Origin of the sequence: Methanolobus chelungpuianus (genome assembly GCF_024500045.1) — an archaeon.
Taxonomy (GTDB): Archaea; Halobacteriota; Methanosarcinia; order Methanosarcinales; family Methanosarcinaceae; genus Methanolobus; species Methanolobus chelungpuianus.
In genome coordinates this window covers 115,343-230,685 of record NZ_JTEO01000005.1, presented here as the reverse complement: position 1 = coordinate 230,685, position 115,343 = coordinate 115,343, and the positions used below count along the sequence as shown (strand labels likewise).

113 protein-coding genes (1 of these 113 cut by a window edge) are annotated in these 115,343 nt (G+C 47.1%); 66 read left to right on the top strand and 47 right to left on the bottom strand.

Annotated features, from left to right (window positions below):
- Positions 1 to 88: 88 nt before the first annotated feature.
- The gene (locus PV02_RS10130; protein WP_342765638.1) at positions 89 to 811 is read right to left on the bottom strand and encodes an SIMPL domain-containing protein; all 723 of its coding nucleotides are present in this window, start codon (positions 809 to 811) and stop codon (positions 89 to 91) included.
- A 171-nt stretch (positions 812 to 982) separates the two neighbouring features.
- Between PV02_RS10130 and PV02_RS10125 the strand changes: the two genes are divergently transcribed.
- Positions 983 to 1,981, top strand: a complete 999-nt coding sequence (locus PV02_RS10125; protein WP_256623292.1) for a CPBP family intramembrane glutamic endopeptidase — start codon at positions 983 to 985, stop codon at positions 1,979 to 1,981.
- A 133-nt stretch (positions 1,982 to 2,114) separates the two neighbouring features.
- Here the strand turns inward: PV02_RS10125 and PV02_RS10120 are convergent, their stop codons facing one another.
- A complete protein-coding gene (locus PV02_RS10120) occupies positions 2,115 to 2,375 on the bottom strand; it encodes a hypothetical protein (protein ID WP_256623291.1) in 261 nt (86 codons plus the stop codon).
- A gap of 303 nt (positions 2,376 to 2,678) precedes the next feature.
- Between PV02_RS10120 and PV02_RS10115 the strand changes: the two genes are divergently transcribed.
- On the top strand, positions 2,679 to 3,038 hold the full coding sequence (locus PV02_RS10115; RefSeq protein WP_256623290.1) for an FIMAH domain-containing protein: 360 nt from the start codon (positions 2,679 to 2,681) through the stop codon (positions 3,036 to 3,038).
- On the opposite strand, the gene PV02_RS10110 is transcribed toward PV02_RS10115, so the two are convergent.
- The gene (locus PV02_RS10110) at positions 3,035 to 3,163 is read right to left on the bottom strand and encodes a hypothetical protein (RefSeq protein ID WP_256623289.1); all 129 of its coding nucleotides are present in this window, start codon (positions 3,161 to 3,163) and stop codon (positions 3,035 to 3,037) included. The genes PV02_RS10115 and PV02_RS10110 overlap by 4 nt on opposite strands.
- Positions 3,164 to 3,361: 198 nt before the next feature.
- On the opposite strand from PV02_RS10110, the gene PV02_RS10105 reads away from it, so the two are divergent.
- The 9 genes from PV02_RS10105 (at position 3,362) to PV02_RS10065 (ending at position 13,611) form a co-directional block, all read left to right on the top strand.
- Complete coding sequence (locus PV02_RS10105; RefSeq protein ID WP_256623288.1) at positions 3,362 to 4,252, top strand: glycosyltransferase family 2 protein; 891 nt, start codon at positions 3,362 to 3,364, stop codon at positions 4,250 to 4,252.
- 28 nt (positions 4,253 to 4,280) lie between these two features.
- Positions 4,281 to 5,381 carry a glycosyltransferase family 4 protein gene (locus tag PV02_RS10100; protein WP_256623287.1) on the top strand — a complete coding sequence of 367 codons (1,101 nt, stop codon included), beginning with the start codon at positions 4,281 to 4,283 and terminating at the stop codon, positions 5,379 to 5,381.
- Positions 5,382 to 6,326, top strand: a complete 945-nt coding sequence (locus PV02_RS10095) for an SDR family NAD(P)-dependent oxidoreductase (protein ID WP_256623286.1) — start codon at positions 5,382 to 5,384, stop codon at positions 6,324 to 6,326.
- A 14-nt stretch (positions 6,327 to 6,340) separates the two neighbouring features.
- Complete coding sequence (locus PV02_RS10090) at positions 6,341 to 7,456, top strand: glycosyltransferase family 4 protein (RefSeq protein ID WP_256623285.1); 1,116 nt, start codon at positions 6,341 to 6,343, stop codon at positions 7,454 to 7,456.
- On the top strand, positions 7,443 to 8,600 hold the full coding sequence (locus PV02_RS10085) for a glycosyltransferase family 4 protein (RefSeq protein ID WP_256623284.1): 1,158 nt from the start codon (positions 7,443 to 7,445) through the stop codon (positions 8,598 to 8,600). Before PV02_RS10090 ends, PV02_RS10085 begins: the two co-directional genes overlap by 14 nt.
- Before the next feature lie 143 nt (positions 8,601 to 8,743).
- Complete coding sequence (locus tag PV02_RS10080) at positions 8,744 to 10,174, top strand: hypothetical protein (RefSeq protein ID WP_256623283.1); 1,431 nt, start codon at positions 8,744 to 8,746, stop codon at positions 10,172 to 10,174.
- Between the two features lie 77 nt (positions 10,175 to 10,251).
- On the top strand, positions 10,252 to 11,535 hold the full coding sequence (locus PV02_RS10075; RefSeq protein WP_256623282.1) for an oligosaccharide flippase family protein: 1,284 nt from the start codon (positions 10,252 to 10,254) through the stop codon (positions 11,533 to 11,535).
- Positions 11,536 to 11,935: 400 nt separating this feature from the next.
- Complete coding sequence (locus tag PV02_RS10070; RefSeq protein ID WP_256623281.1) at positions 11,936 to 12,790, top strand: IS5 family transposase; 855 nt, start codon at positions 11,936 to 11,938, stop codon at positions 12,788 to 12,790.
- 698 nt (positions 12,791 to 13,488) lie between these two features.
- Entirely contained in the window at positions 13,489 to 13,611 is a 123-nt protein-coding gene (locus PV02_RS10065) for a hypothetical protein (protein ID WP_256623280.1), read from the top strand.
- An 80-nt stretch (positions 13,612 to 13,691) separates the two neighbouring features.
- Here PV02_RS10065 and PV02_RS10060 read toward each other — a convergent pair whose 3' ends face one another.
- Together PV02_RS10060 and PV02_RS10055 are read right to left on the bottom strand one after the other, a co-directional pair.
- Complete coding sequence (locus tag PV02_RS10060) at positions 13,692 to 13,994, bottom strand: DUF2769 domain-containing protein (protein WP_256623279.1); 303 nt, start codon at positions 13,992 to 13,994, stop codon at positions 13,692 to 13,694.
- A gap of 671 nt (positions 13,995 to 14,665) precedes the next feature.
- On the bottom strand, positions 14,666 to 15,700 hold the full coding sequence (locus PV02_RS10055) for a PEF-CTERM sorting domain-containing protein (RefSeq protein ID WP_256623278.1): 1,035 nt from the start codon (positions 15,698 to 15,700) through the stop codon (positions 14,666 to 14,668).
- Between the two features lie 548 nt (positions 15,701 to 16,248).
- Here PV02_RS10055 and PV02_RS10050 point away from each other — a divergent pair.
- Positions 16,249 to 17,586 carry a right-handed parallel beta-helix repeat-containing protein gene (locus tag PV02_RS10050; RefSeq protein WP_256623277.1) on the top strand — a complete coding sequence of 446 codons (1,338 nt, stop codon included), beginning with the start codon at positions 16,249 to 16,251 and terminating at the stop codon, positions 17,584 to 17,586.
- 43 nt (positions 17,587 to 17,629) lie between these two features.
- On the opposite strand, the gene PV02_RS10045 is transcribed toward PV02_RS10050, so the two are convergent.
- From PV02_RS10045 to PV02_RS10035, 3 genes are all read right to left on the bottom strand, one after another.
- A complete protein-coding gene (locus tag PV02_RS10045; protein WP_256623276.1) occupies positions 17,630 to 18,556 on the bottom strand; it encodes a prenyltransferase in 927 nt (308 codons plus the stop codon).
- Positions 18,557 to 18,792: 236 nt separating this feature from the next.
- Entirely contained in the window at positions 18,793 to 19,755 is a 963-nt protein-coding gene (locus tag PV02_RS10040; RefSeq protein WP_256623275.1) for an NAD-dependent epimerase/dehydratase family protein, read from the bottom strand.
- 317 nt (positions 19,756 to 20,072) lie between these two features.
- Positions 20,073 to 20,945, bottom strand: a complete 873-nt coding sequence (locus PV02_RS10035) for a hypothetical protein (RefSeq protein WP_256623274.1) — start codon at positions 20,943 to 20,945, stop codon at positions 20,073 to 20,075.
- A gap of 266 nt (positions 20,946 to 21,211) precedes the next feature.
- Between PV02_RS10035 and PV02_RS10030 the strand changes: the two genes are divergently transcribed.
- Both PV02_RS10030 and PV02_RS10025 read left to right on the top strand, forming a co-directional pair.
- Entirely contained in the window at positions 21,212 to 22,129 is a 918-nt protein-coding gene (locus tag PV02_RS10030) for a DUF1616 domain-containing protein (RefSeq protein WP_256623273.1), read from the top strand.
- Between the two features lie 515 nt (positions 22,130 to 22,644).
- Complete coding sequence (locus PV02_RS10025; RefSeq protein WP_256623272.1) at positions 22,645 to 24,198, top strand: glycosyltransferase family 2 protein; 1,554 nt, start codon at positions 22,645 to 22,647, stop codon at positions 24,196 to 24,198.
- 131 nt (positions 24,199 to 24,329) lie between these two features.
- Here PV02_RS10025 and PV02_RS10020 read toward each other — a convergent pair whose 3' ends face one another.
- Positions 24,330 to 26,768, bottom strand: a complete 2,439-nt coding sequence (locus PV02_RS10020; RefSeq protein ID WP_256623271.1) for a right-handed parallel beta-helix repeat-containing protein — start codon at positions 26,766 to 26,768, stop codon at positions 24,330 to 24,332.
- Between the two features lie 795 nt (positions 26,769 to 27,563).
- A complete protein-coding gene (locus tag PV02_RS10015; RefSeq protein WP_256623270.1) occupies positions 27,564 to 30,674 on the bottom strand; it encodes a right-handed parallel beta-helix repeat-containing protein in 3,111 nt (1,036 codons plus the stop codon).
- 482 nt (positions 30,675 to 31,156) lie between these two features.
- On the opposite strand from PV02_RS10015, the gene PV02_RS10010 reads away from it, so the two are divergent.
- Positions 31,157 to 31,381: a hypothetical protein gene (locus PV02_RS10010; RefSeq protein ID WP_256623269.1), complete on the top strand. Its 225-nt coding sequence runs from the start codon at positions 31,157 to 31,159 to the stop codon at positions 31,379 to 31,381.
- A 56-nt stretch (positions 31,382 to 31,437) separates the two neighbouring features.
- On the opposite strand, the gene PV02_RS10005 is transcribed toward PV02_RS10010, so the two are convergent.
- Entirely contained in the window at positions 31,438 to 34,449 is a 3,012-nt protein-coding gene (locus tag PV02_RS10005) for a right-handed parallel beta-helix repeat-containing protein (protein WP_256623268.1), read from the bottom strand.
- Positions 34,450 to 34,886: 437 nt separating this feature from the next.
- Complete coding sequence (locus tag PV02_RS10000; RefSeq protein WP_256623267.1) at positions 34,887 to 36,263, bottom strand: right-handed parallel beta-helix repeat-containing protein; 1,377 nt, start codon at positions 36,261 to 36,263, stop codon at positions 34,887 to 34,889.
- Positions 36,264 to 36,334: 71 nt separating this feature from the next.
- Between PV02_RS10000 and PV02_RS09995 the strand changes: the two genes are divergently transcribed.
- The 4 genes from PV02_RS09995 to PV02_RS09980 are packed head-to-tail and all read left to right on the top strand — an operon-like array spanning position 36,335 to position 39,634.
- Positions 36,335 to 36,538 carry a hypothetical protein gene (locus tag PV02_RS09995; protein WP_256623266.1) on the top strand — a complete coding sequence of 68 codons (204 nt, stop codon included), beginning with the start codon at positions 36,335 to 36,337 and terminating at the stop codon, positions 36,536 to 36,538.
- Complete coding sequence (locus PV02_RS09990) at positions 36,535 to 37,572, top strand: DUF354 domain-containing protein (RefSeq protein ID WP_256623265.1); 1,038 nt, start codon at positions 36,535 to 36,537, stop codon at positions 37,570 to 37,572. Before PV02_RS09995 ends, PV02_RS09990 begins: the two co-directional genes overlap by 4 nt.
- A 21-nt stretch (positions 37,573 to 37,593) precedes the next feature.
- Positions 37,594 to 38,646 (top strand): polysaccharide deacetylase family protein, encoded by a 1,053-nt coding sequence (locus tag PV02_RS09985; RefSeq protein ID WP_256623264.1) that lies wholly within the window; start codon positions 37,594 to 37,596, stop codon positions 38,644 to 38,646.
- The gene (locus tag PV02_RS09980; protein WP_256623263.1) at positions 38,624 to 39,634 is read left to right on the top strand and encodes a GNAT family N-acetyltransferase; all 1,011 of its coding nucleotides are present in this window, start codon (positions 38,624 to 38,626) and stop codon (positions 39,632 to 39,634) included. Before PV02_RS09985 ends, PV02_RS09980 begins: the two co-directional genes overlap by 23 nt.
- A 54-nt stretch (positions 39,635 to 39,688) precedes the next feature.
- On the opposite strand, the gene asnB (PV02_RS09975) is transcribed toward PV02_RS09980, so the two are convergent.
- Positions 39,689 to 41,608: an asparagine synthase (glutamine-hydrolyzing) gene (gene asnB / locus PV02_RS09975; protein WP_256623262.1), complete on the bottom strand. Its 1,920-nt coding sequence runs from the start codon at positions 41,606 to 41,608 to the stop codon at positions 39,689 to 39,691.
- A 351-nt stretch (positions 41,609 to 41,959) separates the two neighbouring features.
- Between asnB (PV02_RS09975) and PV02_RS09970 the strand changes: the two genes are divergently transcribed.
- The gene (locus tag PV02_RS09970; protein ID WP_256623261.1) at positions 41,960 to 42,973 is read left to right on the top strand and encodes a GNAT family N-acetyltransferase; all 1,014 of its coding nucleotides are present in this window, start codon (positions 41,960 to 41,962) and stop codon (positions 42,971 to 42,973) included.
- A gap of 17 nt (positions 42,974 to 42,990) precedes the next feature.
- Here PV02_RS09970 and PV02_RS09965 read toward each other — a convergent pair whose 3' ends face one another.
- On the bottom strand, positions 42,991 to 44,874 hold the full coding sequence (locus PV02_RS09965) for a hypothetical protein (protein WP_256623260.1): 1,884 nt from the start codon (positions 44,872 to 44,874) through the stop codon (positions 42,991 to 42,993).
- A 305-nt stretch (positions 44,875 to 45,179) separates the two neighbouring features.
- Here PV02_RS09965 and PV02_RS09960 point away from each other — a divergent pair, with 305 nt between their 5' ends.
- A complete protein-coding gene (locus PV02_RS09960) occupies positions 45,180 to 46,193 on the top strand; it encodes a GNAT family N-acetyltransferase (RefSeq protein ID WP_256623259.1) in 1,014 nt (337 codons plus the stop codon).
- 49 nt (positions 46,194 to 46,242) lie between these two features.
- Here the strand turns inward: PV02_RS09960 and asnB (PV02_RS09955) are convergent, their stop codons facing one another.
- From asnB (PV02_RS09955) to PV02_RS09940, 4 genes are all read right to left on the bottom strand, one after another.
- Positions 46,243 to 48,132: an asparagine synthase (glutamine-hydrolyzing) gene (gene asnB / locus PV02_RS09955; RefSeq protein WP_256623326.1), complete on the bottom strand. Its 1,890-nt coding sequence runs from the start codon at positions 48,130 to 48,132 to the stop codon at positions 46,243 to 46,245.
- Positions 48,133 to 48,254: 122 nt separating this feature from the next.
- A complete protein-coding gene (locus PV02_RS09950; RefSeq protein WP_256623258.1) occupies positions 48,255 to 50,138 on the bottom strand; it encodes a hypothetical protein in 1,884 nt (627 codons plus the stop codon).
- Between the two features lie 44 nt (positions 50,139 to 50,182).
- The gene (locus tag PV02_RS09945) at positions 50,183 to 51,454 is read right to left on the bottom strand and encodes a lipopolysaccharide biosynthesis protein (RefSeq protein WP_256623257.1); all 1,272 of its coding nucleotides are present in this window, start codon (positions 51,452 to 51,454) and stop codon (positions 50,183 to 50,185) included.
- Between the two features lie 77 nt (positions 51,455 to 51,531).
- The gene (locus PV02_RS09940) at positions 51,532 to 51,798 is read right to left on the bottom strand and encodes a hypothetical protein (RefSeq protein WP_256623256.1); all 267 of its coding nucleotides are present in this window, start codon (positions 51,796 to 51,798) and stop codon (positions 51,532 to 51,534) included.
- Positions 51,799 to 52,049: 251 nt separating this feature from the next.
- Between PV02_RS09940 and PV02_RS09935 the strand changes: the two genes are divergently transcribed.
- The 14 genes from PV02_RS09935 to ftsY all read left to right on the top strand — a co-directional run bounded on the left by PV02_RS09935 (position 52,050) and on the right by ftsY (position 60,998).
- Positions 52,050 to 52,940 carry a DUF1616 domain-containing protein gene (locus tag PV02_RS09935; protein WP_256623255.1) on the top strand — a complete coding sequence of 297 codons (891 nt, stop codon included), beginning with the start codon at positions 52,050 to 52,052 and terminating at the stop codon, positions 52,938 to 52,940.
- Between the two features lie 13 nt (positions 52,941 to 52,953).
- On the top strand, positions 52,954 to 53,847 hold the full coding sequence (locus PV02_RS09930) for a CPBP family intramembrane glutamic endopeptidase (protein WP_256623254.1): 894 nt from the start codon (positions 52,954 to 52,956) through the stop codon (positions 53,845 to 53,847).
- 59 nt (positions 53,848 to 53,906) lie between these two features.
- Positions 53,907 to 54,359 (top strand): metal-dependent hydrolase, encoded by a 453-nt coding sequence (locus tag PV02_RS09925; RefSeq protein WP_256623253.1) that lies wholly within the window; start codon positions 53,907 to 53,909, stop codon positions 54,357 to 54,359.
- 71 nt (positions 54,360 to 54,430) lie between these two features.
- Positions 54,431 to 54,790, top strand: coding sequence for a hypothetical protein (locus PV02_RS09920; protein WP_256623252.1), 360 nt, complete (start codon positions 54,431 to 54,433; stop codon positions 54,788 to 54,790).
- A gap of 46 nt (positions 54,791 to 54,836) precedes the next feature.
- Positions 54,837 to 56,108, top strand: a complete 1,272-nt coding sequence (locus tag PV02_RS09915; RefSeq protein ID WP_256623251.1) for an adenylosuccinate synthase — start codon at positions 54,837 to 54,839, stop codon at positions 56,106 to 56,108.
- Positions 56,109 to 56,283: 175 nt separating this feature from the next.
- The gene (locus PV02_RS09910) at positions 56,284 to 56,733 is read left to right on the top strand and encodes a 30S ribosomal protein S19e (protein ID WP_256623250.1); all 450 of its coding nucleotides are present in this window, start codon (positions 56,284 to 56,286) and stop codon (positions 56,731 to 56,733) included.
- 70 nt (positions 56,734 to 56,803) lie between these two features.
- Positions 56,804 to 57,163 carry a DNA-binding protein gene (locus PV02_RS09905; protein WP_256623249.1) on the top strand — a complete coding sequence of 120 codons (360 nt, stop codon included), beginning with the start codon at positions 56,804 to 56,806 and terminating at the stop codon, positions 57,161 to 57,163.
- 9 nt (positions 57,164 to 57,172) lie between these two features.
- Positions 57,173 to 57,808 (top strand): DUF7411 family protein, encoded by a 636-nt coding sequence (locus PV02_RS09900; RefSeq protein ID WP_256623248.1) that lies wholly within the window; start codon positions 57,173 to 57,175, stop codon positions 57,806 to 57,808.
- A 95-nt stretch (positions 57,809 to 57,903) separates the two neighbouring features.
- Positions 57,904 to 58,059, top strand: coding sequence for a 50S ribosomal protein L39e (locus PV02_RS09895; protein ID WP_256623247.1), 156 nt, complete (start codon positions 57,904 to 57,906; stop codon positions 58,057 to 58,059).
- 10 nt (positions 58,060 to 58,069) lie between these two features.
- Positions 58,070 to 58,336: a 50S ribosomal protein L31e gene (locus PV02_RS09890; RefSeq protein ID WP_256623246.1), complete on the top strand. Its 267-nt coding sequence runs from the start codon at positions 58,070 to 58,072 to the stop codon at positions 58,334 to 58,336.
- A gap of 34 nt (positions 58,337 to 58,370) precedes the next feature.
- Entirely contained in the window at positions 58,371 to 59,021 is a 651-nt protein-coding gene (locus PV02_RS09885; RefSeq protein ID WP_256623245.1) for a translation initiation factor IF-6, read from the top strand.
- Positions 59,022 to 59,054: 33 nt separating this feature from the next.
- Positions 59,055 to 59,231: a 50S ribosomal protein L18Ae gene (gene rpl18a, locus PV02_RS09880; RefSeq protein ID WP_256623244.1), complete on the top strand. Its 177-nt coding sequence runs from the start codon at positions 59,055 to 59,057 to the stop codon at positions 59,229 to 59,231.
- A 3-nt stretch (positions 59,232 to 59,234) separates the two neighbouring features.
- Positions 59,235 to 59,675, top strand: coding sequence for a prefoldin subunit alpha (gene pfdA / locus PV02_RS09875; protein WP_256623243.1), 441 nt, complete (start codon positions 59,235 to 59,237; stop codon positions 59,673 to 59,675).
- A 30-nt stretch (positions 59,676 to 59,705) separates the two neighbouring features.
- Positions 59,706 to 60,998, top strand: coding sequence for a signal recognition particle-docking protein FtsY (ftsY, locus tag PV02_RS09870; RefSeq protein WP_256623242.1), 1,293 nt, complete (start codon positions 59,706 to 59,708; stop codon positions 60,996 to 60,998).
- A gap of 74 nt (positions 60,999 to 61,072) precedes the next feature.
- On the opposite strand, the gene trpA is transcribed toward ftsY, so the two are convergent.
- The 4 genes from trpA to PV02_RS09850 form a co-directional block, all read right to left on the bottom strand.
- Positions 61,073 to 61,846 carry a tryptophan synthase subunit alpha gene (gene trpA / locus PV02_RS09865; RefSeq protein ID WP_256623241.1) on the bottom strand — a complete coding sequence of 258 codons (774 nt, stop codon included), beginning with the start codon at positions 61,844 to 61,846 and terminating at the stop codon, positions 61,073 to 61,075.
- Complete coding sequence (gene trpB, locus PV02_RS09860) at positions 61,843 to 63,045, bottom strand: tryptophan synthase subunit beta (RefSeq protein ID WP_256623240.1); 1,203 nt, start codon at positions 63,043 to 63,045, stop codon at positions 61,843 to 61,845. Before trpB ends, trpA begins: the two co-directional genes overlap by 4 nt.
- Complete coding sequence (locus PV02_RS09855; protein WP_256623239.1) at positions 63,042 to 63,875, bottom strand: indole-3-glycerol-phosphate synthase; 834 nt, start codon at positions 63,873 to 63,875, stop codon at positions 63,042 to 63,044. The genes trpB and PV02_RS09855 overlap by 4 nt, the downstream gene beginning before the upstream one ends.
- Positions 63,876 to 64,038: 163 nt before the next feature.
- Positions 64,039 to 64,845, bottom strand: coding sequence for a hypothetical protein (locus tag PV02_RS09850; RefSeq protein WP_256623238.1), 807 nt, complete (start codon positions 64,843 to 64,845; stop codon positions 64,039 to 64,041).
- A gap of 156 nt (positions 64,846 to 65,001) precedes the next feature.
- Here PV02_RS09850 and PV02_RS09845 point away from each other — a divergent pair, with 156 nt between their 5' ends.
- Entirely contained in the window at positions 65,002 to 65,778 is a 777-nt protein-coding gene (locus PV02_RS09845) for an archaellin/type IV pilin N-terminal domain-containing protein (protein ID WP_256623237.1), read from the top strand.
- 49 nt (positions 65,779 to 65,827) lie between these two features.
- Positions 65,828 to 66,607: an archaellin/type IV pilin N-terminal domain-containing protein gene (locus tag PV02_RS09840; RefSeq protein WP_256623236.1), complete on the top strand. Its 780-nt coding sequence runs from the start codon at positions 65,828 to 65,830 to the stop codon at positions 66,605 to 66,607.
- A 354-nt stretch (positions 66,608 to 66,961) separates the two neighbouring features.
- On the opposite strand, the gene PV02_RS09835 is transcribed toward PV02_RS09840, so the two are convergent.
- Together PV02_RS09835 and PV02_RS09830 are read right to left on the bottom strand one after the other, a co-directional pair.
- Positions 66,962 to 67,324 (bottom strand): hypothetical protein, encoded by a 363-nt coding sequence (locus PV02_RS09835; protein ID WP_256623235.1) that lies wholly within the window; start codon positions 67,322 to 67,324, stop codon positions 66,962 to 66,964.
- Positions 67,317 to 68,123 carry a hypothetical protein gene (locus PV02_RS09830; RefSeq protein WP_256623234.1) on the bottom strand — a complete coding sequence of 269 codons (807 nt, stop codon included), beginning with the start codon at positions 68,121 to 68,123 and terminating at the stop codon, positions 67,317 to 67,319. Before PV02_RS09830 ends, PV02_RS09835 begins: the two co-directional genes overlap by 8 nt.
- Before the next feature lie 161 nt (positions 68,124 to 68,284).
- On the opposite strand from PV02_RS09830, the gene PV02_RS09825 reads away from it, so the two are divergent.
- From PV02_RS09825 to PV02_RS09760, 14 genes are all read left to right on the top strand, one after another.
- The gene (locus PV02_RS09825) at positions 68,285 to 69,046 is read left to right on the top strand and encodes an archaellin/type IV pilin N-terminal domain-containing protein (RefSeq protein ID WP_256623233.1); all 762 of its coding nucleotides are present in this window, start codon (positions 68,285 to 68,287) and stop codon (positions 69,044 to 69,046) included.
- A 58-nt stretch (positions 69,047 to 69,104) separates the two neighbouring features.
- The gene (locus PV02_RS09820) at positions 69,105 to 69,890 is read left to right on the top strand and encodes an archaellin/type IV pilin N-terminal domain-containing protein (RefSeq protein WP_256623232.1); all 786 of its coding nucleotides are present in this window, start codon (positions 69,105 to 69,107) and stop codon (positions 69,888 to 69,890) included.
- Positions 69,891 to 69,922: 32 nt separating this feature from the next.
- Positions 69,923 to 70,651: a hypothetical protein gene (locus PV02_RS09815; protein ID WP_256623231.1), complete on the top strand. Its 729-nt coding sequence runs from the start codon at positions 69,923 to 69,925 to the stop codon at positions 70,649 to 70,651.
- Between the two features lie 50 nt (positions 70,652 to 70,701).
- Positions 70,702 to 71,649 (top strand): hypothetical protein, encoded by a 948-nt coding sequence (locus tag PV02_RS09810; RefSeq protein ID WP_256623230.1) that lies wholly within the window; start codon positions 70,702 to 70,704, stop codon positions 71,647 to 71,649.
- A gap of 23 nt (positions 71,650 to 71,672) precedes the next feature.
- Positions 71,673 to 73,538 (top strand): histone deacetylase family protein, encoded by a 1,866-nt coding sequence (locus PV02_RS09805; RefSeq protein WP_256623229.1) that lies wholly within the window; start codon positions 71,673 to 71,675, stop codon positions 73,536 to 73,538.
- A 60-nt stretch (positions 73,539 to 73,598) separates the two neighbouring features.
- Positions 73,599 to 74,648 carry a histone deacetylase gene (locus PV02_RS09800; protein ID WP_256623228.1) on the top strand — a complete coding sequence of 350 codons (1,050 nt, stop codon included), beginning with the start codon at positions 73,599 to 73,601 and terminating at the stop codon, positions 74,646 to 74,648.
- Positions 74,645 to 75,562, top strand: coding sequence for a GNAT family N-acetyltransferase (locus tag PV02_RS09795; protein ID WP_256623227.1), 918 nt, complete (start codon positions 74,645 to 74,647; stop codon positions 75,560 to 75,562). The genes PV02_RS09800 and PV02_RS09795 overlap by 4 nt, the downstream gene beginning before the upstream one ends.
- 171 nt (positions 75,563 to 75,733) lie before the next feature.
- The gene (locus PV02_RS09790; RefSeq protein WP_256623226.1) at positions 75,734 to 76,321 is read left to right on the top strand and encodes a hypothetical protein; all 588 of its coding nucleotides are present in this window, start codon (positions 75,734 to 75,736) and stop codon (positions 76,319 to 76,321) included.
- A gap of 42 nt (positions 76,322 to 76,363) precedes the next feature.
- Positions 76,364 to 77,281, top strand: coding sequence for a V4R domain-containing protein (locus PV02_RS09785; RefSeq protein WP_256623225.1), 918 nt, complete (start codon positions 76,364 to 76,366; stop codon positions 77,279 to 77,281).
- A 13-nt stretch (positions 77,282 to 77,294) separates the two neighbouring features.
- Entirely contained in the window at positions 77,295 to 77,630 is a 336-nt protein-coding gene (locus PV02_RS09780; RefSeq protein WP_256623224.1) for a hypothetical protein, read from the top strand.
- Entirely contained in the window at positions 77,627 to 78,688 is a 1,062-nt protein-coding gene (locus PV02_RS09775) for an RAD55 family ATPase (RefSeq protein WP_256623223.1), read from the top strand. Before PV02_RS09780 ends, PV02_RS09775 begins: the two co-directional genes overlap by 4 nt.
- Positions 78,689 to 78,707: 19 nt before the next feature.
- The gene (locus PV02_RS09770) at positions 78,708 to 79,478 is read left to right on the top strand and encodes a roadblock/LC7 domain-containing protein (protein ID WP_256623222.1); all 771 of its coding nucleotides are present in this window, start codon (positions 78,708 to 78,710) and stop codon (positions 79,476 to 79,478) included.
- 15 nt (positions 79,479 to 79,493) lie between these two features.
- On the top strand, positions 79,494 to 81,086 hold the full coding sequence (locus PV02_RS09765) for a coiled-coil domain-containing protein (RefSeq protein WP_256623221.1): 1,593 nt from the start codon (positions 79,494 to 79,496) through the stop codon (positions 81,084 to 81,086).
- The gene (locus PV02_RS09760; RefSeq protein ID WP_256623220.1) at positions 81,083 to 81,865 is read left to right on the top strand and encodes a GNAT family N-acetyltransferase; all 783 of its coding nucleotides are present in this window, start codon (positions 81,083 to 81,085) and stop codon (positions 81,863 to 81,865) included. Before PV02_RS09765 ends, PV02_RS09760 begins: the two co-directional genes overlap by 4 nt.
- 12 nt (positions 81,866 to 81,877) lie before the next feature.
- Here the strand turns inward: PV02_RS09760 and PV02_RS09755 are convergent, their stop codons facing one another.
- Entirely contained in the window at positions 81,878 to 82,567 is a 690-nt protein-coding gene (locus tag PV02_RS09755; RefSeq protein ID WP_256623219.1) for an RAD55 family ATPase, read from the bottom strand.
- A gap of 170 nt (positions 82,568 to 82,737) precedes the next feature.
- On the opposite strand from PV02_RS09755, the gene PV02_RS09750 reads away from it, so the two are divergent.
- On the top strand, positions 82,738 to 83,154 hold the full coding sequence (locus PV02_RS09750) for a hypothetical protein (protein ID WP_256623218.1): 417 nt from the start codon (positions 82,738 to 82,740) through the stop codon (positions 83,152 to 83,154).
- 5 nt (positions 83,155 to 83,159) lie between these two features.
- Positions 83,160 to 83,882 carry a MinD/ParA family ATP-binding protein gene (locus PV02_RS09745; protein ID WP_256623217.1) on the top strand — a complete coding sequence of 241 codons (723 nt, stop codon included), beginning with the start codon at positions 83,160 to 83,162 and terminating at the stop codon, positions 83,880 to 83,882.
- Between the two features lie 34 nt (positions 83,883 to 83,916).
- On the opposite strand, the gene PV02_RS09740 is transcribed toward PV02_RS09745, so the two are convergent.
- Entirely contained in the window at positions 83,917 to 84,585 is a 669-nt protein-coding gene (locus tag PV02_RS09740; protein ID WP_256623216.1) for a hypothetical protein, read from the bottom strand.
- A 228-nt stretch (positions 84,586 to 84,813) separates the two neighbouring features.
- On the opposite strand from PV02_RS09740, the gene PV02_RS09735 reads away from it, so the two are divergent.
- Together PV02_RS09735 and PV02_RS09730 are read left to right on the top strand one after the other, a co-directional pair.
- Positions 84,814 to 84,939 (top strand): hypothetical protein, encoded by a 126-nt coding sequence (locus PV02_RS09735; RefSeq protein ID WP_256623215.1) that lies wholly within the window; start codon positions 84,814 to 84,816, stop codon positions 84,937 to 84,939.
- Positions 84,936 to 85,148, top strand: coding sequence for a hypothetical protein (locus PV02_RS09730; RefSeq protein WP_256623214.1), 213 nt, complete (start codon positions 84,936 to 84,938; stop codon positions 85,146 to 85,148). Before PV02_RS09735 ends, PV02_RS09730 begins: the two co-directional genes overlap by 4 nt.
- A gap of 195 nt (positions 85,149 to 85,343) precedes the next feature.
- On the opposite strand, the gene mreA is transcribed toward PV02_RS09730, so the two are convergent.
- Together mreA and PV02_RS09720 are read right to left on the bottom strand one after the other, a co-directional pair.
- A complete protein-coding gene (gene mreA, locus PV02_RS09725; RefSeq protein WP_256623213.1) occupies positions 85,344 to 85,724 on the bottom strand; it encodes an MreA family transcriptional regulator in 381 nt (126 codons plus the stop codon).
- Between the two features lie 100 nt (positions 85,725 to 85,824).
- Complete coding sequence (locus PV02_RS09720) at positions 85,825 to 87,003, bottom strand: DUF2117 family protein (protein ID WP_256623212.1); 1,179 nt, start codon at positions 87,001 to 87,003, stop codon at positions 85,825 to 85,827.
- Between the two features lie 89 nt (positions 87,004 to 87,092).
- Here PV02_RS09720 and PV02_RS09715 point away from each other — a divergent pair, with 89 nt between their 5' ends.
- Positions 87,093 to 87,806, top strand: a complete 714-nt coding sequence (locus tag PV02_RS09715) for a metal-dependent hydrolase (RefSeq protein WP_256623211.1) — start codon at positions 87,093 to 87,095, stop codon at positions 87,804 to 87,806.
- A gap of 278 nt (positions 87,807 to 88,084) precedes the next feature.
- Here PV02_RS09715 and PV02_RS09710 read toward each other — a convergent pair whose 3' ends face one another.
- The 7 genes from PV02_RS09710 to PV02_RS09680 form a co-directional block, all read right to left on the bottom strand.
- Complete coding sequence (locus tag PV02_RS09710) at positions 88,085 to 89,671, bottom strand: sodium:solute symporter family protein (RefSeq protein WP_256623210.1); 1,587 nt, start codon at positions 89,669 to 89,671, stop codon at positions 88,085 to 88,087.
- Positions 89,671 to 89,793, bottom strand: a complete 123-nt coding sequence (locus tag PV02_RS09705; RefSeq protein ID WP_256623209.1) for a symporter small accessory protein — start codon at positions 89,791 to 89,793, stop codon at positions 89,671 to 89,673. The genes PV02_RS09710 and PV02_RS09705 overlap by 1 nt, the downstream gene beginning before the upstream one ends.
- A 222-nt stretch (positions 89,794 to 90,015) precedes the next feature.
- A complete protein-coding gene (locus PV02_RS09700) occupies positions 90,016 to 91,635 on the bottom strand; it encodes a sodium:solute symporter family protein (RefSeq protein WP_256623208.1) in 1,620 nt (539 codons plus the stop codon).
- On the bottom strand, positions 91,635 to 91,757 hold the full coding sequence (locus tag PV02_RS09695; RefSeq protein ID WP_256623207.1) for a symporter small accessory protein: 123 nt from the start codon (positions 91,755 to 91,757) through the stop codon (positions 91,635 to 91,637). The genes PV02_RS09700 and PV02_RS09695 overlap by 1 nt, the downstream gene beginning before the upstream one ends.
- A 225-nt stretch (positions 91,758 to 91,982) precedes the next feature.
- A complete protein-coding gene (locus tag PV02_RS09690; RefSeq protein WP_256623206.1) occupies positions 91,983 to 93,593 on the bottom strand; it encodes a sodium:solute symporter family protein in 1,611 nt (536 codons plus the stop codon).
- Positions 93,593 to 93,718, bottom strand: a complete 126-nt coding sequence (locus PV02_RS09685; RefSeq protein WP_256623205.1) for a symporter small accessory protein — start codon at positions 93,716 to 93,718, stop codon at positions 93,593 to 93,595. The genes PV02_RS09690 and PV02_RS09685 overlap by 1 nt, the downstream gene beginning before the upstream one ends.
- A 272-nt stretch (positions 93,719 to 93,990) precedes the next feature.
- On the bottom strand, positions 93,991 to 94,860 hold the full coding sequence (locus PV02_RS09680; RefSeq protein WP_256623204.1) for a class I SAM-dependent methyltransferase: 870 nt from the start codon (positions 94,858 to 94,860) through the stop codon (positions 93,991 to 93,993).
- A 305-nt stretch (positions 94,861 to 95,165) separates the two neighbouring features.
- Between PV02_RS09680 and PV02_RS09675 the strand changes: the two genes are divergently transcribed.
- Positions 95,166 to 95,393: a hypothetical protein gene (locus PV02_RS09675; RefSeq protein WP_256623203.1), complete on the top strand. Its 228-nt coding sequence runs from the start codon at positions 95,166 to 95,168 to the stop codon at positions 95,391 to 95,393.
- A gap of 26 nt (positions 95,394 to 95,419) precedes the next feature.
- On the opposite strand, the gene PV02_RS09670 is transcribed toward PV02_RS09675, so the two are convergent.
- From PV02_RS09670 to PV02_RS09660, 3 genes are all read right to left on the bottom strand, one after another.
- The gene (locus tag PV02_RS09670; RefSeq protein ID WP_256623202.1) at positions 95,420 to 96,745 is read right to left on the bottom strand and encodes a PGF-pre-PGF domain-containing protein; all 1,326 of its coding nucleotides are present in this window, start codon (positions 96,743 to 96,745) and stop codon (positions 95,420 to 95,422) included.
- A gap of 120 nt (positions 96,746 to 96,865) precedes the next feature.
- Positions 96,866 to 97,591 carry a type 1 glutamine amidotransferase gene (locus PV02_RS09665; protein ID WP_425438357.1) on the bottom strand — a complete coding sequence of 242 codons (726 nt, stop codon included), beginning with the start codon at positions 97,589 to 97,591 and terminating at the stop codon, positions 96,866 to 96,868.
- Between the two features lie 312 nt (positions 97,592 to 97,903).
- Positions 97,904 to 98,437 (bottom strand): O-acetyl-ADP-ribose deacetylase, encoded by a 534-nt coding sequence (locus PV02_RS09660; protein ID WP_256623201.1) that lies wholly within the window; start codon positions 98,435 to 98,437, stop codon positions 97,904 to 97,906.
- A 97-nt stretch (positions 98,438 to 98,534) separates the two neighbouring features.
- On the opposite strand from PV02_RS09660, the gene PV02_RS09655 reads away from it, so the two are divergent.
- Together PV02_RS09655 and PV02_RS09650 are read left to right on the top strand one after the other, a co-directional pair.
- Positions 98,535 to 99,980, top strand: a complete 1,446-nt coding sequence (locus PV02_RS09655) for an aminoacyl-histidine dipeptidase (protein WP_256623200.1) — start codon at positions 98,535 to 98,537, stop codon at positions 99,978 to 99,980.
- A 196-nt stretch (positions 99,981 to 100,176) separates the two neighbouring features.
- Positions 100,177 to 100,941 (top strand): hypothetical protein, encoded by a 765-nt coding sequence (locus PV02_RS09650; RefSeq protein ID WP_256623199.1) that lies wholly within the window; start codon positions 100,177 to 100,179, stop codon positions 100,939 to 100,941.
- Between the two features lie 94 nt (positions 100,942 to 101,035).
- On the opposite strand, the gene PV02_RS09645 is transcribed toward PV02_RS09650, so the two are convergent.
- Together PV02_RS09645 and PV02_RS09640 are read right to left on the bottom strand one after the other, a co-directional pair.
- The gene (locus PV02_RS09645) at positions 101,036 to 101,383 is read right to left on the bottom strand and encodes a hypothetical protein (RefSeq protein ID WP_256623324.1); all 348 of its coding nucleotides are present in this window, start codon (positions 101,381 to 101,383) and stop codon (positions 101,036 to 101,038) included.
- 155 nt (positions 101,384 to 101,538) lie between these two features.
- On the bottom strand, positions 101,539 to 102,975 hold the full coding sequence (locus PV02_RS09640; RefSeq protein WP_256623198.1) for a sodium:solute symporter family protein: 1,437 nt from the start codon (positions 102,973 to 102,975) through the stop codon (positions 101,539 to 101,541).
- Between the two features lie 471 nt (positions 102,976 to 103,446).
- On the opposite strand from PV02_RS09640, the gene PV02_RS09635 reads away from it, so the two are divergent.
- The 4 genes from PV02_RS09635 to PV02_RS09620 all read left to right on the top strand — a co-directional run bounded on the left by PV02_RS09635 (position 103,447) and on the right by PV02_RS09620 (position 108,023).
- Positions 103,447 to 103,920: a PGF-CTERM sorting domain-containing protein gene (locus PV02_RS09635; RefSeq protein WP_256623197.1), complete on the top strand. Its 474-nt coding sequence runs from the start codon at positions 103,447 to 103,449 to the stop codon at positions 103,918 to 103,920.
- Positions 103,921 to 104,210: 290 nt separating this feature from the next.
- Positions 104,211 to 106,100 (top strand): indolepyruvate ferredoxin oxidoreductase subunit alpha, encoded by a 1,890-nt coding sequence (iorA, locus tag PV02_RS09630; RefSeq protein WP_256623196.1) that lies wholly within the window; start codon positions 104,211 to 104,213, stop codon positions 106,098 to 106,100.
- Entirely contained in the window at positions 106,097 to 106,744 is a 648-nt protein-coding gene (locus PV02_RS09625; RefSeq protein WP_256623195.1) for an indolepyruvate oxidoreductase subunit beta, read from the top strand. The genes iorA and PV02_RS09625 overlap by 4 nt, the downstream gene beginning before the upstream one ends.
- The gene (locus tag PV02_RS09620) at positions 106,737 to 108,023 is read left to right on the top strand and encodes a phenylacetate--CoA ligase family protein (protein WP_256623194.1); all 1,287 of its coding nucleotides are present in this window, start codon (positions 106,737 to 106,739) and stop codon (positions 108,021 to 108,023) included. Before PV02_RS09625 ends, PV02_RS09620 begins: the two co-directional genes overlap by 8 nt.
- A 318-nt stretch (positions 108,024 to 108,341) precedes the next feature.
- Here the strand turns inward: PV02_RS09620 and PV02_RS09615 are convergent, their stop codons facing one another.
- Complete coding sequence (locus PV02_RS09615) at positions 108,342 to 110,114, bottom strand: thiamine pyrophosphate-binding protein (protein WP_256623193.1); 1,773 nt, start codon at positions 110,112 to 110,114, stop codon at positions 108,342 to 108,344.
- A gap of 417 nt (positions 110,115 to 110,531) precedes the next feature.
- Between PV02_RS09615 and PV02_RS09610 the strand changes: the two genes are divergently transcribed.
- Complete coding sequence (locus tag PV02_RS09610) at positions 110,532 to 110,822, top strand: hypothetical protein (RefSeq protein WP_256623192.1); 291 nt, start codon at positions 110,532 to 110,534, stop codon at positions 110,820 to 110,822.
- Between the two features lie 62 nt (positions 110,823 to 110,884).
- Here PV02_RS09610 and PV02_RS09605 read toward each other — a convergent pair whose 3' ends face one another.
- The 6 genes from PV02_RS09605 to moeB form a co-directional block, all read right to left on the bottom strand.
- Positions 110,885 to 111,112 carry a hypothetical protein gene (locus PV02_RS09605; RefSeq protein WP_256623191.1) on the bottom strand — a complete coding sequence of 76 codons (228 nt, stop codon included), beginning with the start codon at positions 111,110 to 111,112 and terminating at the stop codon, positions 110,885 to 110,887.
- A gap of 21 nt (positions 111,113 to 111,133) precedes the next feature.
- Positions 111,134 to 111,994, bottom strand: a complete 861-nt coding sequence (locus tag PV02_RS09600) for an EFR1 family ferrodoxin (RefSeq protein ID WP_256623190.1) — start codon at positions 111,992 to 111,994, stop codon at positions 111,134 to 111,136.
- Positions 111,995 to 112,146: 152 nt separating this feature from the next.
- Positions 112,147 to 112,851 carry an LrgB family protein gene (locus PV02_RS09595; protein WP_256623189.1) on the bottom strand — a complete coding sequence of 235 codons (705 nt, stop codon included), beginning with the start codon at positions 112,849 to 112,851 and terminating at the stop codon, positions 112,147 to 112,149.
- Positions 112,844 to 113,203 (bottom strand): CidA/LrgA family protein, encoded by a 360-nt coding sequence (locus PV02_RS09590; protein WP_256623188.1) that lies wholly within the window; start codon positions 113,201 to 113,203, stop codon positions 112,844 to 112,846. The genes PV02_RS09595 and PV02_RS09590 overlap by 8 nt, the downstream gene beginning before the upstream one ends.
- 298 nt (positions 113,204 to 113,501) lie before the next feature.
- Positions 113,502 to 113,831, bottom strand: coding sequence for a MarR family transcriptional regulator (locus PV02_RS09585; RefSeq protein WP_256623187.1), 330 nt, complete (start codon positions 113,829 to 113,831; stop codon positions 113,502 to 113,504).
- Positions 113,832 to 113,902: 71 nt separating this feature from the next.
- Positions 113,903 to 114,721, bottom strand: a complete 819-nt coding sequence (moeB, locus tag PV02_RS09580; protein ID WP_256623186.1) for a molybdopterin-synthase adenylyltransferase MoeB — start codon at positions 114,719 to 114,721, stop codon at positions 113,903 to 113,905.
- Positions 114,722 to 114,860: 139 nt separating this feature from the next.
- Between moeB and PV02_RS09575 the strand changes: the two genes are divergently transcribed.
- Positions 114,861 to 115,136 carry a MoaD family protein gene (locus tag PV02_RS09575; protein ID WP_256623185.1) on the top strand — a complete coding sequence of 92 codons (276 nt, stop codon included), beginning with the start codon at positions 114,861 to 114,863 and terminating at the stop codon, positions 115,134 to 115,136.
- Positions 115,137 to 115,204: 68 nt separating this feature from the next.
- On the top strand, positions 115,205 to 115,343 hold the beginning of the coding sequence (locus PV02_RS09570) for an ABC transporter substrate-binding protein (RefSeq protein WP_256623184.1). The gene runs 770 nt beyond the window's last position; the window shows 139 of its 909 coding nt (coding positions 1–139); the start codon lies at positions 115,205 to 115,207; the stop codon falls past the right edge of the window.

Below are 115,343 nucleotides of genomic sequence, written 5' to 3'. Positions count from 1 at the left end.
TTGGAGGGCCGTGCCGCATTCGCCTTGATCGGTACACTGGCCTTTGATGCACGGGCTGATGGAAAAAGAGGAAAGGGAGTACTCTCCCTTAATTGATGATATAGGTGACGTAAACGGACATAGCGACCTTTGACTCTCCCGGCTCTACGGGGGTGGCTCCGGCTGCCGTATCCTTTGCTGCCTCAGCCCTGTCATAGTATACTATCGGCTGTGTGCCGTCACTAATGGATGAGCTCTGTACTCCGGCGATGCTGACACCCAGGCTCCTGGCAAGTGCTGCGGCCTTGGATGATGCGTCGGCAACAGCTTCATCTATGAGTTCCTCGCGCAGTTCTTTCTGCTTTTCCTCGGAAACCGTGAAATAGACTCCTCCTATCTGGTTTGCACCTGCAGCTGCGGACTTGTCAATGATGCTGCTCAGCATAGCGAGCTTTGTGGTGGTCACCTGCACGTTGTTCGAAGCTGAGTACCCTTCAATGCTGGCCTTCCCTTCATAGTAGTTGTATATGGGATACACGGAAACGTATGATGTCTGTATCTCCCTGTCCTCCAGGCCAAGAGCCTTGAGCTCGCCGACTATAGTGCTCATGATGGCTGCGTTCTTTGCGGCTGCTTCGCTGGAGTTCTGGGCCTGGACCACAACACCGATGCTCAGCTGTGCAGTATCGGGTGTGACCATCCTTTCTGAGTTCCCGGTCATCTGTATCGTGCTTACTGAATCCTTTGTATATGCTGCCTGTGAATTGGCATAGGCCGTTGTCGCCAGCAGCACCACGACTATCGTCAGTGCGATGATGATATAATACGGCATATTACTGTTATTTTCCTGCGGCAATTTTTCATCTCCTGTTAATGGATGCCTTATACAGTGAATAACGACCTGCACACATTAAATAATTGTCTAAACTTCAATCCGGTTCGCAGTTATCGATGTGACAAATGCGGCCCGGGGCCATTATAATACCTTCAATGTCAGGATACGATGCATCTCCCCGGCTGCCTGCGCAAGGGCAGGACCTTCCGGCTGGCACGGGAGCAGGGCCTTTCTAATGGCAAGGCATATATTCTCCTTAAGAATATACAACATGTTCTTATTGACCTGACGCTTTTGATGAGTACGGAAAGAAAAAGCATACTGTCAATGGGTCTGACTGCCAAAGCGGGTTCTAAAAACATGAGCGCTCCAAAAATATCCGGGTACCTGAAATCTGATGCAGGGATCATACTGGTGCCTGTATGCCTCATCATGCTGGCAGAACTCCTCCTGCTTGCAGGCAGGGAGTATATTTCCATCTGGATGCATGTGGGCATTGTTATGCTCTTGGCATTTGCCACAACCTTTGTTCACAAAAGGGAACTCACAATGGTCTTCCAGGCCCTGATGCTCCTGTCTCTCCTGCGGCTTGTCAACATATCAATGCCTGTGTTCTTTGAGAAGACCCTCTACATATTCGTGTTCACCTATGCTCCGCTGTTAATCCCGATCATCATTGTCCTGAGAGCGCAGGACTTCAGGTTCTCGTGGAGGATCAGCGAGGAAATGAAGAGGAACCGGATACTCTATTCCCTTATCGCTGTCATTGCGGCAGTTGCAATTGCAGAAGGGGAGTACGCTATCATTGAGGCAGGGTACCTCATACCGGACCTTTCATTCAGCAGCCTGCTGCAGTTATCCATAGTCATGATATTCTTTGTGGGGCTGGTGGAAGAGATCATATTCAGATACATCCTGCAGACAAGGCTGGAGCAGGTGCTTGGCACCTGGCCCGCGCTCCTGACAGCAAGCATTCTTTTTGGTGTCATGCACTCCGGCTATGGCACCATATATGAGGTCCTGATGACCGGCATTGCGGGCCTTGTGATCGGTTACCTCTACGTCAGGACCAGGAGCCTGTACCTGATAACCCTGATACATGGCCTCACGAACGTGTTCCTGTTCGGCATCATTCCCCACCTGGGGCCCGGCCTGGGCCTCTTATAAGGGAATGGGACAAGAAATAGGCTGAGCGGCAGTGTGGGACGGAAAATACTCATTCATGTAAAAGATGTAAGGAATCCCGGGCCAGTGATCGGTCCCTGTCCGGAAAACAGCTTCAGGGGAATTTCTGCCCTGATCAGTAGATGATCTCTGCGACCTTGAATACGACAATCGCTGTAAAAGCAAGAAGTAGCGGGCCAATGCCCATATTTAGGGAATGGTTCAGGTCAATGCTCCATTTTTCAGACGCGGAAAGTATTTCCTTTACTGAGAGCAATGCGATCAGGGCTATCACTGCCAGTACACCATACTCAGGTAATCCCGTACCCGTGGTCATTGAGATTGCCCCGGCTGCAGAGGATACTGCGCTCGTTGAGGTTATCGTACTTGTTAGCATCTTTTTGTCCCACTTATCTATCTTTATTACAGTTATCCTAACATATCATACTACTTAAAGTTATTTAATTTGATCTCATTTTAAAGAATCTAAAATATACTAGTAACAATATCCTGATTTTTCATCCCGGGATGCCATGCATCCATGTGACAGCGGGCCGTGCCGCCTGCGGCGTGGAGGATGTTCCCGGCCCGGTTCCCGGACGTGACGGCCTTCCCTGATGATCGTGGCAGAACACCTGTGCAGAAGGTCAGCAAGGCTGTTTCTTACAGGTTTATATCACATAAGAGGCAACAATCGCCTATGGCACGTTTACAGAAGTTGCTCATGCAGATAGCAGTCATAGCGGTACTGACACTTGCATATACGTCTCCCGCCCTGGCGCAGGATGAGATGGAATGCCCTCCGACCATCGAGGGGCTCAAGGAATGTATAGATCATCACTACTCTCAGGGTGACATCTCCGGCCAGGGAACCTACAACAGCCTCATGGCCAAGGCAGATGCAGCCCAGGCCGCAGCGGATCGCGGACAGACGGACACTGCAGGCAATATCCTCAATGCATTCATCAACCAGGTGAACGCACAGAACTCCAATAAGATCACACCGGAAGTTGCCGCCCATATAACACATCACGCGCAGATGACGATTGAGGAACTCTAAAGGCCGTACAGGCCCTTTGTTCCTTCCTGTTCTCTTTTTATTCTCCCCGGTCCTTTTCTCTGCCAGCGCCGGATATCTGCATATGCTGGTCCGCAGTGCATCACTTTATTTAATTCAGTTCTCATAATAATTCTCTGCAAATAAAAATTTAAGCCCGCGCTTGTGAAAAATCTGGGTAATTTAGAAAGTTTTATATGCTTTCAGGGTTCTTTGCACATTAGTAAAATCCCTGAGAATGTTATGCACATTGCCTGCAAAACCAATAATGCGGTCCTGAATAACGGTGCACGACAGCAGGGTAGAATAATCACGGTGGTACAAAAATGACGGTAGTTGCTGCAATCCCTGCATTCAATGAGGAGATAGCCATAGGGAGCGTTATAGTGCGGGCCAGGCAGCACGTCGATGAGGTTCTGGTGATAGACGACGGCAGCGCGGACAGCACTGCCCAGGTGGCAGAACTCATGGGCGCCACCGTCCTGCGCCACTCCCAGAACGCCGGGAAAGGCATGGCGCTTCGCACCGCCTTCGAGTGGGCCATCGACAAGCAGGTGGACATCCTCGTGACCCTGGACGCCGACGGCCAGCACAACCCCGACGAGATCCCCCGCATCATCGAACCCATCCTCTGGAAGAAGGCCGACATCGTCAACGGCGCAAGATTCCTCAAAGGCCACAGCGTCAAGGTCCCCAGGTACAGGCGCATGGGACAGGAAATATTAACGCACGCCACCAACATGACAGCCGATGTCAAGTTAAACGACTCCCAGAGCGGTTTCCGGGCCTTCTCCAAAGACACCTTCCCAGCCTTCCGTTTCAACAACGCCGGCATGGGCGTGGAGTCCGAGATGGTGGCCGATGCGAGTGCTGCCGGCTTCAAGATAACAGAAGTGCCGATAACCTGCAGGTATGATGTAGAGGGGTCAACGTTCAATCCTGTGAAGCACGGGATGAACGTGCTGGGATCCATTGTCAATCAGTTCCAGAGGAAGCATCCGCTATTGTATTTCGGGGTGCCTGGATTTCTATTGTTTTTATTTGGACTGGTTCTTGCTTTCAGGACTCTGTTCATCTTTCAGGCCACCGGCAAGTTTGCAATTGGAACCTCTTTAATAGCAATGACATCTGCAATGGTAGGGATCTTTGGGATGTTCAGTGGATTGATATTGAATTCAGTGGCTTCCCACATCAGGGATTTAAAGTCACAACTCTAACTGTACTTAAAAACGAAGGGTGTATCAAGTGAAAATATTGCGTGTTGCAGCAGACCTGTATCCTAATGTAGTTGGTGGTGTCGGATTGCACGCACATGAAATGTCACGTATGCAGGCTGCACTGGGGCATGATGTAACAGTTTACACTTGTGCGGACCATAATGGAAGAGTTTCATCTGAATCCGGGTACAACTCCTGTACCTTTAAACCATTGATTAAACTTCTTGGAAACTCCATAACCCCTGACATGCTCTTTGAATTATGGAACAACAGACGCAGCTTCGATATAATTCATGCTCATTCTCATCTTTTCTTCTCAACTAACCTCTGTGCACTCGTTAATGAGTTAGGTTCTTCTCCACTTGTGGTTACAAACCACGGCTTAAACTCACAGACTGCTCCTAAGTGGTTCCAGGACTTCTACAATTTAACGGGTACAAGATTCACATACTCGGCAGCAGACCGGATTATCTGCTACACAGACACCGAGAAAAGAGAACTTGTGGGTATGGGAATAAAAGCTAACAAGATCTCTGTGATCCATAATGGGATAAATACAGATCATTTTGTTCCCGCTGATTCGCCCTGCTACGATAAAAGAAGACTTCTATGGATTGGCAGGTATGCAAAGGGGAAAGGTGTTGATTACCTTATAGATGCCTTCCACATCCTGAGGTCAAGGTTTCCGGGAATCCATCTGACTATGGTTGGAAGAGGACCGGATAAAGACAGGATAGCATCAAAAATAGATCAACTGGGTCTGGATCAGGATGTAGCCCTGAAGGATTTCATTCCGAATTCAGAGATCGTAAGTTTATACCAGAGTTCATCAGTGTTCGTCCTTCCCAGTCTGGAAGAAGGAGTTCCGCGCACTATCCTTGAAGCAATGGCCTGCGGTATCCCTGTAGTATGCACCCGTCTTCCCCAGCTGGTCGATATAGTTGATGGCAGTGGGATACTTGTTTCCTTAAGAGATGTTGACTCCCTGGTGCAAGGTATTTCTGAGATTCTATCCGATGCCAGCATTGCGAGAACCTTAGGGGAAAACGGAAGGGAGAATGTTGTGGAGAACTATTCCTGGACTGATACGGTAAAGAAAACAATACAACTGTACGAAGAGTTGATCTAATTGCCTAAAATAGTTGTTACAGGTGGGGCTGGTTTCATCGGATCACATATTGCAGAGAGTCTTGCAAAGGATGGTCATGAAATCGTTATTGTGGATAACCTTGATCCTTATTATTCTGTTGACATCAAGCAGAAGAATATCGATATAGTTCTTGCAAGCGGCGATGCCAGTTTCATCAACGCAGATGTCACAGACCTGAATGCAATGAAAGAGATCATTGACAGCACTGTGGATTATGTCTATCACGAAGCGGCCCAGGCCGGAGTAAGGATCTCAGTTGAAGATCCATTCAAACCCAACAATGTAAATGTGGTTGGAACTCTCAATGTCCTTAAAGCTTCACTGGAAGCAGATGTCAAAAAAGTTATCAACGCTTCATCTTCCTCTGTTTATGGTAAAGTAAAATATCTACCCTTCGATGAAAAGCATCCAACAGAACCAGTATCTCCATACGGTGTCAGCAAACTGGCTGCTGAGCATTACTGTCGTGTCTTCTATGAAGTATATGGCCTGCCAACAACTTCTCTGCGCTATTTCACAGTCTACGGCCCAAGAATGAGGCCTGATCTGGCGATATCCATCTTTACAAAGAAGATGCTTGCGAACGAACCTATAACTGTATTCGGGGATGGGGAACAGACAAGGGATTTTACTTATATTGATGATGTTGTTGAGGCGAATAGAAGACTACTCAACAATAAGTCCACCGATAATATAATTATGAATATTGGAAGCGGTAAACGGATAAGCATTAATGATCTAATTAATGCTTTAAAACAAATAACAAGCTCATGCTCTGAAGTTATTTTTACTAGTGAGCAGAAGGGTGATGCTGAAGCTACCCTTTCAGATGTGACATTAGCTGCTGGAATAATCGATTTTACCCCCGCCATACCCCTTAAAGAAGGGTTGCAGAAGTTTGTAAATTGGTTTATTTTTGATTAACGATGTGTGGTAATGTGAAATTATTAGTATGTACTACTGAATATCATCCATTTGGATCAGGAATTGCTAACGTTGCATTCAATGTAGTAGAGCAGCTTAAAAAAATGGGTGTAGAGTGTATAATTTGTTCACCTACTGGTCCTGATATTGAAATCAAATCATTAAAAGGATATGGACGTCTGGGTTTACTCTATTTTTGGTTTAAAGTGAAGAAATATTTTAAAAATAAAGTTTATGAATATGATGCTGTTTGGTTACATTATCCATTATTCCTTGGCAGTATTCCCTTCAAAAATTGTGTAATTACTGTACATTCTACTGCTTATGGTTTCATGAATGAAAATATTTCTCCAACATATTATTATAAACTTTGTTATGCCTTGGAGAAATACTGTTTAAATCGGTTTAAACAATCCATTTTTACTGGTGTTAGTTCTAAAACATGTAGTGAATTAGAAATTATATTATCTCACAATAAACCTGTTAAACACATTTTGAATGGAGTTGACACGGCAGTATTCAAGCCACTAAACTTTAAGGAGCAGATTAAAGAGAAATTCGGTCTTCCCATAAATTCAAAAGTAATCCTTTCTGTAGGAAGGTTGGTTGATCATAAGAGGCCATTCTTAATGATTGATACATTTAATCAAGTACAACAAACAATTTCTGAAAAGTATACATTAGCAATTGCAGGGAAAGGAAAATTGTATGACTCATTAATAAACTATGTAGCAGTTAACACTATACCTAATGTTATATTTCTTGGTTTTGTTCAAGATACAGAATTGCCTTCTTTATATTCATGTTCTGATTTTTTCATAATTACTTCCAGTTATGAAGGTGGTGAGCCCACTTTAACTGTTGCCGAAGCACTCTCTTCAGGATTGCCTTGCATTGTATCTGATATTCCAAACCTCAAATTTATAGAAGAAATAAAAGCAGGCCTAGTTGTTGATTTTGATAATATTGAAACTGCAGAAGATATAATTACATCATTTATTTCAAATGACTGCGTCTCTTATGCAAACAATGCAAGAGCCTATGCAAAAAGCATTTTAGATTGGAAAGTTGTAAGTGAAAGGTATTTACAGGTTATTGAATCTATGGTGTATTCTGATGAACAAAAATAAAGATTTGATCATTGGCTTAATTAGCTCTCCCATAGCTATACCCAATAAAAAACAATTGTTCAATTTAACAAAAATACTATCAGATATTTCAAGTCATATATATTTTATTACGGGAAATGCAGGGAGTGATCTTTTACAAGATAACAAAAACGCAGATACTTATTCAATAACTTATAATAAGGTTGACAATAAATTGGCAAAGATATTAGGATACATATTTTTACAAATAAAAATCTCATTCATATTCCTTAAAATAGCAAAGAAAGCCAATACATGGATTTTTTTCCATGGGTCGGGAACTTTATTATTCCCTGTGTTTACTGCAAAAATATTAGGTAAGAAGATAATTCTAATGCTGCCTGGTTCTTCAAAAGCTCTCAAATACTCAAATGATCCTTTTTATCCAGTAGTAAAGATATTGGAATCAATAAATTTAAAATTATCAACAAATATAATTGTTTACTCTAGCAATTTAATAAGTGAATGGGGCTTAAGCGCATATAGAAAAAAAATATTAATTGCGCATGAACACTTCCTTGATTTTGATACTTTTACTATTACTCGTAAATATTCCGACAGAATTGACATTGTTGGTTATGTTGGTCGGTTAAGTGAAGAAAAAGGGATTTTAAATCTAATGCAAGCAATTCCAGATCTCATATTGTGGAATAAAAAGATACGGATATTAATCGTGGGAGATGGAAAGTTAAAAAATGAAATAAAATCTTATTTGGATGAACATCAACTAAATGAATATGTCAATTTAATTGGATGGGTACATTACAACGATCTTCCTAATTACTTAAATCTAATGAAATTACTTGTTTTACCGTCATATTCTGAAGGTCTTCCAAATGTTGTTCTCGAAGCAATGGCATGTGGTACGCCAGTATTAACTACTCCTATAGGAGCAACACTTGATATTGTTAAGCACAATAGTACAGGGTTCATAATGGAAGAAAACTCCTCAAAATGTATAGCCGAAAATATAATAAATGCATTTAATTATCCAAACATTGAACAAATAATAAAAAATGCAAGTAATTTTGTCGAAAATGAGTTTTCGTATGAAAATTCAGTCAACGTGTTTGAGAAAACCCTCAATTCTATTCATGAAAGTCAAAAATCCAATATAAAATTCTAAATTGATTGGACGGAGCAACGATGTGGGAAAGAAAGAATGTAAATTTAATGCTGAGTATAATTTTATGCAGTTTATTATTTCTAATTAATTCCATCTACTTATATACTAATAGGACCATATCATCTGGCTTTCTTTATGAACGTTTGGGAAACTTAGTATTAAATATTCAATTGGAATTAAGCGTAATTGAAGGCAATAATTCTTTTCCATTTGCTCCAAGTTTGCTTTCCATAATCAGTATTTTAACAGGTCTAGATATTATCGATGCAATTTATATACCTATTATACAAATTATTGGTTTATTTTCACTACTAGTATTAACAAGAATATTTTTTAATAGTAAGTACAGTCTTATTCTTACTTTATCTATCTTCTTATACACATTTGCCTTAAACTATCATTTTGTAGAGTATAATCTTGCAGAAGCTTTACTTTTTTTGTTTATATGCACGTATTATAAGTATCTGACAGAAACAAAAAATAAATCCATTCTTGCTTTAATAACAATTTTATTGTACATTACTATTAAGTTCTATGGACCACCTGTCGAAATGTGGGCATTAAGTTTTATTTGTATTTCGACAATATTGTACTTTTTATTGCAGATTATTTGTAACAACCAACATTCGAATGCAAACTCTGCAACATTTTCTTCCTTTAATTTATTAATTTTATGTATTGTTATTTTCTTAGCTTATAACCCTAAATTTTACGACCAGCTTCTTTATCGAGAAATAGGTGCTACTATTTTAGTAAATACACTTGGCAATGTGATAAACTCAATTTTGAATCCACAATCTACATACGCAGAATTTGAGTATGTTCTCAGCACTCCAATGCCTTTAAAAGTAGTTAATATTCTCTATCATATAATTAGTCTTTTGCCTGCAATATTCATATTATCTTATAACCTGTTATCAAGAAGGAACATACTTTTAACAGAGAAAATAAATAATATATTCTTTACATCTTTAATGGTGCCTTTCATTGTTGATTTTGTTCTATATGCATCATTAGGATTATTCGTTACAAGATATCTGACTTTGATATACCCCTTAATATCATCATATTTATTGAAGGCACACTTTGAAAAATCATCCCATTATATAATTATAATTTTGATGATTTTAGGAGTTTTTCATTACCTATTTATATTAGAATTCAATGAGGGATATAAACTTTCGGGTGAAGAAGAATCTAAAATGTTAATTTCTCATTTGGAATTCAATACTAATATAAACTGTTCTATTCTTATGGATCATCGAACATATGGATTTACAAAATTATATTTTGCAAAACAATTTACTAGGTACGATCAATTTTTATTTATTCAATATACTAATGAACGTTATGCTAATATATTGGGACTAGATGATAATTTATTCTTTGATTTTGACTTTTTACTTGTAAATGTTAAAAATAAATCCTATCCTTTGCAAGTAGGCCCGCCTACATGGATGTATTTCGAACCCTTAAATGATAAATATTCATTATTGAGAAATAATGTAGGCTTAAATAAAATATATCAAACTCAAAGTTTTGAGATTTATCAGCCAAATACAATTAATCTCTAAAAAAGTGTTTATATTACACTTAATGGTGAGAGTCACGAGTATGTAATCTGGCTGAGAAAAATGTCTAAAGGTAAAACATGAAATATTTAATAAGTAGTATCTATGGGTATCTGTTTCATGATAGATTGAGCAATGATGGCTTTGAGATTTTAAAAAATATTATCCATGTTGGCGTTGGGACAGTTATAGGTAGTTTCCTTATAGTTATCTTTAATATTTTGGTAGGAAGAATGCTTGGTCCAGAAGGATATGGACAAATCACCCTAATAGACTCCATTGCAATGTTTTTGTGTCCTCCAATGTTATTAGGTGTTAATACTGCAATGGTAAAATACAATTCAGAAAAACTTGATTTCCCTCGGCAGCAAAAAATTGTATCTACTTCATATATTCTTGTTTTTATACTTTCATGTCTTTCTCTAATATTTTATATACTTCTAGCAGATATTATCAGAAGTATATTTTCTGTTCCTCCTTACATCTATTATTTATCCATTATTTTTTCGATTTTATATATATTGCATTCTTTAACTACAAACACGCTTCAAAGTCTTCATAAAATGAATATGCTTTCAATTTCAAAACTATTATATGGTTTAGTACTACTGTCATCTGCGTTAATATTTATGCATTTTAATAGTCTGTCTGTTTTATCAATTATAACTTGCTTATACTTATCATATGCCTCTGTAATTCTATTAACTTTATTGTCCACTTATAAACTTTTACGTTTTAAATTCGATCTCAAATGGGCGAAAACACTATTTCACTATGGGACTTTTAGTGTTTTTAGTAATATATCATATATTCTATATACTAATATAGATAAAATATTAATTAATAAATATATGCTAGTATCTGATGTTGGATTATATACTGCTTATTATCGTTCGTCAATAAGTATAATTGCTCTAATTTCTGGAATTTTAGTGACTGTTCTATTTCCAGTAATGTCAAAATATGAAAATAAATCTGTAATATTACAAAGATTAAATTATTTTATGCCATATTTACTTATTTTTGGATTCCTATTCTCATTAATATCTGAATATCTGATTATTAATTTGTATGGACAAGATTATCAATTGAAATTGTCTCTTGTGTTGCTTTTTGCAATAACAGCAGCTATATTTTCCTGTTATAATCTATATACATGGATATTTAATTCGGTAGGTATTAAAGGTGTTAAATTAACAATGTTAGGAACTGGAAGTATAGCTGTGGCCAATATATTACTTGATATAATTTTAATTCCGATGTTTGGTTTACTTGGTGCAATAGGAGCAACAGCACTAGCTTATTGTATAGGTATCTTCATCATTATTATTAGATTTAAAGTAAATCTTGAGTCACTACTTTAAAGTAAGGCAAAATGTATATAATCCACTATTTTACCTATGGATAAGATGACATTCACTGCTTAGTCTCCTAAAAACTATCATTCTTAGATATCAATTTCCAAATTAGCATCCAAATAATTATATGACACTATTTTAATTTTAAAATCATTAATGAATAATTATTTATACCGTTATAAGATATAAGAAGAATAGCTTTAAAACCTATTTCCTGCTAAAAATCACATGGTGATTTAAAATGATTAAACCGAAAGTGTTAGTTACGACTAAAACATACAGGTGGTGATTTGTTTTCATTCTGTGTTTGTGACCTAGAATTCCCATTAAATCTTCGATTTGATGGTAGACTAACAAGTACTTAAAGTTTGTTGATACAGCGCTAGCTGTATCAGGAAACTCACATTTGCAGATATACAGTTGTAAGTATTCCAAGAGGACTTATACTCAACATCAGCTTCTGACACTTGTTTTACTGAAAGAGTACCTTGATGTTGACTATAGAAGTACTGTTGAACTTGTTGAAGTGATGGATAAGGTACAGAAGAAAATTGGGCTAAAAAAGGTTCCACATTATACTACATTGCATAAATTCACTCAAAGAATTAAGTCTGTTTACTTCAATGGATTATTGAAACAAACAATTGACCTGTTCTATTCACATGGAGAGAGAATAGAAGTTACTGCTATTGATTCAAGTGGATTTACCAGTGGACACTGTAGCTACTATTATTCATTCAGAACAGGAAAGAAACGTAGATCATTCTTGAAAACCAGCATTTCTGTTGATACGGAGAAGTTGGTCATTACCGGTTTTAAGATATCAGGTAAACCTGTTCATGATGCAAAACATGCAATGACATTGATTAAACAATGTCATCAAACTAGAAGATCAAACTACTATGTGATGGATAAGGGCTACGATTCAGAAGCCATACATTCACTAACAAGAGAACAATTGCATGCAGTAGCTATAATCCCTCTAAGACAGAGGAAGAGAAAGAGGATAAAAGGATATTACCGGAGAAAAATGATATTTGAGTTTGATGATGAACTCTATCATAGAAGAAACTTGGTTGAAACAGCATTTTCAGTCCTTAAACGAAAATATGGAGAAGAGATCAAGTCCAGGAAGTACTGGAATCAGGTGAAAGAGATTAAAATTAAACTGATAGTGCACAACCTTGGCATGCATGCCAAAGTTGTCTATTCAATTCAAACGAGGATTTCTACAGAGCCAAAATTTGTTAATGCAGCGTAGCTGTATACGGAAACTCGCACTTATGTATATATTGCATAAGTAATCCAAGAAAATTATGCTATATAAGCTGGGTTTTATTGAAATAATATATGGATACAGAAAATTGTAAGTTTCCTTTAATTACTATAAAAGATAAAATCAAAAATTGGGTTAAAACAGCCTCTCGCACTCCCTTATCACCGGGCTCATCTTGATGATCTCGGGCCTTGTGCCTATCACGATGGCCAGCTTCAGGGGTGGGCACCCCCGAAAAAGAAAATGTCTGGGAATGGGATATGAAGCATTTTTATCGCACCGGTTTTTTGTTCAGGGCATCGCGGGATGGCCTGTAAGGTTTTTTCACTGGTGTAGAGACTCAGTGAACATATTTAAGTTTTATGAAAATGATTGAAGGATAATTTACGGAGATATATATAAGTGGAGAGAATAATGGTGGCTGGAACTCTGCCTGGCGTAAAGAGGTAAGACTGGGGGCGTTGGGGCGAACTTTTAAATGTATTTCAGGTCGCCGTTCTTACAGCAAAAAAGCAAAACATCGTCTCTGCTGCAAAGAGGAGAAATATAAAGATCCGATGCAGACTGAAGGCTCCGGGAAAGTAGCACTTGTCTAAGTTGGTTCCCGTTAGCTGGAGAGATCTTGTAAAACGATTAAGAGAATTCGGGTTTGAGGCTCCTTATCCGGCGGAAGAGATCCGTTCATGATAAAAGGTGATCTTGTCCTGACAATGCCGGATCCCCGCAAGGACAGGGTAAGCGCAGACCCGCTTCAGAGGATTCTAAAGCAGGCTCAGATATTCCGGGAAGAATGGCTCGGCGAATAGGGACAGACGCAGCCCCGCCGCAGGCGGCACACTGCGTCCTTGCTGCAAAACCAAAGGTCTCGACAGATCAATGCCTTTACTCAGGGACCTGACTTCCTTTGTTCCTCCTCAGTTCCCTCAAGGCAGTAATAGCCACTGCTCAGGCCGTTCTCCTTATAGACCTGGCAGCTCCCGCATATGCATCCTTTCCTCTCTTCAATGAAGCGGCTTTTTCCTGAAGCGCAGAAAACCCCCTCCAGGCTCCCGGCATCCGAGGTATCGCCCTCTATCATTCTTGTCATGTCCTCCGGCTTGGACTTCTGCTCGTATGCTGTCCTGTAGGTCGGGCATTTCCTGCACAGGCATTTGTGTATATTGTCAATACTCTTCTCCACTTTCCCCATAGCGTACCCCCTGGCACTGTCATTTGCATTATGATATCTAATGCTGTATAGGAAATATGCGCAGCGCTTTATTTAGTGCTGTCGTTTCCCTGAGGCAGTCCTGAAAGCGAGCTTATGTGACAGCATAGGGATCGTTATGCCCTTGTGATCCATTTTCTGTTAATTCTTTTACCATATGCAGGCTCTGAAGGAGCTTATTTATAGCTCACGGGAACAGGGCCATCCGCCACAGCCGCCGCGTTCCTTCACTGCCGTGAAAAAGAATGCACAGCCAACACAAAGCTAACGAAGCAGGCATTGTTCCCGTAAAAGGCACATACCTTGGAGAATCCATCAACTAAATATTAAACCTGAAAGAAGCTCAACTCATAAGACAGTAAGCCTTCAGATAAAAGCAATTTGCTTATTGCGTCAGCAATTCTTAAGAGGATAAGAACAGTAGTATGGATGACCTTCTAAAGGCAATTATACCTATATCAGGGGTATATTGGCACGCTCACATCTTTTCCAGAAGCGGCATAATTTGCAGGATCCGGGCTGATAGCTTTGATCGCATCTTCCTCCGGTCATAGAACTTCTTGCTTTTACAGAGCAGTGCTCCGTTCCATTTGATGTTCCATGATCTGAATGAGTCTATGCAAAAAAGTAAAGGTCAGGAGTAAGTTGTGAGCTTACTCTTTCCTGCGCTGGAAGAAGAACGCAAATCCCAGGGTTGCTGCTATTGGCAGTGCGATCGTGGGGAACTCGGGGATCTCATCACTCCTGTCGTCGCAATCATCAACACCGCCCTTGTCATCACGTGGCATCATGTCTGCCTGAACTTGCAGGTAGGGGTATCCTCCATTGACATTCTTGTCGATTGCCCAGACATTCTCGAAATCCCAGCCGACATACGTATTGAGTGCATGAGGATATGTCATTTCTGCGGCAGTACGGCCTTGGCCACCGGTAATTTGCAGTGTGGTTTTACCGGCATTCCAGTATGAGCTTGTTACATTATCGGATGAAAAAAAGAAATACTCATAAGCATCATCGTATCCTCCCGTTTCAACATAAGCATTGGAATACGAGTTGATTATTGTGCCTCCGGTCGTAAACCCTGTCACTGAACGACCCCCGGAAAGACCTCCGGTTGCGTATGAATTACTTATTGTGCCGCTGTTGAATCTAACAAATCCCGTAGCAGATTCCTCAGTAATGATGCATACACCTGCATATGAGTTCGTTATTACACCGGAATTGGTATAGACGAATCCGGCAGCATTAGTAAGACCGCTCAAAGAATCAAAACCAATACCTCCGGTTACATATGCATTATCTATGGTCCCGTCATTCCGTCCAGCAAGCGCAGAACTTCCATTCCATATATGAATCCCGATCAGTCTTATATTCTTTATTAATGCACTCTGGCCTATAGTACCAAATAATCCGTCACCGAAACTGACATACAATCCGGTAATTTTATAGTTCTGACCATTAAAGACACCATTGAATGGGCTTTCACGATCACCTATCGGTTCAAACCCGGCACCATCATCCCAGTTTATAGTTTCATATGCGTTAATATCATTAATTAACACATAATGTGCATCCAGGCCGTTGCTCATTGCCTGCAGCTCATAGACATTCGAGATCTGATACGGATCATCTGCTGAACCATCGCCGCCTGCAAATGCTGAGGCAGGTGTGGCAAGAGAGGATATCAATAATAATAACGATAATAATATATATTTCATCATAGGTACCACTGAAATTATTCAAGGCACTATAATTACTTAATATATCAAGTTTTCTAAATAGCCTCTCTTGCAAGTGAAAAATTCAAATGCACTTGGTGGATCGGAAAGATGGGATCTCATGGCGAAGGGGACAGGCGTCCAGGCGCAGGCGGCTCTTTCCTTCGCTGCCGGGCAGAGAAAGCAAAAATATGCTCATTTATGTTTATATCGACGCTATGCCTGCCGTTTTCTCATATGGCACTGATAGCCATCGCAGTGACAGGACTGTACATGAGCACCAGCGCCAATGATCCTCCGGGAGGGGCTGATCGCCGGCTTTACAACCCTCCGTGAAGTTCGTCACAGTTCAATGTTTGAGATACGGATCTTCATGTGCATACCCCGGACATACCCCGGGGCCATTACCTGAGAGAACAGCACCAAGGTAATAAATCATAAGGACCATTATTCCTATACCTTAAAACGGGTCATGATGCAAAAACGGATACAACGACAAAAATCCGCAGAGCACTACTATGAGAATGAATGAAACAGCCTTTTCCGGCAGGATCCGTTCGGCAGGAAAGATCTTTTATCCTCTTCTGGTGATTGCAGTCCTTATAATGCTCTATCTAGCCTATGTGCAGCTTATCCAGGACAGGGATGAGGTGCCTGATATAGTCATCACGAAAGACAAGACGGTCACTGTGATACAGAACAGCACCGGGGCGGTCCTGTACGAGGGAAACGACGACGAAAAGGCAATCAGGGTGGCAGTTGATTCGGTTGGTAAGGGCGTGATCCTGTTCGAGAAGGGAACCTATAATGTCACCTCGCCGATAGGCCTCGGATCGGATATCACACTGATAGGCAACGATTGCTCTCTCATCGGGTACAGGATATTCAGGATAAGTGATGCTTCGGATGTCGTGATAAAGGGATTCGATTTCAGTGACCCGGATGAGAGCTATGGCCGCCACTCAGGCACCAATAGCATCGTGGAGATAACGAACAGCAGGAACTGCCAAATACTGGATAACACATTCCGCAATTACAGTGCTTACGGGCTATACCTTTCCACACGGTCCCTGCAGCACCATAACAGTGATATTATCATCAAGGGCAACCAGTTCCTCGATTACGGCTACTGCGGGATCATGATAGGAAAGCAGGCCAGTAATATATATGTGGATGACAACCTGTTCAGGAACATGAATGCAAAGAAGGTGAACCCCAACTCTTATGGGGTGGCCCTTGCAAAAGGCAGCACGGTATACAGCTATTCCGAGTATATCTATATCCGCAATAATACCCTGGAGAACAACCCCAGATGGGAAGGTATCGACAGCCATGGTGCAAACCATGTCTACATCCTTGACAACACCATAACGGACTGCAGGATCCCAATATCGGTGGCCCAGATAAACGGTGACAATCTCTATCCTGAACCCGTACATAATGTCACCATCAAGGGGAACTACATCAAAGGGAACATGAGCGCATCACTGCAGGATTCAGGCATCTATGTGATAGGGGGGCGCGGTCCGGGAGGGCTCATCCAGCCATACAGGGATGTTATCATATCCGATAACATCATCACCGATGTGAACAACTGGCTGCAATCCAATGACGGGGGAATAGTGCTGATGCATGTAGAAGGTGCTCAGGTATACAACAACACTATCTCGAACGTAGGAGGTACCGGGGTCAACCTGGCTGGCGCTAACGATGTCCTGGTATATGAGAATGATATCCGCAACCTTGTGAAGATATCCAAGCCGATATGCAGTGTGAGCGTATCCAATGTAAAGGACATTTACAGCATAGACATAAGGGATAATAAGGTGGATAGCACGGATAACTGTGTCTTCTAGGGTGCTGGCAACTACCGGGAACAAGGACCCGTAACCCGTTATTTTAGAGCAGGGCCATAGCGAGGAACCCTGCCATTATCGACACCGAGAATAACACGAAGCTGAAGAAGTTCAGCCTTGTTCCCTCGTAGAGCTTTTCCCGGCTTTCCAGCCCCTTTTCCAGCAAGGTGAATACGCCGGGCAGGAGCAGCAGGTAGGGTATGAGTGCCGGAAGCAGTATCCAGCCCCCGGCAAACAGGTAAGCAGCAAGAAGAACATTGGCTATGAGCAACAGATGCAGGATAAGAAGGCCATATATACTCTTCCGGAGCCCCATCCTGAGGACAAGCCCGCGCTTTCCTGCCTTTTCATCGTAGGGCATGTCTGTCATCTCTCCGCCCCAGGCGAATATAAGCGTGCTCAAGCCAGTGACAGGCATTATAGGAACCACCAGCGGGTGGAAGGGAATGCCCTGAGCGGCGGCATACAGCAGTATTGCGAAGGGTCCGAAACCTGCCCATACTGCGATCTCACCCAGGCCCCTGTATGCCAGCTTGAATGGCTCTGCAGTATAATACTTGCTCAGGAAGGCGGCTGTGACAAAAATAAAGATAAAGATCGGCCACATATCCGGCCTGTTGTGGATAAGCCCCAGCGCTCCCAGGAAACCCACGACAAGACCGCCCCTGGCTATTGTGAACATCCTTTCCTCGAGTCCGGGATCTCTCACCATCACCGCGGATCCGCCGCTGAATATGCTCTTCCCGGAGTCCAGGGTATCGCAACCCTGTTTGGTATCATATATATCGTTATAGATGTTCATGGAGACATGCATGCTGAAACCGAGAACGGCTGCAAAGAAGAGGCCCAAGGGGTCAAGTTCTCCTGTTGCGATCACAGCAACAGAAGTGCTTATAGTCAGTGGTGCCAGCATGGCAAGGAGCCCGTAGGCGCGTATCATCTCGAAAATACCTGGACGCTCGTCAGCCATGGTAACCTCAGCAATATGCGAAAAGTATCAGAGGCGCAAGATATTCACCTGAGGGGCGTATAAAGGTCAGTATGCGGATATCTTTACCAATAATTGCCCGGTTATATGTATTCGGTCTTTACTATAAGAACACATGGTGGCTTCCCTGTTCTGAACAAAGTGCTGTCCTGACCACACCTTCCGTTCATTCGGAAGGCCGAGGAAAAAAGGGACGGCTTCCTATAGGACAATGCCCTTCAATCGCCTTTTAGCAGGGAGCGCACGGTTTCCCTCACACACTTCTCAGAGCCCCACTCCGGCTTCCATCCAAGCTCCTTAATTTTATCCACGGACAGCATCATCTTAGGTACATCGCCTTTCCAGCCGCGTTTTCCGCCGGTGTAGCTGAAATCCACATTTTCCAGGCCCATCTCTTTTACCACTATCTCCCCGATGCGTGTAGGGGTGGTGGTGTCCTCTGAGCCGATATTGAATATGTTTACGTCCTCGGAGCTGTTCTCAATGGCAAAATCCATGGCATCAGCACAATGCTTCACATGGAGGTATGATTTGGACTGCATGCCGTCACCCAGTATCTCCAGCTGTGTTGGATCGTGCTTAAGTTTCTCGATAAAATCCACTATGATGCCATGGGTGCTTCTGGGACCGATGATATTGGCAAAGCGGAATATCCACGACCTCATGTCAAATGTATGTGAATATGAGGTTATCAGGGCCTCGCAGGCCAGCTTGGAAGCCCCGTAGAGTGAGATCGGGATAAGCGGGCCGTAGTTCTCCGGCGTGGGAATGATGGATGCCTCTCCATACACAGTCGATGTGGAAGTGAAAGCAATATCCCTGATCCCCTTCAGGCGCATGGCTTCCAGGACGTTGTAGGTAGCTGTGATGTTCTGTTCAAAATGCACTTCCGTATCCGTTGCTCCCAGTCTTACGTCCGGGTTTGCGGCGACATGTAATATGAGGTCCACATTCTCACAGGCCCTGGCAAGCTCTTCAGTATCAAGGAGATCGCCCTCAATGAAATTGAAACCGTCATTGCCAAGATGCTCGTCTATGAACCCGAGACTTCCCGAGGTCATATTGTCAAAAACAGTGACTTCATTCCCTTTTTTAACCATGAGGTCTGTCAGGTGGCTGCCGATAAACCCTGCTCCGCCTGTGATAAGTATTTTCCTGTTCATTAACTGGTTATATGACATTGTTTTTAACTCCCCTGCCATCTATTTAATTCTGCCTCTATGGCTCCTGGCCACAATGATGCATCCAGTTTCCCGCTCTGCCTGAAGGTCCTCTTCTACTCTCTTTTAAAGAGAAGGCAAGATGCATTGTCATTATTTTATATATGCTAAAATATAATATGCATCTGTACTGTATATAGTTTTAACGGCATCATCAGGGTAAAGCTCCGATGTCCTTTGGGATCAGGTCTGTATCCGGAACATGGTTCTCTGGTGAAGGAATGCCGAGAGCCAAGAAACTCTCCGAAGGCTGTGAAAATAAGGTTAAGGTTAAAGGGTTACTTGAACAGACCCTTCAGCCAGTTGACAATGCTTTGAAATGGGCCGGGTTTTGGCTGTGCTTCCAGCAAGGACACATTCCCTTCTACAGGCTGTATGTTCTCCTGGGGTGCGGCAAGCTCCTCTTCGGTGTCCTCCGGTCCTGCATCCTCTTCAGGTGCCTGTAACTCGGAACGCTTGCCAAGCTCCGATGCCTGCACTATTGTCAGCTCAGTGCCTGTCTTACCCGATCTCTTCTCTTTCTCAGCCTTCTTTTCACGGAGTTCTATCTCGATGATCTCCCCGTCTATATCGACAACGAAAAGGCCGGCCGGTACGCCGTTGGTCTTATAGGAGCACTCGAAGTAACCGGTCGAATCAGTCCTGACCTTTGATAAGCCTTTGAGGGTCAGGTTCACTTCTGCTTCCGTCGCCTCTCCGGTTATGGCCACCTTATATGTGAAGGGCAACACATATGACTGCGAGATGCTTGCAAGCCCTGCACTGTCCGCTATGGCTGAACGTGAATAGGGTATTCCTAACTTCTTGACCTCTACTTTCAGCAATGTCACCTTTTCGGCATCGACTGAGAAAGTGTCGGTTCCGGCAGGTACTTTGATGTTCTTGAGCTCATACTCGTATTTGCCCTCCCTGACAGGCACTTCCACCGTAAAGGAAGTGTAGGCGTTCAGTACACTGTCTGGAGTGCCGTAACCCTTGATGACTATCTCATCGCCGACTGCCGGATTGGCAGGCGTCACACTGCTTATGGTAGTGCTGGCGCTGGCTGCAGAGATCAGGAGCAAGGCTATCAAAATCGAACATGATAATATGCCACAGAGTTTCAGTGAGTGGCCCGGATAGATAGATCGTGATGCTTTTTGTTGTTTCACAACAACCCCTCTTTTGACATATCAGTTGAGTATCTTTTGTATTAATTTCAGTTTTATTTAAAACTTCCTGTATATCCAAAATCTTTTATTAATTTACCTTAATAAAAAGACGCTTCTTCAAATTAATTGTCATGACACAAGATGCAATAAATGATGAATGCACAAAACTCTTATTATTTGAGTTGCATTAACAACATTTTGCCGTATCCGGAAGTATTTTTATTTCCTGGGCTAGATGAACATTGCCGGCTGGTGTAAAAAGGAACATGAGACCGAATCCCTCCTTCCCCGCAGACCTGAGAATTGTCATGGTACTTGTCCTGGTGACAGACCTCTTCATACTTCTCCCTTTCCTCAGTAACAGTCCCATCCGTACAGTACTTGGGCTTCCGCTGGTGCTCTTCCTTCCGGGATATGCACTGATCGCTGCCCTTTTCCCTGCAAAGGATGACCTTGACGGCATAGAGCGCATCGCCCTGAGCTTTGGCCTGAGCATAGCAGTCGTACCCCTCCTGGGTCTCGGCCTCAATTACACCCCCTGGGGCATACGGCTTGTTCCCGTACTGGTATCAATATCGGTGTTCACTCTCGGCATGTCCCTCATAGCCATCACCCGCCGCAAAGGGCTTGGAGAGAACGCTTTTTGCGTTCCTTTCGGGAAGATGTATGCATCCCTTCGTGACGAGCTAGCCACAGAGCGCCGGTCCGGGCTTGACCTCATTCTCAGCATAGTGCTTGTTGTTTCTATCCTGTTGTCTGCTGTGACTCTGGTATACGTGGTAGTGACCCCCAAACAGGGTGAAAGGTTCACGGAATTTTACATATTAGGTCCGGGGGGAATGGCGGACAATTACAGGACCCGTCTTGTGTTGGGTGAAAGCGTTGATGTTATAGTCGGTGTTGTCAACCATGAGTACCAACCGGTCAACTATTCCCTGGAGATAAGGCTGGATAACGAGTCAATGGAGGTCCCGGAAAACTACCGGCATATATCTCTCGGGCATAACTCCACCTGGGAGCAAGCGCTGTCCTTTGCCCCCCCGGTGACAGGAAGCGACATGAAGCTGCAGTACCTGCTCTACAGGGAGGACAATATGAGTGAGCCCTACAGGGATCTTCACCTGTGGATAAGTGTCATGGAGGCTGATAACCTGACCGGGCAGGAAATGCCGGCGGCTGTATGAGGATACGGGAAACGTACTGTTGGTTTGTTTCGCTGTTTTTACATCTGGTTCCTGAGTGCAGTGGAAAGTAAGATACTTACTGTCCATATTTCAGAATAATATCCCTTAGTTGCGCGCATTCTGAGTGCACATTCTGAGCAATAAAAAGTAAAAATGAGATTAATTATCGAAAAGAGCTTTTTGTCGGCGTGCCGCATCATATTGGCCTGATCCCGGGGAAAATGCGGCCAGATTTTCCTGAAACTTTCAGGAATCTTTACTGGATATGCTCATAAAAATTAATACTAAGCTTATATTCCTTATTGGAAACCAGCTCAAACTTAGTTAATTTGCCCCGGAAGAATTCTTTTCGTCGTTACCACACGATAATCTTATAAGTGTAGAGCAATGTTTGTATATTGGAGTGGACTGGAAAGCATAGGTACTGGAGAGCAGTTGCCATATCTCTGTCTACTTCCGGAGCCAGTATTCAAGGGGGCTTGAATACTTTCTATGATACTAACGGGGGAGTACAAATGGGAGTTACAGGTATAATCCCTGCCTATAACGACGAGGCCAATATACATGACGTCATCAAAAAGGCAGGCCTATATGTTGACAATATAGTAGTTGTGGATGACGGAAGTACAGATTCCACTGCATACATAGCTGAGAAAATGGATGCACACGTAGTAAAGCATAATGAACACAAAGGTAAAATGGAAACACTCAGGACAGCCTTCAAATATTCGCAGCAGTTCGGGAATGGTCCTGTCATAATAATCAATGCGGATGACCTGTATGACCCGGATGCCATCCCAAAGCTTATCACTCCGGTCATGTGGAGCGAGGCGGATGCGGTCGTAGGTTATAACGATTACCCCGGTGCGGGACTTAACCGTGATCTGCAGTCCCTCATTGATGCTGCTCCTTATCTTGATTCTGATGGAAAGTATCTCTCTAAGTATCTCTCGGAAAACATCGGTTTTACAGCCTTCTCGTCGCTTTCCACGGCAGCTCTTACCTTCACCGAGGATAGCCTTCCTGAGGAGCTCTGTCTTGTAAAGGATGCACTGAATGCAGGCTTCAAGCTGAAGGAAGTGAATGTCAGGAAGGTTCATGAAAGGAACACCGATGCTTTCTATAAGTACAAGATCGGAGTGGTAGTGCCTGCATATAATGAAGAGAAACTGATACGCACAACTATAGGGGGCATTCCGGCTTATATAAAAAGGATATATGTGATCAACGATGCCAGTACGGACAGGACCGCAGAGGTGCTGGGCTCTATCAATGATCCGAGGCTGTTTGTCATTACACATGAGCAGAACCAGGGCGTGGGTGCCGCAATAAAGCACGGCTATAAACGTGCCCTTCAGGAGGACATGGATATTGTGGTGGTGATGGGAGGGGACAACCAGATGAATCCAGCGCACCTGCCCGGCCTGCTGATGCCCATCATCGAAGGCAAGGCCGATTATACCAAAGGTAACCGCTTAAGCTGTGACGAGTTTCGCTGCGGCATGAGCTCCTGGCGATTGCTGGGTAACAACATGCTTAGCCTTGTCACGAAGATCGGGAGCGGATACTGGCATATAATGGATCCGCAGAACGGCTATACTGCCATCTCCAAGCATGCGCTGTCCAATATCGGTATTGACAGCCTTTACACTTATTACGGCTATTGCAACGATATGCTTGTCAAGCTCAACACTTTCGGGTTCAGGACCCTTGACGTCACAATGCCTGCACACTATGGTGAAGAGAAGTCCAGCATAAAGTACGGGAGATACATGTCCAAGGTATCTGTCATGCTCTTCAGGAAATTCCTGTGGCGCCTCAAGGTCAAATACTCAGTAATGAGTTTCCATCCGCTGATCTTCTTCTACGTGTTCGGGATGCTATTCCTGCCTGTGGGAGTGCTCACCGGATTGTATATATTGCTCTCAGGACTGCTTACCGGATGGCCTGTGCCTGCCAGCCTGCCGCTTGTAGGTGCATTGTTCTTCATCGCAGGACTTCAGATGATCCTTTTTGCAATGCTCTTTGACATGAGGGAGTGTTACAAGACAATGGGCACCAACCTGTGATCGTGGGACAACTGCAAAATAAGAGGACCCTTGTTATCTATTTTATAGGTCGCAGGGTCCGTTTTTAATTATATTTTCCAATATCCGGCCTTAATGCAAGGTGGGCACAAAGTGATATCGGTATTTAGGATTTACTTGCCGTCTGCGCCGGAGAACACATTGTTCTCAATTACAGGGGCATCAACGTTTTCCAGTAATATTGCTTTTTCTTCTCCGTTATTCCAGTCAGCGGTATCTGCAAGAGTGTTGCCTGATACAGTTACGTTCATGTATGGCTTTGTCACGCTGTCCGAGGCCTTCGCACCGCCGAGAATATGGATGCCTGCAGGCTGCTCTGCATCAAAGTTCCCTTCGATCGTGTTGCCTGTTACGGTCAGGTGATGCAGTGGTACGGGATACCTGTCGTCGTCATTGATATGGGCTAAGAACATAGGTGTCCTGGTATCTCTGATGGTGTTGTTCTCAACGTAGAGGTAGTTGGCTCCGTGACTGTCGATAGCCTCGCCGGCCGGGTTGTTCTCAATGGTATTGTTGCGGATGTAAACCTGATCTGAATATGGGTAGGTACTGCTTCCCTTCATCACCGCAATGCCATAAGCATTTGAATTCGTTCCATTGACATTGATGTTCCTTAAGGTATTGTCCTCAACGGTCACATTGCTGGCTCCTTTGCCTATCATCACACCGGCATAGCCGTAGTCAAGGAACCGGTTATCCTCAATGGTTATGTTCTGGTTGCTGTCTGATGCGGAGCTGGTCCCTAGGTATATTCCGAAGTCCCTGAAATTGCGCAGGGTGTTCTCCCGGATAAAGGCATTGCTGCTGTTCTGGATGTAGATGAGCCCATTGTTCCCGGCACGGTCCAGGTACTCCTCATCAGGGTTGCTGAACTCGAGACCTTCTATGGTGACATTGTTCTGGTCGGTTATTGTAAATATGGTGTATCCGGTAACGATGGCGTCATTGCCTATGAGACTGATATCTGACTTAAGGGCTATGGGTGAGCTTACAGAATAGGTCCCGTTCTCAAAAGTGATTGTTCCGTTACTTTCCACAGCATCGACTGCAGCCTTTAGTGCGTCGGTGTCGGCGTTCCCGATATATACGGTCTCCCCGCTACCCGTAAGGACAGTGGTTGTAGTTCCTTTCTTAGAAATAGAGATGCTGGAGTCTGTGACACCAGCATTGTTCACCGCAGGGGCGGTATTCTGAGCTTCGTTCAGGGTCGTTACTTTCAGTGCTCCATTGGAAGTAGCGAACTTTGATGTGTCCTGTCCCTCCACGCTTACAGCATAGGTGTGGCCGTAGCCAGGGGTTGAGAACGCATCATAGTCCACAGAGGCGTCGAACTCATTGTTCTTCATGGTGACACTGAAGTCCTTTGCAACAGGTATCATCTCAACACCTAATGTGGAGCCTGATATTCTCTTGATGTTAGTGACCTTATTGTCTTCAAGCACCAGGTTGTTGGCATTGTTCAGGTTGATGCCTGTTCCGCCCACGCCGGTTATGGTGTTGTTGTTAATGGTGCCTCCGTCAACATCCCTGAGCACTATGCCTCCGTCATCGCTGACAAGCCAGCTGTTGACATCCTCTATGATGTTGTCGGAGATGGTCACATTCATGTGCGGTCCCGCATTGTTGCGTGCACCGAGCACATGTATGCCGGAGTGCTGTTTGTCGGGGGAGTTCATGTTCCCTTTGACATAGTTCCCGGTAATGACTATGGTGTGCAGTGGCAGGGGATATGTGCCCTCGCTTGTCTGGTAGGAGGCTGCTATGGGCACCTTACAGTTGATGACTGTATTGTTCTGGATGTACACGTTGTTCGCACCGTGGCTGTCGATACCTTCCCACACGGGGTTGTTCTCGATATGGTTGTTCCTGATGTATATGTACTCAGAGTGCTTGTATGAATTGCTTCCCTTTGCAAGTGCAATGCCATATGCGTTTGCATTCACTTTCTTTACATTGATGTTCTTGAAGGTGTTATCCTCCACATATATGTAATTGGACTGTTTCCATATCATCACTCCGGCGTAACCATAATCAAGGAACTCATTGTTCCTGATGCTTATATTCTCGTTGGAGTGGGAAGTTGAGCCTACTGCAATGTTGATGCCGTAATCCCTGAAATTGCGGAACGTATTGTCCTCTATTACAAGGTTCTCGCTGTTGGTGATGTCAATAAGGCCCTTGGTCGCGGCAACTGCAGTGTAGGATGCAGTAGGATTTGTGAATTCGAATCCTCTTATTGTGACATCTGTCTTGCCGGTTATCGTGAATACGATGTATCCTTGCAGAACTGCATTATCTCCAACAAGTTCGATGTTGGACTTCAGTTCCACAGGTGAGCTGATGGAGTATGTTCCGGGGTTGAACAGGATCACACCTTCATCGATTGCATTGACCGCAGCTTTTACGGCCTCCACGTCATTGGTTCCGGTGTATATGACCTTTCCATCAGTCATCTGGACACTAATAGTGCCGGCGTCTTTAGATATGCTTATTGATTCGTTGAGCTCTGCAGGACTGTCCGTAAGAACAGCAGCAGAAGCTGTTGCCCCCAAACTTAAGTTAAGGAACAATATAACCATTAAAAGGTTTGTGGTGGTTTTCCATCTGATAGCCATTTTTGACCTCTTAAACGTGTTTATTTGCGCTAGTTCGGGCTTTTCTTTAAGCTACTAGGTCATTTACCTGCCAGTATACTTCTATCAGCATGTCCTGCAAGGGACAAGGATCCGGATATGGGGAAATATCCGTGGGGAGATCCCTGCCCACGCAGAACAATATGTGATTAGTATGAACATATTGTGACGGGCTCTTCGTAGACTTTGCTTAAAGTATAAATAGTCTGGCAGACCCAAAAAAACTCTTGTGTTGTTCCGAAGCCATTTTAAGGAGATTCCCGGCTTTTATTTTATATGGTACCTGACAGCAGGACGTTTCAGTTATTCTTAGGACAGTTCCACGGATATAGCCTGATACAGGTACTTTGATGAGGAAATGGGTCATGGAGACCTCTCTTGCATATTATGTAAGTAGTATCCTCCTTTTATATATGGAAGCAGGCCCCATATCATCTCTAACTCATATACGGACTTCCAGCGACCCCCGGTTGGATGAAAGCAGGCATGAAAAAGGCGCTGGCAGCACCAGGATCAGCCATATGCAGACAGATGCCGTCTAAGGATGGATCAGTAGACCTTTAGCTGGGTGGTCGGTGAGTGCCTTATGGGCGACACGGGGCATATTCCCCGGATGCTTACAGGGGCATCAGGAAGGCTAAAAGAGTGCGTGAAAAATAGATAGGTGGCGGGCCGCGTTCGCAGACACGCCATCCGGGTTATTGTCTTAAGTCTTTACTTCACGATCACTGTTATAGTGTCCGTGCTTATCTGCCCCTTCATGTTTGTCACTGTAAGGGTGACAACATAATTGCCGGGTTCCTCGAAAGTATGTGTGACCTTCATGCCGGTGGCATCCTTCTGGATGCCGTTGGATGCATCAAAGTCCCATGAATAGCTGACTATTCCATAACTGTCGGAGGATTCGCCTCCATAGAACACCACGGTGTTCCCGTCATCAGTTAACCTGCCTCCTGCATTTGCTACCGGCCCCTCCACTGAAGATTCTGAAGGTTCAGTATCCTCCGGAACCACCAGTCTCATGCCATCGTTCGAGTTATCGAACATGGATGTATCCTGGTCCCTTACGCTCACTTCATAGACATTTCCGGACTCGCTCTCTGCACGGGCATGGTAAGCCACGGAGCTGTCGAAGGTGTTGCTTATGAGGGTTGCATTGAAGTCCGTACCGTTTGCCAGCAACTTTACTCCAATGGTGGAGGAGCCTGAGATATCTCTCATGCTACTGACGGAGTTGTTCTGCATGACGACATTGTCCGCATTATCCAGGTTGATACCTGCGACGCCTGCCCCGGAGATCTCATTGTTCTCAATGACAGCTCCGTCTGTGTTACGCAGCATGATGGCTCCGCCTTCATTGAGAAGCCAGTTATTGACATCAGTAATGTTGTTACCGGAGACCTTCACTGCCTGGTAAGGCTGAACGACGGTTCCGTCCTTGCTGATGCCTCCGAAGATATAGATACCTGCATCCTGTTTGTCAAGGCTGAGGTTTCCTATAACGGAGTTTCCGGTCACTGAGAGATTATGCAGTGCCTCAGGATAGTTATCATCATCGTTGACGTGGATAAGGATGATGGGTATCCTGGTATCCCTGATGGTGTTGTTCTCAATGTAGAGGTTGTTAGCTCCGTGACTGTCGATACCCTCTGATACGGGGTTGTTCTCGATAGTGTTCCCACGGATATACACATACTCGGAATACTCATATGCGCTGCTTGATTTCATGACCGCCACTCCGTAGGAGTTCGGGTACATGGCCCTTACATTGATGTTCCTGAACAGGTTGTCCTCAACAGTTACATTGCTTGCCTGCTTGCCGATCATAATTCCACAATAACCGTAATCAAGGAACTGGTTGTCCCTTACAGTGATCTGCTTGTTGTGATCGGATGTTGTGCGGGTGGCAAGGTATATGCCGAAGTCCCTGAAGTTGCGGAAGGTGTTGTCCCGGACAGTGATGTTCTCGCTGTTCTGGATATCAAGGAGTCCGTTGTTCCCGGCACGTCCGAGGTACTCCTCGTCAGGGTTACTGAACTCGAATCCTCTTATGGTGATGTTTGTTTCATCCTTTATGGTGAATATATTGTATCCACTGAGCACAGCATTGTTCCCTACCAGTTCCGTGTCTGAATTGAGAGCAATAGCCGAGCTTATAGCATAGGTTCCCTCCTCGAAAACTATAGTTCCCTGATATGCGTTGTTCAGGGCAGCTTTGACAGCTTCAACGTCATTGCTTCCACTGTACACTACGGTACCATCCTCTGTCTTGACAACAGTGGTGCCGGCGTTCTTGGAAATGCCTATCCATGAGTTGGTGAGATCAGTGTTATCAGTGTTATCTGATGTATCCTCATTTACGGCGCCAGGCTGTGGTGGTGTAAGTGGTGGGGTGTAGGGTGACGTAATGGCATTTGAGTCTGTCTGAACATTAAGCCTCAGAGCGCCTGTGAACTTTGACTGTACCTGGTTGACCAGGGTCACGGTATAGACGTTACTACTCTTCGGGTAAGAATATCCATGATAGTTCACAGTGCTGTCAAACTTGTTGTTCTTTATTGTGGCGGTAAAGCTCCTTGCAACAGGTGACATTTTGACACCCATCGTTGAGCCTGATATCTTCTTCAGGTTCTTGACATCATTGTTCTGCACCAGCGCATTGTTCACATTGTTCAGGTTAATGCCTGTTCCGCCCACGCCGGTAATGAGATTGTTGTCGACGACGACCCCGTCAACATCCCTGAGAACAATTCCTCCGTCATCGCTGACAAGCCAGCTGTTGACATCGACGACAGTGTTGCCCGATACAGTCACGTTTGTATATGGTTTTGCGTAGTTGCGTGCACCAAGTACGTGTATGCCGGAGTGCTGCTTCTCAGGGGCGTTCATGTTCCCCTTTACATAATTTCCGGTAATGACTATGGTGTGAACTGGCAAAGGATATGTGCCTTCATTGGTCTGGTAGGAGACCGCTATGGGCACCTTACAGTTGATGACTGTATTATCCTGGATATAAACATGGTTTGCACCATGGCTGTCGATACCTTCCCATACGGGAGAGTTCTCTATCCAGTTGTTCCTGATATAGATATATTCTGAGTGTTTGTAGGAATTGCTTCCCTTGGCAACTGCTATCCCGTATGCATTGGCGTTGACCTTCCTCATATTGATGTTCTTGAAGGTGTTATCCTCCACATATATGTAGTTGGACTGCTTACCGATCATCACGCCAGCATAACCATAATCAAGGAAGCTGTTATTCTTTATGCTTATGTTCCTGTTGTAGTGGGATGTGGAACTGACTCCTACGTAGACTCCGTAATCCCTGAAGTTACGGAAGGTGTTCCCCTCTATCAGACAGTTGTTGCTGTTGACGATGTTGATAAAGCCTCTGCTGGAAGCAATTGCAGTATATGTTGCAGTAGGGTTACTGAACTCGAAACCCCTTACTGTGACGTTTGTCGCACTGGTTATCGTAAATACGTTGTATCCCTTTATTATTGCATTCTTTCCTACAAGTTCAATATTAGACTTGAGCGCAACGGGAGTGGCGATATTGTACGTTCCCTGATTGACAAGAATAGTACCTTTACTGATAGCATTGACCGCGGTATTAAAGGCCTGTACATCGTTGGTGCCGCTGTATAGGATCTTGCCGTCGATTGTCTGTACCCGCGTAATGCCGGCGTCTTTAGATATGCTTACTGAGTAGTTCACCTCTGTTGAGCCGTCGCCGACGGCTGCTGAAGAGAGCGCTGCCCCTAAACTTATATTAAGGACTAAAAAAGCCAATAAAAGGCCTATTGTTTTTCTTTTAACATACATTTTTGACCTCTGAAATCTGTTTTTCACAAATAGGGTTTTATATTGTTCAGGTCAACCTGTGTGCAATATTTCCACGCAGGATCTTGCCTGTTCGGCATCAGGAATGCAAAAATTACGCATGTATTTCCGTTTTGCAGAACAAACTGGTATCTTTCGTGATATATTGTGACAGGCTAATCGTAAGTATTCTTGAAAGTATAAATACTCTGTCAGATTCAAAAAGTAAATCAAGTGTGCTTTCCAGCCTGCTACGCGTGATATATCCAAATTGGAATAGCTATCGTGCAGTACTCTGGCAAAAATTAAACTTTATTTATATTATCTATGTATCAACATTGGAAACAATGTGAATCTGTCTATATTGGGAATTGATCGGAATTTCTCTGATTCGAAAAGAATATCTGTAATGTGGTGAAATCCCAAGGGAATTACGGATTGGTGTGCAGCATAAAAGCGCAACTCATGGTATTTACGGTGGAGCGATGAATCCGGATACGAAAAAGACAAAAAAGAATAGCATCAGAGAGATCATGAAAATGAGCAAGAGCCTTGATCTCTATGCACTTGCAACGGTAATATGCTTTGCCCTGGCAATAGGCCTCTTCTTACAGAAGGATCTCATTGCGGGACTGGGATGGCTGGTGGCATCCCTGGTATCTGCGATGTCAGCATACAGGGAAATAACGCTTAAAAGATGGAGCTATTAGAATTAGATAAAAAAGCCAGGCTGGGAGCTTGCTGTCCCCAGCCTGCCGGGGGATGCTCAGCTTACGATCACTGTTAAAGTGTCTGTGGCCGCCTGACCTTTCACATTGCTCACTGTCAGGGTAACGACATACCTGCCGGTCTTCTCGAAAGTACGTGTGACCGTCATGCCGGTGGCATCCTTCTGGATACCATTGGATGCATCAAAGTCCCACGAGTATGAGATTATCCCGTATCTGTCGCTGGATTCCCCTCCATAGAACGTAGCGGGGGTGCCTGCCTTAACATATCTTGTACTGGCATCAGCGACCGGAAGTTCACTGCCAGAAGGCTCGTCCAGGAAGATAAGTTCAATGCCGTCGTTGGCAAAATAGAATTTAGATACATCCTGGTCAGACACGCTTACCTGGTATACATACCCGAAAGTGGAGTATGAATATGCGTGATAGCTTGCAGAGGCATCAAGGTCATTGCTCCTGAGCAGCACATTGTATTTCTTGTCCACGGGCAGCATCTTGATACACATGGTGGGCCCTGACAGTGTTCTGAGACCGCTGATGATGTTGTTCTGCACGATCACATCACCTGAGTTCTGCAGGTTGATGCCTGTACCTCCTGCACCTGATATCTCATTGCCTGAGAGCATTGCCCCGCCAACGTCCTTCATGACGATGGCACCGTCATTGCCCAGCAGCCAGTTATTGACATCCTTTATCTTATTGCCTGATATATCGACATTCTGATACGGCTTTGTCACTGTTCCTGCCTTGTTGCGGCCTCCGAAGACATAGATGCCCGGGTCCTGTTTTTCAGCGGCATAGTTTCCATTGATGGTATTGCCTGTCACGGACAGGTTGCTGAGCGCGGCTGGATATGCATCGTCATCGTTGACCTGGACGATATACATCGGCATCCTGCAGTCTGTGATGACGTTGTTCTCAATGAAAAGATAGTTGGCTCCGTGACTGTCTATAGCTTCTCCGGTGGGGTTGTTCTCAAGGACATTGTTGCGGATGTAGATGTACTCAGAGTACGCCGATGAACTGCCTGCTTTCATGACAGCAATGCCATAGGAGTTTGCATACATGGCTCTGGTATTGATGTTCCTGAAGACGTTTTCCTCTATATGGAGCTGGCTTGCCTGCTTTCCTATCATAATTCCACAATAACCGTAATCAAGGAACTGGTTGTTCTTGATCGTGATCTGCTTATTGCTGTCGGATGCTGTACGGGTAGCGAGGAATATGCCGAAGTCCCTGAAGTTACGGAAGGTGTTATCCCTGACAATCACATTATTACTGTTCTGGATATCAATGAGTCCGTTGTTCCCGGCACGCCCGAGGTATTGTGCATCCGGGTTGCTGAACACAAAACCGCTGACCGTGACATTTGTCAGGCCATTCATCCTGAATATGTTGTAGCCACTGAGCACTGCCTTGTTACCTTGCAGTGTAATGTCCGACTTGAGGGCTATCGCGGAACTGATGCTGTATGTACCTTCATTGAATACAATGGTGTTCTTATCTGCCGCATTCACTGCAGCCATAATCGCATCCATATCACTGTTTCCGCTGTAGAGTGTCTTTCCATCGGCTGCCTTGACCGTTGTAGTGGTCCCGCTCTTGTAGATGTTCATATCTGTGCTTGCAGGTGCGGAAGGCACCGGCTCTTTGAGTATCGTCAGCTGCAGTACTCCGTTGGGGTTATAGAACTTGGAGGTGTCCTGGTTCAGCACACTCACACGATATTTATAGCCCCAGTTGCTGTATCCGTAAGAGTGGTACACCACAGAACTGTCAAAAACGTTGTTCTTAACGGTTATTGTGCAGTCCTTATTGACGGGCATAAGCTTCAGTCCCTTGGTGGGGCCTGATATCCCGAACATGCTCTTCACATTGTTGTTCTGGATGAGGAGGCTGTCCGCGTTGAGCAGGTATATGCCTGTGCCGCCCACGTTTGACATCTGGTTGTTCTCTATGGTCCCTCCCTTTACATCCCTGAGCACTATGCCTCCGTCATCGCTGACCAGCCAGCTGTTGACATCCGCTATGGTGTTATCGGACACTATCGCATTCTGGTATGGCTGGACATTGTTGCGGGCGCCAAGTACGTGTATACCTGAGTGCTGCTTGTCTGCCGACTTCAGGTTTCCTCTGACATAGTTGCCTGTAATGGTCACGTGGTGCACTGGCTCGGGATATGTACCCTCACTATTGATCTGCGCTACTATGATAGGTATCTTACAGTTGATCACCGTGTTGTCCAGGATATACACATAGTTCGCACCGTGGCTGTCTATGCCTTCCCATACCGGGTTGTTTTCTATATGGTTCTTCCTGATGTAGATATATTCGGAGTATTTGTAGGTGATACTGCCCTTGGCAATGGCAACGCCGTATGCGTTGGCATTAAGTTTCCTGGTGTTTATGTTCTTGAAGGTGTTCTCGTCGACGTAGATATAGTTGGACTGCTTGCCTATCATCACGCCGGCATAGCCATAATCAAGGAAGCTGTTATTCTTTATGCTTATGTTCCTGTTGTAGTGGGATGTGGAACTGACAGCAACATTTACTCCGTAATCCCTGAAATTGCGGAAGGTATTATCCCTTACAGTGATGTCCTTGCTGTTGATTATATCGACAAGGCCTGCTCCGCTGGCGCGGGCAAGGTAGTTTGCATCAGGGTTGCTGAACTCGAACCCTCTTATAATAATGTTGGCGGCTCCATTCATCCGGAATATCGTGTAACCTTTCATTACAGCACCATTACCTACCAGCTCAATGTTGGACTTGACCACAACTGGTGAACTTATGGTGTAGGTTCCGGGGTTGAACAGGATAGTACCCTGGCTTATAGAGTTCAAAGCTGACCTGACAGCTTCAGCATCGTTGGTGCCGGTATAGACGGTTTTTCCGTCAGCGGTTTTAACAACAGTTGTGCCGGAACTTTTAGAGATGCTGACCGAATAGTCTCCAGTGCCACCGGTGGCTGCTGCGGAAGTTGCTGCTCCTAAACACAGGTTAAGGAACAAAAGAACAGCTAAAATGCTGATTGTTTTCCGAAGATCCATTTTTACTCTCCACTGTGTGTTTTTTATAATTTTATCCTTCGTGTTTTTCATATAACCGTTCAAGAAATATGTTCATGATAGTGTGATTTGCTTTCTCATAACCAAACTTTACAGCAATTCCTTTTACTGAGTTATTTCAGGATGAGCAAATTATCATCTATTGAAACATATTATTACTCGTTTTTCTAAATATACTATGTCTCATATATAAATTATCTCATATTGAAGAAAAAGTATAAGTTTTAATGGGGTTTTGTGCATAAGCATGCTTCAAACATATTAATTTGAGATGTGATTATAAAAATAGTAAACTCCCATTCCTTAGGTAGCTATCGGAAGTCCGGAAATGTTGCAGTGTGAACAGGACTTTTTCGTCTGCAGAAGCTCTCAACCAAAAAGCATGGTCATTAAAAACCTATTGAAAGCAGGCATGAAGCTTATTTGTGGGTGAAGGCATAATCGGCATCATAATAGATGCAGTTCTTTCTGATGTCTATTGTGTTGTCCCTGATATCAATTATGTACGAATCCTTGGCCTGCGACACACTAATGCCGTAAATAGGCTTGGATATCCGGACAAGCTTCTTTATGTCATTGTCATATACCTGAACATTGTTCGCGCCTGCCAGATTGATGCCGGTTCCTCCTACATTCGAGATCCTGTTGCCAAAAACCCTGGCACCGTCGACATTCATCAGCACTATTCCCCCGTCATTGGAGTGAAGCCAGTTGTTCACATCGCTGACAGTGTTACCGGATATGATAATATCCCTGTATGGCTGGATGAGCCCTCCGGAACCACGTCCACCGATCACATAGATGCCCGAGTCCTGTTTTGTTGCGCTCATATTCCCTTTGATGTAGTTCCCCTTGATGGTGACATTATGTACGGGTTCAGGATAGAGGTTATCGCTGTTTATCTGGGCAACGGAAATCGGTATCCTGCAGTCCGTTATGGTATTGTCCAGGATGTAGACATGGTTTGCGCCATGGCTGTCGATACCTTCCCACATGGGATTGTTCTCGACGACATTATTGCGGATGTATATGTATTCGGAATACCTGTATGTGCTGCTGCCTTTTGCAAGGGCCACCCCATAAGAGTTGGGGTTTATTTTCCTTGTGTTTATATCCCTGAACAGGTTGCCCTCGACAAATATCTGGCTTGCCTGCTTTCCTATCATAATACCGCAGTAGCCATAATCAAGGAACTGGTTATCTTTTATGGTTATGCGGGTGCTGTGATGAAGCGGGGAGAGTGTTGATACGTACAGGCCGTAATCGCCAAAGTTCCTGAACGTGTTCTCCAGGATCTGGCAGTCTCTGCTGTTAGTTATTTCTATTATGCTCTTGGTGCCGGAGTGACGGCCGTAGTTCTCATCCGGATTGCTGAAGTCGAACCCTTTTACAGTGACATCTGCTGCATCAGAGATCCTGAATACGCTGTGTCCTGTTATCGTGCAGTCTTTTCCGATAACTGTAATGCCTGAGTTGAGAACAATGGAAGAAGCAACCTTGTAATTCCCCCCATCGAACAGTACGATACCCTGATCTATGGCGCTCACCGCCTTCCTGATGGCCTCGTGATCATTTGTGCCATTATATATGACTATCCCGGTACCTGCTTCCGTGACCGTTATGGTCTGATTCTTAGTCACTATGATATCGGCCTTCACAGGCACTTCCTCCTTCTCCGGGATAAAGTATCCGTAAGTGAGGTACAGTATGATCAGGACTGCAAGGACCAGAAGAGGTAAAACTATCTTTTCAGGCAGAAGGGACTTCCCGGACAGGATTTTTCCTTTGTTTCTCATTTCATTGCTCTACGGCTTTTGTTATTCTATTTCCGTTTTGCAATATGCTCCGTTATTGAAAGTAAAGAATAATGGTCATTATGATTTATTACATTGATGCTGCAAATCCTTTTTCACGACAGGGTCCTTCTGGAATTCCCTGTACCTGCTTTTCATGCCTGGAAGAGGGGCTTTCCATGACCAATATTGTTTTGCCTGCAACGGAAAGATTTGTCAAAGACTATTTAAAAATGATTATATACGAGTTAGGTATTATAGATATGGGGGTTCAATGAAAGTTCTAATTGATATAGGACATCCTGCGCATGTCCATTTCTATAAGAATATTGCGTGGGCAATGCAAAAGAACGGCCATGAGGTACTTGTCACCGCCAGGGAGAAAGACGTTACTGTCGATCTGCTTGATTCCTATGGGTTCAACTATGAGGTCTTAAGCAGGATGGGAAGCGGTAAAGGGAACCTGATGAAGGAGTGGGCCGGAAGGGATATGAAATTGCTGAAGGTAGCTTATAAGTTCGATCCCGATGTTCTCACTGGCATACTCAATCCGTGTGTGGCCCATGTTGCATGGCTGATGCACAAAAAATCACTGATCTTTACGGATACCGAGCACGCAAAACTTGCCAATCGTGCAACTCTTCCTTTTGCTGATATGGTATTCACACCAACTTCCTATGTCACTGATATCGGGAAGAAGCAGATTCGCTATAATGGCTACCATGAACTTGCATATCTCCATCCGGCACACTTCCGTCCTGATCCGGACTTCCTTTTGTCCCTTGGCCTGGACAGGAATGAAAGGATCATCGTACTAAGGTTCGTGTCCTGGGGTGCAAGCCATGATGTGGGCCAGCATGGCGTCACTAATAAGCTGGAGATGGTACGGGAACTGGGAAAATACGGAAAAGTATTCATAACTTCAGAACAGAAATTAGAACCGGAACTGGAGCAATATCGCATACATCTGAGGCCGGACAAGCTGCATGACCTGCTGTACTATGCCAGCCTGTATGTAGGTGACGGCGGTACGACAGCCGTGGAAAGTGCTATACTCGGCACTCCTTCGATATATGTTTCATCTCTGGTGGGTACAATGGGTAACTTTACCGAACTTGAAGAGAAGTACGGGCTGATGTACAGCTTTAATGATTCGGGACAGGCACTCCAGAAGGCCGTGGAGATACTCAACAATAAGCATGCCAAGCAGGAATGGGATAAGAAGAAGGATGACCTTATACGTGATAAGATAGATGTAACCGGTTTTGTAGTGGCATATATGGATTTTATCTCCAGCCAGTCCAGAAAGTGATTGATCCTGTGGGTGGGGAACATGTATGGATCAATAAGACAGCGTCCGGAAGTATGGAAAAGATTCACCGCCAATGGTGACGAGTTCAACCAGCATTCATACGTTGATAGTTATTGCAATCTTGAAAAGCACGATATCAGGGAGATCCTTTCTCCGGATGCCTCCATGATGCTTGTGGAGAACGGGCTTAAGGTCGAACTGCCTGATGAGAGGAGGTTCGGGGTATGCCTGACACATGATATAGATGACATATATCCTCCTTTCCATCATACCCTTCTGTCGATGCTGCATTCGGTCAAAGGCGCGAATCTGGAGCAGTTAAAGAAGCATAGCTTGTGGAGATTCAACGGCAAACATGAGTCTCCTTACCTTAATTTCAGGGAAATAATGGACATTGAAGAGGAGTATGGCGCCAAGTCCTCCTTTTATTTCCTGACTGCTGAGAAGGACCCGAGGAGATTCAGGTATAATATAGAAGATGCCGGAACATATATGGGGGAGATCGTGGACAGGGGCTGGGAGGTCGGGCTCCATGGTGGTTATTATTCCTATGATAACTATGAGGAGATGGTCCGGGAGAAGCAAAGGCTTGAAAACGTCCTTGGCAGGCCTGTCATAGGGTTCAGGAACCATTATTTGAGAATGAAGATCAACCAGTCATGGAAGATGCTCTCAAAGGCAGGCTTCAAGTATGACACTACATTAGGCTTTAACAATGTTGTAGGTTTCAGGAACGGGATGTGCCATCCTTTCAGGCCATACGATACCGAGGAAAGCCGGGCACTGGATATCCTGGAGATACCTCTGAACATAATGGATATAGCCCTTTTCGAATATACGGATTCTTTCAGCCAGGCCTGGGAGATGGCAAAACAGATACTTGACACGGGGGCCAAGTATAATGGTGTAATAACTGTGCTGTGGCACAACAATATTTTCAGCTCACCCAATTTAAAGGATTGGAAAAAGCTCTATGTGAAGATTCTTGATTATTGCAATCAGAAAAATGCCTGGATTACCAGTTGTGGGGATATGTATGAGTGGTGGAGAAATGCAGATATCAATTATCCATGAAAAGGATATGTGGGATAGATTTATTGACCAGAGCCCGGGTGGAACTGTATTCCATAAATGGGATTTTCTTAAGACCGTTGAAAAGCATACCGGCTATAAGCTTTTACCTTACGGTTTTTATATAAGCGAAGAGATAATGTGCGTAGTACCCCTCTTCTATAGGAATATCCGTGGTGTGAAGATGCTGTTCTCCCCTCCGCCGCAATCCGGGATACCGTACCTGGGTTTTGTGCTGAGTCGCAACTGCATGAATATGAAGTTAAGCAAGAAGGGGCAAAGGCTCTATGAGATGGGAAAGATATTCTCCGCCGAGGTGGACAGCTTATCTCCCAATTACGTGTCCGTTTGCCTCACGCCTTCCATAACCGATGTCAGGCCCTTCAAATGGAATGGTTTCATAACAGATCCTCTCTATACTTTCTATTTCAATCTTGAACATTCTCTCGACGAGATATGCGACGGCTTCAACACTTCAAAACGCACTGCCGTGAAGAAAATGGATAAGTATAACATGAAGCTTGTTGAGACTAACGATATAGGACAGTTCTATAAGAGTTCGGTGGAGAGGTACAGGGATCAGGGCCTCACGTTTCCCATAGTCAGTAAAGAATATCTCCAGGAACTGCATCAGCTGTTCCCTGCGCAAATAAAGGTCTATTCCATTACAGATGCTGAAGATAATATGATCGGGGGTGTGCTGACATCCGAGCACAGGAAACTGACCATGTGGATGGGTAGTGTGAAGCCTGCTGTGAAAGCGCCTGTCAATGAGTTCCTTTTCTGGGAGTTCATCAAGAAAAGCAAGAATGAAGGCTATCAGATAATGGAAATGGGAGGGGCCGATATCCCCCGCCTCTGCGCGTTCAAATCACAGTTCAATCCTGACATGTATGTCAATTACAGGATCTACAAGAAAGATCTCATAGGAAGCATGGCAGAATGGTTCTACATCAATGTGCACCGAAAGAGGACGTCTGCAGAGGTGTAGGATCCTGTGATCCATACTCCCTTTTCTTTTTTCCGTAGCTGTTGCAGGGTATCCTCAGCTTAGTGTTTCAACGGCCTCTTCCCCGGGAGCAAGCACTGCCAATGGTTCCGGCACTGGTGCCTGTACGGGGACAGGCAATGAAGAGCGCTGTTTTTCGATATACAGGCGCATCCACAGCTCTACGGAGATGCATCTCCAGATCTCAGTGCCCACAAAGATGCCTGATGACTCTCCTGTCAGCATCCTGTTGTACATGTCCGCCACAAGCTCGGCGTTCCAGAAGTCCCTGGACCTGAAGCTGTCCGAAGCTATTATATCGCGCATCAGCTCGATCATTGATTTTTCCTGAAGCCATTTCTGCTCAGGCGTTGCAAAGCCTATCTTGTCGTACCTGGACAGTATGCTTTGCGGCAGCTCTCCTTCCATGGCTTTCCTGAACGCATACTTGGTGACCCCTTCATGTATCTTCATTTCAGAGGGCATGGAGAATGCATACTCTACAAAGCGATAATCGAGGAAGGGAACCCTTGATTCGATAGAGAATCTCATGGAATTCTTGTCCTCGAACCTTAGCAGATGGGGAAGCGAGTATACCATCAGGCTCTCATACAGGGCTTCGTCCAGGGACGAGAGATGCCATCTGCTGTCCTTCCTGCCCTGGTTCTCCTTGATGAACTGCTGGGAGAGGAAGGGCACCTTCCGGTGATTATAGATGAGTTTCTTCATACCTGCACTGGTAGCGCGCAGCAGGAGGTATGTCAAAGGAGACAAAGAACCAGATTTGGAGTAATAGTTGTTTGTTTCCTTCATAAGATGCGGGATGTCAAGTCCCTTGAGCAGTTCGTAGTAATAATATCCATGGAAATAGTGATATCCTGCCAGTACCTCATCTGCCCCCTGCCCGTCCAGCAGGACCTTGATACCGCTGTCCTGCGCAAGCTTCATGACCCTGTACTGCCCGTACACGCTTGTCCCGCTGAATGGCTCCTCCTGTGTCATGAACAGGTCTTCAAGGTCCCGCATGAGCTCCGAAGGCTCGGGGGTCACAGCATGGCTGACCGAGCTGACCATTTCACTTATCTCCTTCTGGTAGACGGTCTCATCGATCTTCATGTCCGGGAATCTCAGGGAGAATGTCTTTATAAGGGCGTCTGGGTCTACTTTTCTCATGGTGACGACTATCGATGAGGAGTCGATCCCTCCGCTCAGGCAACTGCCTACCGGGACATCGGCAATGAGTCTCTTACGGACTGCATCCGTAAAGATCTCCCTGAGCCTGTCACTGTCATTGGCACCTTCAACCAGTCTTTCATGAACATCGTAATACCGGTTGATCTCCATTTTCCCGTTCCTGAGATCAAAGACAAGGTTATGCCCTGGCATAAGTCTCCTGATGCCCTCGAAAAAGGTGTCTTCCGTGTGATCTGTCAGGTTGTAGTAAAGGTAATCGAATATTATCGCCCTGTTTTCCTTGCGGGGTATGTCGTGTTCGAGGATGGCCTTGATCTCCGAGGCGAAAATGAAGGAACTGCCATCGTAGTAATAGTACAGGGGCTTGATCCCGAACCTGTCCCTGCTAAGGAAAAGTGTCTGCTTTGTTTTATCATAGATGCAGAAGGCCCACATGCCATTGAAATGCTGTACGCAGTCGGTGCCATATTCCTGGTAGCTGTGAAGTATGACCTCCGTATCAGTCCTGCTGTTGAAATGATGGCCCTTTTCCAGCAGGTCTTCCTTTATCTCTAAAAAGTTGTAGACTTCTCCGTTATAGATCAGGACCAGGTCCCCGTTCTCGCTATACATAGGCTGGTGCCCCTTCTCGGAAAGATCCAGTATGGACAGTCTCCTGTGTCCAAGCGACACACTGTCGTCCACATAGGCTCCTTCATCATCAGGTCCCCTGTGCCTTATGGCATCGCACATATTTTGAAGTAGCTTCGCATCCTTCCAGTTAAACCCTGTAATCCCACACATTTTACCACACATTATACTGTGGCTGTTCCCTTATAACAATTTCTGATCCGTATCATGTTTGCATAGTGCATTCTACTTATAACGGGATTCTGGAAAACATTTCTACCGGGGCATAAATCCTTGATAAGCCGCCGATAGAAGTGTATTATGTAATCATTGCTTCAAAAAGCTATTAAGTGGGTAGTTAGATATTCTTTATAGGGTAATAACAGTCAGCTCTGACTAGCAAGTAAACAGTTCATCCGAGGCGCTATTAATAATGCCTCCGGTCAAACTGATCCGGCCTAAGGATACCGGAATATTTCACATTTACAGTAAAATATCTTTTTGGTTGAAGAATAGGAGAGAATAATGCAGATATCGACTCTAGATGATTCCAGCATATGGGACGATTTTGTTGACAGTAGTCCATATGGGACTCTTTTTCACAAATGGGATTTTCTGAAGACCATTGAAAAACATACAGGTTATATCTTGCTTCCTTACGGCATCTACGTAAAGGACACATTGGCAGGCGTATTCCCGGCTTTTCTGAAGTCCAATTACCGAGTAAGTGCGGTCTTCTCACCCCCTCCACGTACGGGGATACCATACATGGGATTTATAATGAGTTCAGACTATGTCGAACTTACACAGAACGGTAAAGAAGCCCGCTTAAAGGAGATTGTGAAAGGTATCACAGAAAAGCTTGATAAACTATCTCCTGTTTATCTGTCCATTCAGCTGCCTTCTGCTTTCAGTGATATAAGGGAGTTCAAATGGAACGATTATTCGGTGGACCCTCTGTTCACTTATTATATTCCTACTGATGCTTCCCTGGATGACATACTCAAGGGATTCAGCCGCTCAACAAAGCGTCTGATACGGGGAATCAATAGTAAAAAGTTCGGCATAGAAATGGTACAGAGCACTGAGCTTGCTCCTTTCTTTGATCTGCTGTCGAGAAGATATAAGGAGCAGGGTTTAAAGCTTCCGATCATAAGTATGGAATACCTTGCAGACCTGCTCCATCTGTACCCAGATAATATCAGGCTATACTACGTATATGATGAGGAAGGCGTTATCGTAGGGTCCAATTTAGCTATCATGTATAAAAACAAGCTGATCTCTTGGCTTGGAACTCCAAAGCCGGATGTGAACCTGCCTGTCAATGAGTTCATATTCTGGGAATTCATCAAGATGGCCAAGAACACAAATAGTGTTTTTGAGATAGGTGGAGCTGATACCCGAAGGCTATGTTCTTTTAAGTCCCATTTTAACCCCTCCCTTGAGACAAGTTACAGGGTATTCAGGCGTAGCAGCATTGGGGTTGTGGCAGAATGGGCCTACCTGAACCTCTATAAGAAGAGCAGTTCACTAACGTGAACGCTTTCCTTTGTTTTTCATATGTAAGTTGAGATGCTGCTTGAGTCGTATATCTTATCATATTTATTCAGAGAAGACCACAACTTCTTATTACTAGGATAGTAGTATTCCAAGGAATCATCGATGCTGGGCTCCTTGATAAATCCTTTCTCCGCTATATAAAATCTCAGCGGTCTTCTCTCAAGCTCCCCTTTTCTTATGAGAACCAGATCTGAATCATTGCCCTTGACGATATTCTGTGTTTGGTTATCTACTTCGAGTATATGGCTTTTCTCTCTGTAGTATGTGAAATACATGTATCTGGTTGTAACGAAATCTGACATCACAAAGCCTCTTGATGTATTGCCGGCGTGATCAAAGCCATTTACTTCTTCTTCCGTCAGGTAGAATGTATAGAACGGCCGTTTGACAAGCGGATTGTCCGAAGCGATGAAGTCATTGGAAACCGAAAGGAACACCAGTATCATGAAAAGTATTATCAAAGTGCTTTTTAAGTGTCTCCTGGATCTGGTATAAATGGTGTAGAAACCAAAGGATGCGGCAAAGACTATCAGGAAGAAGACGTACTCTCCAAACCTGTCAATATTAAAGTTGCCGCCCAGTTTGGTGATGAGCAGACCCGGGCCAGGAAAAGATACAGCAGTGAAAAGTAATGCGGCAATACATACAACTTTTACACCATGTGGTATACGATCTTTCCTCAATGCTTCCAGTGTCCCGATGAGCAAGAAGAAGAGAAGCGGTGAATAGTGAAGGTAATTGAACAGCTCGTTAAGAGGAGCCAGAAAAACGCCTCTAGTTGAAACCTCGTCAGGAGCTGAAGCCGTTATGTTGTTAATGATCGTTTCGAAAAGGCTTATAGAGATATACATCCAGTAGGCTAACATTGCAGCAACTGCAAATGCCAAGTAATCGGCGTCCACTATCTCTTGTTCGCTTACTACGCCGTATATCCTCTGGAGCAGGTATAGTACTGCAAACACCGCAAGCAAGAAAGGAATTGATACCGTATGGAACACAATTATGGATATCGTCATGGCAATAGCCATCAGGGTGGCAGCAAAGCTCCTGTGGTACAGCAGTGTGATCACGAGCAATATGCCTAAGAAGGAGATGGGGCTTCTTGCAAGTGCGGCTATCCCGTATTTGAGCACTTCAGGATAGAAGGACACAAAGAGGGCAGCGAGCAGAGCTACTTTTTCCTCGGTGAACAGTTTCTTTGAGAGTATGTACACTCCCGGAGGTATGGCTGCAAAAATAACTCCGTTGACCAGGTACATGGCCTTATAATACGACATATCCATGGCACTGACCTTGTAGATCGCGGCGCAGAGGATATGCCACAGGGGAAAATTCCTATACAGGTCGAAATTCTCGTTGATGGTCCCTTCTTCCACAAGTATCTGGATCATCCATGAATGGAAGAAGGAGTCAGTTCTCTCAATGGAGAAAAAGTAGTTCAGGCTCACTCCCCATATGATGTCAAGCAGTAGGAGGCTTGACTGGAAGAGTATCAGCATGGACCTGCTTCGTCCAGTCGGGAAGAAAAGGATCTGGGCAAGGATCAATGTGGCCATTACGGTTATGACTGCATAATAGCTGTAAGGCCTGATCGCATTAAAGTAAAGCAGTGCTATAGATATGGCAAAGAATACGAAGAAGAGCGCCGGGAATAGATAGTAATATTTGCTGTCTATTTCACTGAAATAGTCCCTATTGTTCTTCTGTCTCACGTAAAGTATCGGGGCCAGGATCATTGGGACAGCCAAATAAGAGCCAAGCATGGCCAGATTTGCCTGTCCGAATAACAATGGCAATGACACGCCCAGTATTGCAAGTGCGCAACTCCCTAAAAGAATAGCGCTATACGTCTTATCATATCTATTGGTAAGATTCCCCATGCACCAACCCTAGTCTTATATTAGGCTTCAGCTATAAAACCCGTTCCTCTTTTCAGCAGCTGCAATTATTTCTCTATAATTAATCATGTGCAGTAAAAGATTGGTCCTAAAGACCGATAAGTGAATAGTTAAATAAAAGAGCGTATAAACAGATATTGCATAGGATTACAGTAATGTGTAAATGCCTGGATAAACTTCTGTCTATGAGGATCGCCCTTTCAGGATATGGCTTTGGGATGGCTTTATGTCCGGGGCGCTTTATCATCAGTGTATAAGGATTATTCTTTGATATTTGGGAGGGGATGATGCAATTATTGGTTATAGATGATTCCAGCATATGGGACGATTTTGTCGACAGTAGTCCATATGGGACTCTTTTTCATAAATGGGGTTTTCTGAAGGCCATTGAGAAGCATACAGGTTACACTTTGCTTCCTTATGCTATGTATAGCGATGATAACCTGATATGTATATTTCCGGCTTTCCTGAAGACAAATTACGGGTTGAACGTGGCACTCTCTCCACCCCCGCGCACAGGGGTACCATACATGGGATTTATAATGAGTTCAGACTATGCCGATCTTACACAGAACGGCAAGGAGGTCCGCCTCAGGGAGATTATAAAACTAGTAACCGAAAGACTTGAAGAAATATCTCCTGCCTATGTGTCTTTCCAGTTGACACCGTCTCTGGATGACATCAGGGAGTTCAAATGGAATGGTTATTCAGTTGACCCTCTGTTCACTTATTATATTCCTACTGATGCTCCCCTGGATGACATATTCAGCGGATTCAGCCGATCGACGAGGAACATGATAAACAAGATCCGGAAAAACAAGTTCAATATGGAGATGAAAGAGAGCAATGACCTCTCATTGTTTTCGGATCTGTTATCTAAAAGATATGAGGAACAGGGTATAAGATTCCCGATCATGAATATGGATTATCTTGCAGACCTCCTTCGACTGTATCCTGCTAATATAAAGTTATATTACGTGTATGACGAAAATGGCAATATCATAGGGTCCAGTATCGTCATTATATACAAGGACAAGGTGATCTCATGGCTGGGCACACCCAAACCTGATGTGAACCTGCCTGTCAATGAGCTTATATTCTGGGAACTTGTCAAAATAGCCAGGGAAACAGGCCGCATGTTCGAGATAGGAGGAGCTGACACACAGCGGCTTTGCTCTTTTAAATCACGCTTTAATCCTTCCCTTGAGACAAATTACAGGGTATTCAGGCGCAGGAACATTGGGGTTGTGGCCGAGTGGGTATACCTCAACCTGTACAAGAAGAGCAGTTCACTCATGTGAGCTCTCTTCTTATGCTTGCCAGGGAGCGGTGGGAACAGATGAGACCTATTTATAGGATCGGGCTATAAATGGGCACCTTTATACCGCTTTCTTCTGGAGTGGCTGGGAATCCCTTTCTTTCTATAAACATCCTCATCCACAGTTCCACCGATATGCACCTCCATATTTCTGTCCCCACAAAGATGTTCTGGGATTCGCCGGAATGAAGCTTTTTGAACATGTCTTTCACCAGGGCCCAGCTCCAGAAATCCCTTGACCTGAAATCTTCAGAATCTATGATGCGGTAGACAAAGTCCCTGATCCTCTTTTCGTTCAGCCAGCTCTCCTCAGGTGTTGCGAAACCTATCTTGTCGTGCCTTGCAAGCACGCTTTCCGGGAGTTCCCCTTCCATAGCTTTCCTGAATGCATATTTTGTAACTCCGTTGTTTATCCGTTGTGCCGAAGGCAGGGAAAGCAGGTACTCCACTAAAACATGGTCAAGGAAGGGAAGCCTGGATTCAATTGAGAACCGCATGGAGTTCTTGTCAAGGAACCTCAGCAGGTGCGGCAGAGCATACAGGCTGACACTGCCGCAGACAGCCTCATCCAGTGAGGAAAGGTACCACCGGATATCTTTGCGGTGTTCGTTCTCTTTAATGAAGCTCCTGGCGAGGTAAGGAACCTTATGGTGGTTGTAAAGGGACCTCTTTATATCTTCAGGAGCCACGCGCAGGAACAGGTACATCAACGGGGAAAGGCATCTGGATTTATGATAGCTCTGGCTTGCTTCCCTTAAAAGGTTGACAATATCCAGTCTTTTCATCAGCTCATAGTAATAGTAACCGTTAAAATAGCTGCTTCCCGAAAGGACCTGGTCAGCCCCCTGACCATCCAGCAGGACAGTGACACCATTATCCTTTGCAAGCTTCATGACCCTGTACTGCCCGTACACGCTTGTTCCGCTGAATGGCTCCTCCTGTGTCATGAACAGGTCTTCAAGATCCCGCATGAGCTCTGCAGGTTCGGGAGTTACGGAGTAGTTCAAAGCACCTGCCTTCCTGCTGACATCTTTCTGATACATGCTTTCATCGATGTTCTTCCCCGGGAACTTCATGGAGAATGTCTTTATAAGGGCGTCTGGGTCTACTTTTCTCATGGTGACGACTATCGATGAGGAGTCGATCCCTCCGCTCAGGCAACTGCCTACAGGTGCATCTGAAGCGACAGATCTTCTAACTGAACCCGTGAACAGTTCTCTTATCTTTTCATAGTCCGCTGGAGTTCTTCGGATCCGTGCCCTGATATTATAATACTCGCTGATCTCCATTTTCCCGTTCCTGAGATCAAAGACAAGGTTATGCCCTGGCATAAGTCTCCTGATGCCCTCGAAAAAGGTGTCCTCCGTGTGATCTGTCAGGTTGTAGTAAAGGTAATCGAATATTATCTCCCTGTTTTCCTTGCGGGGTATGTCGTGCTCGAGGATGGCCTTGATCTCCGAGGCGAAAATGAAGGAACTGCCATCGTAATAATAGTACAGGGGCTTGATCCCGAACCTGTCCCTGCTAAGAAAAAGTGTCTGCTTTGCTTTATCATAGATGCAGAAAGCCCACATGCCATTGAAATGCTGCACGCAGTCGGTGCCATATTCCTTATAGCAATCCAGTATAAGTTCCGCATCACCCCGGCTTTTCAGGCTATCTCCTCCGGATGCCGTTTCATCCAGCAATTCTGAATAATTATGGATCCTCCCATTGAACGATATAACAAGGCTTCCATCCTCGCTGGGCATGGACTGATGGCCATCTCCCGACGGGTTGAACACTGTCAGTCTTCTATGCCCCAGTGAGACGCTCCCATCCACATACGTCTCTTCACTATCAGGCCCTCTGTGCCTGATAGCTTCGCCCATCTTATGTAGCAGCCGCTCATTTTTCCAATTAAACCCCGTAACCCCGCACATTTTACCACACACTATCTTAATTTTAATCAGTTATAAGATTATGCAGACCCCGGCTAAAACCATTATTTCTGCCATTATATTACCTTCTGATCTATTATTCCCATTCATCCTTCTTTGTATCTTCATATGTAAGTTGCAATACTGCTTGAATCGTATATCCTGTTGTACTCTTCAAGGGATGACCACAATTGTTCATTGTCGGAGTAATAATATTCCAATACCGAGCTCATGCTGGGCCTTTTTATGAATCCTTCCTCACTGATAAGGAATCTCAGAGGTCTTTCCCCAAGTTCCCCTTTCCGTATCAGTATAAGGTCGGAAGGCCCACTCCTGAGGAAGTCCAGGCTGTTTGGGTCCACTTCCAGCATATGGCCTCTTTCCCTGTAAGGTGTGGTCTCCATATACCTGTACGTGATAAAGTCTGACATCACAAAGCCTTTTGATGTGTTGCCGGCGTGATCAAAGCCATTTACCTCTTCTTCCGTCAGGTAGAATGTATAGAAAGGCCGTTTGACAAGCGGGTTGTCCGAAGCGATGAAGTCGTTGGAAACCGAAAGGAACACCAGTATCATGAAAAGGACTATAAGGGCACTCTTTAAGGGTCTCTTGGACCTGGCATAGATGGTATAGAAACCCAGCGATACTGCAAGGACTATCAGGAAGAACACGTATTCTCCGAACCTGTCAATGTTGAAGTTACCTCCCAGTTTGGTAATGAGCAGGCTCGGGCCCGGAAAGGAGAATGCAGTGAACAGCAACGCTGCCAGACATATAACCTTTGCAGTGTGTGAGATGTGATCTTTCCTTAATGATTCCAGTGTCCCGATGAGCAAGAAGAAGAGAAGCGGTGAGTAGTGAAGGTAATTGAAAAGTTCATTCAGGGGGGCAAGGAACACTCCTGTTGCTGTGATCTCATCAGGGGCCGAGGCCATTATATTTCCTATAAGGGTCGCAAAAAGGTCCAGGGAGATATACATCCAGTAGGCTAACATCGCAGCAACTGCAAACGCCATGTAATCAATGTCCACTGTCTGGTGTTCGCTTATGGCAACATATATCCTTTGGAGCAGGTATAGTACTGCAAGTACCACCAGTACAAACGGGATGGATACCGTATGGAACACGATTATGGATATTGTCATCGCAATAGCCATCAGGGTGGCAGCAAAGCTCCGGTGGTACAGCAGTGTGATCACAAGCAGTATGCCTAAGAAGGAGATGGGGCTTCTTGCAAGTGCTGCTATCCCGTATTTGAGCACGTCCGGATAGAAGGATACAAAAAGGGCAGCGAGCAGTGCTATCTTTTCCTCGGTGAACAGTTTCCTTGCAAGGATATATGCCCCTGGGGGTATGGCTGCAAAGATCAGGCCGTTGATCAGGTACATGGCCTTGTAATACGACATATCCATGGCACTGATCTTGTAGATCGCGGCGCAGAGGATGTGCCACAGAGGAAATGCCCTGTACAGGTCAAAACTCTCGTTGATGGTTCCTTCCTCCACCAGTATCTGTATCATCCATGAGTGGAAGAAGGAGTCCGTCCTTTCGATGGAGAAAAAGTAGTTCAGGTTAACTCCCCATATAAGGTCGAGCAGTAAGAGGCTAGACTGAAAAAGTATCAGCACTGTCCTGCTTCTTGCAGTCGGGAAGAAAAGGATCTGGGCAAGGATCAATGTGGCCATTACGGTTATGACTGCATAATAGCTGTAAGGCCTGATCGCATTAAAGTAAAGCAGTGCTATAGATATGGCAAAGAATACGAAGAAGAGCGCCGGGAAGAGATAGTAATATTTGCTGTCTATTTCACTGAAATAGTCCTTATTGTTCTTCTGTCTCACGTAGAGTATCGGGGCCAGGATCATTGGGATAGCCAAATAAGAGCCAAGCATGGCCAGATTTGCCTGTCCGAATAACAACGGCAGTGACACGCCCAGTATTGCAAGTGCGCAACTCCCTATAAGAATAGCGCTATACGTCTTATAATATCTATTGGTAAGATTCCCCATACACCAACCCACCTTAAACCTATATTAAATTTTCATCCAATGATTTAAATCCATCCCTCTTTCCTCGAAAGCCAGAGTGTTATTACGGTAAGAAGGATATGAGTTATCATCCATGCATAGCCGAATCCTATGATTCCGTAATCCCGGAGGAATATATAAGATAATCCAAGCAAAAGGCAAAACCTCACGAAATTGAGTTTTATCAGGTTGCTCACCCTCATCTTTATATTCAGGATGGGAATGAACATGTCATGCAGAGCCACAAAGAAACTTGAGAGTACCAGTATATGCAGCAGTGGCAGGGCTTCAACGTAGTCCCGGCCAAATATTTCCAGTACGAAACCTCCAAACAGGTAAATGAATATAATGCTGGGCACAAGGACAACAAGTATTGCTTTTCCGGATTTGACGACATTCTTCTTCAGGTTTTCCCCGTAACTGCCCTCGATGAAGAGCGAGGCACTCAGGGACATCGGCGCTATCCATATAAGACTGCTCACTGCCATGGCTATATAATAAAGAGCTGCCTCCTGTTTACCTATTAGGCTCAGTATTATCGGGGGCATCAGTAGTGAAGGGCTTTCATAGAGCAGGTTCGAGATATAATTGCCCGAGGAGAAACTGAAAGATTTGCTTAAGAATTCCCTGTCTATCCTTAAGTTAAGTTTCACCCTCCTGCTCAGCACGATCACGCTATAGACTGTTGCCAGGAAGTATGTAATCCCAATAGCACCAAATATACCAAAGCTTCCAAGGAACACAAGAGGGAACAGTAGTATCACTCTTGCGGAAAGCACCGTGTTCTGCATAAAGTAGTCCTTTGTGTCACGGAGCGCCTTGAACGATTCCCCGGTAATGAAGAATATTGAGTGCATTACCACTGTGAGCAAGAAGAACATCCCGTAGGAGGTATCCTGTATGAGGGCACTGTTCTCAAAAAAGATATCCAGCAGCAACAGGTATGTTACTCCTACTACCACGGCAGCTACGGTGGTAATACATATAGACGTGTTGAGTACGCTCTCTTTCCCGCTTATCTTTATGAACCTTATAAGTGAGAAATTGAAACCAAAGCTCGCAATGAACATGATTAGCGTGACCGATGATATCAGGGCAGTTGCTACGCCGACCTCTGCAGTCTGATACAGCCTGGCTGCTATCAGCCAGAAAAAGAATCCTACGCCCACATTCAACAGTCTGCCCATCACAAGAAAGGCCGAGTTCCTGTAAAGAGGATCCCTCATACTGTCAAACAGATCTTCTGTATTCCATGTGGTCCTTGTTCTTACAGATTCCAGCAGATATGATTTACTCATGTTAGTACCACTTCAAATGCTACTCCCTGATGCTTTTACGTGCCGTTCCCCATACGTTTGACGGAGAGAGCCCCAGGTCATTGCCCGGCAAATCTCATGATGTTGAAGGCAAATATTGCAATGAATGCTATCATTAACGGCAGAATGGCCATCTGCAGGGCGGAACTTATATCCGGGCTCCACCTGTCAGATTCTTTCAGGACCTTCTTGGAAGCAAGCAGTATTACAAAAGCAGCAACCCCGAAGCTGCTATATTCTGACAGTCCCAGATTGCTATACATACTTAAGTTCTCGACCGAAGACAGGTCTATAAGTACGCTTGGATGGGTAAGAACTATTTCCATATCACACACTCAACCTTTTATTGTACACTCAACCCTTAGTTTAAAATCCCAATCCTAATATTCAGTTAAAAGACTTAACATTTACTGTCATGGAATTGTATGGAGCAATATTTCTTACTAAAGTTAAGTGAATCCGGACATTTTATACCTGATATTATCATCTCCCGGTAATTTTCTCAGATTTTCCTTCTACGGGTTGAAACATTTTTATAAACCTTTATGCCTATTGGCTTATTGAGTGGTGTTTAATTATGGTTAGAAGTAGGGTACCTGGTGATCTTCTCCTTGTAGCTTCAGGTGTATTGCTCACGAATCTGTTCGTGTTCCATCCTCTCCTGAACATCATCGAGTTGCGCGCTTTTCTTGGGATTGTGATGGTATTGGTCCTTCCGGGATACGCAATGGTGGCTGCTCTCTTTCCCGGGAAAGATGACCTTTCAGGTGCCGAAAGATTTACTTACAGCATCGGTCTGAGTGTTGCTGTCGTACCTTTTATCGGATATGGTCTGCTCTCTGCCCCATGGGGCATGAATGTCGGGCCCCTGATGATATCCATCTCTGCACTGATACTGGTGATGTGTGCGGTTGCATTCATACGGCGTCACAGGCTGCCTGAAGGAATGGCTTTCTCACCTTCCCTCAGTTCACTATACCGGCCACCTGTAAGTTTTCTCTCAGGAAGACACTCGCGGCTTGAATCTGTACTGAGAATATCCCTGGTATTCGCCGTACTTATCTCGGCTGTGACTGTAGCATATGTCATTGAGAACCCCAAGCCAAAGGTAGGATTCACTGAGTTCTACCTGCTGGGGCCGGATGGGACTTCAAGCGGATATCCGACAAACTTAAGTATTGGTGACAGCGGTAGCGTAATGGTGGGTATAGTGAACCAGGAAGAAAGATCTGTTGATTACAGACTGGAGATCCTGCTTGATGGAAAACCTCTCCCCTCGCAGGCTGCAGGTGAGGATATACATCTCGGGAATGATGAAAGATGGGAAAGTGAAGTAACCTTCAAGCCAGATGTTTACGGTAATGGCATGAAGTTGCAGTTCCTTCTTTACAAGGATACAGAACTTTCCGAACCTTACAGGGAACTTTACCTGTGGCTGGATGTGCAGGATGGGACAGGGGACGATTAACAGGGGGAGCAAAATGGAGTATGAGGATGATTCGCATCATACAGATGCATTTACAAAAAAGCAGAAAATCCTTGAGTGGAAAAAAATAAAGCTTCAGCCGGATAACGAAGGCTACGGGCAGGACAACCTTTACAGGCTGAGCTTTTCTCAATCGCTGTCTTCAGGAAGGACAGTTGGGGCTTTTGTCCTGGCCATCATACTTGCCGAGCTGCTTCTCTTCTCCGGGAATGTCAAGGGCGGTATCTCCCTGCACTTCCTGTTGCTTATAAGCATCCCTCTGCTTTTATCCGTTATCAGGGAACGCGAGACGGTATATGCTCTCCAGGCATTGATGCTTCTGCCTCTGCTCAGGCTGGTCAACGTATCAATGCCTATCTCGGATGCATCATTGCTGCTTTTCGTAGTTGTGTATATACCTATGCTGATACCTGTCTACCTGATGATAAGGCATCAGGGACTGACTGACGTGCAACTTGGGATCGTGTATGAAAGACTTGTGGCATACATTCCCATAGGCATTGTTCTGGGTGCTCTGCTGGGTGCAGGAGAGTACCTTATAATAGGCTCCAGTTATCTGATACCCGGCCTGTCCGACCCGTTCATCCTTGTATTTGCCAGTGTGGTTTTCCTGTATGTCGGGTTAATAGAGGAGTTCATATTCAGGTCCCTTATACAGGTCAAACTTGAGGGACTGTTTGGTTTGACGCCCGGCCTGCTAGCGGCAAGCCTTCTCTTCGGGGTAATGCACTCTATTTACGGCGAGATCACCGAGATGGCCTATATTTTTGTTGTAGGTATAGTTCTGGGGTACCTGTTCCAGAGGACACGGAGCCTGCCGCTGGTCGCAGTGGCCCATGGCGTCGCCAACATAGTGCTGTTCGTATTACTGCCACTTGTAATGCTGTGATGGGGCAGGGGCCATGAACGATTCTCTGGGATATCCTGAATCGAAGGATGTGTAGATGCATGCCATATCCTCCGGGTCATCTCCTCTTTTTCACTTTCTGCACTTTCCTGGCCGGCGTGCTTGGGATAGCAGTGATGCGCTTCAAAGGTAAGGTAGTACAGCTGAGCGATACGAAGCATCTGGGACTTCTGTTTGCCGCAGGAAGCCTTGGCTCTCTTTTCCCGGACGTGCCGGCATTGTGGAACTTCTTCCTTCACGGCAATCTCAAACATGTGACGATTGGTCCGATACCAACGCATTCCCTGTTCTTTGGCCTGACGGTATTCTTCCTCGCTATGGCTATGGGTTACCTTACCTACAGGGAACACACAAAAGCCATGTCCGTGGCGTTATTTGCAGGCGCAGGCTTTGCATCTCATCTGATGCTGGATGATCTGGCAGCGGGCAGTATCTATTACCTGTATCCGTTCCATACAGAGCCTTTCAGTGTGTTCTATTCATTCTTCATATAATGGTGTCAACTCATGATGACACCAGCTTTTATAGCAAAAATAATTATAAAATAAGGATATATTCCTTATTTATGATAGGCCCCAAAGAGCGCACTAAATCCAATATATATGGTATTAAAGGCATGCATAACGTTCATTCATGGCAGGGGCTCGCTATCCATTTCAAGAACAGCTCCCGTGTTGCCCGGTGTGAGGGCTACTCTTCCTGCACTTCGGATAAAAGGTCTGCTTTCTGCAATTTTTCCATCAAAAGGCCTGATGCCATATATATGCTCCAGTCAGAGTTCAATGTAACCCTGAGCCTGGCTGAGAAGCTCATTGATACCCTTATAGATATGAGGATAGCCAGAACCCTTAGATGCTATAAGGCAGGCAGTTCGGCGAGTTTTGATGAGGGCACTCGCATGGTGGTCTTTGACGAGGACCTATAAGCTGCAATCAAAACTTTATTAAGCCAGCAGGCTTAATCCTGCATCCATGTTCACGATCATTACAGGTGCGCAGTTTGGCGATGAAGGCAAAGGAAAGATAGTTGACCTCATGTCCGGGGACTATGACCTGGTCGTCCGCTTCCAGGGAGGGGACAATGCGGGACACACTGTGAAGGTGGGAGAGGATGTCTACAAGCTTCACCTTATTCCTTCCGGTTTCCTTCTGGATTCCAGGGTGCTGATAGGTCCCGGCACGGTGCTCAACCCGGAAGTGCTTGCGCAGGAAATGGATATGCTGGCGGAGGGTGGCATTGTGCTGACCCCTGAAAAGCTCGGGGTTGATGCCAAGACCAGTATCATCATGCCTTACCATGTGGAACTTGACGGCCTGAAGGAGTCCAGGAGGACAGAGAAGATCGGTACGACCAAGCGAGGTATTGGTTTTGCTTATATTGACAAGGTAGCCAGGGATGAGATCCGCATGGCTGACCTGGCGGACCCGGAAAGGCTGAAGAGAAGGCTTTCCGAACTTGCCTCCTCAAAAGAGGCCGCCATCAGGGAGCTTGATGGCGACCCTTCTATTGTGACAAGAGAAGAACTTGTTAACAGGTACCTGGGACTGGGACGCAGGCTTGCTCCCTATATTACGGATGTGTCCTACGAGATAAACAAGGCGCTGGAAAAAGGCAGGAACGTGCTTGCGGAAGGTGCCCAGGGCACGCACCTTGACGTCATCCACGGCACACAGAAGTTCGTAACATCCTCAAGCACTGTGGCAGGTTCCGCGTGTGCTAACTTGGGTGTCGGTCCTACTAAGGTCACTGAGGTACTTGGGATTGTCAAAGCTTATATAACCCGCGTGGGAGAAGGGCCTCTGCCAACAGAGCTTACGGATGAGACCGGCAGGAAGATCCAGCAGGTGGGCAGGGAGTTCGGGACCACCACCGGCAGGGCGAGGCGCTGCGGATGGTTCGATCTTCCGCTGCTCAGGAAGGCTATCTATCTTAACGGTTATACTTCCCTGGCACTCACAAAGCTGGACGTGCTCTCGCAGCTTGATCCGGTAAGGGTGTGTGTATCTTACGAGCTTGATGGGCGGATCATAGATTATCCTCCGGAAGGAACTGCCGAGCTTGCAGGATGCCGGCCGGTGTATGAGGATCTTCCCGGTTGGGAGAGCGACCTGACAGGCGTCAGGAGTTTTGATGATCTTCCTGGGAATGCACAGAAATACATACTTTATCTTGAAAAGAAGATGGGCGTTCCGATAACGTATGTTTCCGTAGGGCCTGCTAGGGAGCAGACATTCAGGAGATAGGCAGGCAATCCCGGGGAAACTTTACTGTCAGGGCCGGATGAATGGCCTGCTCCCCGAATATCTGCCGAAAAGCGTATATACTACTCAAGAGTTTACACAACAAACTCCAGCACGAACAAAACATCTGTTCCCTTGAGTCCGGAACGGATATTTATCAAGTATTTAGGAGAATAATATGACAACTGCATATGATGTTCCTGCAGCCGCGCTGATCGCTAAGGTAGCAGAGAAGCTTAAAGAGAATGACAAGGTTAACCCGCCGGAGTGGGCCCCATACGTGAAGACAGGCTCACACAAGGAGTTGCCTCCGACTGACAGAGAATGGTGGTACACACGCTGTGCCGCGGTCCTGAGAACAGTATATACCCAGGGCCCCATCGGCGTGGAGAGGCTGCGCTCTGTATATGGCGGCAACAAGAACATGGGCTCAAGCCCCAACCACAAGGTAAAGGGCAGTGGCTCTATCGCAAGAGAGGCCCTGCAGCAGCTTGAAGCGGCAGGTTTCGTAAAGACCCTCAAGAGCGGTCGCTCAGTGTCCCCCCAGGGACAGTCCTTCATGGACAATGCCGCATACGAGGTCAAGAAGGAACTCGTGGAGAAGATCCCGGGCCTTGCAAAATACTAAGGCCGGAACACCTGTTCAATAATGCTATAAGGATATAGTGATAACATCTCTTTATACCGAGGTGAGTTATATGGCGGATGATCTTGAAGAGATAAGAAGAAGAAGGCTTGAACAACTTCAACAGCAACAGGCTTCCCAGCAGCAGGTGGCCCCCGGCGACATGCAGGCGGCGATGCAGCAGGAGCAGGCACGTGCTGATATGGAAGCAAAAAAGCAGGCTCTGCTTCGCCAGATCCTTACGCCTGAGGCACGTGAGCGCCTGACGACATTAAAGATGTCGCGTAAAGAGATGGTGGAACAACTCGAGTCCCAACTGATAATGCTTGCCCAGAACGGCAGGATCCAGTCCAAGATCGATGACGAGAAGCTCAAGCAGCTCCTGGTCCAGTTACAACCCCAGAAGCGTGAGCCGACAATAAAGCGTATGTGAGCCGATCCAATGCGGGTCTCAGTACTGTTCAGCGGAGGAAAGGACAGTTCCCTTGCAGCTATCCTGCTGGAACCGTTCTTTGAAGTTGAACTGGTCACATGCAGTTTTTCCTTACTCCCCGTCGGGGATGTTGCAAGGGAAGCTGCTGAGAAGCTGGGATTCTCACATAGGGTCGCAAGGCTTGACATGCAGGTGCTTGAAAAAGCTTATGGGATGATCATAAAGGAAGGATTTCCGAGAAGTGCGATAAATCACATTCATCTGGCGGCCATGGAATATCTGGCCTCTGATGTGGATGTCCGCTTCATCGCAGACGGGATCCGGCGTGATGATCGCGTGCCTGTGCCGGATATCTCCCGGATAAGGAGTATCGAGGACCGGTATGGGGTCAGCTACATGTCACCCCTCAAGGGTTTAGGGCGCAGCGCGGTCAATGAGCTGGTGAAACAGCACCTTGTCATAGATGAAGGCCAGAGCGAGAACGTGATCAAGGCGGATTACGAAACCGAACTCAGGGAGTTCATCAGGATAAGGGCTGGTGCACAGAGAATAAATGAACTGTTCCCCTCGCATATCCAATCGCATGTGATTGAACGAAAAAAGGTGCCCAGTAAAGAGGTTAAGACTATCTGTATACATGATTAAGGATTTATAGAATAATCTTGTTATAGATTGAAACCCCGATCAGTATTTACAATATTATCCAGAATGATATTTACAATTATACACAGGTGAGACAAGTGAGCCAAAAAAGCAAAGGACAGAAGATGAGGCTGGCCAAGGCACACAGGCAGAACCACAGGGTTCCCGTGTGGGTCATCGTCAAGACCAACAGGAAGGTCGTGGGCCACCCCAAGAGAAGGAACTGGAGAAGAAGCAGTCTTGATGTGAAGTAAGGTGATGATAATGGCAGACGACGCAATTAAAGAACAGATCTATACTATCCCTCTCCGCTCAGTTAAAACAGCACCAAGGTGGAAGAGGTCCGACAGGGCTGTCAGTGTCATAAGGGAATACCTTACAAAGCACATGAAGGCCGAACCCGGAATGGTAAAACTTGACAAGACCATCAATGAGAAGGTCTGGTCACGCGGCAACGGGAAGCCACCTCTCTCCATTCGTGTAAGGGCTGCAAAGTTCGAGGACGGGGAAGTACAGGCGGAACTCGCATAAGCGCAGGACCATCTCACAGATAATGCGGTAGATAATGATACGTACATTGAATATCGATGAGAGCCCCATAATCGGGGCTTTTTCAACCTGCACAGAGGATATCGCACTCGTGCCTTCGGGTACGGGTGATAATGTTTGCGGTATCCTTGAGGAGCTCCTGGGAGTCCGCGCTTTCGAGACACTTGTCAACGGCAGTATTGTAGTAGGCTCCCTCTGCAGGGGTAATTCCAACGGCCTGCTAGTAGCGAGCCACGCTACCGTAAAAGACTCTGATGAGATTGGACTTCCGGTACATTACGTGCCCAGCAAACTTAACGCAATAGGCAATATAGTACTCTTGAACGATACGGCTGCACTGGTACATCCTGAAATGACCGACAGGGCAGTAGAGGTAATTGCAGAATCCCTGAAGGTGGATGTGCGCAGGGGTACGATAGGCGGCATCAGGACCGTGGGAATGGCAGGTGTTGCGACCAACAAAGGCCTGCTCGTGCACCCAAGGGCCACAGCCGATGAACTGGCACTGCTTGAGGAGCTCTTTGAGCTTCCGGTGGACATCGGCACCAGTAACTTCGGTACACAGATGGTGGGCTCCGGCCTGATCGCAAACTCCAAGGGTTATGTTGCAGGCTCGCAGACCTCCGGTCACGAGCTGGGAAGAATAGAGGACGCGCTGGGTTTCTGATCAGATAATAATGGATATTAAAGGTGATTTCATATGAAGAATTTCCAGGTCAAAGGTACTTTTAAAGCAGGTGTTGAATGGGAGAAATTCACAAAGAAAGTGGAAAGCCAGAATGAGAAGAACGCTCTTGACAAAGTGTACTCCTTATTCGGAAGCAAACACGGCATTAAGAGAAACTTCGTCAAGATAGAGAGCATAAAAGAGGCATAATTCATGTCTGGTGTGAATGAGCAGGACCCCCGGGCATTAGTGATGCAGCACCGTGAGCTCCAGAAACGCGCCGAGCTCCTCCAGCAGCAGATGACCATGATAAGGATGTCTGCCGATGAAAGTGCAAAGGCCCTGAATACCATCGAAGAGCTCTCTAATGTAAAAGAAGGTACCGAGATGATGTTCCCTATAGGTTCCGGCTCATTTGTATATGCTAATATCGCGCGCGTTGACAATATAGTTGTTGATGTCGGTGCAGGCATAAGTGTTGAGCGTTCGCTCAGCGAGGCAAAGGAGATCATGGAGCACCGTAAGGAAAGGCTTGAAAAGGCATTTGAGAACATGTCCGCCTCCCTGTCAAAGATCGGCCAGCAGATGCAGGCTATCGAGGCTTTCATCTCCAGGCAGCAGCAGGCTCAGGAGCAGGCACAGGTTCCAAGATAATTCTCTTTTTTTATTTACGGGTTGAAGTAAGTGTTCAATAAGCTCAAGTCGAAACTCAGCAGTTTCAAGGATAAGATCGGCACTAAGATCGATGAGAAGGCAGTAGATGTGGAGCCTGAACTGCCGGAGGAGCCTGCGGAAGAGCCTGAGGTCGTCAAGCAAGAGGAAGCAGAAGTTCCTCGGGTATCGGCTGCAATGGCTGAAGTTCCATGGGAAGGTACTGAGAAACAGAAGCCTGAGCCCGAAGAAGAAACTTCCGTGGCAAAGCCGCAGGAAAAAGAATCTGAGAAGAAGGAAGCTGAGAAAAAGAGATTCTCCTTTGGCTGGCCAGGTTCAAAGAAAGAGCAGCCAAAAGAGGAACCAACGGCAGAAGTACCTGTAAAGGGAGCGGTACCTCCGGAGCAGGCAAAGACTGCTGCAGAGAAAGCAAAGAAAATAGGCTTTGCACAGAAGGCAAAAGCCTTTGTCATGGAAAGGGAGTTCATCCTGGAAGAGGATGATCTGGAAGAGCCTCTCTGGGATCTCCAGATGGCGCTTCTTGAAAGCGACATAGCCCTTTCAGTGTCTGAGGCTATTGTTGATTCGGTCAAGAGCCAGCTGGTGGGTACGCGCCGTCGCATAGGCAAGGATACCGGCGATATAGTCGAGAACGCCCTCAAGAAAGCTATTTACGATGTGATGAGTGCCAACGTATTCGATTTTGATGAATATGTGCGCAATGCAAAAAAGCCGGTGCATATTGTCTTTGTAGGCATTAACGGCACAGGCAAGACCACTTCCATAGCAAAGCTTGCAAAGCGTCTCACAGACCAGGGTTATTCGGTTGTCCTGGCCGCAGGCGATACTTTCAGGGCAGGTGCTATCGACCAGATAGCCATCCATGGAAAGAAGCTTGGTGTAAAGGTCATCAAGCATCAGGAACAGGGTGATCCGGCAGCTGTTGTCTATGATGCCATGCAGCACGCCAGGGCAAACAAGGTCGATGTAGTGCTCTCGGATACTGCAGGGCGTATGCACACCAACATCAATCTCATGGAGCAGCTCAAGAAGGTCTGCCGTGTCAGCGCTCCGGACCTTTTGATATTCGTCGACGAGGCAGTGGCAGGTAATGATGCCGTGGAAAGGGCATCACAGTTCAATGACGCGGTGCCCCTCAGCGGTTCCATACTCACCAAGACTGACGCCGATGCCAAGGGTGGCGCAGCCATCTCTATCGCCTATATCACAGGCAAGCCCATTCTGTTCTTAGGTATGGGACAGGGTTACGACGATCTTCAGAAGTTCGATCCCCAGTGGTTCGTCGATCAGCTGTTTGCTGCATGAAGGTCCCGCACCTCCATGCAACGTTCAGTATTTCACTTTTCTTCTTTTCCGGTCCTGTCTTGGGAGCTCATCATCTACTTACAGGCGCTCTTCAGTTCTCTTGCAAGTGACTCCACTCTCTCGCTCACATTGTCTGCGGAGGCGACAATATTCACAAATGCAGAGCCGACAATGACTGCATCGGCACCTGCAGCTATTATTTCGGCGGCCTGTTCCCTGTCAGATATCCCGAAACCTACGGCCTTTGGTACCTCGGTGTGCACCCTGGAGAGTATCTCTCTTGTGGATTGTGCCACATCAACCCTGGTTCCTGTGACTCCAAGGCGGGACACGATGTACACGAACCCGGATGTCCTGTCCAGTATCTTTTCTATCCTGTCCCCGTTGGTCACAGGGGTGATCAGGAAGATAAGGTCAATGCCATGTTTCCTGCATGCAGCGTGAAGGTCATCTGCCTCCTCTGCAGGCAGGTCCGGTACTATGATGCCTGAGATTCCCGATCCGGCACAATCGCTGGCAAACTTATCCAGTCCTCTCTTATATATGAGATTGTAGTAGGTCATACACACCAGGGGCACGCCGGCATCCATGGATGCGATAAGTTCGAAATACCTGTCAGGATTCATTCCGGCATCAAGGGCACGCTGGGAGGCTGCCTGGATGGTGGGCCCGTCGGCCACGGGGTCCGAGAAGGGTAATCCAAGCTCAACGATGTCCGCGCCTCCTCTTACCAGGGAGCTGACTATTTCCTTTGTGGTGTCCGCATCGGGGTCGCCTGCACACACATACGCGATAAGGGCTTTCTCTTTGTTTTTCTCAAGCTGTTCAAACTTTTCCAGGATCTTCATAGGCAAACCCTCCTGTTCTCTTTCTTCTTTAAGCTGAAGACCGTCTCAAGGTCCTTATCTCCTCTTCCGGAAAGGCTTACTACTACAAGGTCTCCAAGCTCTCCGCTCTGCGCCATCTTCATCACATATGCGATGGCATGCGAGGACTCAAGTGCCGGTATTATTCCTTCTGTCCTGCTCAGTTCGTAGAATGCCTCCAGGGCCTCCTCATCGTTAACGTTACAGGGCTTAATCCTCCCGATATCGGCAAGATGTGCAAGTTCAGGCCCGACTCCGGAATAATCCAACCCTGCGGAAACCGAGCTTGACTCGAGTATCTGCCCGTATCTGTCCTGCAACACCCTTGTGTGTGCACCCTGCAGTATCCCGTCCTCGCCCGCGCAGAGCGAAGCCGAGTGTAGTGCCTCTTTTTTTGTACTCTTCAATCCGCATCCTCCGGCTTCCACCGGAAACAGCTTCACTTCCCTGTTCTCAATGAACGGGTGGAAAATGCCCATGGCATTGCTCCCGCCGCCGGCACATGCGACAATGGAATCAGGATAGCGTCCCTCCTTCTCTATTATCTGCCTCTTGACCTCATTCCCTATAACACTCTGGAAATCCCGCACGATCATGGGATATGGGTGTGGTCCCACGACCGAACCTATCAGATAGTGCGTGTTCTCCACATTGGTGACCCAGTCCCGCAATGCCTCATTGATGGCGTCCTTGAGGGTCTTTGAGCCTGACTGGACGGAATGTACGACAGTTCCCATGAGCTGCATGCGATAGACATTCATGTGCTGTCTCTGCACATCTTTTGCACCCATGTAGACCTCTGTATCGAATCCCATGTTGGCACCCACCATGGCAGTTGCAGTCCCGTGCTGCCCCGCCCCGGTTTCTGCGATAAGCCTCTTCTTTCCCATGTATTTTGCCAGGAGTGCCTGGCCTATGGTGTTGTTCAGCTTGTGTGCTCCCCCATGGACAAGATCCTCTCTCTTGAGATATATCTTTGTACCGTACTTCTTACTGAGGTTCCGGGCAAAGTACAGGGGAGTCTCCCTGCCGGCAAACTCCTTCATGTAATATGCAAGCTCTTCAAGGAAGCGGGGGTCATCCCTGTATCTCTCATACGCTTCTTCCAGCTCGTTAAGTGCCGGCATCAGCACTTCAGGGACGAATTGTCCTCCATATCTGCCATACATTGATCTTTTCATTTCAAAACCTCTGTAGTATCGCCATCTCGGAACGAATATAAGTCAAGTGCTTCAACAAGTTCCTTTGTTCTTGCATATATGTCTCCGCTTTCTATTATGGATGTGCCGACAAGTATCCCGTCAGCTCCGGCAGCTATCACTCTGCGTACATCGCTGGCATCACCGATCCCACTTTCACTGATGACGATGTGCCTTGTTCCGTTCTCTTTATCATACTTACGGACAACTGGTGCCAGGCGTAAGGTAACTTCAAGGTCAGTCTCAAGTGTCTTCAGATCCCTGTTATTGATGCCTATCAGGCGTGCATTCGTTGAAAGAGCAATATCAAGTTCCTCCTCATTGTGCACTTCGACCAGCGGCTCGATCCCTCTGCTCTGCACCAAGCGGACCAGTTCTCCGGCAGATTCTCCGAGGACGCTGACGATTAGCAGTATCATGTCAGCCTCGACCTCATCTATCTGTTTTCCACTGATTATGAAATCCTTACGCAGGATCGGGAGAGCGACTTCTTTCCTTACTGCCGACAGGTTTTCCAGGGAACCTTTAAAGAAATGGGGTTCCGTCAGCACCGATATTGCCACCGCACCGGCATCTTCCATTTGCCTGGCTATGATTGCTGCATCCGCAGGAAGTATGTCCCGCAGTTTCCTTCGTGGTGAGGATGGTTTGACCTCGGCTATCACAGCCACCTTCCCTTCTGCTTTCTTCCTGCCGATTATTTCAGCAATATCTCTTTTCTTAAAGGGCAGTTGTCTATGTTCTTGCGGATGTTCTATCTGCCTGACTCTTTCTTCAGTTGACCTTACTATTTCCTGGATAACGGAATGCATATAATAACCACATATGTTCTATGATGTACAAAAAAGTACATAGAATTTATGCTATTTATTGCTTTTGGTGAAGATATCAAAAACTGTTCTGCGGACTCCTCAGCTGCTCGATGAAGAGCCACATATGTTTCAGGTTATGAACGGAGCAGCGGTACGCTTCTTATTATGACCGGGCCGTGCTGTCCGGCTGCATGGAGTCAAGCTCTGCCTCGATGCTGTCAAAAACACACGTTCCTGCGTTATATTCCAGGATGCCGAGCTTCTCCTGTACTGTGAGCGGCGGGAAGTATGCAAGATATGCCAGTACGGTCCCTATGAGGACGAACAGCCGGGAGAAGACCTGCATGAAATCAAGGATGGCTATCATATCTGTCAGCATGAAGTCGAAAACAAATGATATGGCAACCAGCGGCAGGACTGTCCTGTAGCGTATTCTCCGCGGCACCCTCTGCAGCAGGATGAGCAGCAGGAGGCCAAGTATCATGGCAGTGGGTATAACGAATAGTCCCATAAGGTATATATGGACCGCAAGATTGCTGTTTATGCTGAACAGAGATGCCCACTCGCTGATTTCCGGGCCTACGATGCCACTGTCATACAGGAATGCCAGATATGCTCCTCCGAGGATGGTAAACACCAGTGCAAGATACTCTCCCGTCTTTTTGCTGCCTGTTATTATGTAAATGATGAAGAACACCATGGGAACCGAGACAAAAGCAAAGGGGACTGCAGCTATGAAATAGAGTATGGCATCAAGTTCCATGTTTCCCATATATGCTGCCATCATCCTCACGGATGTGGGGAGGTACGTAAGTCCCACCAGCGTCCAGAAGACCACAAGTGAGAAAAGGGCTGGCCTGCTGTTCTCCCTGTTCTGTTCATTTTTTGCTAAAAGCACCCAGGCAAATGCAAGGGATGAGATGCCGATGGCAAAGCATATGGTGCTGTTTAAGAGCAGTCCTGTATACATTTTAGTCTGATTATTCTATTTAATTATGCCTATTTATATATTTGTGTTGTGTAATTGTGTCTCGTTTGCAGTTTGACATTTCCAACCAAATGTTATATATATTAATTAATTATATAATAATAACATCCAATAATCTGGATAATAGGAGGATTGTACATGAAAGCAAACAGAACACTCTCAATGAGTAAGAACACCCGGGCCCAGGTGGGTATCGGTACCCTTATCATATTCATCGCCATGGTGCTCGTCGCTGCTGTCGCGGCAGCCGTGCTGATCCAGACTTCCGGTATCTTGCAGCAGAAAGCCCAGCAGACCGGTAAGCAGTCAACCCAGGAAGTATCATCCAACCTGATGATCAAGAACATCGAAGGCATACGCGCAAAAGCAGACGGTAATGCTACTGCTCTCTCCGAAACAATAGACCTGCTCAAGCTGTCTGTTGGTCTCAACGTAGGCAGTGCGCCTGTAGATGTCAAGCAGGTGGTCATTTCAATAACCGATGGTACTGTTGCACATAATCTTGTATATGCAGGAAATACTAAGACATATGGTGTCTGGAGTGAGTTTGATGACACTGCAGCAGATGGTACAGACAACCTTATATCTTTACTGACAACAACTGATGCACCTAAAAAATACTTCACCGTAGATAAGATTCGTGATGAAGATAGTTCATTCTCACAGGCAAATCCTGTTATGAACACTGGTGACCTGATACTGGTGTACCTTGCAACATCTTCTCCGGATGTTAGCACTTATACTTATATGGGAACCATGGATACTACTACTACTTTAAAATCTTCAGGACTGCGTCTTGTCCCAAGGACAACTGTTAACATTGTCCTCACTCCTGAAGCCGGTGCCACAACAGTCGCTGAATTCGTAACACCCTCTTCATACGGTGTCAAGGAGACCGTACAGCTTTACCCGTAAGATGAAGACATGTACAGTCCCATGTACATGTTTTTAAGGAGAAGGTATTATGAAAGCAAATACAAAAATGCTCATGAATAAGGACACGCGAGCCCAGGTGGGTATCGGTACCCTTATTATATTCATTGCTATGGTCTTGGTTGCGGCTGTTGCGGCAGCCGTACTGATCCAGACCTCAGGCATACTGCAGCAGAAAGCACAGGCTACAGGCAAGCAGTCAACCCAGGAAGTATCGTCCAACCTGATGATAAAGAATATAGAGGGTATCCGTGCAAAGGATGCTTCTTCCATGTCAGGCAACGTCTCTTTGCTGAAGCTCAATGTGGGGCTGAATGTTGGAAGTTCTCCGGTGGATGTGAACCAGGTAGTTGTTTCCATTACAGATGGCACTACGACAAATAATCTTGTGTATGCCAACAATGACAAGACATATGGATATCCGATGAGCGGTTTTACAACCTCGAACACTGGTATCCAGAATATGGTGCAGATGCTGACAGGCAATCAGACATCGCCAGGTGATAATGCAAAGTACTTCTTCACCGCGGAAAAGATACGTGATGAGGATGGTTCTTTCTCTCAGGAGAAACCTATCATGAACACCGGTGACCTGGTGACGATCTATATATCCACTGTTGCATCCGGTGACAAGTCATTTACTAAGGTCGGAAGTGAGACTACTACAGGGCTGAAGGACAGCGGTCTGGTGGTTGCACCCAGGACCACAGTGAACATTGTGCTCACTCCGGAAGCCGGTGCCACCACGGTTGCAGAGTTCGTCACTCCTTCCTCATATGGTATCAGGGAAACAGTGCAACTTTATCCATAAGGTGATAAACCACCTTATCTTTCCTTTTTTGAAACAGTCCTAATTTCAGGCTGTTCCTGCATTTGGTCTCGTGCTGAAAGATTATCTACTCTCTTCTGTTATTGATACTTCTCATTCGGGTGACAAGTGACTACTTCTGCTTCATGGATGCTGTCGTATGAGTTTAGCAAGGCACAGTTCTGAATATATATTCTCGACAGAGACATTCCTTTATGGTTCTTTGCCCTAAAAACACATCTAGAAGCAACGCTTGAAAAAGAGTGGTTGAATGATGCTTGCTTGTCCCGGGTTGCTTTTGATGGGTAATTATTTCCCATGATATGGGTTTAGCGTGCAGCACATTGTTGCAGATCCTCAGGGCATCCTTTCAATGATCTCGCCCATTCTCTTGTTCTTCTTGTAGAATGCAGTTGTGTCCTTGAGGAAGTTTGATGCTGTGAGGCCCTTGTCGGTAATTATATACCCGCCCCTCTTTACCTTTTCTGCCAGTCCTTCGAGCTGGAACACGGTCTTCATCTTGCTGCCTATACTTCCCTTATCTGCAAACTTATCCGTGTACTCGCGTATCTCTGAGAACTCTGTGACCTTGCCTTCGTTCCTGCTGAGGACCTTGAGGATGAGCCTGTACTGTATATCTCCCGGCCCCTGGTGTACTCCTAAGGACTGGTAGAACTCGGCGACATCCTGTTCCAGTTTGACATCTATGTCATCAGACATTGATGGTGGCCTCCTCTTCATAATCCTCATCAAAGTCCTGGTCATTGTCCTTTTCGTACAGGTTATATTCGTACTCTTTAATTCCAAGCCTTTCCTGCAGGGTCATGGGGGGGAAGTATGCAAGGAATGCCTGAACCGTACCTATGAGCACAAAGATCCTTGCAGCAAGCTGCATTGCATCATCAAGTGTGATCATATCCGTCAGCATGAAATCAAAAACAAAGGATATGGCAACGAGGGGCAGGGCAGTCCTGTACCTGAGCCTTTTTGGCATTCGCTGCAGGAATATCAGGAAGAGGAGTCCTATTATCATCGCAGTGGGTATGACAAAGAGCCCGATGAGATAGATGTTGATTGCGATATCGCTGTTGATCGTAAAGAGTGATGTCAGGGGTGTGATCATGGGGCCAATGACCCCGCTTGAGTACAGCAGCACCAGGTATGCAGCACCAAACAGCACGAAAAGGAAAGATATATAGCTGCTTACCCTCTGGTCTCCTATTATCACATAGAGAATGAAGAATACCAGCGGCACCGAGACAAAAGAGAAAGGCACTGCCGCAATATAATACATAAGAACGTCAGCTTGGGGATAGCCCATATATGCGGCTGTCATCCTTATTGTAGTGGGCAGGTATGTCAGGCCGACAAGCAGCCACAGGATAATAAGGGACCATAGTGCCGGTTTACTCTTACAGTTGTGCTCCGGGCTGCCCCGTGCAAGCACCCACGCGAAGGCGAAGGAAGATATGGTGATTGCAAAACATATGGTTGCATTTAACAATAGCCCGGCACTCATATCTCTATCAGGTCCTTTTTTTAATTTAATATTATATATTAATATTCTTATACTACAAAAAGGTGATGTTTGCAGTTTGACATTTCCAACCAAATGTTATATATATTTAAATTATATATAATTTTCACTATCCACTAATCTGGATAATAGGAGGATTGTACATGAAAGCAAACAGAACACTCTCAATGAGTATTAACACCCGGGCCCAGGTGGGTATCGGTACCCTTATCATATTCATCGCCATGGTGCTCGTCGCTGCTGTCGCGGCAGCCGTACTGATTCAGACATCCGGGATACTGCAGCAGAAAGCCCAGTCCACCGGTAAGCAGTCAACCCAGGAAGTCTCATCCAACCTGATGGTCAAGAATATAGAGGGAGTACGTGCAAAAGACAATGGTACTTTGTCATCAACCATTGATCTTCTCAAGCTCTCAGTTGGTCTTAACGTAGGCAGTGCTCCTGTAGATGTGAATCAGGTAGTTATATCTATTACCGATGGTACTGTCGCACACAACCTTGTGTACGCAGGTAATGACAAATCATATGATTCCGTTATGACCGATTTCGATGGTACTGCTACTGCAGCTGCAAACCTGGAGAAGTTACTTACCGTTTCAGGAAACCCTACTAAGTACTATACAGTGGACAAGATACGCGATGAAGATGGCTCATTCTCTCAGGCCAACCCCGTTATGAATACCGGTGATCTGATCATGGTGAACATTGCAACGATATCGCCTACTTCGGCTAGCCTTCCTGATATCGGATCCATTACAGGGGATCTTCAATCATCTGAACTGGATCTTGTTCCAAGGACTACTGTGAACATAGTTCTTACACCAGAGTCCGGTGCTACAACAGTCGCTGAGTTCGTAACTCCTTCATCCTACGGTGTTAAGGAAACTGTTCAGTTATATCCGTAAAAGGATCTGTGGTGTGTAGATCCCTGCACGCCATTCCTTTTACCTGGAGATGGTCTTCATGAAGGTAAGAATAAATGCCGGGATATTAAACGACACTAGAGCCCAGGTGGGCATCGGCACGCTTATTATATTCATTGCTATGGTGCTTATTGCTGCGGTAGCTGCTTCTGTGCTTATCCAGACTTCCGGAATTCTTCAGCAGCAGGCCCAGTCCACGGGCAAGCAGGCAACCCAGGAGGTCTCCTCGAACCTCATAGTCAAGAACATCGAGGGTGTCCGTGCAAAGAACAATGCTACCGATATAGCAGGCAACGTCTCTTTGTTGAAGATACGGGTTGGTCTTAATGTGGGAAGCTCACCGGTGGACCTTAACCAGCTGATAGTTACAATATCTGATGGGGCGAATACCAATGACCTGCTTTACGCTGACAACGACCGAATATATGGCAGTCCGATGAGCAACTTCTCATCAAGTGGCAATGCACTGGATAACCTGGAAGCCTTGATTGAGAACACTCAGGCAACGCCGGGCCATAATGCAAGATACTTCTTCACTGTACAGAAGATAAGGGATGAGGACATGTCTTTCACTCAGGCGAATCCCATCATGAACACGGGAGATCTTGCAATTATCTATGTATCCACTGTCTCTGATGGCGACCTTTCGTTCACTACCATCGGTGATGTCTCTACAGCTGGCAACCAAAAGGACTCCAATCTTGACATTGGTCCGCGTACTGATGTAACAATAGTACTGACACCTGAATCCGGTGCAACGACAATGGCTACATTTTTAACCCCGTCGTCTTATGGTACCAAAGAAGCGATCCAGCTCTATCCGTGAACTGGACCCTTCTAATTTTTACGAGGGATGATATGAGCACAAAGAACATTCTTTTATTCCTGATCATATGCTGCTGCCTCACTGCAACTGTCTCGGCAGAGGTTTCCTTTACCAATTATATTGAATTGTATGATGACAAGATCATCTTTACTGTGGGTGAGACCTATACCTCTGAAGATGCCCTGGCTTTCAGGGAAAACCTCGATGCGGATAATGATGGGAACATTAACGTATCCGAGATCGAGTTATTCAAGGAGCATTATCTTTCAAATGGTGGAGAACAATTCCTGGAATACATTGCAGTGGATGACGGATCAGTAGGATTGTCAATTGAGTCTATAGAAATGGAGTTCAATGATGCCGCAGGCTCCCTGGATGGCTCTGACCTGAATGTGGCCACGAAGATACTTTATCTGCTCAATTCCACACTTTCTTCAGGTGAGCACAAAATATGGGTGCTCGGAGAGTACCGTATTGAGGAAGTCAGGTTTGTACTCCCTGCAGGTGTGGGGCTTGTTACTTATGACGGGCTTGAGAATGCTACTTTAACAAAACAGGATAACAAAATCCTGCTAAAAGGGGAAAGTGGTGTTACTTCCTATATGATCGGTGACGTGCAGAGAATAGAATCAGCATCCATCGTCTGGATAAAGGAAGAGCCCTTCTATGAGCACCGCCTTTTCCTCCCGCTTCTGATACTGGTTGAGGTCATGCTCGGCGCAACAGCATTATATATAATCAGGCATAATAAAAATAAATAAGCTTCAATAAAATTACTCTGTATACTTATCTATCTATATCTGGTGCTTATATGAAACACAGGTCCGCTTATACCGTTTGTATAATTATCCTTGCATCCTTTGTTTTCCAGAGTGGCTGCATTGGTGCATCTCCTGAGGAGTCAGTTGAATCCACAGTGGTCGATTTCCTGAACGCTGTCAATGAGGACGATCCTGGAACGGCGTTTGCTCTTTACAGGGGTAAGGATTTCCTGGCACCTGCAAGCATTACAATGATATTCAAGAACAAAGGCATTGCTGAAGGTGGGATAAAGGAAATAAACATAACCTCGGCAGAGGTATCAGATAGTCTCGCTCTTGTGCAAACGGAATGCCTTGTTGCCAGCCTGGACCTGTCAGGTAAGGAAAAGGGCACCTCCACAATCCCTATATATTTCAGGCTCCAGGATTCTGAGGTTGGCTGGATAATAACGCGCGTGTCATTCACTCCCCTGGAAATGGGAGAGGCTGCAGAACTTGACATAGAGGTTAAGAGAACTGTCATCGATGATATCGCAGATAATTCAGGGATGATATTCATAGCTTCAGTGCTCATGCTGGGTTCAGGTGTCTATCTGAACAAGCAAGAGAAGGATAAAAAGAAAAACGCCAACAGGGTGATAGACACTTCCAATGCAACCGAACTTCCCAGAGAGACCCTTTCCCAGTACATAAGACTGGTACCTGTGCATCAGGTCACCGCAGGCAGTAAGACCACTGTTGATGTGTGGGTGAAGAACTTTGCACAGCAGCCCTATGAGAATTTTGCCATCAGGGCCAGGTTTGCCAGTACTGTGGATGTTGAGATGCCAAGTCTTTTCTTTGGTACTATAGCCCCGGGAGAGACTGCAAAAAGGACCTGGGTCCTGAAGCCGAAGGTGGCAGGCTGGATGGGTGTGGAAGAACCTACTGTGGTCTTTGAGTATATGGGTAACAGGTACACAGGCACACTTGATCCTGTATGGGTACAGGTCCAATGAATCCGGTACAGGGACGATGAAAAATGTCTGCGGCTCAAAAAGATGAAACATGGAGGCAGGATAATGGGCAGAAAGATGCCCGGAAGCTGCTCAATGATGTCATGTCCTCCTACTTTAATGGGCATCCCGGTTCTGAACTGGCTGAGACTTCCCGTGAGGTCGCAAAGATATTGGAAGAGATCGAAGCAGATATTGGCTCTGGCCATATCTCTGATGTGGGAGATGTTATAGGGGATAGTTCCGCTGAAGCCCAGCCAGGGACCGAAGCCCGTTCAAAGCTTGCAGTGGTATCCATAGAAGAGGCCCCTGTTCAAGTGGAGCCATCAATTTTCTCGGATGCTTTCAGGGAAGTAGAGTTCCAGTCAGTCGACATTGATCTCTCCGGAAAGGAAGCCGGGTCACTCGTGAACGAGGACGATCATGTATATGCAGCAATAGTGGCTGAGGCTCTGAAGACCGTCCCACATCGACCGGTGGCGACAGTGCTTGGTCCCATCTCTGAAAGACCTGCTGAAAGGCGACTATGCAAGACCGATGACAGCATTGCTCCCGGCAAAGTGCATGTTTCAGATGAGGACACTTGCAGGAATACGGCTTTCAATAAATACGATCCACTGCCCTCTACGGGTTCAACTGCTGTTTCCTTTTATGCACATGGGCCTGCTCTGTCTGAGCCCAAGTCCTCTCTCCCTGCTGATCAGATCATGCTTGCAAAGAAGCATAAAGCAGCCATTCATCAAAAGAAGACAGCAGGAGCTGGAACTCCTGACAATGATTGTCTCAGGGAAGCGCAGGTATCTTCTGCCGAAGAGCTTGCTGCGGGAAATGTGGCTTTTATCTACAACCGCAAGCATATTGACCATGATCCTTCCGTTCTGTCGGTCAGGACGTTTGAAGTTCCTGACAGGATAATAAAGGCGATGTGGTACCTCGAGAAGAGCCACGTGTTTGAAGACAGTCACTGCACATTCCTGGATGATGTGCCCATGGCATCAGAAGAGGATATCCTGAGAGCCCATGAAGAATCCTACATCCGTTTTGTGAGCAACTATGCCTCAAACGGCGGCGGCTTCCTGGGGGATAGCACCTACATCACACCCCGCTCATACGACATTGCAAAACTCTCCGCGGGGGCTGCAATCAAAGCAGGTGACCTGGTGTCGGGCAATAGATATTCCTTCTCCTTTGTGATGACAAGGCCTCCAGGCCATCATGCAAGCAGGAGCAGATATGGCGGGTTCTGCCTTTTCAACAACGCCGCCATCCTTGCGAGATATCTTCAGGCTGTGAAGAAGATCGAGAAGATACTGATACTTGACTGGGATGCGCATGCAGGAGACGGAACCATGGAGATATTCTACGAGGACCCCACTGTGCTTACGGTTTCCCTTCATCGCGACCCGCATGGATTCTATCCCAGGCGGGGTTACACGAAGGAGACGGGGACAGGTGCAGGGAAAGGGTATTCTGTCAATGTTGAGATGCCGCAGGGTGCAGGTGACGAGGAATACATGTTTGCGTTTGATGAGGTTGTAGTGCCACTCATCGAGCGCTTTGCACCGGGGTTCGTGATATGTTCCTGCGGATTTGACGCTCATCACAGGGAAAAGAATGTAGGTTTGAACCTGACATCCGAAGGCTTCCACGGGATGGCTTCCAGGCTCCGGTCCGCTTATCGTGGTGGCATCGTGCTGCTGATGGAGGGAGGATATCACGATTTTAACGGGCAGCTTTGCCACAGTGTCCTGAGTGCCCTTCAGGGCAAGCCAAACCCTGTAACGGACCAGTTGGGTCTCTCAAGCTATAAGCAGGACCAGCAGAAAAGGATATTCGCAGAGACCATGACCAAGGTCGCAGAAGTGAAAAAGGTCATACCGCTGCTCGCGTGAGGTGTTACAATAGTCCGTGTCGGCCTGACCTGCAATAAGAACCATCATCTGCATGATCCCATGCTCAACGGGTATCCGGGTCCCGAGAATCCATCGAGGCTGGACAGGATACTTGACTACCTCTCCCTGAACAGGTATCTGGATGATGGAAGATGCTTTATGTTCATGTCCGAACCTGCTGCCATGGAGGACATACTGAGGGTCCATACGCAGGAGTATGTTGACAGCGTAGTGCAATGCATCAGTCAGTCCCGCAAAAGCCCCGGTAAGGATACTTATCTCTGCGAAGGCTCTTTCGAAGTACTTCTCGAGGCAGCAGGTGCTGTGATCCGTGCAGGGGATGTTGTAGCATGCGGAGCATGTGACCATTCATTTGCTCTGGTGCGTCCACCGGGACATCATGCAGGAGCAACTACTTCCGGAGGATTCTGCATATTCAACAATTCTGCCATCCTTGCCAGATTTCTTAAACACTCTTACGGGACACAGAAGATAGCAATACTGAACATCGACGCACACGCATCCGATGGCACTCACGCCATATTCTCCGGCGACCCGCAGGTGCTGTGCATATCCGTTCATCAGGACCCTTCGAATTTCTATCCTTATAATGGTTTCATCAGGGATATCGGCATCCGTCCGGCGCTCGGTCTTTCCATCAACATGGAGATGCCTCCCAGATCCGGAAATACGGAGTATGCAATACTTTTTGAAGAGATTATTGAGGAGGTGCTTAAGGATTTCAAGCCGGATATCGTCATTCTGGAGTGTGGCTTCGACGCCTACTACAAGGAGCCTCTGTCCCAGCTGGACCTTACAGTGGACGGCTATTATCATATAATCGGTCTTCTTGCCAGCCGGTGGAAAGTCGTCTGCCTGCTGGAGGGAGGCTATCACGAGGATATTGGCATGCTCTCTGCGGTCGTCCTTGACGGGCTTATGGGCAGAAGGACTATCCCGGATGAAGTCGACCAGATAGACCTGCTTGCATCCCGGCATGTCAATACAAGAAGGGAGTTCCATGAAAAACTATCAAGACTGAAGTTTGTACTAAGCCCTTACTGGAATATCGGTAAACCTCGGCTATGCAAGGTGGGCGATGCTATATGATCGAGATCGCAAGAAACTCGGACGGAGTGCATTTCTATCTACTTGAGCATGCCTTCGAGCTGGACAAGCTGGGGATCGGGGAATTCACCTATTTTAAAAAGCACCTGGGCATGTCCGACTATATGGCTAATTTCAGGAGCTGGCTCAAGAGGCCTAATGTATATCTTGTGGTCGCGGTGCTGGAAAAGTCGATCGTTGGCTGGTCCATGAATGAGAGCTGGAGTAAGCCTTCGACTGACGGAAGGCCCGTCTTTGTACTTCGTGCGATAGAGGTCTCTCCCCAACTGGCCAGCAAAGGACTTGGAAGAACTCTGTTCACTCTTATTTCCAGGATACTCCCGGGTCACATTATCACAAAACCCGTTAATGCAAATGCTAAAAACTTCTTCGTTTCCCTGAGTTTCATTCTTCCTGCAAAGAACTGTCCCGTCGGACTTGCAGACCACCCCGGTTATCTTTTGCTGGATGAGGGCTCAAAGTCTGGCCTGTCCCTGGAAAGGATGCATGTGACCCAGGACCGGACAGAGCAGTGCAGAATGAAACTGTTCCCGGGCGAATATCCTGCATCAAAGGGTAGGACCCGGTCTGCCATTGCATCCGATGTCAAGGCAGGGGGCTTGAAAAAGGCATCTGTTGCCCCTGAGAACACAACCGATGGTACTGCAGGTACTGATCACACTATATGTGAAGATCGCAGCAGTAATGAAGTGTCTTTGGTGCCTGATGCCTCTACGCCTGTACGGCTGGACCTCCGGGGAGAGTTCATCGGTAACCAGAAAATGCTGTCTTCCTGCGAGTGCGGCGAGAACATGGCAGGCAAGTTCTTGCAGGGCGGGCCTAAACCCGGAACTGCTTTCATCTGCTCATCCTGTGGCAGGGAGCGCTATTTCCTTCCAGTGAGAAAAGCTGCCTGATCTAGCCGGCTGGCTGTCCGCAGTCATAGTCCTGGCAAAGTCTGCTCTTTAAATTATTTTTATATTATTTTGCATATAGAAGGTTATTAATATGCGTATGACTATATCTAGTTTAATTATAATTATTATAATATATTATATTCTACTGATTAAGTCTCATGGTGTGGTCTGATGGCTCAAGAGCAGGGCATAGCAAAAGTGGATCTGACATATATTTTCAAGGCTGTGATGATGGGTAATTCCCTGTATTCGGATAACTGGGAAAAAGGTGTACTTTACCTGACCAATCTCAATCTGTGGTTCTCGGAGGGCGGTGGCTGGTCAACGATACCCCTTCAGAATATTACCATGATCGGCAGGGAAGTTACGGACTCTATCAAAATGAAGGCCCAAAGGGCCATAGGTACTTCCCATGTGCTTATTATCGACTATGTACAGGCGTCCAGCGTGATACAAGGTGCGACAACGCCGGCCGTGGCGCTACTTGCAGGTAACGAGGCTGTGATAAACACCCTGAAAACATACCTGCAGCCTATATGCGGGACACCCACAAAGAAACAGTCACTTTCCGATATTGATAAGAAATTACTGTATATGCTGTATACAGGTGTCAACGACCTGCAAAAACTTGCCTTTTTCACCGGGGCTGACAGCCAGACCCTGGCAGACAGTTTCAAGAGCCTCAGGGACCAGAAACTGTGCGACAATTCAGGAACCCTTACGGAAGAAGGCAAGAAACAGATAATGGAGATGATGTAAGGTGTATCGCTCTGTAACATTTCCTGCTGCGGAGGTGGCTTTATGAGTGACATGCCTCCCGGTCTGCCACCATTTATGACCGCTTCACCCGGCGGAGTGCCTTCGATGAACGATGGCAGCTTTGCACAATCCATGGGTGCCTTTGGCGCACTGCTCAAGATACAGCAGAATATCAGCGAGAGATTCCCGAGGGCAAAGGTCCCCTGGAGTGAGACCCGCAAATTCCTCAAAGCCTTCACAATAGATGCCATAAAGGCTACAGCTCTCTATAACTTCCATGTGAGGCTGTTCTCCGAAGCAGGCCTGGGGGCCATGCAGCTTATCTCCTACGCTCCGATGAATTACGTTTTTGCAGTTCCCAATAATCCGGTATGCAACTGTTATCCTGCCCTGAACAATCAGAAAGTATGTGTTGCCACCACAGATGCCCTGCACAGGTTCTTTACTGAGGAGCTTGAACTTGAATGCTCGGTGGAGGAGATCGAGTGTATCAAGAACGGTAACCATGTCTGCAGGTTCAAGGTGTCCCTGCAGCCCATATCCGCTTACCAGGTCTTGCTGGACGAGCATGACAGGATGATACTTTCGGGTATAAGGCCCCCGGTAAATGAGAACGAACTTGTGGAAAGGGTCAGGGCCCTGACGATATACAAGCTGCTGGACAGCGGAAGGCTTTCCGAGATCGGTAATGCCTACATGCAGTTCGCAGCGAATATGAAAAAACAGGAGAAGATCTTCGACCCGCCATGGAAAACCCGGGAAGAACTGGCATCCATAGCATCCTCCCATAATACCTTTGGGTCAGCTTTCGGTGCAATGGCCCAAAAGGTCCAGGCCACAACTCCTGTGCCCCCGCAGCCTGCCAGCCAGGCTGCATCGCAGCAGAACGTGAAGATACAGGAAGAAGCCAGGAAAGCAGACAGTTTTGCCGAACTGATGGCTAAGATGAAAAAAGGTTAGAAGAGGTTAGAGAATGTCCGGCTCCAAAAGGAAACTCATGGATGATTGTCTATCTGGCTTTATCGGCCAGATGGTCCGCGTTATCACGCGATCATCGCATTACAGAGGGGAATGCGCAGGGATGGATACAGAGACCAGTAACATACTGCTGAAAAAGGTCGTCAGGAAGAATGATGTGGGCTGGGTGGACATAAGCGACCACATGCTTATAATGGGTGCTTCTATCGAAGCCATTTATGTCGAGAAGAGCTTCCCCTTCGACGGTAATGAATCCCTTATCCTCTCTGTGGAAATGGGGGAACTGAAGGCTATCGAGCCTGAGACTCTTGATGTGGAGGCATGTGAATGAGCAGAGAGAGAAGGATCCCAACCGGGATTGCAGGCCTTGACAGGGTCATCGAGGGCGGGGTCAGGGATAACACCACACTGCTCGTGGTCGGTTCAAGCGGTACCGGTAAATCCACTTTTGCAATGCAGTACCTGAACTATGGCCTGGAGCATGGTGAGAACGGTTTATACATAAGCATGGAAGAACCGCCTGAACAGATACTGCGGGAAGCCAAGATGCTTGGCTTCAATCTTGACAGGTATTACGAAAAAGAGCTGTTCTTCTTCCATTCCAAGGGTAAGGATTTTGTTAAACTGGTGGATGAGCAGTTGCCGGCTCTTGTGGAAATGAACAAGAACTTCTCGGTGAAGACCCGCGTGGTGATCGATCCGCTGACACCCCTTACATGGGCTATCCAGGATAAGCAGGAACAGCGCGAGATAATCACCAAGCTGTTCTATACGCTCAAGCAGCTGGGCCCTGTGCTGATAACAACCGAAGAGCATGCGGCTCCCGGTGAGACCATCGGTGAGGATGTGCTTATACCTATCTACATGTCAGACGGCGCGGTCCACCTGACCTACCGTCCCATAGGAGGCGCCTTCAACAGGGCGCTGGAGATCGTTAAGATGCGTGCGACAAGGCATGGTGAGGAAGTCTATCCCTACATTTTCGTGCGCGGTATAGGGGTCGTTGTGCGCACCACCCCGCTGGTATCTGCAGAGGATATGCGCAAGTATGATGACCTGTTCAATAAGGCCATCAGGACCGCTGCGGACCTTGGCGCCAGTGAGATTGTGCTGGAACGCCTTGCGTATGTCAGGGAGAACTGGTCATACCCATTCTCTCCCAAGGAGACCCTGCAGATATTCTTCGAATCCCAGGGGCTCACTGATGCTCTTACCAGGGATGAGATCGCCCGCAGGAAAGAGGAAAGCATACCTTCCGATATTCAGCTCGACCTGAGGGAACTGTCATCCAGGGCTTCTGAGCCCGATATTAGCGCAGACCTGAAAGGCGAGGATGAAGGCCTAATAGAGATAGACAGTCTCCGTGACCTGGAAGAAATGGTCCGGTAGTATTACAGATGTGGTAAACTTGGCGGTTAAAAAGACAAAGGATGATCTGGAAGACGTATCCCTCCTGAAGTTTGCCTTGGTCTCGCAGCTTAAAAGGACATACGAGTCCAGTGATGTTGACGTACTGCTGTTTGCAGGCGCTGATGGCAGGATATATGCCTCCTACATCCCGGAAAGCATAGGCCCCAAGATATTCGAGCTGACAAATCTCATAAGCAACAACCTCCTGCACGTAAGCCAGCAGCTTGCCATGGGGCTGAAACAGTCAGTGATAGAATACGATTTCGGCACTGTGATCTTCTCCTCTGTGGGGAGAGGTGCGTTACTCATATCCCTTTTCACCGGCAAGGCCGACCTTTCGGATGACATGCATAAGATACAGGTTGCACGTGAGGTCATACAGCATGTATTCGAGCAGCGTCCTATGACTGCCGACCAGCTGTCTAATTATTCTGATGAGGTGGCCTCTGAGTTGCGCATACTTGCCAAGGTAGTGTTCAATGAGATGTACACCCAGTCTTCAGAATACAAGAAGAACATGGAGATACTTGCCGACATCAAGGAAAAGATCACCGGTGTCATGGGCAGGGGCGAAGTGGAGCCTGCGCTTGCCATGGCTTTCAATGAGATCGCATCATCCCCTAAGTGGATGACGGAGGATCTGTGGCCATTACTGGTGGAAATGATAATCAGGGACCAGATACGTCCTCTGCATGGGGACTATGTTGCTGATATGTGCGAGGCCGAGTGGATACCCGATATAAGGCGCAAACTGGAGTCGTTCGTATAATGCGGTGGTGCCATAATGAGCAGTGAAATAGTTGCCGGAACACAAGCGGAAGAGAATCACTCCCATGAGCGTGGGTCTGACAGTTACGATAATACTTCTCCGGAATGTCCGGATCAGGGACGGGAATTCCATGGGATATGCTCCGAAGAGCCCGATGATCCCTGCAATAAACAGGATATGGAAGCACCTTCAAAAGTCCCCTGTTATGAGGAGCTGGAGGCAAGGCTCGGATTCTTCGAAAGAAGGTTCGAAGAACTGCAGGCTAAGGTTAATGAGGGGCTCAGTGAACATGAAGGTTCTCTCTCTCAGATCCATGATGAGATGTCCCGGATGTCCGGCCAGGAAGAGTTCAGGCAGCTTAGAAGGGATTTCGATATTTTCTCCAAACGGCTCCGAAGGATCGTAAGGGCGGAGGACTCGCTCAGTGCAGAGACCCTTGATGCTGCAAAGGTCCCGCCTGATGTACTTGAGATCACCTATGCAAAGACTCTGAACGACCTTTATGCGTCCATGCTGAACATATTCGGTGACAGGGAATCCTCCCAGATCGTGGAGGATACCAGGGACAAGGTCCGCCAGTTCAGCGCAGGAGTGGACTTCTTCAGGTTCGAGAACGGCGTGTTCCTGGTAAAAGGGCTCTCAGACGCGGTATCTTCCAAGCTGGTTTCCATTAAGCAGATCCATGCAACCTATATCGAGCTTTTCAAGATCCTCTCCCAGGCAGTGCCCAATTACAGCTCTCAGGACTTCAGGTCCTTCGTCGAGACAGGAAGCAGGGAATACACAGTCCAGAAAGTTGTCTCCCATGAAAGGTCCATTGAAAGGATATCCTCGCAGCTGTCCGGTCTGGCTGAGGAGCTCACGAACCTGACAGAGAATATGCAGTTCATGGCAGAGCTCCAGAACAACCAGCTGGAGGATGCAAAGTTATACTCCAAGGGCATTGAAGGGATACAGGATCAGATAAAGAGCATCGCAAAGGCAGTGAACCTGCACACGAAAGCACTCAGGAAACTGGGCAAGGACATTGAGGAAACCCGCAGCCAGGCACTTACAGCTCCTGGCGCTCCCATGCAGGCTCCTTTGCAGGACATGGCTTTAATTGCGGAGAGCCTGTCTTTAAAAGCTAACCGGGACGAAATGATGCTAATTTCCGAAGCAATTGGCTCTTTCCGGGAAGAGGTCAACGAGACCCTTGCAAATATGCAGCAACAGATACAGCGATCATCAGAGGATGCGGAAAAGGCCCGGCTCGCCCATGCAGATATCCTGAAGGTACGTGAAGACTTGGAGCAACTCCGATCTGCACCGACTGATGGAACTAACAGGGTACAGGATTGTCCTCCGGATACTGTTCAGGATGCTGTTGAGGGGATATATGCTGATGCTTTCTCACCGGGACATATTGAGCAGGTGATCATTGAAGAGCTGAGTGGTGGCCCTGTGACCCTGAAGCAGCTGGAGGGCCAGATAGGCTCCATGTGCGCTCCCATAGGTGCCGATGAGCTCTCAGCTATTGTGGACCGGATGGAACAGTCACAACTGCTGGTGTCTTTCAAGAAGGGGAGATATACCTATTTCACCTTGAGAGAGCTGGCCAACGTGTGAAAGAACGGTACGGGAAAATGTGTGTAAAGGGGATCAGCGTATTGCACAGGGCCGGTACTGTGTCGTACGGTCTGCTGGAGTCCGAGGAAGCCCTTGAAGGCCTCAGGATAGAGGTAGGCCAGTCAGGAGCGCCGGGTTTCAATTATTTCCATAACAATTTTGGTATGCCTTATGACTTCCTGATGAGGTCTTCTGTCTCCTCAGGTCACCCGCTTTTCGTTTCCTTTGATACGTGCGGCCGGATGCTTGGGTTTGCAAGATTCGAGAAGGTATCTGATAATCTTGAAAAAATTCACAGGGGGAAAAAGAGTCTTGTCAGGCACTCTGTTCATCTGTTGCGCAGCATTGAGGTGCATCCTTCGTTCAGGAACATGGGTGTGGGCAGGCTGCTCTTTGCCATTGCTGCCGGACATTTATATTCAAATGTGGTAACAAAACCTGATAACCCAGGAGCTGCCCGTTTCTTCAGGCAGAGGCTCATGTTTGACACTATATGCGATACTGACTGTACAGTGTCACTTCGCTACAGGGACCATCTGATACTGCCATATCCGAAAGCCAGGCTTCTTCTGAGGCAGCTTGCCGGGAACTATCCGCGTATGGTCATGCCCGAGCTGATAGATTCCTATGAGTCCCTCAGGTTCAGATCAAATATGGGTAAGTCCATCCCAAGGGATGACATCGTTACTTTTGAGCGATACCTGACCACTTCAAGACACCTGCTGGACAGGAAACTTTCAGAAGAGATAGAGCAATTTCTGGAAACTCTGTGTGCATGAACTATCCAGGGGTCACTTTTTCAGGATCTCGATCCCTTCCGGACCTATCACAAAAGGATGCCTGCCCGGTATAAAGTCACTGCCGCGCATCTTAATGACTTCCAGATGTCTCTCAAGCCCGTGGAGAGTTGTGTTCCTTTCAAGGGACAGGATAGTGTCCACCATATATGACCATGGGCTAACAGTAATGGACCCGTGTGGTATTTCTCCTGTGACCATTAGCAATATGCCCCGGTCTTCAAATTCCTGGAACAGGTTGTGCACGAAAGCCCTTAACTCACATCCCCTGAACTCTCTTTCCTCGAAAGTGCTGCCTATTGCTTCCAGGGTTGTGACCGTGTCTATCACCACTCTTGTGGGAGAAGTGCTCAGCACCTGCTCGGTGATATATTCAAAAACGGAGAAGTCCCCTTTGGCAATGATATCCGTGTTGATGGAGTGTATGGCCAGCATTCCGGAAGCAAGTACCTCCTGATCGAAAAAGCCCAGCTGGCGCGTGGTCAGGATTATCTTTTCCCTGGATCCTGACAGGAGTGATATGTAGGCGCATCTCTCTCCTACTTTAGATGCATTGAAAAGTGACTGAAGGCAGAGATTAGTCTTACCTGAGCCTGCGGACCCTGCAATAAGGATGTTTGAAGGCAGGATGAATCCTCCGCAGAGGATATCGTCAAGTCCTTTTACGAAAGCTGAACTTCGCATCTTTTCTCCAGGTGTTTTACGTTGCACTTATTTATATATTTATCGCGAATATTGGACCTGCAATTAACAGGATAAAGGAATTGCCTGCGCCTTTCTGTTGCTCAATTAATCAAACTTATATATTATCACAACTATTAAATTTCTACATAGTAGTATAAGCACAATAAACGATGATGACCATGCCTGACCTGTACAATGAAACCAGTCTTATAGAGGCTCTGGAGGACTTAAATAGGCGCCTGTCTTCTCTGGAGATGCGCCTGTCCAGGATCGAAACATATTCCCCCTCTCAGATAGATGACAAGATGGCTGTTTTTCTGACAGTCCCGGACTCTATCCGTAAATCACTGTTTGCTGTCTCTAATCTCAAGTCCTGCACAGCAGATGACGTAAGCGTTGTTACCGGCAGGCACAGGTCCATTGAGAACAAGTACCTCAATGAGCTTTACAGGGGCGGATGGCTGGAAAGGGAAAGGAAGGGTAAAAAGATATACTACTCCATGAAGAGAAGGGACGAGACTGCAAGGGATGACCAGTGGTCTGTGGTTGAGGAAGTGGAGAACAAGCTTGACCAGCTGCTGGGGTGAGATAAATGATGCTGAGTTTTCATTCATACAAGGGAGGCACGGGAAAAACCACCTTTGTTGGAAATCTGGGTGCCCTGTTGTCGGCACGCGGGGAAAAGGTATGCATAGTTGATACAGACGTTAACGGCCCAGGTATGCACTCACTCTTCAACATCAGGTATGACATGACACTTGTTGATTTCCTGCAGGGGACATGCAGGCCATCTGATGTGGTTTACAGGTACGGCAACAAGGATCTTTATATAGTACCTTCGAAGGCATGTGAGGAAGATATTGTCACGATGTTCGATACGCCCGGGGAGGCAAGGGGGAAGATACTTGAGCTTATAAATACCCTCCAACGTGAATTCTCCATCGATCACTTCCTTTTCGATTGCAGCCCCGGAATTAACAGGTCAAGCCTGCTGGCTATGAACATTGCCGACAGGGCTACCATTATCTCGACCATTGATGTGCAGGATATCAGGGGGACCTACATTCTTTCCAGTATGGCGGAAAAGCTTGGGACCAGGACCTACCTGCTTTTCAACAGAACTCCTGCCGACAAGCAGAAGGAGATAGATGAAGTGGTAAAGGATTTCAGCAAAAAGCTTGGCATCAGGCTCCTGGGATCAATGACTTATGATAATTCGGTAGCGCGTGCCTGGTCACGTAAGCTCGTAATGGAGGATGAACCGGACTGTGCCTATTGTGCGCAGTTGAAGTCAATTGCAGAAAAACTGATATGATTATCCCGCGTGATTCAACGGTCGCGGTCAAAGGTCATCGTATGTTGAGATCCCTCAGTTTATTGTTTGCAATCCTGTCCAGTTCTTTCTGTTCTTCAGGCGTCAGTCTGAATATCTCTCTTATTTTCTCCATGTCTGTACCCACCGGCTTTGCTGCCGCCTGCCTCTCACCAAAGAGATCATAAACGGATAATGTATGGCCGTCCGGTCCCACCTGCCGGATCGTGCTCCCTTCTATCCTGAACCTGTTATCAAACAGGTGGCGTGTGTCGATGCCGTACTCTTCATCCAGGTGCGGATTACGGGAGACTGCCAGCATAGTTGAATGCCTCCCGCTGCACTTGTCAGCAAGGATGCCGATGAACTTACATAAAGGTCTTCCGTCAACAGTAAATGCCATCTCGTCAAGGCCGTGGACCACGATAATATACTGCTGTTCGGCAAGCAGTTTTCCCAGCCTGATCAGGGTGGCTGTGAAATCCCTTGAGACGGGGAACATTGCGGGAGCTGTCTGCAGGCCATATGTGAGCTGTTCTGTCTGTTCACTCCAGTACATGCAGATCACGGGCAAAGCAAAAGCTGTCCCAATGCCGTTAATGATGTCTGTCAGTGGTTTAGGGCACAGTGCAGGCTCTTGGTGAAAGAAAATTGAGCTCTTTCCTTCAAGCATTCTCAGAAAATCAGTTGATACCTGAACAGACATGATTTCGCTCGTTTTTTTAGGCCGCAGTTGAAGTAGCTTTTACACTATTATGAAAGGTATAATTGTGTATTAATATGATGGTGTAATTTTATTTTTAGATGTTCTATTACTCTACTTGATGTCCATCGTAAACTTTTCCTTCTTTATTTTCAGATTTCAAGAGCTTGGTGCTGTGAACCCGAAAAGATTAAAGCCTATCGCAACAGATGTAAATTGAGGTGCTTTAGTATGTCAAAGTTCCAGAAAAGAGGTTATGAACGTAAGGGTGAAAAGAAATACGAAGAATTCGATGAAAAACTGCTTCAGGAAAACCTCAACGACCTCGTAAAAGAAGGTGGTGAAATCACAGATTGAACATACAAATGCACATTGAGGTATTGAATGGTTATATTTCGAACAGGGAATTAGAAGTTCCGCAAGGAACCACTTATGAAAAGATCCTTGAAACACTCGGTCTCAATCAGGAGACCGTTCTCATTTTAAACAATGGGCAGGCCGTTCCTGTTGATGGGACGGCCATGTCCGGCAACCTGACCATAATATGCATCGCATCACAGGGATAATGTTTCTGGTGATGAGCAGTGAAGTCCCTTTAAAGCTGATAGGAGCACAGCTATCTTAAAAAGCAATATAGGAAAAATTGAGAACTCTTATTTTGCATGTATGGTTTTCATCCCCTCCTGCAGCCAGGGGCCGTCAGGAAAGGGGACTCCACCTGTTCGACAGATATACCTTATTACCGTAAAAAGTGGGATACATCACGCCTTACGTGTGATGTTCTTGAGTTTAGTAATGGCATCCATCGTTGTTTTTGTATCTTCTATTATCTTGCGCTCATAGTGCTTGATAATATCTTCCACAGGTGCGGAAAGTCTGTAGATCTTTGTAGGCCTGCCTTTTCCAACAGCCTTCTTGTTGTGGATGTCGATCCAGCTTCTTTCGCGCATCTGCCTCATGGCGACGCTTACTTCCGGCTGCCGAAGTCCGGTGCTCATCTCTATTTCCTGTGAGGAGGCTTCCTGCACATTTGAGAGATAGGTAAGCGTTGTGGCAACGTTCCTAGACATTCCCAGACTCTTTAAAGCTTCAATGAACCTGTAGTCTGTGTCATCCAGTATTTTGACTTCATATTCTTTCATAATAACCCCTGATTTAATTGTGCTCACTAAGAGCTCTAATACCTAGTATGCAATTATTATATTTAAAGTTATATATGGTCATAATTAAAGTGGGGAAAAATTAATAATTTCTAGTAAACTTCACACAGTCCTTGGCTAGTAAAGCAATTTTATTATGTAGCTCTGTTATGGATGAAAAGTACTCGCTGTTGTTACCACCAAATATATCCGTTCTTATCTTCCTGCCTACGATGTCATCGTGTCCCGGCTGGAGCCTGAAGACCAGAGAACCCGGGAACATATGTTTCCTGTGCGTAAAACCGTCAGCGTCCCCATCAGTTATTCCTATGATAGGTATTCCCAGCCGGTACAATATATCCCCGGCGATCTCTGTGGTATCATCGCCTATGGTAACAGCTACCTGTGCACCTGCTGCCAGCTCAAAGGACCGTTCGGCCTCATGGTCGATGATGGCAGCCCTTACGCTGGCCGAAGGAGCCATGCCTCCGTTACCGGCGCCTTTCCCGGTCAATCTTTCCGAAGAGCCCTTTTTACTGTAAAGGCGTGCAGAAAAATTGTTTCCCCTGAGGGGTCCGCTCTTTATCCAGCATTTGGTGATGTCAACGGGAGTCCGCTCTTCATAGTTATGGAGCTTTTCCAGGCCGTGCTCTTTGATCGTGGCCCCATTTATCTCCGTGACGAACCCGTCCTCCGTGACTATGCTCACATCAGCTGAAAGGGCATAGGCAACAACGATCCCGTTGATGAGTATATTCTCTCCTGGATGCACACCGAACACCCTTCTGATTATGCGGTGCCCCTGATCCTCTATGCTGACAGGTGTGACAATTTCCGGTACCCTTGACAGGCCTATTCCCAGTATCCGGGAGAGCTCTGCTGCAAAACTGACCGATAATACGTTCCACGGGATGACCTCCCCGTCTCCGGATGAGGGCCTCTCTACGTGGACAAGTGGCTTAAGGTCACGATCCCTTAGGTTCGAGACAACCATATTGGCGAAAATGCGCCCGTTATCTATGGTCTTGCCATGGTTCAGCAGAACGACTGCATCCTTTGTCAGGAAGAATTCCTCTATACATGCGCTGGGCCTGAGTGACATCCTTATGTCTATCAGTTCCTCAAGATGGGCATCAAGCACGGCAGTCTTGCCTATGGTGCCTGCCATGACCGCGCTGAAAGTGCCGAATCCTTCGAGCAGCTTTATGATTCTCAGCGCCATGCCCGAATCCACGATATCCGGGCCATGCACAACGATGCCTATATCCATATTGCTTACCATAATCCGGCTGTGTATCCGGTTGTAGATATAATGGTTCCGATATGTCTTATATGGTAATCTATTAGTCTGATGAAAGCCACAATCTGCTCATGAAAAATGTCCGGCTGACATGGCTTGGTCACTCATGTTTCGAAGTGCGTTCAAAGTATACGCTGCTGATTGACCCTTTTCTTGACAGCAATCCTGCTGCAGCAGTCAGATCCACGGAGGTGGAGCCTGACTTCATCGCCGTTACCCACGGGCATTTCGATCACCTTGGCGATACTGTCAAGATCGCACAACGGACCGGTTGCACTGTGATCTGCATACATGAGCTCTCACAATATCTCAAATCCAGGGGCGTCCGGACAGAAGGAATGAACATTGGCGGCACGATAAGCCAGGGGGATGTCAATATCACAATGACCGACGCCTGCCACTCGTCATCTATCGACGAATCAGGACATACATTTGACGGTGGAAGGGCTGCAGGTTTCATTATCCGCGTGGGGGATATCTGCATCTATCATGCCGGTGACACAGGACTGTTCAGGGATATGCAGCTTATAGGCGAGCTCTATAAGCCCGATGTTGCAATAGTTCCTATTGGGGGCCGGTACACCATGGATGCCCGTGATGCTGCACTTGCTGTGGACATGTTGCGCCCCAAGATTGCAATTCCCATGCATTATAACACATATGATCGCATATCACAGGATCCCCATATTTTTGAGTCACATGTAAAAAAGACATCTGGCGCAGATGTGATTATCCTGGGTGCAGGAGGCTATATTGACCTCAGGGCTAATGAATGCCCGTCTTGACTGCATTTTTTGTCTTTCTGATGGTTAGGTTTATATTTCTGTATGTCGAAGATAGTTAAGGCAAAAGTCGATTACATTTATAAAATACATATCCCCTCTAGTTCTCGTCATAAGACTTTTGCCTTTCTCTAGTCTCATTTACAGCTATTGCGTGCTGACATTGCTGGGAGCTGAGTTTTTATTATATTTAACATACCTAAAAAAAGAGATGTGGACAGCGGCTGGTCCACACATTTGACCGGATATGGTAATAATTCCCGGGCCTACTCTATCCTTCGCTACTCCCCAAAGCAGTTCTCCAGATGTTTTTGCGGGATTGGTTTTGTAAGCAGGCTCACGACAATAGCTGTCAGGAATGCAAGAGGTGTGGCGACTATTATAGGGTCCACCACTGTCCATGTGCCGCTTAGCAGTGTGGCCTTGCCGAAAATGGCCTGGCTGAGCCCGAAGGGTACCGCTTCTTTGGCATGTACGAACAGCAGCCAGAACAGGCTGCTGAAAGCTCCCACAAGCATGCTTGCAATGGCGCCTTCCTTTGTCATGCGCTTCCAGAACAATGCTCCCACATACATCGGCAGGAAGGATGCAGCACACAGGCCGAAGAATATGGCGGTTGCGGTTGCTATGATACTAATGGGCAGGATGTAGGCAAGCACCACGCTGACGAGGATAGTAACAGCTATTGCTATTCTGGTGATATTGATGGTCTGGCCAAGCTCTCCCTTCTTCAGGAACTCACGATAGAAATCATGGCCTATGGCAGTGCCCATGGTATGGAACTGTGAGCTCATCGTGGACATGGCGGCAGCCAGCAGGGTAAGCATGAACAGGACTACGAAGAGGTCCGGCATGGCGCTATTGATGTAATGGGGTATGATGAGGTCTGTATTTCCTCCAGCAGCCGCTACTGATATTACGCCGAGTTTCTCGAAGAAGTATACATTTGAGAGCGCCCCAACAGTGAAAGCAACGCCTGTCATCATCAGGATGAACGGCCCTCCCACCAGCACTGCACGATTCAGTGCCCTGTCGTTACTTACTGTCATGAACCTGACGGCAAGCTGCGGCTGGGCCAGCACACCGATGCCTACACCAAGAACAAGTGTTGACACAAGGTTCCACCAGATTGGCGAGCTGAACACAGGCATGGCCGTCCAGCCAAGATGTCCTCCTGCCTGCAGGCTCTCAGGTACGAGATGTGCCATATTGGTGAGCGCCTGGTGGGCTTCCACAACGCCTCCCAGTTTAGCATAGGTGAAAGCTAGAAGTAACGCCATTCCCAGGAACATCAGGGCACCCTGCAGGGCGTCAGTGTACATCACGGCAATAAGGCCGCCTGTAATAACATACGCAGCGACTATGACCGTAAGGATAAGAACAGCAACGTCATAGTTGATATTGAGGGTGGTCTCAACGAACCTTGCTCCACCGATAAGCACGATGCCTGCATAAAGGGGCATGAAAAGACCAATCAGAGCTCCTGCGAATCCCTGTATGAAGCGTGACTGGTACCTTCTGCCGAGCAGCTCGGGGAACGTAACGGCGCCCAGTTTCAATCCGATACGCCGGGTCCTTTTGCCGAAGATGACAAAGGCCAGGAAGATGCCTACCAGAATGTTCATCAAAGCAAGCCACAGAAGGCCCATGCCAAGTGCGCCGGCAGCTCCGCCAAACCCCACTATGGCCGATGTGCTGATGAAGGTGGCTCCGTAGGAGATCGCCAGCACATAAGGGTTCATCTTCCTGCCAGCAACCATGTAATCTTCTGTCATCTGCGTTTTTTTGTAGCCAAGCCATCCCAGGTAGAAGATCACCATCATATATATAAGAACAACAATACCGAGTACCGGCGTGCTGACAGTCATCAGCATTCCTCCTCTTCTTCTCCATCATTCCATTTCAGAGCGCCGTAGATAATGCATCCTACAGCACTCAGGAAACAAAGAACATAGGCAAGCCATATTTGCGGGTCATCGATTCCAAGCATTTTTATCACCTGCATTTTTACAAAAGTATAACAATTACCGTGACAAATGTTAGCACACTTCACTATTTAAACCTATCTAAATTATTCCTTTAGACCCGTATGAAACTCACGAATGCTGCAAAACCGAAGCCTTAAAGCCTGTGGTTGCGCCAATCCACAATAAAAAAGGAAGGAACTACTGGCGGGAACTGCCAGTATCGGCTGGATGATCAGACTGATAGTTCAAAAAGACTTCCTGTTTGGATTCTTCCCTGTCTTTTTGCTGAAACAGCGTTCAAGGTGCTCCTGTGGGACCGGCTTTGTAAGGAGGCTCACGACAACAGCAGTCAGGAAAGCCAGCGGTGTGGCAACGATTATGGGGTCAATGATCGTCCATGTCCCGCTCAACAGTGTGGCCTTGCCGAAAATGGCTTGGCTGAGTCCGAAGGGTACCGCTTCCTTGGCGTGTACGAACAGCAGCCAGAACAGGCTGCCGAAAGCTCCCACAAGCATGCTTGCAATGGCACCTTCCCTTGTCATGCGCTTCCAGAACAATGCTCCCACATACATCGGCAGGAAGGATGCAGCACAGAGGCCGAAGAATATGGCTGTTGCGGTTGCTATGATGCTTATGGGCAGGGTGTAGGCAAGCACCACGCTGATAAGGATGGTTACTGCAATGGCAAGCCTGGTGATATTGATGGTCTGGCCAAGCTCTCCCTTCTTCAGGAACTCCCGGTAGAAATCGTGGCCGATGGCAGTGCCCATGGTATGGAACTGGGCGCTCAGGGTGGACATGGCGGCAGCCAGCAGGGTGAGCATGAACAGGACTACGAAGAGGTCCGGCATGGCGCTATTGATGTAATGGGGTATGATGAGGTCTGTATTTCCTCCAGCAGCCGCTACTGATATTACGCCGAGTTTCTCGAAGAAGTATACATTTGAGAGCGCCCCAACAGTGAAGGCAACTCCTGTCATCATCAGGATGAACGGCCCTCCCACCAGCACTGCACGATTCAGTGCCCTGTCGTTACTTACTGTCATGAACCTGACGGCAAGCTGCGGCTGGGCCAGCACACCAATACCTACACCCAATATCAGTGTGGATACGAGATTCCACCATATCGATGACCCAAACTCGGGCATGGCCGTCCAGCCCAGGTGTCCTCCCGCCTGCAGGCTCTCAGGTACGAGGTGGGCCATATTGGTGAGCGCCTGGTGGGCTTCCACAACGCCTCCCAGTTTAGCATAGGTGAAAGCGAGAAGTAGTGCCATTCCCAAGAACATCAGGGCGCCCTGCAGGGCATCGGTGTACATCACGGCAATGATACCGCCTGTGATGACATAGGCAGCAACTATGATTGTGAGTATCAGAACGGCAACATCGTAGTTGATACTGAGGGTGGTCTCAACGAACCTTGCTCCCCCGATAAGCACGATGCCTGCATAAAGTGGCATGAAAAGGCCAATAAGGGCGCCTGCGAAACCCTGTATGAAGCGGGACTGGAATCTCCTGCCGAGCAGCTCGGGGAACGTAACGGCGCCCAGTTTCAACCCGATACGGCGGGTCCTTTTGCCGAACACGACAAAGGCCAGGAACACTCCGACGAAGATGGTCATGAACGCGAGCCACAGAAGTCCCATTCCGAGTGCACCCGCGGCTCCGCCGAATCCTACGATGGCCGATGTGCTGATGAAGGTGGCTCCGTAGGAGATCGCCAGGATATAGGGATTCATCTTCCTGCCTGCGATCATGTAATCTTCTGTCATTTGCGTTTTCTTGTAGCCAAGCCATCCCAGATAGAAAATGAGCATCATGTAAATAAGGACTACAATGCCGAGGGCTGATGTACTGACAGCCATCAGCACACCTCCTCTTCTTCTCCCTCATTCCACTTCAGAGCACCGTAGACCATGCAGCCCAGTGCACTTAAGAAACAGAGGATATAAGCAAGCCATATTTGCGGATCATCGATTCCAAGCATTTTTTTCTCCTTACAGGTGATAGTGGACCCTGACAGTTAAGGTGAATATGTCTCATCGCTTTACAATATTTAAATATATGTTATAGTTCCCGGTCAGCTCAATAATGGTCTGAGGATTGTAGCATATATCGAAGGCCTGAAGATACAGTTATTCCAGAAAAGGTCAAAGTGAAAGGTATCTGGCAGTTGCCTGCCAGAAGGATGCACAGGGCAGAAAAAGACCCGTTAGGCGGGCAAATCGCCTTTATTCAGGCTGTTGAAACATCTGTCGACATGGTCCTGCGGGTCGGGCTGTGTTGCCAGGCTGACGACCACCGCTGTCACGAAAGCGAGTGGTGTGGCTATAAGGATCGGATCCACTACTGTCCAGGTACCTGTCAGGATGGTATCGACACCAAAGAGCGCTCTGCTTATGCCCAGGGCACTTGCTTCCTTTGCATGGACGAAGGTAAGCCAGAACAGGCTGGTGAAAGTTCCCACAAGGAGGCTTGCGATCGCACCCTGCTTGTTCATCCTTTTCCAGAACAGGGCTCCGGTGTACATAGGCAGGAAAGCCGCAGCACAGAGGCCGAAGAATATTGCTGTCGCCCTTGCGATTATACTGAATGGGAGGATGTATGCAAGTATCACGCTCATGACAATGGTCACCGCAATGCCGAGCTTGGTGATGCTGATCGTATGGCCGAGCTTACCTTTCATAAGGAACTCCCGGTAGAGATCATGACCTATGGCAGTGCCCATGGTATGGAACTGTGAGCTCAGGGTGGACATGGCGGCAGCCAGCAGTGTCAGCAGGAAGAAGATCACAAAGTAGTCGGGCATTGCGCTGTTGATATATGCGGGAATGATCGCATCGATATTGCCTCCGGCGACTTCGAGTGATATCATGCCTCTGGTCTCCAGGAAGTATACATTTGAGAGTGCTCCCACAACGTATGCCACGCCTGCCATCATGAATATGAAGGGTCCCCCGGAGAGTACCGCTCTATTGAGGGATCTTGTGTCCCTTACTGTCATGAACCTGACGGCAAGTTGCGGCTGGGCCAGCACACCGATCCCTACTCCGAGAACTATAGTGGAGACAAGTGTCCACCAGGTTGGTGAGCCGAAGACGGGCATAGACGTCCAGCCTGTATGTCCCACAGCAGCCAGGTTCTCAGGCACCATATGGGCCATGTTGGTAAGCGCCTGGTGAGCTTCCACGACACCTCCCAGTTTAGCATAGGTGAGGAAGAACAGTATAGCCATGCCTACGAACATGAGTGCTCCCTGCAGGGCGTCAGTGTACATGACTGCAATAAGCCCTCCTGTGATAACATAGGCTGCGACGATAACAGCTAGTATGAGGACCGCGCTGTTATAATCTATATTCAGTGCGGTCTCCATGAAACGGGCTCCTCCTATGAGCACGCTTCCGGCATAGAGAGGCATGAATATAGTGATCAGGGCACCCGCGAAACCCTGTATGAAACGGGACTGGAACCTTCTCCCGATTAGTTCAGGGAATGTAACAGCTTTCAGGTTGACCCCGAGGCGCCTGGTCCTGGCCCCAAAGACAACGAATGCGATGAATATGCCTACGAAGATATTCATGAACACGAGCCACAGCACACCCATGCCGAAAGCTCCCGCATATCCTCCGAAGCCTACAATGGCTGAAGTGCTTATAAATGCTGCACCATAGGACAAAGCTAGTACCAGGGGATTTACTTTTCTGCCTGCCAGCATGAAGTCCTCTGTACTTTTTGTCTGCTTGTATCCGATCCATCCGATGTAGATCACTACCATCATGTAGATGAGCACGGCAATACCAAGGATTGGTGTGCTGACTGCCATCAGCAGGCCTCCTCATTTTCCTTGCCATCGTTCCAGTGTATCATCCCGTAGATCATACACCCTATTGCGCTCAGGAAGCATAACAGGTATGCAATCCATATCTGTGGGTCGTCGATGCCTAACATTTTTTTCTCCTCTGAAGTAGAATGCTAATTGTTAGCACAGGCCATACTTTAACCTTTCGATTTTTGGCATTCAGTTATCATACGGCCATCTCCGCATAACCTATTTATAGCAGATAGAGCCATAGTACAAATTGTGTTACAAAGGGTTGTATTTGTAACAACAAGGTGCAAACGACTTGCCAGCCATAAATGGCAATTTACCTTTAAAAATAGAGTTGCACACAGACTCGAAAGCCGGGTGCTTCCATTGCACCCGCTTCCTCCATTTGGCCTTATTTCTCAGCAGTTGCTTCGATGAACACTGCCTTGCTGATGTTCCTGCTCACAGCAGAGAATCCCGCATTCTCAAAAAGCTGTATCCAGTCCCTGCCTTCCCTTTGGGTGCCATGGTGGTGGTCCAGAGGCTCAGCTGCAAAGACTTTGCCGCCTTCCTGCAGCACTCTCCTTATCTCTGCCAGGGCTTTTGGTATATCGTCAAGATGGTGCAGCATGAAGAAGCATGTGACTGTATCGAAGCTCTTGTTCTCGTGGGGCAGGCTGTACACGCTTGCAGCCTCAAAGCTTGCATTCTCCACCCCATACATCTCCGCGTTAATGCGACACTGGCGTATCATTCCTTCCAGCAGGTCGATACCGAGCACTTTTGATGACCTGTTATGCTGCGCTATCTCCATTGTGGCAGCCCCGAGACCGCAACCCACATCAAGAATGTGTTTTCCCCTGACAGATGGCATAACTTCAGCAAAGACTGCCTTCTTGAGCTTTTCCATTCCCATTTTCGGGTACGTGGCTTCCTGATGGTCAAAGTCGGTGTATGGCAAAATACCGTATACTGCCGCATTGTTCATGGCCATCAGTCCCTTACAGTAAAGCCTGTTGCCGTCATGCTTTATAAACCTGACAACGGAGACTCCGGTCTCCCTGCAGAAGCGCCTGTTCCATTCATCCCTGTTCTTCGGATACTCCATTTCCACGGGGTCGTGAACGACAATATAATGTGAATACTCTTCAAATATGTAGGATGAGGCATGAAGGTGCCTGTCCAGGTCGATCTCGCTGACCGCATCTCTCCAGAGCGCGAGCAGTTCCATGGTCTCTTCATCAGCAAAATTAACTACTTTTCCAATTGGCTTGAATGACATACTAGCTGATTTTTTTCAAAGGATAAAACGCTTTTTACCCGGGACACCATCCCAAAGCTGTATGTCAGTTCCAGGATAAATTGTCAGGGAATATTGGCAGGAAACGGATCCCCTGAAAGGATACGTAAGCAGTTAAAAGGGACCACTGCTCCGAAAAAGCTTCTCCGGTTTTGCACTTAATAATTTATAGGATATGCGCCAACCCTTGATCAATATTTATTGCAGGCTGGCACGTGCTATTGTGGGGTAGCGACGTGACCGGCCAATGGGAGTAACACTGTGGCCTGGGGATAGTCATAACAAGCATGATGATTCGGAAACTCGCCTGGATACTTGGAAGCGGGGTAGGTGATGATACCGTGAGGGAACTTGATGGTCTTTTCAGGGCCTCTTCCCTCGATGCTGATAATGGCAGTCAGGATACCCGGAAGAATGATACACCGGAAGCATCAGGAAATATTACTGGCAGTCCGGGAAACGCGAGCAACAGTACGATGTTGAACAATAGCACAATGCGAAGCTGGCGCTGTTAAAAAAGAAGGTGGCACCTGGGATGGAATCATTCCTTTCTCAGGAAGCCACCGATGGCTGTGACAAATAGCAGGGCTGCTATAAGGAAGAATGCCGAGTTCTGGCCAAGTGCCTGAATGCCAGCCACTTCCTGGTCACTTACGGCTGCTTCACTTTGCGTATCGTTCTCTGCTGTCCCGTAGACATCTGCTACCAAGCCCTCAAGCGGATTGGAATTGCTCTGCGTGCTGCTTGTGGCCATTGCAAAGGCCGTGATCGCAAAAGGGGAAAAGCCCGGTGTGTCTGCCTCGAAGAACACGAATGCGGCGTCCTCGCCTGTAATCCCGGTCTGGAGCTCATACCAGTTGCCTTCATTGAACCTGTACATGCGGATAGAGCCAGCATGGAATCCATTCTTCATGATCCAGTCTTTTGGCACCCTGAAGCCTATAACAGTTCCCTGTATATTCTCCTCCGTGGCGTATCCCTGTTTTCCGACCCATATGTTGACATGTCTGTAAACGGTCCCTGGCGGAGTGTGTGTAACTGTTGCCGACAAGTTGTTGAGCACTTCGATCGTGCTTGTTATCTGGCCTGCATTCTTCAGCGAGTGATAGGAGATATACTCAACAGGATTTCCCTGTTCGTTGAAACGGTACATGACCGTGGTATTGCTTAGTACCTGAATACCTTTTACTTCTTTCAGGCAGATGTTTCCTGCATCTTCCGATGTAGCTGAGCTGCCTCCACCCGCGCCTCCTCCTCCGGCCGGGGCGTTTCCGCCTCCTGGGCTACTTTCATTGGTGCCCTCCTGATTACCCGCTTCACTGCGGATGAAAACACCTCCGTTCTCTACCGTGACAGGAATCGGCCTGCCCTGCGAGTCACTCAGTATGACGTTCGAAAGGACAAGAGGGCAGTATCCTTCTTTGCTGCCTGCTGTGCAGTCGATGCGTATGAAAGTGCCCGGCGAGCTGATAGAAGTCCCGCCCAGGGTCACTGCATACGAGCCTGTTACAGTGCCCGCAGAATTATCAATACTTCCCTTGTTGAGCAGGTGAGGGATACTGTCCCTTCCAAACAGTCCCCCTTCTTCTACTTTGTCTGCTGTGATGAGACCCTTGTCGAACTGCACATCCAGCTGTGCGCCTACGAACGGGGTTGCAGGTTCTATATCTACGTAAATGCTGAAAGTGCTGTTAGCGTACACATCCTGACCGGACGGGTAAACAGTAGCACTGGTCTGGGCGTATGCAGGCAAAGGAAAGGTAAGACATGTCAATGTAAGAAGTGCAAGAGCAAACACCAGAGATATTTTCCTTGTAATTTGCCCGAATATTTGCCCGAATAATGGATCATTTTTTATCCCTGTCATCAAGACACCATACCCTGTATTGGCGCATGTGCAGATAAATATATTTATTAAATTGTATTAATTTAGGCTTAATATATTTGTCCGGGAGTTTTTACGGTCCCAGTCTCATCCTGTTTTCAATTACCCGATTAGTCCTGCAAGCTGCAGGAAATTGGTGAACAGTCTTTCCCCGTTGTTCCTGTATTCGTCATAATTGGCAAGGAAGTCAGGTGCGATCCTCTCAGTGTCTCCAGATCTTAATTCCGCGTCAACCGACATCCACTCGTTGAACATTTCCGGGGTCAGTTCCAGATGGCCCTGTATTCCATAGGCGTTCTTACCGGTCTTTACGATCTGGTGCCTGCAGAACTTCCCCGTGGCAAGCAATTCCATATCCTCAGGCAGGCTGACGGTCTCACCATGCAGGTGGAATATATTAAGAGAACCTGCCAGTCCTCTGAAAAGCGGGTCATTATCCCTTTCCGGACAGATGTCCATTGTGAAATATCTGCCGTCCGGTCCTCTTGTTCCCACTTCCCGTACTTCGTTCTTAAACACGTTCCCCCCGCATGCCTTCACAAGCGCCTGCATGCCAAGGCAGATACCAAGGTATGGTATCTCATTTTCCACTGCCCGCTTTATTATTTCAAGCTCAGCAATCATCTTGCCGCTTTCATCATTGGCACTGTCAGGGCCGCCGAAAACAAAGACTGCATTATATTCAGAGGGGTCAGGAAGCAACATCCGGGTCTCAGGACCAAGGAGATCAAGATCAATAATATCGTAGTGGATACCGTTCATGTCAAGGACGGACTTGAGGATACCCGGCCCTTCATGCGGTATGTTCTTGGCTATGAGTACTTTCATGACTGTATGTGAGAACTTCTATGATAAATGCCTGCTGAGAGAATAGGAAGTAAACCCCGGAAAGTGCCACCACCAGGCATTTCGCTTATACTTCGCCATGTATGAATTACGTTTTTCCCCCGGGCCTGCTTTCAACGGATGCAGGTAACCCGTACCACCATAGTCCATATATGTCAGTTTTCAGTCTGGCTCTGCACTTTTCCGATATGTCTGGCAATTCTTCTTTCCTTTTCTATAAATAAATATATATATATATATATATACAGAAAATATAATTGTGCTCGTAATTACGAGAGATACATCCCTTATCTCTCATTTCCTGAACAGCTCATCAACTGCCATTGAATAGGTCGAATATGCAATCTCATTGAAGCATACCAGGCGTATATCTGTAAGGGTGCTACCTGTCTCAAGGAATCTACTAACAGCCCCGGCAGCTATCACAGAAGCCCTCTCTACCGGAAAACCATACGCTCCAATGCTGATCCCCGGAAAGGCGATGCTTCTTAGGCCGTACTCCCCGGCAAGACGAAGTGAGTTCATGTATGCGCTTTCGAGCAGCATGTCTTCTCCGGCGCTGCCTCCATTCCATACAGGGCCGACTGTGTGTATCACCCATTTTGCAGGCAGCCTGTAAGCGCGGGTCATCCGCGCCTCGCCTGTGGGACAGCCATCCAGGGTCCTGCATTCCTCGAGGAGCTGCGGGCCTGCGGCCCTGTGGATTGCCCCATCGACCCCGCCACCGCCAAGGAGTGAGCTATTGGCTGCGTTCACAATTGCATCCACTTCCTGCTCCACGATATCCCCCAGAATAACATCTATCTTACACTTTTTTTGACCGTACATTCTTCAGCTCACCTTTTTTGCTTAGTTTTATGTATGGTTTTGAGAATATACTTATTATTATCGGCAAGTACTAATAAAAGTAAGCAAGAAAGAGAGCATGGACGCGATAACAAAGGAAATACTTGCACTTTTTGAGGAGATCAACGCTATTCCCCGATGCTCCGGGCATGAGGAGAACATAGCCAACTGGCTGAAAGAACAGGCCCTTTCTGCCGGTCTCGGCTTCAAGTTCGACAGCGTGAACAATGTCCTTATCAGCGTACCCGCATCACCGGGCTATGAGACCCTGCCGGCAGTAATACTTCAGGGTCATATGGACATGGTATGTGAAAAGACGCAGGCCTCCGCCCATGACTTCAGCAGGGATCCCATAAGTCACATTATCGAAGGCGACTGGCTCAGGGCAGACGGCACTACGCTCGGGGCTGACAACGGCATTGCCCTTGCCATGGCCCTGGTGCTTGCACGCCATAGGAAAATACCTCATCCACCGCTTGAGCTGCTCTTCACTGTGGATGAGGAGACCGGGCTTACGGGTGCAAACGAGCTGATGCCGGATTTTATTTCCGGGAAGATCCTGCTCAACCTTGATTCAGAAGAGGAGGGCGTATTTATTACAGGCTGTGCAGGCGGCCTGACCACTACCATCAGCCTTCCTCTTGAACGCGCACCTCTCCCGGCAAGCCACAAAGTGTACCGCCTGGCAGTCACCGGCCTTGCCGGAGGTCACTCGGGCGTGAATATCCATGAGAAGCGGGCCAATGCAAATAAACTGCTGGCAGCTGTCCTAGGCAGCCTTATGGATAACGCCAGCCTGCATATCCTGAGCATCAGCGGAGGCTCTGCACATAACGCTATCTCCCGTCATGCAGAGGCACTTGTGGGCATGCCTCTGGAGAATATTAAGCGCGCGGAGGAGATCGTTATGCGTGCAGAAGAAGAGGCCAGGAGGATTTATGCTGCACATGACACATCCCTGTCTGTCACTCTCTCAATACAGCAAGAAGATGAGGGTCTGCATGTAATCCCTCATGAGACTGCCCAAAAGATATTATCCCTGTTAAACGAACTGCCTCATGGCGTTGCCAGAATGTCCGCTGACATGCCCGGGCTTGTACAGGCATCAAGCAATCTGGCGGTTATCAGGACCGAAGGCGACCAGCTTGTTATTATCACAAGCCAGCGCAGTTCGGCCAGCTCAGAGCTGCAGGAGATAACCGGTAAGATCACATCCACAGCAAGATCCATGGGTGCCGAAGTCAGGCACGGCAGCGGTTATCCTGCGTGGCAGCCCGACCCCTTATCGCCTCTTACCAGGCGCTGCAAGGACATCTACTCCGAAATATTTGCAAAGGAGCCTGCTATCGAAGTGATACATGCGGGCCTTGAGTGTGCGGTAATCGGCTCCAAGTATCCGGGCATGGAAATGATATCCTTCGGGCCCACTATACGCAATCCTCATTCTCCGGAAGAAAGGCTTTACATTCCCTCGGTCCCGAAAGTATGGAAGTTCCTGATCGCCCTGCTAGCTTCTTTCAGATAGAAGGGCCAGGAATATATAATTTATATTTAGTATCATATAAACACTGGAAGCCAGTAATTTGGAAATCCTACACCTGTTATTATGATAAACTCCTGTCGATGGCCTGCCAATATCTATCATCATGTTTATATAGAAATGGCTCTATAATTTTTCTGTAAAGGAATTGCCCACTACGCATTGTTTATGGAGGCAAAGCATGGGGTTAGAAAGACAGCATGATCTAAACAATAATGAGGATGAGAATACCTGCTATCCTAAAAAAGCACCTCCCGGATACCTCGATGATCTTATAAACAAAATAAGGCCGAAAGATCCATCAAGTCAATTAGAAATGGCACACAGGAAAGTATTCAGCATCCTCGCAATAGTTCTGCTTGCTTCAATGATGTTCATTCTCATGGGTTATACTCTTCCGTCGGCTGATCTATCTGAAAATATCGTGAATTCTTCTTATACTGCAGTTCCTCTCAAAGCCTCCGGCGAGCATGTAGCTTTAATTAATAACGAATCTGCAGATGACCCTACGTGGAATGAGCTAATATCATTTTTGAAGGCAGATGATACAGACAGGGTAATCTATGATGAGAATAGTAGCGTAAGCCCGGACTTTGCGGAACGTCTTCATAACAATGCCGAAAAAGCAGGTATTCGTGCAGCTTTTGTAGTTGTAGACTTCTATGACAATGATGAGGTGTATGCTTTAAACGCATTTAAGACAACTGACAAAGGGCTGACATATGTAGACTGTACAGGTTCTGATGTAAAACTGCAGGAACTGGACAGTTTCGATAAAATCGCATATGTCGAAAAAGGAAAGAAATATGGTATTATCTCCATATATTATACTAATTCTCCCGAATACGAGTTCTACAAGTCAAGGAAAAACCATTTCCTGCGCAGAGGATTCTATGAGGAGAAGGGATATGTGGATAATATAAATGTTTGCTGGGAATCTACTTGAGCGGCAAGCGGAGAAATCTGGCACAGTGGTACCCTGTTGCCTGTCTCAATGCTTCTGTTCTTGAAGTATGGGTGCTCTCTTTCCTATCAGTGGATCAAATATAGTACTTAACGTAAAACCTGTAAATGACCCTGATCTCGCCGTGTTCTGTGGTTCTGATCTCAGGCAGTTTGCCGTTTGCACTGTATGTGAGGTTGTCTAGATCCTTGAAGGCGACCTCGCAGTTGATGTTCTCCGGTAGCAGTGATCTGAAACTGTCGCATTTTGCAGCAATCTCCCTGATCATCCTTCCTGTAGCGGCCGGTCCGAAGAACTTTCCACCGGCTGGTGTGTAAACCACTTCTGTGGTGAGGTTTTCCCTGTCCTCCAGCGTCATCCAGAATCCGTTGACAAGTGCGCCTTCAAGCATGTAATCCTTTATCTCGAAACTCTTGCTTATCACATTCTTCAATCAGGGACACCCTGTGGTTCTATTGATACCAATGGTTAAATCTGTTTTCATGACCGGCCCGATAAAAACTTGAAAAGTCTCCTGATATAAATAAAGTACAAAGTGCTGAAAGCGAGTCCTTCAGCACACTCCAAGAACAGTCTGCTTTAATACGCTTCAACTGGTGCCTCAGTCTCTCCTGCAGTTGCCTGGATCGGGCGGGCAACTGCCAGGCTTCCTCCCAGGTAGGCCACAGTACCGCATATCAGGCCGATGAATACGGGATGGATAAGCGGATTTCCGAATAGCTGCCAGAGCACCACAGAACCAAAGCTTGCTATCAGGCTGGCGGTGAAACCTGTAGAAGTGCCGCGGTCCCAGTAAAGTCCGAATATCAGCGGGATGAAGACGCAGCAGGCGATCACACCCATGCTTACGGACACCAGGGGTACGATCATCTGGGGTACATCGATCGCAAAGAACGCCGACACAATTATGATCACTACACCCACTATCCTTGTCATCAGGAGCACTCTGTCGTCTGAAGTGGCCGGACGCAGGTACTTCATGATATCGGAGGTCAGTGAGGTTGTTGTCACCAGCACGATGGCGCTCATGGTGGACATGGCTGCAGATATCGCCGCCAGTAGCACTATGCTGTCAAATCCGGTTGGCAGCAGCGATGTAGCCAGGAAAGGCACCAGGCCGTCCGGATTTGTCATGAAGGGTGCCAGCTGCTCAGAGCTGAACACCCCGTATGCCAGCACTCCCAGGGAGAAGATACACAGGGAGTAGATGGTGATGGATATAGGGCCATAGATGCCTGCAAAACGGACCACTCTCTTGTCTTTGGCAGAGAACAGCATGATGAGCAGGTCAGGCAGTGCCAGGAGTCCCAGGCTTATTGCAAAGGCGTTCCCGAAGGTCTTCTGCCAGGGGACTGCGGCTCCGCTCATGCTGAGTACATTCTCAGGGATAAGTTCCCATATACCCAGGCCGCCGCCATTTGAGATCAGCCCTCCGTAAAGGAACACGGCGCCCACCAGCATGATAAGCCCCTGCAGGAAGCTTATCCAGAGGATGGCCGGGAGTCCTCCTATAACATAATACAGAGCTACGATGACCACAGCTATCAGCAGTCCCTGAACGTATGTCACTCCCAGGAGACCCTGGAACAGATTGGCGCAGCCTTTGAAGATGGCAACCAGGTAGACCGTGTACATCACCAGCATGATGCCTGCAAGCAGAACCTTTCCTCTCTCAGAATTGTACCTGCGCTCCAGTAGCTGGGGTACCGTCTTGGCATCGTACTTCTGCGAGAATGTCCAAATCCTGGGTGCGATGATGAAGGCAAGGCATGCGAAGGCCACGTGGAAGAATACAGCCCAGATGATCCATGGAAGGCCTGCGATAAGCCCGAAGCCCCCTCCTCCCAGGAAAGAGGCTGCGCTGAAGTAGGCAGCCATGTAGGCTATGCCTATGACTGCGGGATGCTTCACATTACGGTCCGATATCACGAATCCTGAAAACGTCCCCTGTTTGAGCCTGAGGGAAAGCAGGATAATTCCAATGACATACAATACCAGGAGGATATGATTAAGCATGTTCGCGCCTCAGGATTAGATAGAATGTGATACCCAGCATGAGCATTATAGAGATAAGCAGATAGATATACGGAAGGGGCATCACGGATTTCTCTCCTTCTCACTGCTTTTGGATTTTGCAATGACTTCATTTCTGTGGTTATCTATCAAAATATGATCTCCTTCCGGATGAATTGTTCTGTACTTAAATGTACACAAAGTAACATTAAAGTTTAAAAACCTTTTCATTTGTCTCTGGTGGTTGCTGCTGAACACTAGATCTTAATAGTACACTGGATAAAGCATTCCTTTACAAAGGAATGCCATATCAAAAGCAGCCGTGGTTTGAAGTTAGCTCTGTTATTGAAAACTGAACATTATCTTTATGAGCTATAAGAGCAACGTCTGAAAAAACATAAATACCTGATGCCATAAATAATTCTTTATTGAATTTGGGGGTAGGTATCAATCATGATTTTTAAACAAAGCGTTATGTCACCATTACTGTTGGTGGTATTAATACTTGCAGGAGTACAAGCTGCATCTGCTACATCCGGGATGATGGACGATTTCAATCAATTCTACAATACCAATAACACAAGACTGGATACATGCTCTACCTGTCATGGTGAAGACATTGAGTCTCTGAATCCATATGGTGCTGATTATGGGGAGAACGATGGCGACTTGGAAGCCATAGAATCCCTGGACTCTGATGGGGATGGGTTCAGCAATCAGGAAGAGATAACTACTCTGACATTTCCCGGAGATGCTGAAAGCATGCCGGGAGCAGTGAATGATGAAGCACCTGAGGAACCTGTCACGGAAGAGAATGATGGCTTAATAGGGGATGAGCCAGCATCAGAAGAGCCTGTTCCAGATGCTGAGCAACAGTCCCCGGGATTTGAAGCCATACTGGGGATTGTAGGTATACTGTCGGCCATGTATCTGTTAAAGAGAAGGTAAAGTTTCTTAGTTGATGCAGGCGGATTGCATCATCCGCCGAATAATTTCTTTTTTCTTTGTTATTGTAACTCGCAACCGGCCAGAACCGGTTATTCTGTCTGATGCCTCAGATATCCCAAACTGAAACCGGGTACTTGGGATAATCAGGAGACCGAAGAGCGGGTTACAAAACATTTATATTTCATCAAATGAGTCCATAGGCCTACATTAACGTATAGATATACGCAATGCTTCATGTCCGGATGTGAATCTTCCGTACCATTTTCTGACACTATCCCCATCCAAGAGGAATGCCATTGTCCAGTAAACGTATACTAATGGGTAACGAAGCCATCGCTCTTGCTGCGATGCAGGCCGGCGTGCAGATAGCAAGCGGGTACCCCGGCACACCTTCCAGCGAGGTTATGGAGACCATAGCCTCCCATGCAAAAAAATACGGCATCTACGCCGAATGGGCCACCAATGAGAAGGTGGCGCTCGAAACAGCAGTGGGTGCCGCGTACTCGGGTGCCAGGGCCATTGTCACCATGAAGCAGGTGGGCCTGAACGTAGCTTCCGACCCTCTCATGAGCCTTTCATACATAGGAGTGAAAGGCTCTCTTGTGATACTTGTTTCCGATGACCCGGGCCCGCACTCATCCCAGACCGAACAGGATACAAGGGCATTCGGACACTTTGCAAATATACCTGTCCTTGATCCGTCGACGCCGCAGGAAGCCTATGACATGACCCTGCTGGCCTTCAGATTATCCCATGAGATGGAAACACCTGTGATACTCAGGACCACAACCCGGGTCTCACACGGATGCGCTGACGTGATAACCGGGGACATAGCGCAGGTTGCCAGGGACATAGAGGGATTTGTCAGGGATAAAAGATGGACCATCTTCCCCAAACTCACATCCCAGAGGCATCCCCTGCTGGAAGAGCTCCAGGTAAGGTTGTCGGACCGTTTTTCCGGATATTTCAGGGACAATTCGTTCAACTCAATATCAAGAGGGAACAGCAGCATTGGCATTGCTGTATCTGGTGTCTCATACCTCTACGCAAAAGAGGCCACAAGGGACTATCCTGGCACATTCTCACTGTTCAAGGTGGGAACCGTGTATCCATTCCCCGAGAAGGCGGCTCTCGAATTCCTGGAAGGCATTACCGATCTGATAGTAATAGAGGAACTGGACCCTTATCTGGAAGAACAGTTCCTCCAGCTGGCTGGCAGGCATCATCTCAATGTAAGGGTGCATGGAAAGAAGGATGGCTGCTTCCCTGTTAGCGGGGAGTACGATGTCGATGTTGTCATTGACGGTATCAACAGGGCTCTTGAAGGAAGCGATGAAGATGTGCCTGCTCTCTCTCATTCGTCGCCTGCGATCAATCCTGCAGATGTGCCTCATCTTCCTGTAAGGGCACCCACCCTGTGTGCGGGCTGCATGCACAGGACAGTCTTCTATGCATTCAAGAAAGCTGCAGGCAGGCTGAGATCAAAACAAGGGGTCGATTCAGTCTTCTCCGGTGATATAGGCTGCTATACACTTGGAAATGCCCAGCCCCTGAACATGGTCGACACATGCCTCTGCATGGGAGCCGGTATCAGCATTGCTGCGGGGCTCTCACATACACAGGAATACACCAGTGGAAAAAGGGCAAAACAGGTGGCATTTATCGGCGATTCGACCTTCTTCCATTCGGGGATAGCTGCCGTTGTCAGTGCCGTGTATAACAATGCGGACATCACCATCGCTGTTCTTGACAACCGCACAACGGCCATGACCGGACACCAGCCACACCCGGGCATCGGCATGACTGCTGTGGGTTCCCCTGCGAAGATAATCGATATCGCGGATGTTCTCAGGAGCTGCGGGGTCGGTATGGTCAGGACCGCTGAAGCGGACAGCCTTGATGAGTGCGTGGCTGCAGCCACGGAGTCCATGCAGTTTGAAGGGCCTTCAGCTATCGTTTTCAGGGGCAGATGTGTTGCTATCAGCAAGGGAGCCGGGCAGTATGTTATAGATAAGGACAAATGTACAAGATGCAGGCTCTGCATATCCCAGCTGGGTTGCCCTGCCATATTCTCGGTGTCTTCGGGCCTGCCTGTTATTCAGGATACATGCAGCGGATGCGATCTGTGTGCTCAGGTGTGCCCTTCGGGAGCTATTGCACTGAAGGAGGTCTCACAATGAAGTTCGATATTCTCATCGCAGGCGTGGGAGGCCAGGGTGTCGTGCTGGCTTCCCGCCTGCTTGCCACGGCAGCTATGGATGCAGGTTTCCATGTAGCCACAGCCGAGACCATAGGCATGGCGCAGAGGGAAGGCTCGGTAACAAGCCATGTGAGGATAGGGAATGAAGTATGCGGCTCACTTATACCTCAGGGGACAGCCGATCTTATCATAGGGCTTGAACCTGCAGAGGCAGCCAGGAACCTTCGCTATATGCGTAAAGGCGGCAGCCTGATAGTTAACGAGCATGCAATAGTGCCGTCCACTCAGGGTCCGGTCAAGTATGAGCCTGACCGGCTCATCGGATTCCTGAGGGATAACTGTCAGGATAAGTGCCAGAGTATGATATCTGCCGATTTCACCAGGCTTGCAAAGGATGCAGGCACCTACAAGGCGGCTAACGTTGCCATGATAGCTGCAGCTGCAGGTGCGGGCCTTTTACCTTTCTCGGAGGAGTACCTGTGGGGTGTGCTTGAGAAACTGATCCCCGAAAAACACAGGGATGTCAACCGCAGGGTCTTTGACAGGGCCATTGAGAGCATTCCAAAGGATGAGGACATCCGGACAAAAAAACCATCAATGGAAGGGTGTGAGACGAATGTGTGACTGTCCTGGGATTGAGAGCTCAGGCCTGGGCATATCAGCGGAAGAAACAACTGTCAGACTCCGGGAGCTCCTACGGAGGGTCATGCAGGGAAGTCCCTTCTACCAGAGAAAGTACGGGGAAGCCGGCGTTGATATCGATACAATAGAAGCCCTGGAGGACATAACCATTCTTCCTTTTACCACAAAAGAAGAACTGAGGGATGCCTATCCACTGGGATTACAGGCAGTGCCGGACGAGGAAATCGTAAGGATACATTCATCTTCGGGCACTACCGGAAGCCCTGTCATCATCCCGTATACAAGGAGGGATGTGGAAGTGTGGGCTGACATGATGATGCGTTGCTATAGGCTTGCAGGTCTTAGCAGCAGGGACAGGATACAGATCACGCCGGGATACGGGCTATGGACCGCAGGCATCGGGTTTCAGGCAGGAGCGGAACTGCTGGGTGCAATGGCCGTTCCCATGGGTCCGGGCAATACGGAAAAACAATTGCAGATGATGCTTGACCTCAAGTCCACGGCGCTTGCAAGTACTTCCTCTTATGCCCTGCTGCTTGCCGAGGAAATCACAAAAAGGGGTCTGAAAGACAAAATAAGCCTTAAGGTCGGCATCATCGGTTCCGAGCGATGGAGCCCGAAGATGAGGGCACGTATCGAGGACGAGCTGGGGATAGACACTTATGATATCTTCGGCCTGACCGAGATATATGGTCCCGGCATCGCACTGGACTGCTCGCTGCATGAGGGTCTGCATTACTGGTCCGATCATCTTTTCTTTGAGATAATCGACCCGCTTACGGGAGAGAGGCTTCCCGACGGCACCCTGGGTGAGCTGGTCATAACCACACTGACCAAGGAAGGTGCCCCGCTGATACGCTACAGGACAAGGGACCTCACACGGATACTGCCCGAGCCCTGCCAGTGTGGATGTCCTTTCCCGCGCATAGACCGCCTGCTGGGCCGCACGGACGACCGCATCAAGATCAAGGGTGTGAACATCTATCCAGGACAGATAGAGGATGTCATCCAGAGAGTGGAAGGCGTGAGCAGCGAGTACCAGATAATCCTTGAAAGGGATGCGGGCAGGGATACCATGCTCTTCAGGGTCGAGATCGAGGATGCAGAAGACCATGAGAACTGCAGGCTCAAGGCAAAGAAGCTCGATAAGGCCTTCCAGGATTTTATCGGCGTCAGCGTTGACGTGGAATGTGTGGGACTGGGCGCACTGCCCCGCAGTGAGAAGAAGAGCAGGAGAGTTGTCGATAACAGGGAAATGTGATTTCCGGCAAGGGCACGTCCTGCAGTAAAATAGCGCAGTCACCGGAGCAGATTCCTGATGGATTCCGCTCCCTAGCATCTTTTCTTTTATCCATGCCTTCAATGATTGGATAAATGCAATGTTATCCCTTCTATACGGCAGCAAAGGAATATGCCGCCTTCGGCGGGTGGTTGCGTTTGTCATGTCAATCGATGTTAGTCAATTTGCGGTTAAAACTAACAAAAAAGCAAAGGCGCAAAGACACTAATACTCAAAGTCAATGTCCCTGCACTTTAGTGTCGTTGTGTTGGTAATATATCCCGAATACAAATCCGGGATTCAGACAGGCAGTTCTTCCATGTACTCCATTTCTTCAGGCGTGCCGGTGATCGGGGCAGCTTCCATGCATTTAATATAAGGCCCAAGGATCATGTCTTTGTAGGCTCCTCCTGACGGGACTTTCGGGAACAGGATCTCCTCGCTGTCAGTGCAGATCTCCAGGAAGCAGGGTCCGCCTGCATTCAGGAATGTCTCCAGGGTGCTTTTCAGGTCTCTCCTATCTTTTATCCTTGCCGCGTAACTGAAACCAAATGACATTGCGATATCGGCAAAACGAACATCCTTTTGCCTCTGGGTTCCTGTCCGGGCTCCCCCGTAACCTGCATCCTGCAGGTTCTGGACCATGCCGTCGCTCCGGTTGTTCAGGAGGAGTATCTTGACGGGCAGTTCCAAGGCTGCAATGGTGTGCAGTTCCCCAAGGTTCATTTTAAGGCTGCCATCACCGTCGATTGCGATCACTCTTGCATCCGGGTTAGCGTAACAGACTCCGATGGCCGTGGGCAGTGAAAAGCCCATCGTTCCGAAGGAGCCTGAGCTCATGAAGGATTTTGCTTTCTGCATGGGCAGGTATTGTGCCGCCAGCATCTGGTGATTGCCGACACCCGTGCTTATCTTTGTGTTCCCGTCAATATAGCCCGCCAGAAGGGCCATGACCTCGGAGGATTGTATGTGTTCGGATCCCCGGTTGTAATCCAGGGGCCAGGACCGTTTGAGGAACCTGGCGCGTTCCTGCCATTCTTGGATATCCAGGGTGATTTCATGTTTTACGGCGTAACTGAGCAGGTCACGGACAGCCGTGGCCGCATCCCCTATGAATGTGAACTTCGGACTGCGCTCTATCTTTATCTGGTGCATCTTCTCGGGATTGATATCTATGTAGGCTATGTCAGTGCCTGTTGCAAACCCTACCTTCTCCGCAACCCTGTCATCCCAGCGGACGCCGATTGCAAAGAAAAAGTCGTTCTCCTGGATGAGCATGTTGGCATAGGGCGTGCCGAACATACCCAACATGCCAAGGTTGAGCTCGTCCCTCGCGTCAATAACCCCTTTTGCCATGAGGGTGTTGACCGAAGGGATATTGAAATGCTCATTGAACTCCAGGATAGCCCGGCTGCCTGCTTCCGAGTTGAGCCCGCCTCCAAGATAGAGCAGGGGCCGTTTCGAGTTGATTAGCAGCCGGAAGAACTCCGCGCACTGTTCTTCGCAGAGATGCCTGTCATCGCGGTAACTCTCCTCGAACAGCTTGACATTGATTCCCCGGTACTCGTGGATATTCTGCTGCTTATCCATGGGGAAATCTATGACGACAGGCCCCGGCTTACCTGATCTCGCAAGATAGTACGCATCTTTGACGATAGCCTCGACGTCATCGTCATTGGATAGCTGGATGACCTTCTTGGCAGCTTCCCCGAAAATGCCCTTGACATTGATGTGCTGGAATGAGTCGGTACCGATCTTATGCTCCGGGACCTGCCCCGCGAATACCAGAAGTGGGATGCTGTCCCCATATGCGTCCGCAACACTGGTGAGCGTATTGGTGATCGCAGGCCCGGACGTGACTATGGCTACCCCGACCTGCCCGCAGGACCGCGAATAACCGGCTGCGCTGAACGCCGCCGACTGCTCGTTGGAATTGATGATTATCTCTATACTGCTCTCCCGGAGGGCATGGAATACAGGCAGTATCGCCGCCCCCGTATAACCAAAGATGTGTCTGACCCCAAGGTCCTCCAGGCATTTAACCAGAACTTCTGCTCCGTTCATTTCCTTCATTTTCATTCTCCGTGAAAGAAACATTCCCGGCACAGGATACACTAATCAGTAATTAACCAAAAACAGCGCACTTGAGCCAGAAAAATTTCCTTTGTTCTTGCTCAAGCTGACAGTACTACCACTACTACAGACACGTTGGATACAGTGTGAGTTGTGGTAGAGTTTGACATTAGAGGGGAATTGGGGGAGGTGGTATTTAAGGATTGTTGCTTCTATCTCAGTTTCTTTCATCTCCGCCACTTTTCCCGCTGAACGCACTCAATAGGCGTTCTCGGGTAGCATTTAACAAAAGCAAGCTGTATTATCCTGGCAGCCTTATCGCCTGCGATCCTGCTTACGAGAATTTGAGATGAGCCCTTCTTCACCCGCTATATTTTTAAATTCTCACTAAAGAATATACTAATGGAGGTTTTACTTATGGTAAAAAGATACATTACAAAAATAAGTGTGCTTTCACTGGGGAAGATCATGGGTATAATCTATGCAATACTGGGCCTGATATTCGGAATTATCATGACCCTTTTCTCCTTCACGATGGGCCCCATGATGTATAGTCAGGGGACCGGGGGGATGCTGTTCGGTGCCGGAGCCATCATCGCATTACCCATATTCTACTGTGTTCTTGGCTTTCTCTCGGGCGTAATCACAGCATTGGTATTCAACGCAGTAACAGGCGTTATAGGCGGTCTGGAACTGGAAGTGGAGTAAACCGGAGCAAGCCCGCTCCCATCAACTCCTTTCCTTCCTGGGGAGTTTGAGGTCCAGTTCACTCAGGGTTCTATCCATACCTCAAGCACCCTGTTCCTGATAACATATTCCCTCACAGTGGTCAGCTTCATGTCCTTCGGGTGCTCCACCCAGCCCAGCTCATAGTCCTTCTTGTCCCTGCCGCCGCAGCAGATCTTCCTTGTGATGGTCAGGTTGATCTTCACAAGATCGATGTCTTCCTCACTGATCTCATCAGCAATGTCCTGGTATCTTTTCTGGATGTGTATCATGAAAATCCCCTGGCAGTTAAATTAATGGTCAGGTATTCCTTTTTGTCCGGAAATGTCCTCAATGCCTGCATAAGGATGAGGGTATCTCTTGTTTTCCCTTGTATGGGACTTGACACCGGGTATGCTGTTTATCTGGACGGCTTTTGCGGGACAGTAATTGATGCAGGCATAGCACATATAGCAGAGTACATCCTTCTGCCAGACCGGCTTTTTGTCTGTCATCTTTATCTTCTGCGACAGGCAGACCCTCGCGCAGATCCCGCAGCCTGTACAGGCGGAGTCCGACCAGAAGTAGTTCACGCCTCCTATATGCTCTGAAAAGGTCATACAGGAAGTAAGGAACCTTTCCAGTAGATTATTGACCGGACGGCTGAATGGCAGGTCTATAAGGTAGCCACTGTCTTCTTCTTTACTCATTTCCTTGTTCAGGATAATTTCCTGGATAGTATCCAGTTGGCCCTGAACGGAAGTTTCTATCTCCAGGAGTTCAGTCTCACCGGGAACCTTGTAATCCCTGCCCTTCACATCATTGTTATACATATTGATGATAAACTGCGAGTCAAGGCGCCTGTCCTTAGCTTTAAGCGCCCGGTCTATTCTCCTGAAATCCCTGAAAACAATGCCCAGGCGCGTTGCAATGGCAAAGACGTATTCTGCTGAGGCCGGGTTAAGTTTTCTCAGGAATTGCCGCACTGCCAGGGGAATGGTCAGGGCATGCACAGGAAACACGATCCCGATGGTCTCTGCACCAGTCTCTATGACATCTTTGTGCAGAAGGCCCACTATCGGCACCAGCCGGGAGTCAGGGAGCCTTTTCTGAAGCTCCCTTGCCACGTACAGTGAATTTCCTGTTCCTGAAAAATAGTAGATGTCCGTGCTCATGCTATTACAGCTCTGTTAGATGTTTTCATGTGCGGCATTAATTACCTGATCCGGCAAGAAGGCCGCTGTCCTGTAAATTCTTGTCTGGCAGGCTTATTTAATTTGCGGGCGCACAAAAATGAGCAGGTTGCATAAAGGATTAGCTGTCTCTCTCACATCAGCAATTTAGCCAGTACAGGTGCAAGGAACACCGTCACCAGTCCCGCGATACCGATCGCAAGCCCGCTCATGGCACCCTCGGTCTCTCCCAGTTCCACAGCCTTGGTGGTGCCAAGGGCATGGGAAGAGGTGCCGATAGCAATTCCTACTGCCACTTTGTCCTCTATCCTGAACAGCCTGCATACTACGGGACCCAGCAGGACGCCGGTCACGCCTGTGAAGACTATGGCAGCCACAGTGATCGACGGCACGCCTCCAAGCTGGCCGGAGATCTCTATCCCGATAGGCGTTGTCACGGATTTGGGAATCATGGAGACACTTACAAGTTCATCAAGACCGAACAGCCTGCACATCAGGATGATGCTGGCAATACCTGCTGCTGAGCCTATGCCTATGCCTGCAAGTATGGGCATGGCGTTCTCTCTGAGCAGGCTTATCTTCCTGTACAGTGGCACGGCCAGGATGACAGTGGCAGGCCCAAGGAAGAAAGATATGAAACTTCCTCCCCGGTTATAATCATCAAAGCTGACGTGAAAGGCCAAAAGCAGTGCAATGATCATCAGCATACTAAGCACTAACGGGTTCATCAGGGGAGAACCTGTTCTCTTATAGACGAGGCTGCCTGCATAGAATGCCAAAAGTGATATCCCTATTCCAAAAATGGGAGACTTCACGAAAACAGAGAAGAGCTCACTCACCGGCCTTCCTCCTTTTCATAAGCATCTGGACAGTCGTACCGGTCACCACTGCTATTATGAAGGTCGAAAAGACAGAAATGAACATCAGTTCGGCCCATTTGCCTTCCAGTACCGAAAAACAGCTTATCAGTCCCACGGCTGCAGGTATGAAGAAGAATGAGAGATGCTTCAGCATGAAGTTGCTTACATCTTCTATCATGGACATTTTCAGCAGGCCGGTAAGCAGCAGGATAAGCAGCAACAGCATGCCTATTATGTTCCCAGGTACTGGTATATTCAGGGACGACTGGAAGAGATCACCTAGAAAGCCGACTAGAAGGATAATGGCAAACTGGATAAGATGTTTCATCATGGGTATGCGGTCATGCCTGCCTGCTTTGGTGCGTGTGGAAACCTGGTACCATCAATGTGCACAGCCTTGAAGGCGTTTTAACTGTTGTTTGGAAGCCTTAAGGCTTTCGGTTGATCTCGTCTAAGAAACAGACTAGTGCTTGTATCAGCCGATTATCCAGTATTTGCTTCTTGGAGAGCTGATTCCCATAGATGCCCTGAGGATGCAAAAAAGAAGAACAGCTGACTCCTCTGCTATACAGAAGATATCAGGCTGGGGACCACACTGAAGTTCATCCCTGCTAATAAGGAAGCTGCCTTCACGCCACAAGAGCCATGCTTCCATGCCTCCTGATCTCATAGAGGCTCTGCCTGGAGTCACTGAAATTGAACCTCTCCATTAGTATCTGCTCATCCTTAAGCCGGCTCAGTGCATATCTGACCGTTCTTGAAGGAAGTACAGTTTCGCGGATTATGTCCTTCTGCGTCATCTGCCCGTTTGCCTCAAGCACCTTGAACACCAGTTTTGCTGATGGTGGCAGTTTTCCTATCCTGACGTGTTCTACTTCTTTTCCAGAGGCATTATCAACAAAAACGATTCCCCATTTTGTATCTCCTTGTGTATTATAAATATCATCTGGCAGAACCAAATGAAGTTCACGATTGTGAACTAAACACACTAATGTGATCGTAGTAATTAAATCTTTTGGAGCCTTGATCATTATCCGATACTGCAGACCCTTTCATTATCCAGGTAGTTTCCGGCCTCTATAGATGCGATTGCCGGACTTTCCCCGCATACCGGGCATGAAGGATTCCTGCGGACCTTGATCTCATCGAAAGACATACTTAAGGCGTCGTAGAATATGAGCCGGCCTGAAAGTGTCTCCCCCAGTCCGAGCAGGTACTTAATAACCTCTGTTGCCTGAATTACACCAATGATACCTGGGAGCACTCCGATGACCCCGGCCTCCTGGCAGCTTGGTATCATGCCTGCAGGCGGTGCGTGCTCGAAAAGGCACCTGTAACAGGGACCTTCGCCTGGAAGAATGGTGGTGACCTGGCCTTCGAACCTGAAAATACTGCCGTGCGAAAGAGGCTTCTTTGCAATCACGCATGCATCGTTCACCAGATAGCGGGTGGCAAAATTATCGGAACCGTCCACAATAATGTCATAATCCCTGATGATATCGAGGATATTATCCGGATTGATCCTTTCCGGATAGGGAACTACTTTCACATCAGGATTTAAACTCTCAACGTATCTTTTTGCAGACTCAACCTTTGGCACATTGAGGCTGCCGGCGTGTATGACCTGCCTTTGCAGGTTGCTCAGTTCCACGATATCGTCATCAACAATACCTATGGTTCCGACCCCGGCTGCGGCCAGATACTGGATGATGGGGGAGCCAAGCCCTCCCGCACCTATGCAGAGCACTCTGGAAGAGAGTAACTTCTTCTGTCCCTTCCCGCCGACTTCCTGCAGGATGATATGTCTTGAATAACGCCTTATCTGTTCTTCAGTAAATTCACCTAACATTCTTACCTTCCTGAAACCAATTATTTCCAGAGAGGTGCGATGCTTTGATAAATATCTATGGGAAGCGGCTATATTGACCTATATGAGAACAGTTGTATGCAGGACCGGCAATGTCTGAGTACCTTAAGAGGTGAATCAGATGGTGTCCGTAAGATTTTCATCGGCATTGAGCACTATAACAAAAACAAGGTCTGCAAGACTTGGTATGGGAAATACCACAGTACAGCTTCTCATTGGCAGGCTTGTCAGTGAATACGGCAGGGAGCTTGAAAGATACCTGATCCATGAAGGCCAGCTGCAAAGGTTCGTTAACGTATATGTCAACGGGGAGAACATCAGACACCTCTCGGGCCTTAACACAGAGATCAGTGACGCTGACGAGATCTCCATACTGCCTGCAATAAGTGGTGGATGAACAAGAACAGGCAGAGTACACATTACAGTTTCATCAGGAATACATAGAGTCTCCTAAAAGGTAAGATAATGACTAAATTAAGGATAGGGCACCTTTCGACCATGTATCACAGTTCTTTCCTGCTCATGGGGACCGATTGGCTTGAAAAGGCAGGTCTGGAGTCCGAGTGGAAGCTCTTCGGGGGAGGGCCCGCAATTGTCAGTGCAT

Bases quoted from the DNA above. Each gene is read 5' to 3' on its own strand.
- PV02_RS10000 (WP_256623267.1), bottom strand. From the start codon at position 36,263: ATGAGAAACAAAGGAAAAATCCTGTCCGGGAAGTCCCTTCTGCCTGAA.
- PV02_RS09715 (WP_256623211.1), top strand. From the start codon at position 87,093: ATGAAAAATGTCCGGCTGACATGGCTTGGTCACTCATGTTTCGAAGTG.
- PV02_RS09615 (WP_256623193.1), bottom strand. From the start codon at position 110,114: ATGAAGGAAATGAACGGAGCAGAAGTTCTGGTTAAATGCCTGGAGGAC.
- PV02_RS10060 (WP_256623279.1), bottom strand. From the start codon at position 13,994: ATGGGGAAAGTGGAGAAGAGTATTGACAATATACACAAATGCCTGTGC.
- PV02_RS10005 (WP_256623268.1), bottom strand. From the start codon at position 34,449: ATGGATCTTCGGAAAACAATCAGCATTTTAGCTGTTCTTTTGTTCCTT.
- PV02_RS09835 (WP_256623235.1), bottom strand. From the start codon at position 67,324: ATGTCTGATGACATAGATGTCAAACTGGAACAGGATGTCGCCGAGTTC.
- PV02_RS09600 (WP_256623190.1), bottom strand. From the start codon at position 111,994: ATGAGCACGGACATCTACTATTTTTCAGGAACAGGAAATTCACTGTAC.
- asnB (WP_256623262.1), bottom strand. From the start codon at position 41,608: ATGTGTGGGATTACAGGGTTTAACTGGAAGGATGCGAAGCTACTTCAA.
- PV02_RS09745 (WP_256623217.1), top strand. From the start codon at position 83,160: ATGATGCTGAGTTTTCATTCATACAAGGGAGGCACGGGAAAAACCACC.
- PV02_RS09910 (WP_256623250.1), top strand. From the start codon at position 56,284: ATGACAACTGCATATGATGTTCCTGCAGCCGCGCTGATCGCTAAGGTA.
- moeB (WP_256623186.1), bottom strand. From the start codon at position 114,721: ATGTTAGGTGAATTTACTGAAGAACAGATAAGGCGTTATTCAAGACAT.
- PV02_RS09985 (WP_256623264.1), top strand. From the start codon at position 37,594: ATGTATGGATCAATAAGACAGCGTCCGGAAGTATGGAAAAGATTCACC.
- PV02_RS09815 (WP_256623231.1), top strand. From the start codon at position 69,923: ATGAGCACAAAGAACATTCTTTTATTCCTGATCATATGCTGCTGCCTC.
- PV02_RS09590 (WP_256623188.1), bottom strand. From the start codon at position 113,203: ATGATGAAACATCTTATCCAGTTTGCCATTATCCTTCTAGTCGGCTTT.
- PV02_RS09830 (WP_256623234.1), bottom strand. From the start codon at position 68,123: ATGAGTGCCGGGCTATTGTTAAATGCAACCATATGTTTTGCAATCACC.
- PV02_RS09765 (WP_256623221.1), top strand. From the start codon at position 79,494: ATGAGCAGTGAAATAGTTGCCGGAACACAAGCGGAAGAGAATCACTCC.
- PV02_RS09800 (WP_256623228.1), top strand. From the start codon at position 73,599: ATGCTCAACGGGTATCCGGGTCCCGAGAATCCATCGAGGCTGGACAGG.
- PV02_RS09700 (WP_256623208.1), bottom strand. From the start codon at position 91,635: ATGGCTGTCAGTACATCAGCCCTCGGCATTGTAGTCCTTATTTACATG.
- PV02_RS09780 (WP_256623224.1), top strand. From the start codon at position 77,295: ATGTCCGGCTCCAAAAGGAAACTCATGGATGATTGTCTATCTGGCTTT.
- PV02_RS09930 (WP_256623254.1), top strand. From the start codon at position 52,954: ATGGAGTATGAGGATGATTCGCATCATACAGATGCATTTACAAAAAAG.
- PV02_RS09900 (WP_256623248.1), top strand. From the start codon at position 57,173: ATGCGGGTCTCAGTACTGTTCAGCGGAGGAAAGGACAGTTCCCTTGCA.
- PV02_RS09920 (WP_256623252.1), top strand. From the start codon at position 54,431: ATGATAGGCCCCAAAGAGCGCACTAAATCCAATATATATGGTATTAAA.
- PV02_RS10010 (WP_256623269.1), top strand. From the start codon at position 31,157: ATGAATCCGGATACGAAAAAGACAAAAAAGAATAGCATCAGAGAGATC.
- PV02_RS10105 (WP_256623288.1), top strand. From the start codon at position 3,362: ATGACGGTAGTTGCTGCAATCCCTGCATTCAATGAGGAGATAGCCATA.
- PV02_RS09660 (WP_256623201.1), bottom strand. From the start codon at position 98,437: ATGTACGGTCAAAAAAAGTGTAAGATAGATGTTATTCTGGGGGATATC.
- PV02_RS09810 (WP_256623230.1), top strand. From the start codon at position 70,702: ATGAAACACAGGTCCGCTTATACCGTTTGTATAATTATCCTTGCATCC.
- PV02_RS09705 (WP_256623209.1), bottom strand. From the start codon at position 89,793: ATGCTTGGAATCGATGACCCGCAAATATGGCTTGCCTATGTTCTTTGT.
- PV02_RS09665 (WP_425438357.1), bottom strand. From the start codon at position 97,591: ATGAAAGTACTCATAGCCAAGAACATACCGCATGAAGGGCCGGGTATC.
- trpB (WP_256623240.1), bottom strand. From the start codon at position 63,045: ATGAAAAGATCAATGTATGGCAGATATGGAGGACAATTCGTCCCTGAA.
- PV02_RS09655 (WP_256623200.1), top strand. From the start codon at position 98,535: ATGGACGCGATAACAAAGGAAATACTTGCACTTTTTGAGGAGATCAAC.
- PV02_RS09935 (WP_256623255.1), top strand. From the start codon at position 52,050: ATGGTTAGAAGTAGGGTACCTGGTGATCTTCTCCTTGTAGCTTCAGGT.
- PV02_RS09945 (WP_256623257.1), bottom strand. From the start codon at position 51,454: ATGAGTAAATCATATCTGCTGGAATCTGTAAGAACAAGGACCACATGG.
- PV02_RS09990 (WP_256623265.1), top strand. From the start codon at position 36,535: ATGAAAGTTCTAATTGATATAGGACATCCTGCGCATGTCCATTTCTAT.
- PV02_RS09670 (WP_256623202.1), bottom strand. From the start codon at position 96,745: ATGACAGGGATAAAAAATGATCCATTATTCGGGCAAATATTCGGGCAA.
- PV02_RS09965 (WP_256623260.1), bottom strand. From the start codon at position 44,874: ATGGGGAATCTTACCAATAGATATGATAAGACGTATAGCGCTATTCTT.
- PV02_RS09755 (WP_256623219.1), bottom strand. From the start codon at position 82,567: ATGCGAAGTTCAGCTTTCGTAAAAGGACTTGACGATATCCTCTGCGGA.
- PV02_RS09855 (WP_256623239.1), bottom strand. From the start codon at position 63,875: ATGCATTCCGTTATCCAGGAAATAGTAAGGTCAACTGAAGAAAGAGTC.
- PV02_RS10025 (WP_256623272.1), top strand. From the start codon at position 22,645: ATGGGAGTTACAGGTATAATCCCTGCCTATAACGACGAGGCCAATATA.
- PV02_RS10110 (WP_256623289.1), bottom strand. From the start codon at position 3,163: ATGAGAACTGAATTAAATAAAGTGATGCACTGCGGACCAGCATATGCA.
- PV02_RS09785 (WP_256623225.1), top strand. From the start codon at position 76,364: ATGAGTGACATGCCTCCCGGTCTGCCACCATTTATGACCGCTTCACCC.
- PV02_RS09825 (WP_256623233.1), top strand. From the start codon at position 68,285: ATGAAAGCAAACAGAACACTCTCAATGAGTATTAACACCCGGGCCCAG.
- iorA (WP_256623196.1), top strand. From the start codon at position 104,211: ATGCCATTGTCCAGTAAACGTATACTAATGGGTAACGAAGCCATCGCT.
- PV02_RS09970 (WP_256623261.1), top strand. From the start codon at position 41,960: ATGCAGATATCGACTCTAGATGATTCCAGCATATGGGACGATTTTGTT.
- PV02_RS09685 (WP_256623205.1), bottom strand. From the start codon at position 93,718: ATGTTAGGCATCGACGACCCACAGATATGGATTGCATACCTGTTATGC.
- PV02_RS09960 (WP_256623259.1), top strand. From the start codon at position 45,180: ATGCAATTATTGGTTATAGATGATTCCAGCATATGGGACGATTTTGTC.
- rpl18a (WP_256623244.1), top strand. From the start codon at position 59,055: ATGAAGAATTTCCAGGTCAAAGGTACTTTTAAAGCAGGTGTTGAATGG.
- PV02_RS10030 (WP_256623273.1), top strand. From the start codon at position 21,212: ATGAGACCGAATCCCTCCTTCCCCGCAGACCTGAGAATTGTCATGGTA.
- PV02_RS09735 (WP_256623215.1), top strand. From the start codon at position 84,814: ATGTCAAAGTTCCAGAAAAGAGGTTATGAACGTAAGGGTGAAAAGAAA.
- PV02_RS09980 (WP_256623263.1), top strand. From the start codon at position 38,624: ATGCAGATATCAATTATCCATGAAAAGGATATGTGGGATAGATTTATT.
- PV02_RS09915 (WP_256623251.1), top strand. From the start codon at position 54,837: ATGTTCACGATCATTACAGGTGCGCAGTTTGGCGATGAAGGCAAAGGA.
- PV02_RS09680 (WP_256623204.1), bottom strand. From the start codon at position 94,860: ATGTCATTCAAGCCAATTGGAAAAGTAGTTAATTTTGCTGATGAAGAG.
- PV02_RS09675 (WP_256623203.1), top strand. From the start codon at position 95,166: ATGATGATTCGGAAACTCGCCTGGATACTTGGAAGCGGGGTAGGTGAT.
- PV02_RS09950 (WP_256623258.1), bottom strand. From the start codon at position 50,138: ATGGGGAATCTTACCAATAGATATTATAAGACGTATAGCGCTATTCTT.
- PV02_RS09690 (WP_256623206.1), bottom strand. From the start codon at position 93,593: ATGGCAGTCAGCACACCAATCCTTGGTATTGCCGTGCTCATCTACATG.
- PV02_RS09775 (WP_256623223.1), top strand. From the start codon at position 77,627: ATGAGCAGAGAGAGAAGGATCCCAACCGGGATTGCAGGCCTTGACAGG.
- PV02_RS09995 (WP_256623266.1), top strand. From the start codon at position 36,335: ATGGTCATTATGATTTATTACATTGATGCTGCAAATCCTTTTTCACGA.
- PV02_RS09820 (WP_256623232.1), top strand. From the start codon at position 69,105: ATGAAGGTAAGAATAAATGCCGGGATATTAAACGACACTAGAGCCCAG.
- PV02_RS09650 (WP_256623199.1), top strand. From the start codon at position 100,177: ATGGGGTTAGAAAGACAGCATGATCTAAACAATAATGAGGATGAGAAT.
- PV02_RS09640 (WP_256623198.1), bottom strand. From the start codon at position 102,975: ATGCTTAATCATATCCTCCTGGTATTGTATGTCATTGGAATTATCCTG.
- PV02_RS10040 (WP_256623275.1), bottom strand. From the start codon at position 19,755: ATGTCATATAACCAGTTAATGAACAGGAAAATACTTATCACAGGCGGA.
- PV02_RS09625 (WP_256623195.1), top strand. From the start codon at position 106,097: ATGAAGTTCGATATTCTCATCGCAGGCGTGGGAGGCCAGGGTGTCGTG.
- PV02_RS09635 (WP_256623197.1), top strand. From the start codon at position 103,447: ATGTCACCATTACTGTTGGTGGTATTAATACTTGCAGGAGTACAAGCT.
- PV02_RS09605 (WP_256623191.1), bottom strand. From the start codon at position 111,112: ATGATACACATCCAGAAAAGATACCAGGACATTGCTGATGAGATCAGT.
- PV02_RS09890 (WP_256623246.1), top strand. From the start codon at position 58,070: ATGGCAGACGACGCAATTAAAGAACAGATCTATACTATCCCTCTCCGC.
- PV02_RS09905 (WP_256623249.1), top strand. From the start codon at position 56,804: ATGGCGGATGATCTTGAAGAGATAAGAAGAAGAAGGCTTGAACAACTT.
- PV02_RS10130 (WP_342765638.1), bottom strand. From the start codon at position 811: ATGCCGTATTATATCATCATCGCACTGACGATAGTCGTGGTGCTGCTG.
- PV02_RS10125 (WP_256623292.1), top strand. From the start codon at position 983: ATGCATCTCCCCGGCTGCCTGCGCAAGGGCAGGACCTTCCGGCTGGCA.
- mreA (WP_256623213.1), bottom strand. From the start codon at position 85,724: ATGAAAGAATATGAAGTCAAAATACTGGATGACACAGACTACAGGTTC.
- PV02_RS10115 (WP_256623290.1), top strand. From the start codon at position 2,679: ATGGCACGTTTACAGAAGTTGCTCATGCAGATAGCAGTCATAGCGGTA.
- PV02_RS09805 (WP_256623229.1), top strand. From the start codon at position 71,673: ATGTCTGCGGCTCAAAAAGATGAAACATGGAGGCAGGATAATGGGCAG.
- PV02_RS09750 (WP_256623218.1), top strand. From the start codon at position 82,738: ATGATGACCATGCCTGACCTGTACAATGAAACCAGTCTTATAGAGGCT.
- PV02_RS09850 (WP_256623238.1), bottom strand. From the start codon at position 64,845: ATGTATACAGGACTGCTCTTAAACAGCACCATATGCTTTGCCATCGGC.
- PV02_RS10085 (WP_256623284.1), top strand. From the start codon at position 7,443: ATGAACAAAAATAAAGATTTGATCATTGGCTTAATTAGCTCTCCCATA.
- PV02_RS09695 (WP_256623207.1), bottom strand. From the start codon at position 91,757: ATGCTTGGAATCGATGATCCGCAAATATGGCTTGCTTATATCCTCTGT.
- PV02_RS09720 (WP_256623212.1), bottom strand. From the start codon at position 87,003: ATGGTAAGCAATATGGATATAGGCATCGTTGTGCATGGCCCGGATATC.
- PV02_RS09845 (WP_256623237.1), top strand. From the start codon at position 65,002: ATGAAAGCAAACAGAACACTCTCAATGAGTAAGAACACCCGGGCCCAG.
- PV02_RS09710 (WP_256623210.1), bottom strand. From the start codon at position 89,671: ATGACTGTCAGCACGCCGGTACTCGGTATTGTTGTTCTTATATATATG.
- asnB (WP_256623326.1), bottom strand. From the start codon at position 48,132: ATGTGCGGGGTTACGGGGTTTAATTGGAAAAATGAGCGGCTGCTACAT.
- PV02_RS09575 (WP_256623185.1), top strand. From the start codon at position 114,861: ATGGTGTCCGTAAGATTTTCATCGGCATTGAGCACTATAACAAAAACA.
- trpA (WP_256623241.1), bottom strand. From the start codon at position 61,846: ATGAAGATCCTGGAAAAGTTTGAACAGCTTGAGAAAAACAAAGAGAAA.
- PV02_RS09610 (WP_256623192.1), top strand. From the start codon at position 110,532: ATGGTAAAAAGATACATTACAAAAATAAGTGTGCTTTCACTGGGGAAG.
- PV02_RS10065 (WP_256623280.1), top strand. From the start codon at position 13,489: ATGATAAAAGGTGATCTTGTCCTGACAATGCCGGATCCCCGCAAGGAC.
- PV02_RS10045 (WP_256623276.1), bottom strand. From the start codon at position 18,556: ATGGCTGACGAGCGTCCAGGTATTTTCGAGATGATACGCGCCTACGGG.
- PV02_RS09620 (WP_256623194.1), top strand. From the start codon at position 106,737: ATGTGTGACTGTCCTGGGATTGAGAGCTCAGGCCTGGGCATATCAGCG.
- PV02_RS09840 (WP_256623236.1), top strand. From the start codon at position 65,828: ATGAAAGCAAATACAAAAATGCTCATGAATAAGGACACGCGAGCCCAG.
- PV02_RS10015 (WP_256623270.1), bottom strand. From the start codon at position 30,674: ATGTATGTTAAAAGAAAAACAATAGGCCTTTTATTGGCTTTTTTAGTC.
- PV02_RS10075 (WP_256623282.1), top strand. From the start codon at position 10,252: ATGAAATATTTAATAAGTAGTATCTATGGGTATCTGTTTCATGATAGA.
- PV02_RS10120 (WP_256623291.1), bottom strand. From the start codon at position 2,375: ATGCTAACAAGTACGATAACCTCAACGAGCGCAGTATCCTCTGCAGCC.
- PV02_RS10050 (WP_256623277.1), top strand. From the start codon at position 16,249: ATGAGAATGAATGAAACAGCCTTTTCCGGCAGGATCCGTTCGGCAGGA.
- PV02_RS09925 (WP_256623253.1), top strand. From the start codon at position 53,907: ATGCCATATCCTCCGGGTCATCTCCTCTTTTTCACTTTCTGCACTTTC.
- pfdA (WP_256623243.1), top strand. From the start codon at position 59,235: ATGTCTGGTGTGAATGAGCAGGACCCCCGGGCATTAGTGATGCAGCAC.
- PV02_RS09790 (WP_256623226.1), top strand. From the start codon at position 75,734: ATGGCTCAAGAGCAGGGCATAGCAAAAGTGGATCTGACATATATTTTC.
- PV02_RS09940 (WP_256623256.1), bottom strand. From the start codon at position 51,798: ATGGAAATAGTTCTTACCCATCCAAGCGTACTTATAGACCTGTCTTCG.
- PV02_RS09740 (WP_256623216.1), bottom strand. From the start codon at position 84,585: ATGTCTGTTCAGGTATCAACTGATTTTCTGAGAATGCTTGAAGGAAAG.
- PV02_RS09885 (WP_256623245.1), top strand. From the start codon at position 58,371: ATGATACGTACATTGAATATCGATGAGAGCCCCATAATCGGGGCTTTT.
- PV02_RS09795 (WP_256623227.1), top strand. From the start codon at position 74,645: ATGATCGAGATCGCAAGAAACTCGGACGGAGTGCATTTCTATCTACTT.